The following is a 113,669-nucleotide window of genomic DNA, read 5'->3' on the forward strand; positions in this document are numbered from 1 at the left end:
ATCTATCGTCTTTACAAGGAGATAGGCCTGCAATTGCGCAACAAGACACCGAGACGGCGGGTGAAGGCCAAGCTGCGGGAGGATCGCAGTGCGGCGGTCCGGCACAACGAGACCTGGGCGATGGACTTCGTTCACGATCAGCTTGCGACAGGCCGCAAGATCAGGATGCTGACCATCGTCGACACCTTCTCGCGCTACTCACCTGCCGTCGACGCCAGGTTCTCGTACCGCGGCGAGGATGTCGTTCAGACCTTGGAACGGGTCTGCCGTGAAGCCGGTTATCCGAAGGCTATCCGTGTCGATCAGGGCTCGGAATTCATCTCCCGCGATCTCGATCTGTGGGCCTATCACAAGGGTGTCATCCTCGACTTCTCCCGCCCCGGCAAGCCGACCGATAATGCCTTCATCGAATCCTTCAACGGCAAGTTCCGCAGCGAATGCCTCAACGCCCACTGGTTCATGAGCCTTGACGATGCCCGGCGAAAAATAGAAGATTGGCGTAAGGACTACAACGAGGTCCGGCCCCATAGCGCCATCGGCAACAAACCGCCGATATCGCTCATAAACGGCTCATCGGCTCATCCGCCGGCATGAGCCTTAACCCCGGAAAATTCCAGCTCCGGGTGGCCTAAAGACGGGTAGCACGTCAAATCTGAACCGACCCCACACAAGCCTTGACGGCATGACACCCTATGAGTTCGCAACCCGGTCCGAAAAAGGCCAAAACCAGAACAGAGCTAACTTATAAATGCGGACACAAAGGGGAGCAGGTCACACCGCAGCCATGCACAATTGCGACTCAAACACACTTGGCTTGGCAGTTCCAAGCTCACTTTCGTTGCTGCGATGCAATTGTGATCAAAAGCTCCTCTAAGCTTTTGACGTACTCGTTGTTTGTCTTTACGACGTCGTGGATGGGCTGGTTCATATATGACCTTAGGCGCTCCAACGTGGGCCGAACATAAGGTCTGAGAAACTTCAGGTAAACTCTTACGAGGATCCGTTTCAGTAATGGAATACGCGGCTGCACAGTGGGTGCACTAGGCTGCGAAACGTTGTCAACCGCTGAAACTGAGATCTGTGCCGCGTTTGATGAATCTTCACGCGTAGCACCGAATATACGACTAATTTTCCTAATGATGCGCGCTAACGGAAGAACAAGACGCAGCACGCGAGGTCCACCAGGATCGCGCAGATTCTTAACTATGTTATCGTAGCGGTTAGCGCTTGGAGTCAATGCTGTCAGAGATCTTTGCGCGATGTCCAAGTGTCTTGTTAGGCTCAGAACTTGGGCAGCTAGACGGCCGACTTCGTCGCGGGAGTGGTCGAGGGAGTCTGCGAGATATTCCGTTCGCTCATTGACCTTTGCTATTTTTGAGCGAAGACCGTCTCGCTCGGCCAAGATAGTGACATTCTCACCCTTCAGCGACTCCAGTTCCGGATCGAAGAGTGTATAGTTATCAAGCACGTTCACCGGTAGTTTGAAGAGCGAGCGAAGTGACCGATCCTCGTTTCGAACATAAAAAACGTTGATTCCGTCGAAGTAGACCCGAGTGAAATCGTTGGCTAGAAGCGTTGCCTCCCACTCCTGATTGACGAGGCGGTTTGACCAAGGGGCAGTTGCTTCAATCACGAGTATCTGCGGGCGAACTGCCTTCCAATTGGTTGAACGAATGATGGCAGACTCTGAGCCTTCTGCGTCAATTTTTAAGAAGTTGATCGTTCGAGCCCCAACATGCTGTGTGACGAGTCGATCAAGCTTAACGGCCTGAACTCTAAGCGCTTTGCTGCCTTCTGTTTCCGCGGATGATTCTTTCGTGGCAACTTTGGAGGTGCCCGGGTCAGCAAGATTCTGAAGTAGATCAACCTTGCCTTCGTGGTCAACGACTGCTGCCTTGATGTTTATATCGCGCGGGCGCGCACGCTTAAGTTCATCGAAGACTTCTCCAGGCTCAACATTGATACCCGACCATCCACGGTCATAGAAGGTCCTGGTTACAGACCCTATAGTCGGGTGATATGCGCCAATATCAATGTAGAAACCGTCCTTGACGTTCTTGAAAACACGATTCAGCAGGACATCTTCTTGATTTTGCGCGTAGCTAGTCATTTTCTCCGCGGCGAGTGGTGGCGCTGCATCACTTCCCATCGTGCTCTCCCGGCTTCATAGTGCCTATTTCCCCTTGTAGCCATTTTGCGAGCTGCTTCACAAAGCCTTTCCATGTCGGAATTTGAAGGCCCGCCGCATCATTCCAGAGTCCCTCTGCAATTCGGTCGTCGAGAAGTTTGCGAACTGCATTTGCAATAAGGTCCGGAGTGGCCGCGTCAATCGTAAGTCGCCCACCTGGTGAAATCAAATCAAGGCTTGGGATACCTTTTAACGCTATGACCGGGACCCCAGCATGGAGGCTTTCATAGGCCGCAATGCCAAACCCTTCAGCCGAGCCTACTGATATCGTGGCCCTAGATTCATTCAAGATATGGCGCACAAAGCCGTCCGTTGCCTTGTCCATTTGATTAAAAGGCTCTCTACCTCTCAATCTTTCTACGATCGAGGCTTCTACAGGAGCCTGATCACCATTCGCTCCTAAGATAGTTAGCGGTGCGTCTACGCCATCATCCCAGAGTTTCTCGAATGCAAGCAAGATCGCAGCCACGTTCTGTCGTGGATCTGTGTTGCCGACGAACGAAAACATTCGCTTTCCACCATCGAATTTAAGCTTCGGCATGCCCAAGCCGTCGCCCCCTAGGGGGATTACAGGACCAGCCCGGTCGGGCATTCGTATGACGCGTTCAATGAAAGCGATGCGCGCCGCGGCACTGATAAAGGAAACCTGAGGAACCTCTCGCAGAACTCGGAGATAAGGCATCAAAAGTTCAGTTGTCCTGCATGAGCGATCTTGCGGTCGCAAATATGGAAGGAAATCATATACCATCCACCGGATGCCAGAGTGGGGTGCGCGACACAAATTGGAATACGCATTCAGGCGCAGTTGATCGTAAAAGACTTCTGGGTTGAAGAGACCTCTGACCAGATCGTCAGTCGCAATCGGCCTTTTTCCGGGAGGAAGGGGCGTTCGACGTCTGTCGACGTCGCCCGAGATGCCGTCGATTATCTCTTGCAGACGATCTGCCGGCACCTCAACGAACGATCCTATCGCACTGTCAAATCGGCATGGAACCAATTCAGCGGTACCCGGCCAATGACTTACAATCTCACGCTCCACTCTATGGATCCCGCATTGTATGGGATTTGACACAAGGTTGGTAAGATCAATGAAAATCGGGGATCGATTCACGCCGCGACTTCCTTCATCCTCGACCTCCAAGGGACCTTCAAATCAAATCCAAGGTACTGACACAGCAACTCTGAATATCGCTTGAAACTATGTTCGTCGGAGTAGAGAAGTCTTTCTCCGCCAAGCTTTGTGCGATCCCGAATGCGGTCAGAAATTTCGGCGAGCGCCTCTGCTATGAGGACAGGACTTGGGTGATCCGGAACACGCAGTATGTACGAAGGGGCGTCCATTGCTTCCGCCATGTCATCGTTTGCAACAGTGGGAAGCCCAGCTGCGATGCAATCAAGCAAGCCGCCTGACAGTCCTCCTAGAAAATGTGTGCGCAATTGAACTCCGGCATCTGCGGCCAAAAGAAAATCGCGGTACTTGGCGTCGCTAGTGTACTCTGCTGCGAAAACGATGTGATCTTCCAAGCCGAGACGACTGCGCAGATCCAAGAACAGTTGGTGCTCGAGTGTAGCCCAACCACCGACGCAATAAAGCTTAGCGGGTACGTTCCAACTTCGTAGCAGGTCAACCGCCCATATTATCTCCTCAATCGCCTTATTTGAGTGAATGTATCCAAAAGTGGCGATAGCGAATTCTCCATCCTCCATTCCAAGTCGCTTGCGGGCGTTGTTCTTGATCGTCAAATCAACTGGATCATATGTCCAGGGACGATAGATCGAGAATGGCAGATGGATCGCCCCAGCATTTAGCCTTTCATTGACCAGAGCCGTCGTCACCTTAGAATGGAGAAACAGCGGCGAACATGATTTCGCCAATTCGCCTAGGAATGTCGCTTCAAGCAACGATTCGTCACTCATCCAACTGTCGATTTCGTGGCAGCTTACGGCACGCTTTAGTTCCATTTGGGCCACGTCTTGGGTCCGGCCGAGACCATGTAGAATCCGGTAGAATCCGAGCAAGCGGTTGTCGTGTTCGATGCACGCTCCACCGTAACGCATCAGAAGATTGAATATCTCAAGGTGAAAATCCGAGTTGCCGACAACGCCGATAACTCTGTCGTACTGGGGTGATACGAACGGGAATGGCGATATCGTATTCGCAGTCGAGGCACCTTCAGGAATTTCTAGCAGCTTCCCCCTTGCGTACACATCCACATCAACGAGCTTGCCAAGCTCCTTGATTGTAGCTGCCGAGTAATCTGCAACCCCAGACCGGTCTGGCGGCATAGGACTGAGAAACGCAATCCGCGGTCGGCTGCCTCTGGTAACGTTGAACACCGTCCCAGGTTTCCGCGTAACCAGCAGGCCATCTACGGCATTCCAGAACATGCTTGCTATGTTGTCAGCTCGAAACCGTTGCCAGCGTGTTGACTGATCTTCGATCACTGCAGCGCGGTGTGACTCATTGCTCACCAGCATTTCCAACTTTGACATAGCCTCTTGGGCGTCGTCTGGCGAAAACATCAAATCGCCTCGCTCAACTAGTTCGACGTGTGCAGGGATATCTGAGGCAACGACTGGGGTGCCCGCCGCCATTGCCTCAACTACAGGGATGGAAAAACCTTCCATGTGCGCAGCCACGATGGCACAAGTTGCTCCACGATAGATTGCAACAAGGTCGTCTTCGTCTATGAACCCAGTAAAAAACAAAAGGTCCGACTGTCCACCGCAGCTAACGTAGAGATCACGTAGTCTCGCCTGCCAATCCCATGGATAATTTCCGGCAACAACCAATCCGATCTGCGCATCTTGCAATGCGCCACTTCGCGCGTGGGCTTTTATCGGACATTCAATGTTTTTCCTTGGTTCCGCACCACCTGGTGCGAGTACGTACCTTTTTGGCAACCTCTCTCTTAAGGCCGACGAACGTAGGAGCTCAAACGCACTGCCTACAGGCGCGGCGGTATTTGTGATCCTAGTTGAATCGATATGCAGAATTCGATGCAACTCATCGGCTGTATATTGCGAAATCGGAAAGAAGTGATCGAACCGCGACAGCCAAGTGAGCTGGGTGTCGTAGTGGATCCGGTTCGACGGATTAGGTAGATACCGTTCCGGCTTCAGCAAGGGAATGAAGTCATAAACAATAGCTATCTTGAGAACATCAGTATCATTTACGACGCGCGCTACGAATAGTGGGTCGTGAGTCATGGGTGATAGTTCGATAAATACCGTTGGTCCCCTCTCCAAGCCAACGTGCGCATTGGCGCAGACTTCATCCACAAGGTTTCGAAAACTGTCTTCTAAGGGCGGCAAGGCTGGGTCAACAAGGCCAAGCGTGGAAATCTTGTACTTCTTGGACAGCCGGTCCACAGACCGCACCAAATTTTCTGAAAGTTTTCCGACACCTCGATGTTTGTAGGCCGAGTCTTGCAGGCACCGCATGTCGAATAGGATCAGTTGCTCGTTTTCGTTCATCCCACATCCGCTCATATTGGAGCCCGCTTCTAACTGCATAAACCCGAAGCGGCAAGGAAAATGAGTGCGCTTCAGCTGGGCCTGCAAATTCTTATGCTCATTGAAATTCGCCGCTCAAGTACGGCGCTGTGCTGTTAAGGCGTGCATGTTGAACAGTCAGTTGCTGTTCGGATAATTTACAACCTTGCTGCACCTTCGAACCGCTTGCTGGATGATGGAAGACACACCCATAGAATTTCCGGACGTTGTGGAGGGTCGAGAACAAAACCGGACGAGATCCCTACACCGTGGTGGACTATCGCCCGCCGCGAGAGGACGAATATTACCTGACAGGCGGGATGGCGTGGCTGTCACACAGCGATCAGCGCATTTCATTCCATATTATCGGATAGAGCAGAAATACTAGGCCTTACAATGTTTTGGGGACAGCAACGCGGAGGGTGCCTGACGGACGATCGACCGTACCACCAGTCCGAGTTGAACATTGTGACTGTCACTGTGCTGGAAGAAGTCACATTGGCCGACATCAACCGCGCGCCAGTTGCGAAACGATATTTTCGCCGATTACACCGAGGAAAACTTTGCGCACGAACTCGGTCAATGTGCATCTATAGTTAACCAGCAGATGGTTTCCGGCAGCGGTCGGATCCTCTACACATATGATCGGTGTACATCGTGAGCCTCAATGTCCTTCATTTACAAACTAACCTTAGCCTCCGCCCTAACCTCCTCGCGTGGATCTGAGGCCGCGTAATACCACGACCCCCATGGCCGACTTGCCATTGTTGAAATTCCTGTTGTCCCAATTGTGTTCTGTCTTGGCACATATGGGACAACAAATTGCAATGACCCCGCACCTGTACCGTTGTTCGTTATCGTAACGGTAATGTCCGCCGGTACGATAAATTCCCGGTTCAAATGATCTCTATCTCAGGGAACGGGAAAATGAACTTCCCGCCGTCAGCCAGATATTCGCGTTCTCTTCTAAGAATTCCATCTTTGAAGTGCCACGGAAGCACCAGGAAATAATCAGGACGCATTGCGCGCGCATCTTCTTCGGAAACGATCGGAATATGCGTTCCCGGCGTGAACCTTCCAAACTTTTCTGGATTCACCTCAGCAATTGCCGGAATCTCAGCCGGAGTGAGCCCGCAGAACTGGAGAACGACATTTCCCTTCGTCGATGCGCCGTACCCGAGCACTTTTTTCCCATCGCCAACCAACGTGCGTATCAGATTGGATAGATCTGTTTTGTGCCTGAAGACACGCTCCTCGAAATCGCGAAACGGCTTTGGCGTACCCAAACCCATGCGATCTTCCTGATCCAAAAGCCAATTGATAACTGGCAGGTTTGCAGCGGGAGAACTGCTCTTTTTATGCGTAGCGGTAACTGCAAAGCTGCCGCCGTTGATATTGTTCATAACAACGTCGACTATTTTCAGATCAGCCGCATCCAATATTTTGGCTACAACACCCAGAGAATAATATTCGATATGCTCGTGACAGATCGTGTCGTAAGAATTCATTCTAAGCATGGACGGCATGTAGCTTTGTTCAAAGTGCCAGACGCCGTCGGGCGCCAAAATCTCGGCGACTTCCTGAGCAAAAGCAATCGGATTCTCGAGGTCGTAGAACATCGCGATCGATGTCACGATTTTGGCCGGTTTGGCACTTGCCGAGCGGAAGGCCTTTGCTGAAAAGAATTCCGGAACGAGCTTCACTTCTTCTGGATAATAGCTCGAGAACTTCTTGCCCGTAGGGTCGATACCAATACGCGACAGGCCAGCCGTGGAATAGGCCTTCAATGTCGTGCAATCGTTGCTGCCAATGTCGAGCACGACGTCGCCGGCTTTAGGACTTGCCAGTCTTTCCAGATAGCGGACCTTATGAGTCAGATGATCCACCATCGATTGGTTCAGACCTGACCGGTAACCATAGTTGTCGCCGTACATCTCAGAGGGGTCATACGAATGTTTCAGCTGCAAAAGTCCGCTGGAGGCAGACCAAACCAATTCCAGAGGGCCACTGGTGACTGGCTCATCTGGTGACTTCGGAAACACTCCGGTTAACGCCTGCATACCGAGATTGAGCACTGACACCAAATCTTCTTTATGCCCCACGCGGCATTCGTTGATAGCCTGGTAACTCACCTGAGCCATGACGATGTTATCCTTTCTTATTGAGCGCTATACGCCGTTCCATGAGCGATGAAGGCTCACCAATGTCTCTAACCGAGCCCTACATTAGTTTTTTGAGGGTATAAAGACCTCGCAGAGTCGATCTCGAAATTTTTCATACGCAAAATTTTCAAGCGCAAATTCACGTGCGGTTGCTTGTTTCTCGATCACGCTTGGCCTGTTATCCAGAATATCCAGAATGCGATCGACATATCCGTCGATGTCGCCAGTCTTTTGAAGATCAAGCGCATCGCCGACATCTCCAAGTTCCGCGACGACAAGAGGCATGGCACTCGCCACCACAGGCACGCGAAGATTTAGTGCTTCTGTGATCTGCGTCGGGAAATTTCCTTCCATCTCCGAGGTAAAGAGCAAGCAAAGTGATTTGTTGTAGACCTTCCCCAGTTGGCTATCTGAAAGCTCTTCGAGGATGGTTACGTAGGGCTGTGCGGCCTTGCTGATGGCGCCTGGCGACAAATGAGTAGTCATAACCCCATGAATACGCTCTGAGCGCCCCATTTTCTTTAGCTGCTTGTTTGCCTTTTCGATCGTCGCAACGAAATCCTTGAGGCGTTTGGAGGGGCGATTGCGCGTGGGATAGAAAACGAAATGCTCAGGCAGCGATAATTCCACCGCATCAGTCCCATGCTCCTGCTCATCCGACTCCTCGTGAAGGAACGGCAGCGGAATGTGAACGATTTTCTCTGCAGCGATGTTCAGGCCGGTTCTCGGCAGATACTCTTTGGTAAAAGCAGAGTTTGTTACCACCCGCTCTGCCATAGTCGAAAGCTGTCGGCCAATTTCTTCGTTTTCACGGGAAGAGCCCATCTCCAGGGAGCCTTGATAGAAATGGGGCAAGTAGTCCGGTAAATACAGAGTAACTTTCTTATCCTTTAACGCCTGCAACTCAGGGAACATACAATAGTGAGGGATCAATACATCGGATATTGTGTCATCAGCGTTCAATCTATCAACATATCCAACTGCTATCGGTCGTATAGGCGTAAGCCCGCTCGTTTTCAATTTCGCCCTTAATCGAAGACCTACTTTAGCGATTACCACGGTAAAATAGGTCACTAGAGATTTCATCAGACTGAGATAGGCGCCACTCTTCAGCAAACTCTTGAATCGCTTGTGGAAAGCCAAAATCGGAAGTGTTTTGGCTTTATGAAGAATTGTGTTGAATAGCTGCTTTTCGAGCCCACTGGCGCCGCTATCCTCCACGGCATCAATATTCAAGATTTGCAGTCTCGCTACATCTTCCACGCCAGACACAAGGAAGCCGTATACTCGGGCAACATCTTGCTCACGGCTTGTTACGATCACCGTGAATTTCTCGTCTGCCAAGGCCCGCACAAACTGACGAACCACCCGGGCAATGCCTTCGGAACAATGATACTTACCATCACGTCGGACGATCAAGGGGCCGAAACCATGGAAAGGAATAAGGATCTGCCGCCCCTCCCCATCCACGCGCTTCGATGTCATTGTAGAAACCATCGTTTATATGTTTCAGAGCATGCCAAAGAATGACATCCTCAAAATTCTGTGCCCAGCAAATCAAAGTCATGGAAGAAGGCCAGGCTATTCATATGCCTTTTCCGCACGCTATTTCGCTGAACATGCGCCATCGTGATGATCCCACTGATTGATGCGCATCTTGCTAGCATACCTCAAAGCTCTCCAAAAAAATGACGGTTCTCGTCGATCAGCCAAGGACGGTTAAAAAACACAACCGCCCTGGACCAAAGATTTATCGAAACGAATATTTGATACCCACTCTCTTGCCAGCAGGCTATACACCGAAGCGGAGAAAGCCGTCAATGCGACGGATTTTGAACATAGCCTGCACGCGTTCCGCAACAATTGCAGACCTCGTTCGGCAACTGTGCGCCGCTGCTTTTACGGTCTCGTGGCCAGAAAGGAGGAAATTTCGTCGATGCGCTTCTGGACTTCTGCCCCTACCGCACCCAGGCCGTACCGCTCCGTTACTAGCGCCTTGCCGGAAGCAGATTTGCGTTGGCGGGCATCAGCATCTGCGAACGCTTGTCTAAATGCCTCGACCGCCGCCTCGACGTCGGGTTCTGCCCAGACTTGATCCTTTGACCACACGTATTCGTTAGGTTTGACAGTCGTCAGCTTAAAGCCAACAGGAAAGCCGGTTTCCTGGGAAAGAAAGTCGGTGCTCCCCGAGTAGTCCGTTCCTATCACGATGTTGCCGAAGCTCATCGCTTCCACCATACCAAGCCCAAAACCTTCTGCGCGGTGAAGAGAGACGTAACAGTCGCAAGCACGGATCAAACCTAATACCTCGTTCCGGGACATGGTTCTGTCTATAATTGTAATTCTTGTATCCGCTTCCGCAGCGACGCGAATTTTCTCTTTTATCTCAGGATGATGCGTCTCAGCGCCTGTCGATTTTATTATTAGACCAACATTTTCATTCTGATCAGGAAAAGCCGTCTGGAATGCTTCAAGGACGCCTAGCGGGTTCTTTCGATAGGGGGACGAGTAGTAATCGAATGAGAAGAGGAAATAGAATCGCGTATCTTGTAGTTCCAGTGCCACGCGATCGGGATAATCGGCGCGCTCGATAACCACACAAGGCGGAATGATAGTAATTTTTCCTGAGAAAATATCCCTGAAAGCATCGCAGACAAATTGATTTGGTGCCCAAATTTCATCAATTCCACGCAACATCGGTGCCCATTCCTGAGGAGCCTTGGGAAGCTCCCAATATGTTCTTAGAATATTGTAACTACCAGCCGTGTGTCGCGGATCTATTGATCTGAACACAGTGGGGACCTGATCTGCCGCGACCTCAATGACGTTGATGTCGTACCGATGTTGCCGATCGTATCGTTCGGGCATGAAATCGCCAATAATCCGCGATTCTACCCCAACGCGATAAGGATAAATGCCAAACTCCAATCCTTGATTGGCTGCCGCTACAATCATACCACGCAACGATTCAGCCAGACCAAGCCCCGCTTGTACGTATCCAACGAACAGGACACCTCTTCGATGCGGAAAAGGTCTCAGTGCTTCAAGCAAATATCTCTTGAATGTTTGGACGATTGTTTGTCGAATCTTGCACAATCGAGACCAGACAAACGATCGCACCGCACTCAAGCTTCCACGGTGCTCACGCTTCTCGGTAAAATTGTTGAGCAGGTTTGCAAGACGTTTGAACATACAAATAAACGATTCTACTTCTTTGCGGGGCCTGCCGAAAAGACAGTCATTAACAGTTCGATCGGCCTACTCTGCCGCCGATATCACTATGGGGAAATGCGTAGTCATTGACGTCAATTCGGCTGGCTAAGCTCGGTAGGTGATCGACTACACCTCATATGTCAAGGGAGCAGGCCGTTGCAGAATCCGGCCGGAAGTCAGAAAATTGCTTGGTAAATAACATTTACGAGAAAAAGTGGCGGTTCATCACGTCTCGACCAACGTTGGTCAAGTGGGATAAAGGTCCCTAAACGGACGGCTTATTGATGTGGACAGGTTAGGCCCCGCCCGCCGCAAACAGTGTTATCACTCCCTGTGACAACAACAGTGTCTCTTTGTTCAATCAATTACTTACCTTATGGCTCAGGTAGATCACCGGCCCCTCCAGCGGCGCCAAATCATAATTGATTTGATCGAGCTGCTTCGCGTTCTCAGGCTGTGCATTTTTAGCTACCCAAGCATCTTTTTCTCGTTGAATTTTAACCGATTCAGTCGGTTCAATCGTGTTGGCCATAGACGACTCCTCTGATTTCTAGAGCCTTGTTATTGTAGGCACAGGAGAACACAACGGAAACGAGGAGTCCATAATGACTCTGGGTATCACATCGGCTGACTGCCTGCGCCTTTTGGACGATCTCGGTGATTAATCCCTTTTTCCTCGAGCCGTCGGCTAGGTCTCAAGTGTATTGCGAATACAATAGGATGATGAGTCGTAAAGGGCGAAATTTTACGGGCGAAACTGGGTATCGTGTGTTCCAGAATTCTCTGTAGTGGTTGTCATGGCCTGTCAAACAGAATAAAGGGCCCAAGCTGTCCCTATCCTCCTTGGGTGTGTGGATGGCGTGCAGCAGACGGGTCATTGAGGAAAACGAGTGCGATGGGGATTCAAACGCGCGAAAGATGTCCTGGAGTGAAAGAATAGATGAAGATCATTCCAACCATAATGAGTGGTGGTGCAGGCGCACGGTTGTGGCCGGTATCGCGTGAGGCCCATCCAAAGCCTTTTATTAAGCTAGGTGATGGCAAGAGCCTGATACAGCACGCCTTCTTGCGAGCCGCTTTGCTGCCGGACGTAGAGCAGATACTTACCATTACGAATCGCGAACTCTTTTTCAAGACTGAGGACGAGTATCGGGAAATCAACGATTCGGCCATTGCATGCACTTATCTGCTGGAGCCGATGGGGCGCGACACCGCAGCTGCCACCGCCATTGCCGCGCTGCATGTTCAGCAGGCCTACGGCGATGATGCGATTATCATCCTTTTCCCGGCCGACCACATGATCAAAGATCTTGAGGCTTTTCGTGTCGCCGCCGTAAGGGCAATTGAGCTTGCATCGAGCGGGCGTCTTGTCACGTTCGGGATCAATCCCGAGTTTCCCGAGACTGGCTACGGTTATATCGAAGCAGACGGACAAAATGTCGTTCGCTTTGTCGAAAAACCCGACCTCGCGCGGGCAAAGGAATATGTCGCATCGGGACAATTCTACTGGAATTCGGGCATGTTCTGCTTTTCAGCCGGAACCATGATCGGATTGATGCAGCAACATTGCCCCGACATCCTCGATCAATGCCGCAAGAGTCTGCTCGCAGCGCACCAATCCAGCGCAGCAAGTGGAACACAGGTGGCCCTCGATCGCGATCTGTTCGCGCAAGTTCCCAAAAATTCCATCGACTATGCGGTCCTCGAGAAAGCCGAAAATGTCGCCATGGTTGGCTGCGATATCGGCTGGACCGACATAGGTTCGTGGAACGCAATTTCCGAACTGATCGAGCCGGACGAGTCCGGAAACAGGATCAATGGCGACACTGTTCTCATTGCGACCGAAAATTGCTTTATCCAGAGCAGCGGCGACAGACTGGTCGGCACCGTCGGTGTCGAAAACCTGGTGATCGTCGATTCCGCTGATGCTGTTTTGGTTGCACATAAGGATCATACGCAAAACGTGAAGCAATTGTTTGCCCAGTTAAAGGCGAACGGCCACGAGGCTCATAGTCTGCACCGAACGGTTCATCGTCCGTGGGGTACCTATACAACCCTTGAAGAGGGTCAGAGGTTCAAGATCAAGCGCATTGAGGTCAAACCCGGTGCTAGCCTGAGCCTTCAGATGCATCATCACAGATCGGAGCATTGGGTGGTTGTCAGCGGAACAGCGAAAGTCGTCAACGGCGACCAGGAACTGATCCTTGCCACGAATGAATCGACTTATATTCCTTGCGGACATAAACATCGCCTTGAAAATCCCGGAATAATGCGTCTTGTGATGATCGAGGTTCAAAGCGGGGATTATTTGGGGGAAGATGACATCGTCCGGTTTGAAGATGTATACGGACGGCAATAATACTGGAATAGACAATATATTTGATTCACCAGCGGCGGACGAAACAATTCGCTGACGTGATTGCAACGACGGAGAGATTAGTTGGCCAAGAAAGCATTGGTAACAGGCATAACGGGACAGGACGGTGCGTATCTTGCGCAGCTTCTGTTGGACAAGGGCTATGAAGTTCATGGTCTGGCACGGCGTTCCAGTACCTCGGAAGTGAACCTGACCCGGCTCGAATGGCTGGGGATCGAGAACGATGTGCACATCGTCGACGGCGATTTGCTCGACCTTTCCGGGCTGCTGCGCACGATGAAGGAGGTCAAGCCTGACGAGGTCTATAATCTTGCCGCGCAATCATTCGTCAAATCGTCCTGGCAGCAGCCTTTCCTGACCGGCCAGGTTACGGCGCTCGGCGTCACCAACATGCTTGAAGCGGTGCGGCTTGAAAAACCCGACGCCCGATTCTATCAGGCGTCTTCCTCGGAGATGTACGGGCTTATCCAGGAACCGATGCAGTCCGAAACCACCCCCTTTTATCCACGCTCGCCCTATGCGGTGGCCAAGCTCTATGGTCACTGGCTGACGGTCAATTATCGGGAAAGCTTCGGCCTTCATGCCTCGAGCGGTATTCTGTTCAATCATGAATCGCCGCTGCGCGGCATCGAGTTTGTCACGCGCAAGGTCACCGATGCCGTCGCACGCATCAAGCTTGGTCTTGCCAAGGAATTGCGCCTTGGCAATATCGATGCCAAACGGGACTGGGGTCATTCCAAGGACTATGTCCGTGCCATGTGGATGATGGTGCAGGAAGACGTTGCCGACGACTTCGTCATTGCGACGGGCCGCACCACCACCGTTCGCCACATGTGCGAGATCGCTTTTAACCATGCGGGCCTTAACATCGACGACCATCTCATCATCGATCCCGCCCTGTTCCGCCCGGCGGAAGTCGATGTCCTCTTGGGCAACCCCAAGAAGGCCAAGGACAAATTCGGCTGGGAACCGAAGATTTCACTTGAAGACATGATCGTTGAAATGGTCGAAGCCGATTTGAAGCGACTCAAAAAGTGAGTTCAGCATGCTCAAAAAGTGTTGAAAAATGACCACGTCTGAACATCGAATTCTAATAACCGGTGCCAATGGATTTGTCGGGACGTGGCTTCAAACTGAGTTGAAGTCACGTCAGTCTAATCATTCCATCGATTTTTTTCCTGTTGGTTATAAAGCAGCGACCGGTAAGTCCATCGACATCAGGGATTACGATCAGCTTGTTGATCTGGTGGATGGATATCAGCCCACCGCAATTGTCCATTTGGCAGCAGTCGCGGCGCCGGCGGAAGCCCGCAACGCCCCACGACTCGCCTGGGATATCAACGCCACCGGTACGATGAATATGGCTTACGCGGCAATGGAAGCTGCACCAAATGCCAGATTTGTTTTCATAAGCAGCTCGGAAACATACGGCACATCGTTCAACGATTTCGAAGGAGAGCCTATCGGCGAGAACGTTGTCCTCAAGCCTATGAATGCGTACGGTGCCAGCAAGGCAGCGGCCGAGGCACTTGTCGGACAGCTCGCACACGAAGGATTGAATACAGTTCGGTTTCGTCCATTTAATCATACTGGGCCGGGCCAAACCGAGGAATATGTCGTCGCAGCGTTCGCGAAACAATTGGCGGAAATTTCAGTTGGTTTGAGGCCACCAGTCATTAAAGTTGGCAACCTATCTGCCAAACGGGATTTCCTGGACGTGCGTGATGTGGTCCGTGCCTATGCTGATGTTGCACTTTTTGATTTCCCTTCGACTCGAGGGCAAGTGTTTAACCTTGCATCAGGTAAGGCACAACAAATACAAGACATTCTCGATAAGCTGATCCATATCTCGGGTCAGAAGATTGATGTTCAAGTTGATCCAGAACGTTTGCGCCCCAGTGCGGTTGCAAGCGCAGTGGGCGATGCCAGTGCTGCTCTTAACGCAATTCGCTGGAAACCAGCAATATCGTTTGAGACAACCCTGACCAACGTTTACGACTATTGGAAGGAGCGTGTCACTGCCGCTTAACGTCCAAGCCCGCTTTAAGGGCGAATTGGAGGCTTGGGTCACAGGATTGGAGCAGGGTCATTGTATTCGATTAGGCGAGCATTAATGACGCCAGATGAATGTCCGCGCTGGAGTTCTTTGTGATCTACAAAGCCGTCAGCAGCATAGCGATCCGTTCATTGAGAAGGTTTGTACGCTTTCTCTATCACGACTTGAGAGTTTTCAAAGCTTGGTCAGACCGCCGGTTTTCGGCGCGATCTTCGATAACCGAATACCACGTCGGAGAGAAAAAAAACGCTGGAGAGGTCTACGCCATCTATCTGATATGGCAGCCAGCCGGCTTTCCTTGGTATGTGAAGAATACCCTGTCGGCGCTCAATGATTTAGGCATCAATGTTATTGCGGTCGTCAATCATCCGCTGAACGATGAGCAATTGTCTGAACTCAGGAGACATTGCGCGCACCTTCTTATCAGGGACAATGCCGGGTTTGACATGGGTGGTTACAGGGATGCCACGCTATTCATACGAGAAACCCTGAAACCCAGTCGCGTCTGCTATCTCAATGACAGCGTATATTGCTTCAGGGAAGGTCTGATTGACCTTTTCAGAAAACTGGCAAATTCTGCGGCCGATATCGCAGCTCCATTTGAAAATCACGAATATTCCTACCACATCCAATCGTTCTGCTTCAGTGTAAGTGGTCGAATTTTCCTCAGCGAAGAATTTAAAACTTTTTGGCAAAATTATCTTCCGGTCGATTCCAGGGTTTGGGCGATCGACAAAGGAGAAAAAGGCCTGTCAAATGCCATCGTTCCGATAGCAGAGAGAATTGACGTCTTCTATACACCCGACCATTTGCGACCCTTTTTGCTTGACCTCCCGTTAGATGAATTACAGCGGCTCAACCGGTATTTCCCGAGATTGGTACGCCACAAGGAGGGAGAGTTGCAAAAACTATCGAAGTCGCAACTCGTGACCGAATTGTGCAGGCTTGTTGCAATTCGGTCCCAAATCCACACAGGCGCGTTTCTCTACCAGCGTTTCATGGGTTGTCCAATGATGAAACGAGACCTGTATTATCGGCTGCAATTCAGCCTGGATGAGATCGAAGAGAATCTTCGCGAGGTTCGTGAGAACGATGATCACTTTGGCGACATTCTTGCCGACATGCAGAAGAAAGGCACGGGGCGTGACTTGTCATACTGGAACATGGCCAAGTTCGCAGAAGGGCTTCTCTAAAACACCGTTGTCAACCAGTGCGGTCAGCCGTCACACTGCACCAAACAGAGATTAAGATTGATGATTGAACCTTGGGAAGTACTTTCAAGCCGAATCGTGCTGGAAGATCAGTGGATTCGAGTACGCGCCGATAATTGCCGTCGCAACGATGGAGTAGTTATCGAACCCTACTATGTACTGGAGTACCCGGATTGGGTCTGTGTTCTGCCGATCACGCCTCAAGGTGAGGTGGTTCTTACGCAAGAATATAGACATGGCGTTGGATTGGTGGTTGCCGGTCTGCCTAGCGGCGTCGTCGACAAAGACGACTTTGGCCCGGAGGCGACGGCACGGCGTGAATTACTGGAGGAGACTGGCTATACTAGTAACCGGATTGTGCCATTGGGATCACTTTACGCCAACTCCACCAATCAACCCAATATGGTTCACTACTTTCTCGCTCTCGATGCCGAACTAACGGGCACACCGGCATTAGATGCGACGGAGCAGATTGATGTCGAACTCATTCCTTGGGAGCACATTCGCTCGACGCTGCTCCTGCGCCAAAGCCACCATATAGCCTGCGTCCATCTGGCGGAAAGACACTTTTTGGGACATTTTTCACCGCCGCCTGCTGGTGCCTGACACGCCGTCATCCACTTGGCGCCCCAGATAACGCCTAAAACGCGCCACTCAACCGGCTATGCATGGCCAGCCGCCGGGAGCAGACAGTCCAGCGTGTAACTTTGTTGAGGTGTCGCCACACACACTAGATCAATTGTTAGGGATTTCGCTCATATCGACCGCGGCGACTCCGAAGCCGGTTGCCTTCACCTTTCGATCAGGGTCTTGCTCGACGTTGATACGATATGTGCTCCTTGCCGAGCGACATGAAATCGAAGCGAGATTCATCGTATCCTGAACCGGTACATCGATGATCTCGTGCGCCTTAGATCTGCGCACTCTAATCATAAGATGGATCAGTACTGTGTCATCGCCAAATCAGACGCCGATAAGGGGTCAAAAAATTCCCTGCAATTGACAGCCAGTCTTCTAACTTCCTTGGCCAAGTCCGCCCGGTTCCTTGCGGATCCGGGGGGCGCGGGTGACGACTACCTGGCGAGACAGGTCGCTGCGTATCCGTTCTATCAACCTTGCGAAAGTTTTTCGCCCGGTTCAAGGAACCTTCCGCGAACCGATTTCCCCTCGACCTCGACCGTAACATGATCCCCCGGGGAAGTCGGAGCAGGTGCACTCTTCGCCGCAGCGCATATTGCTTTTGTAATTCTTTGAAATCCGTCCCGGCCCGTTGAAATGGCAGGTACCAAGCTCGCGAGACTAGACGAGTCCGGAGCCCATCCACACTCGTCATATACCGAATTTCTGAGGGAGTTGGTCGCCAAATTGCTGTCGACACTAGGAGTAGTCGTACACGCAGATAAAAGGACGAAAGCGGTGGCAATCAAGACGTAGCAAGCTAATCGCATTTCAGCACTCCCCGATGGATATCGTTCAGGTGACTTCGCCAATTATCATCTTTTTAGTCTGGTTGCGACCGCGTAGACATTGCAGGGGAACAATGTCCAGCGTTGAGAAAGGAGCTCCTATGACGACGACGCTACGGCTGCACTCCCCTTGCGTTTTAAATACGTATGACTAGAATCCTATTTGGCAGGGAACGTGCTGGGTCGCGCAAAGCCGTTGCCAAGTGCGGCCATTGGCCCAGCCTCTCCTGGAGAATAACGTGAGCGGTGGGGTGATTGACGAGCAGCCGGCAGCCGAGGACAAGCCCCAGCGTCGCCTGCGGCGGTCACTCATTGTCGTCATCCTCATCGCGCTGCTACCGGCCACCGTGTACGCGAAGCTCACCCGCAACATCAGTCACATCGAAGTCACCCGCGAGGATCTGGGCGACGACCGCCCGGCAAAGGCGTCGACCGACGCGCTGAACATCCTCGTCGTCGGGTCGGACCAGCGAGACGACAGGTACGCCGGGGAACGTGCGGACATCATCATGCTCGTGCACCTGTCCCCTACACGGAACGAGGCGGCCGTGATCAGCTTCCCGCGCGACTCGCTGGTCCAGCTTCCGGCCTGCCGTTCCGGGGAAAGGCGGCCGGGTCAGCAGCGGCGTATTGGCATGATAAACTCCTCGTTCAGCTTCGGCGGTATTGGCTGCACCTGGAAGACCATGGAAGCGCTCACCGGCATCCACATCGATCACTTCGTCACGGTTGATTTCACCGGCTTCAAGGGCATGGTGGATGCGATTGGCGGGGTGGACCTCTGCATCCCCGAGCCGATCCGCGACGACTACGTACAGCTCGACCTGCCCGCCGGGTGGCAGACGCTGCAGGGCGAACAGGCGCTGGGGTACGTCCGTACCCGCCACAGTATCGGCGACAGGTCCGACATCGGCCGCATCCAGCGTCAGCAGGATTTCGTCGTCGCCATGGCGAAGAAGACACTGAGCGGTTGGACTCTATTCAACGCGGTCCGGATGCTTGGGTTCCTCAACACGGCTACCATGTCCATTACCACCGACCCTGCCCTCACACTCGGCGTGATGTTAGACCTCGGGCTCATTACCCGCAGGCTGTCGTCCGATCAAGTCCGCTTCGTCATCACGCCGTGGCGCTACTCGACCAGCTACCCCGGCCGGATAGAGTGGCTCCAGGGACCGGCCAAGAAACTGTTCCAATCGATCGCCGCTGATAAGCCCCTCCCCGGGACAAAGCTCAGGGATACCCAGTCCACCGTGCCGCCACCCTCCGAGACGGACGCCAAGCACTACGCGGACCACGCCGGTCCGGCCACGACGCTCACCGTCCCCTTCCCACCCGAACAGCCGCTGCCGACGACCAGGCCCTGCCACCAATAAATTCGATTCAACAGTCGTAGGATACAGACTCTGATACGCCAAAAATATGCGGGAGCGCTGCAAGCATCAATTTTCGCTTGGGACTCGGTATCCAGCATTCTGACGACGACGTGCAGACGCTCATAGGTGAAGGCCTCATTCGTCAGGGTTGATGTTGCCGCCCGAATCTCATCCGGCGAGATTGACATGTTGCCCGTCGCTAAGGGCCTGAAGTTCAGCGAATTAGTGCGCTAAACTGTCAACTTTAGCCGAATAACTCACGCGACGGACCACGTCAGAGTGTTTATTTGACAGACATGCGAGCGAGAGCAGTCTAATCCTGTTGCGCCTGGAATTCTTTGCAACTAGGCCCGGCGCTTTGGCCCATCCTTCGATAAGTAAGACTCTCCCGCCGGGCCCCGCCCGATTTAGTTGGTCGAAACCATGACAGGCAACATGAATTTGAGTTTCTGTCCGCTCCGCGAGGCAGTATTGTTGACATTCCGGTTCATTGACGTGGGATCTCAACTCATCACAGGCGGAGGATCGGATGAGAATGTTGCTTGCTGCCTGACCGTTGCAGCAAGGCGCGTCAAATTGGGATCCAACGCCGAAATAACGCGCCGAGGCTAATAAAACTCAAGGTGAGCAATGTCGGTCCGGGGGGTGCGAAACCGGGAAAATCCGACTACCTTCATTGCCGCGAGAAGCTCTGTCATAAGACGCGCTGTAACGGCAGACAGCCGCGATCTCGACCAACCGAACGCGAAACACAGCGGCGTTGTCCCTGCTTGGTCGTCAAGTCCGAAACGGTTCCAACTCAGTGGCATGAAGTTTTTTGACCATTTGGAACCATCGCGCTCATTGCGCGTTTTATCTTTGCCAGGATGGCATTGGACAAGTTCCAAAAAGTATCCTGACACGAGGCTCAGTATAGTCCAACCAAAATGGGCTATCTGGGCCTCACTTGTCTTCATGGACCATGTAGCCAAGATTTGCTCCTTTGAATTGGATCGAATTGCGCTTCCAAACGTTGAGCGAATTCAACCAGGAGGACCAGCCATGAACGCAGCCAATCTGCAAATTGAAGGTCTCTGTCTCGCCATTGCATCGATAAACCGGTTGCTCGTGGCCAAGGGGCTCGTTTCGCAAGAAGAGTTGGACGTCGCGTTTCAAAAAGCCGAGGCGACCGCCCATGGGGATAATCGTTTTATCGAAGAGTTGTTGCCGTCAAATCGGAATGCTGTTTGCTTTCCTATCAGGGTTCTGCAGGTCGCAAATGACACTGGAGCCGAAAAACCGTGGTCCTTCTCAGAACTGGCCAAACTCGTTGGGGAAACCAAAGAACCTTATAATGATCAGCTCTAGGCGACTTCTTAATCAGCCGTGCAGGGCCAACTACTGGGCGTAGACAGTCCAGCCGGTAGCCTGGTTGAAGTGTCACCACACGCAAGATCGATTTGTGACTGCTGCAAGCCCTGCGCTGCAGACAAGTCCACGCCTTCTATTCTGGTCCGGAACATGAATGCGCCTTCGAACACGGGTTTGCCTCCGATGGTAGCCCCCGTCAGGTCAGCGCGCGACAGGTTTGCAAGGAAAAACCGTGCGTCCGCCAGTGCTGCCTTCTGGAAATTCGCACGCCCCAGTTCCGCTTTCTCGAAGTTTGCGTTCTTGAGGCTTGCTCCGCTGAAATCCGCGCGCTGAAATTCCGCGCTGGCGAAAGATGCGCCATCGGCAGAAATGCCGGCGAAGCTTGATCGATAGGCTTCGACCCTTGAGAAGTTGGCTTTCTCGGCTTTGGCACCCGCCAGGGATGCCCGCATCAAGCTGGCTTTTTCGAAATTTGCAGACGTCAGGTTGGAATTGCCTAAATCCGTCGCATTGAAATCGGTTCCAATCAGATTGGCTCCCTCGAGGTTGCTCCCCGGTATGATAATGCTTTTCTTGCTGCACTCGCTCCAGTCCAGGCCTGGCGAAGCCGTACTGCCACAATCTGCTGCTGCAGCTGGATCGTATCCCAATGCGGATACCGTCGCTGCAAACACCATCGCGAAAGCCAAACACCTTACCGTTTGCATTGCTGAGACTCTCCTCATCCAGTTGGCAGAATGGCGCTTTGCCGGCCGAAATTCAATTCCGGGTGATCGCTAAAAGCGTATACTCGTATCGATAGGTCCCGTGAAGAGGACTTATCGCCAAGGACGGATATGGGTAGAGCGTATTTCTTGAGACTGGTTGTCGGCGCACTGCTGTTGTTCGCTGAGCCTGCGATTGCGTTTGCCGAGGAGGCCGTCGAAACGGCTCAATCAATCATAAAACAGCAAATAGATGCCTTTCTCAGAGACGATGCGCGTACCGCATTTTCTTTCGCTTCGCCAGAGATACAGGGCAAGTTCCTCAACGAGTCCCTCTTTTTTGAGATGGTCAAGAAGGCCTACCAACCTGTTTATCGGCCGGGCAATTTCGCCTTCGGACGAAACAAGGTCGCTGGCGATCAGGTGATCCAGGAGGTCCTGATCACCGGACCAGATGGCAAGGATTGGACTGCCATCTACCAACTCGTGAAACAACCCGACGGCACCTACAAGATCAACGGCGTCCAGATCGTTCATTCCGCGCCCGGCCCCGCGATCTGAACCGTCTGTCGTATCCTATTCCGGTGACCGCAAAAGCGCTTGCGCCATGCAGTGAATACCACCACCGGTTTTGGAGATTTCGCCCATGTCGACCGCAGCGACTTCAAATCCCGTGGCCTTCAGCTTTTCGATCAAGGTCTTGCTCGACGTTGGTGCGATGACGCGGTCCTTGCCGAGCGACATGAAGTTGCAGCCCAGATTCATCGTATCCTGAAATGGCACATCGATGATCTCGTGACCCTTGGATTTCAGCCAGTCGACGATCGCCGGCTCCGTGCAGGCAAGACAGACTGCTGTTAATTTCGGCGCGATCGGCACAACCATCAAATCGATGTGGACGTAGTATTCGTCGATGAACGCAAGGCGCGTCTCCCAGCCCTCCTTGCGGAACCAGTCTTCGACCTGCCGGGCGCCCTCCTCCTGCGTGCGTGCGCCGCCGCAACCGATGAGCACACAGCCCTCCTCGATGACGTTGAAATCACCGCCCTCGAATGTGCCGGCAGTGACCATGTCGTAGATCGGAATGCCGAGCCGCTCATAGGTGCGGATGGCGGCATAGTTTTCGCCGCGACGCCACCAGTTGGCCATGGCGGTGATGATCGCACCATAGGGTGTCATCACACTCGAATCGCGTGAATAGACCTGCATCGGCAGCTCACGCTCCGGCTCGTGCCAGTGGATCTTCACGCCAAAATGTTCGTAGGTCGCAACCAGCTCCTTGTGCTGGGCCTGCGCGGTCTGGATGTTGCACGGCGCTTCGCGCAAATGTTTGCGCGACAGCGAACTTGTCGCCATATGCCGCAAGAAGGCTGGCGAACCAAGTAGCACGTCAGTTAGCGGATCCGTTTCATTGCGAAACCCCCAGCCTTTGAGTGGTTTGGTGCCGCCATTGGCATTGCGCCGCTTCAGAGTGAAAGCATTGGCCGCAAAGTCCTGTTCGTGACGTGTCATTGGACTGTCTCCTATTGTGCGCCGGTGGGTATCCACCACTCGCGCCCGCGTGCAGTTGTTACATATTCCGGCCAGCGGAAATGGATTGGCGGTTCGTAATCACACAGCGGCGCGATCCACTTCGAGCCGCCAACGCCGCCGCCTGTGCGTTCGATGAATTCATCCTTTGCCAGTTTTCGCGCGCCTTCGTCCTCAAGCAGGCGCAAGGCCGTCAACGCAACAGTCTTCGCAGCGCAGACCACCATCGGATCGATCGTCGCCGGAATGCCGCCAAGCGCGTTCATCACCCAGCTTGGATAAGCGTATCCCTTGGGTGCTTTCAGCGCCGGTCGCGCCACATAGAAACGCACCGTCGGCGCGTGCCAGGTCATATCGGTATAATCGTCTGACGTGGAGTTGATTTGTGACGGCGGCAGGTCACGGCGGAGGATTGCTTCGGCCTCCTGCGGTGAAATCAGCTTCTCGCATTCGTCGATGAATGGCTCGTCCATTGCCTCGACACCAGCATTAATCTGGATTTCACGCGCAATGGCCTTCGCCGTCTCATCCCAACGCGGCGCGCCGACAATGTTGAGTGCCTCCCAGGTGATTTCAGCCATCGCGTGATTGGCAAGGCCTGGGCGCGACTTGCAAACCCAGTGCCGTTCCACCCGGCAGCCTGTCATCGCCGCAGCGTGCTCGGCATTGCGGTCGAGCGCTGCGGTCAACTGTTCCGCCATGGCAATCGTCGGCACGCGCATCATGTATTGAATCTCGGCAAGACCCGCCGGAAGATTGTCGGCCGTCGCCTGCCCCGCCGTCAGGATTGCCTCGCTGATCGACCAGCCGCCCTGATGCGGCAGCATGGAATCGCGCAATGCCTTTGACGCCATGTACATCATCATCAGCGCGTCATTGGCGCCTGGCGCCCGGACGGCGGAATGAGATTGCGGGATGGGAGCGCCGTCGCTCAAACCCCATCGCTCCGGTTGATCGCAGACGAAACGGTAGATCATCGAATAGGCGGCGCCGCAATGCGTGTCCCAACGCACGGTATTGCACAGTGGCAGCATATAGAACGGATGAAACGAGATCATGCCGTCCAGCCCGTCATAATAGCCCCTGGCGGCGTGGATCGGCTTGGAACCGCGCACCTTCTCGGCGGGCTCCCCGGTAAGGCGCAACGTCCCCGCGATGCCATGTCTTTCCATAGCGGCCTTGGTTGCCAGCAAACCACCCAGACCAGATATGCCAAGACCGGAATGCGGATCCGTATGTCCACCCGCGTGCTCGCGCAGTCCCTGGCGTGGCCGCTTGACGGTCGATGCGTCCTGGCAGTTTCCCGGGACCGCATCGTACTCGGCATACATGCCGATCGTCGGCGACTTGCCATTTGTTCCGGCCTTGTTAGTCCAATGGGCGCAAAATGCCGTTGGCATGCCGCCTGAGCCAACCTCGACTTCAAAACCTTCTTCACGCAGCCGCGTCACGTACCAATCGGCCGATTGATATTCGCGCCATGCAGTCTCGCCGAAATCAAAGATCGTGCGGGTCCAGGACGACAGATCAGACGCGTGGCCGTCAACGAAATTCAATGCCGATGCCGCTGCTGCCGTGATCAAATTCTGTCTCCCGCTGCCTGGAGATAATCATCTGGAAGGCGGGACAAAAAGTGATATGTTTTTTCCAAACGTGCAAATTCTATTCACCCCTCCCTCACAAGGACCGTCTGATGCGGATACCATCCACCCAGGCCCTTCGCGCGCTGGAAAGCTTCGCCAGGCACGGCAGCGTCTGGCGAGCGGCGGAAGAATTGCATCTGACCCGCAGCGCGGTCAGTCATCAATTGCGGCTGCTCGAACGCGATCTCGGGTTCGAGCTGCTGCAACGGGATGGAAAAGGCGTCACGCTGACGCCTCGCGGCCGCAAATATGCCAATGATGTTCGCAAGGCGCTCATCGTCATCGACGATGCAGGCGAACGGCAAAGCCCGGCTGGTACTGGCGGTTCATTGTGCATTAGCTGCACGGCGGGCTTCGCTTCGCTGTGGCTATGCACCCATATTGCCGAGTTTCAGGAGAAATATCCTGATGTGGCGCTGCGCATCATAACGCCGCGCAAGCTCGATGATGTCAGCGATGCCAGCGTCGACCTCTTTATTGCGTTTGGCGATGGCAATTGGCCGAGTAGATCGGTCGAACTCCTGTGCGAGGTGGAATTCACTCCGCTATGCAGTCCGGTTCTTCTTAACAATCTCGGCGGCATCGCCGAACCGAAGGACATCTTGCGCGCGCCGTTGTTACATCTCGGCGATTTCGAGGACTGGACCCGGTGGCTTGCCCTCGCCAATGTCGACAATCCTGATTCGGAACGAGGCATCGTTTTTTCCGACATGAACCTCGTCTATTCGGCCGCCATCACCGCGCAGGGCATCGCCATGGGCGATGAACTCACCTGTCGCAAAGCCATGAGAGCTGGTCAACTCATCCGGCCGTTCGATCTCAGCATCAAATCACCGAAGTCCTATTTTCTCGTCACAGATTATGCGAAAATCGATCATGCTGCTCAGCTTGCATTCACGCAGTGGTTGAAATCGCGCTTGTCGCAAACCCGCAACGCATGAAACGCAGCCATGAGCGCTCTCGCGCAGTGGCGTGAATTTCATTCACGTATCGCGGCAATATAATTCAATTGTCGAGATCGCGGATTGTGCCTAGGCTTCTCACAAAAGCAGGGGAAAGAGGTCTCAATGCCTCAAAGCATGCAACCGGGCGATGCGAAAGCCGCCGAGATCAAGGCTGTATCGATTGGCAAGACGTTCGGCGCGTTCCATGCGCTGAAAAATCTCTCGCTCGACATAGGTCGGGGCGAGTTCCTTACCCTTCTCGGCCCTTCCGGTTCAGGCAAAACGACTTTTCTCATGATCCTTGCCGGATTCACTGCACCGACGACCGGACGCCTGGTCATGGATGGCAAGGACATCACTGACGTGCCGGCCGAAGACCGTTCCTACGGCATGGTGTTTCAGGGTTATGCGCTATTCCCACACCTGACCGTCGAGCAGAACATTGCCTTTCCGCTAAAGGTGCGGGGTCGTTCTTCGGCTGATGTCAAGCGCAAGGTCGGCGAGATGGTAGAGCGCGTTGGTCTTATTGGCCACGAAAAGAAGCTCCCGGCGAAGCTTTCCGGCGGTCAACAACAGCGCGTGGCGCTCGCCCGCGCTCTGGTGTTCGAACCCTCCGTTCTCCTGCTGGACGAGCCTTTTTCGGCTCTCGACAAGAACTTGCGCGAAATGATGCAGCAAGAAGTCAAACGCCTGCACCAGGAGACCGGCACGACCTTCGTTTTCGTCACGCACGACCAGTCCGAAGCGCTCGCCCTATCGTCGCGGGTCGCCATTTTCAATCATGGCGAACTCTTGCAGGTTGGCAAGCCGCAGGACGTCTATGAGCGGCCGTCGAACCGCTTCGTCGCCGAGTTTCTCGGGGAGATCAATCTTCTGCCACTCGACACCGTAGAGTTGAACGGCGAAACGGCCGCAGGCAAATTCGAGGACCGGACCATCGTCCTCAACAAATCCATTACCCTGGCGGGTAAGAAAGCCGTTGCCGCTGTCCGGCCCGAACATATGTTCATCTCGGCATCGCCGCAAACTTCGGACTGCAATGCCATCACCTGCCGGGTCGAAGGCGCCACCTATTTCGGCGCGTCGACCAAGTACCATTTGCGAACACGCAGCGGAACCAGTCTTGCGGTTTCAATGCCTACAGCCTCGACGTCGCCGATAGCGCCACAATCCGATGTGTGGGTTTCATGGCCGGTGCACCAAGGCTTTCTGCTGCCTGACGGAGGTTAGGCAGCATTCGGAATGTACCAAATAACATCCAGAGGGAAACAAAATGGATAATGCATTTCAAAAGGACTGCCTCGAAATACTCGCCAGCAAGGTCGAGAAAGGGGAAATCAGTCGCCGCCGCTTTACACAGATGGCCGCAATGCTGCTCGCAGGCGCTCCTGCGCTCCTGCGCTCAACCGGTTCATACGCACAAGCGAAGGAACTCGTGCTGGTCAACTGGGGCGGCGACGCCATGACGGCCTATGACAAGGCTTACGGCCAGCCGTTCACCAAGGAAAGCGGCGTCACGGTCAAGATGGATGGTTCTGGTCCCACGGAAGGGGCGATCACTGCCCAGTTCAAGAGCGGCAAACCAAGCTGGGATTTGATGGACATCGACCCATTCTCCGGCATTTCCCTTGGCAAGCAGGGCATGCTGGAAGAAATCGACTACAAGACCGTCGACAAGAACAAGATGCGGCCAGGCTTTGGCTGGGATCATGCGGCCTCGACCTATTTCTTCTCCTATATCATCGCGTATGATTCGTCGAAATTCGGCGACCAGGCCCCAACAGGCATGGCCGATTTCTTCGACGTGAAGAAGTTTCCCGGCAAACGATCGCTGTATAAGTGGGGCTCGGCCATGTGGGAAGCAGCACTCCTCGCCGATGGTGTTGCACCGGAAAAGCTCTATCCGCTGGACCTCAAGCGCGCGCATGACAAGATTGCCGCATTCAAGGAAAACGTTGTGGCCTATTGGGGCGGCGGCGCGGAAAGCCAGTCTGTTTTGATGGATGGCGAAGCCTCGATGGCACTCATCTGGTCGACGCGCGCCTCATTGCTGGAGCAAGATTCCGGCGGCAATATCAAGTTCATCTGGGACCAGGGCCTGATTTCTCCCGGCGCGCTCGGCGTGATGAAGGGAAATCCCGGTGGCAAGGACAATGCGATGAAATTCATCGCCAGCGCGCAGACGCCGGAACGACAGCTAGAGATGTTCAACATGCTGGGCCAGGGCCCGGCAAATCCGGCGACGGACGCGCTGATCCCGGCGGACAAAAAGCGCATCAATCCTGTGGATCCTGCCAATATGTCCAAGCAGGTCCCGCTAGACATGGAGTGGTATGCCGAGAATTATGGCAAGGCATTCGACGAATACACGAAAGTCATCTCGGCTTGATCGCTCTTGGCGCGAAAATTAAGTTTTCGCGCCAAGCCTTTGATTCATAAGGCTAGGAAAAAGCGAATGATCGGAAAAACGATCACCTCTAGAAAGATTCTGTTGCTGGCGCCGCTGTTGCTGTTCCTTGGACTTGCCTATGTCGTTCCATTTTTGGGTGTCGTCCGCTGGAGTTTCACCATGCCCGAAGTCGGGCTCGGCCAATACCGGGCGCTGATGACGGATCCTCTCGTCCAATCCGTCTTCATTCGGACCTTGCGGATTTGCCTTATCGTCACCGCCGCGGTGCTCGTTACGGCCTATGCAATCGCCTATGTGTGGGTTCGGGGCAGTTCGGTTCAGCGCATGCTGGCGGAATTCTGCATTCTCGTTCCCTTCTGGATATCGGTGCTGACGCGAGCCTTCGGCTGGCTGGCGATGCTGTCCAACCGGGGGCTCATCAATACATGGCTGCAATCGGCCGGCGTCATCAGCGAACCGCTTGCACTCGCACGCAATGAGCTTGGCGTCATCATCGGCATGACGCATTTCTTGATACCCTTTGCGGTGTTTCCGATCGCCTCGGCCATGCGCAGTATCGACGAACGTGTTTTGCTTGCGGCACGTGGCATGGGTGCATCGCGAACGCGTATTTTCTGGACTGTCTTCGTGCCGTTGACCTATGGCGGGTTGATCGGGGCCGCGCTGATTGTGTTTGTCTTCGCACTTGGCTTCTTCGTCACACCGGCCATTCTCGGCGGCGGCCGCAGCGTCATGGTGGCGGAACTGGTTTATCTCCGGATATTCCAGAGTCCGGATTGGGGGCTTGGTGCAGCGATCAGCGTTGTCCTCGTATTGTTCATTGGTGCCCTTCTTGCGCTGATGCGACGCTTCATCAAACCTGCGCATCTGATTGGATAATATGAATTCATCCCGTCCAGGCCCTGTCATTCTGATCGTTGCCACAGCGGTAGCACTGTTCCTGTTGATGCCATTGATTGCCGTTATTCCGGTGTCATTCACACCCGCGCGCTTTCTCTCCATGCCCTCCGGCACACTGTCGCTGCGGCATTACCAGGCGTTGATAGATAATCCTGCCTGGGGCCAGAGCATCCTGCTCAGCCTGCGCATCGGCATCCTGTCGAGCGCGATAGCCACGGCGTTGGCAACCATGTTCGGGCTCGGCATCTGGATGTTCCAGCCACGCTTTTCGGCGCTGCTGATTGGCTTCGTGCTGTTGCCGCTGGTGGTGCCACCCGTCGTTTCAGCCATGACGTTGTATTTCCCCTGATGACAACGCTATCGAGTTTCAACAGCTGGATCGGCTACGACACGTGGCTGGGCGTGGCGCTTGCCCATGCCGTGATGATCACACCCTTTGCAGTAGTGCTCATCCTTGTCGCGCTCTATCAGGTCGATCGTCGCATAGACCTTGCCGCAAGGGGGCTTGGCGCCAATCTGGCAACACGCGCCTTCAGGATCATCATCCCTAACATCAAGTTCGGCATTGCAACCGCAGCACTGTTGTCATTCGTGCTGTCGTGGGAAGAAATCGGCGTGACGCTATTCATTACCAGCGTCAATGCGATCACGCTGCCGCGTCTGATGTGGATGGGGCTACGCGACAACATCGATCCGGCCATCGCCGCGATCTCGGTCTTGCTGATCGTAATCACGGCAGTCATTCTCGCCCTCAGAATATTCATCGACCGGCGCAGGACGACAGATCCGCAATGATCGCAGACGAGATTCTCAAGGAACTGCGCTTGATCGTCGGCTCCGGCGGTGTGAAGACCGGCGAAGCATTGAGCCTCGTTCACTCCGGTTCCGATGAACGCAATCTCGATGCCGCGGTGATGGTCACCCCTCGCAATACCGGAGAAGTCGCGTCGGTCTTACGCCTTTGCAACGAGCAACGGATTGCCGTCGTACCACATGGCGGGCGCACCGGGTTGGTGGGTGGCGGTGTATCTGCGATTGGGGAAATCATCCTCTCCCTTGCTGCCCTTAACAAGATCGAATCCCTTTCAGCAGACGGCGGAACTGCTGTCGTAGAAAGCGGCGTTACGCTGCTGTCGCTACAAGATGCAGCTGCAAAGGTAGACCTCGCAACCGGCATCGATATTGCTGCACGCGGCAGTGCCACCATCGGCGGCATGATCTCGACCAATGCCGGTGGCATGGAGGCCTTTCGCCACGGTGTCATGCGTCATCGTGTTCTTGGCCTCGAAGTGGTGCTGCCTGATGGCAGGATCATGAGCGATATGGCGCAGGTGACGAAATCCAACGAGGGTTATGACCTGAAGCAGTTGTTCATCGGAGCCGAGGGCACGCTCGGCATCATAACGCGGGCGGTCATCAGGTTAGCGCCCGCGGACGAATTCACAGCGACGGCACTCGTCGCCTGCCCCTCTGCAACCGATGCGATTACTCTGTTCCGCAAGTTGCAACGGAGTCTTGATCTCCTTCGTGCGGAGTTCATGGCACGGGACTATTTCACCTTGGCATCGGCAAATCTCGGCCCTGCTTCCCTCCCTGCCTTTACCGAAGCGCCGGCATATCTCATCCTCGAAATTGACGCAGCGGATCAGCAGACGGCGCAATCAGCCCTTGAAGAAGCACTCGCCGAAGCCATCGAAGAAGGGCTTGTCGTCGATGCAATCCTCGCTCAGAGCGAGAAGGAGCGCACCGAAATCTGGAATATTCGTGAGGACAGCAGCGTGGTCGATCGCGTTCATCCGAACGGCTACTGGTTCGATATCTCGGTGCCATTGCAGGAACTTGAAATGTGGCTGACGCACTTCAACGAGGGCGTCGCCACGCTCGGACCGGACGTTCGGGGTTTTGCATTCGGGCATCTTGGCGATGGCAATTTGCATGTCGGCGTTGCGGGAGCGCCGGACAAGGATGCCGCCAAGGCGATCGTCTACGCCAATCTACGCGAATTAGGCGGATCGTTCTCGGCCGAGCACGGCATCGGCCTGGACAAACGGCAGGATCTGCATAGGTTTGTCGATCCGGTGAAACTCGCTCTCATGCGCTCGATCAAGGCCATGCTCGATCCGAACGAAATCATGAATCCGGGCAAAGTACTCTGAATGGCCCGCGCCTATGCTTGATGCCCGCTGATATCAGAGCCCGCGGTGGGCGAAAAGCGCCTGTTCCAGATCGTCGCGGTGAGCGAGATGGCCGTGACGACGAGAAACGCGACGGAAAAGTCGCCAAGCTTGGGGTCCGTGTGATCCTGCACAAGCATCGAGGTGCTCAGGGCCAGTGCGCCGACACAGATGCCGAGCGAAAGCATCAACTGCTGAAAGGTCGTGTAGAAGCTCGTTGCCGAACTCATCCGCTCGCGATCGATCTGGTCATAGGCGACAATATTGTAGGCGGTGAACTGGAACGACATAAAGAACCCGCAAAAGAACAGAATCGTGAAGATGAGCCAGATCGGCCAATCCGGACGGAAGAACGCACAAAGCGCGTAGCCGAGCGTTGAAATCCAGCCAATGACCGTCAGGCTGTTGCGGAAACCGTATCGTTTGAGGATTTTGCCGGCTGTCGCCTTCATCAGCATCGATCCAAGCGCCGTTGCAATCACGATGCCGCCGGCTGAAGCTGCTGAGAGGCCGAACTGCAGTTGCAGCATGAGCGGCAACAGGAATGGTTGTGCACCTTGCGTAATGCGGGTCAGCGAACCAGCCATGACCGACTCCTTGAAACTCGGAACCCGCATCAGGGAAAAATCGAGGATCGGCGACGGGTGGTTGCGCGCATGGCGCAGGTAGGCGGCACCGAAGACAAGTCCGATGGCGATGAGAAGAATGGACGTCCCCGCCTCGCCGCTTCGACTGGACATTTCGAATCCGAACAGCAGAGAACCGAGCGACACGCCGGAAAGAAACAGTCCGAAGGTGTCGAACTTGCCCTTCGATTCACCCTTGAATTCCTCGATGTATATCGAAACCAGGACGAACCCGAGAATGCCGATGGGAACATTGATGTAGAAAATCCAGCGCCAATCGAGATAGGTGACTATCAAGCCGCCAACTGGCGGTCCGAGTATCGGGCCTATAAGTGCGGGCACAAGCAGCCATGACATGGCCGCAACGAAGTCCTTGCGCTGGACGCTGCGCATAAGAACGAGACGCCCGACCGGCATCATCATGGCGCCGCCAAGCCCCTGGATCAGCCGGGCAAAAACCAGAAAAGTCAGGTTCGGCGCCTGGGCACAGAGAATCGAACCAAGCGTGAATACAGCAATCGCCGTGCGAAAAACCGTGCGGGAGCCAAAGCGATCTGCCACCCTGCCGCTGGCAGGAATGAAAATAGCCAGGCTCAGGAGATACGATGTCAGCGCGATACTCATTGATGGCGGGCTGACGCCGAAATCGCGCGCCATTGTCGGCAGCGCGGTCGCAAGGACTGTTGCGTCGAGTTGCTCCATGAACATGGCGCTGGCGATGATCAGGGCGATTAGACGAAAATTTGGAGCCGGTTTTTGAGTCGCCCCAATAGGAGCGCTTGGCTGGCCGGTGGCGACCTGACAAGTCTGGTCTGACATCGCTGGAATAGCTCTCGATGGCACGGTTGGATCGAGATGGAGGCAACCGCAGATAGTAAGCACTTAGTGGGTTGGATGACCGGGATATAATCCTCGACACTGGTTATGGCCATATGCCTTTTCGCTTTTCTGCATGGCGCGACAAAAAAGCCTCAGGTTGAACTAAGCTCGTCGTCACAACCCCGAGTCCCCCCGGTTCGCGGGAAATTTTGCGTACGGATCTTTTCTGGTCTCTCATTTTAATCAGGCCCGGTGCCGGCAGGACGATAATTTTCAAAAATCTGCCATCCCCAAAATAATATGCCTCTCCATACACTACCAAATCAGTAGAGTATTGGTGTCAGGCAGCTATATGAGCTCTGCCGGCACGTTTTGATCAATGGGAGCGCACAAATGCCTAAGACAGAATCGAACGCCATTACGCTCGGCACCAAAGCCGCTGACTTCATTTTGGCGGATGCGGAAGGCAAGCTCTACGAGCTTTCGAGCTTCTCCGAAAAGCCCGCCCTGCTCGTAACGTTCATCTCCAACCGCTGTCCGTTCGTTGTGTTGCTGCGTGAAGCGCTGGCACAGTTTGCGCTCGAATATGCGCCGAAGGGATTGCAGATCGTCGCCATCAACAGCAATGACGCGAAGGCGCATCCGGAAGAAACGCTGGCACGCATCGGCGAAGAAGTCGCCAACTTCGGCTATTCATTTCCATATCTGAAGGACGAGTCACAGACTGTCGCCAAGGCCTATCGCGCCGCCTGCACGCCCGATCTGTTCCTTTTCGACGCGGAACGCCGCCTCGCCTATCACGGCCAGTTCGACGATGCGCGTCCCGGCAATGGAAAACCTGTAACGGGTGCGGATATCAGAGCCGCGGTTGACGCTGTCCTCCTGGGCCAGAAGACGTCTGACAAGCAGGTCGCATCCATTGGTTGCAACATCAAATGGCTGGAAGGCAATGAGCCGTCCTCCCTTTCCCACGCTGCCTGAGAAGTCCGAAACAACCGTCAGACCCGGCAAGGGTTTGACGTTTTGGCCGATTACCGGAGAACGCATGTCATCTGATCGGGTAAAATCCACTGGCAATGACCCGCTGCATTTGCAGGCCGATGTGCTGGTGCTAGGCGGTGGTCCCTCCGGCGCATGGGCAGCGCTGGCTGCTGCGGAAGATGGAGCTCGTGTTGTCCTCGCTGACAAGGGCTATCTTGGCACGAGCGGCGCCACAGCTCCGTCCAACACCGGAACCTGGTGCGTACCGCCGGGTGAAAATCGTGGTCAGGCTGTCGAGCGGCGCTGGCAGCGTACCGGCGGCCTTGCCGATCAGCGCTGGATGCTGCGCTGTGTCGATCAGGCTTACGAGAATCTGGTGAAGCTCTCCGAATGGGGCTACCTGTTTCCGCACGAAGATGACGGCCGGCTCTATATCGCCAACCTTCGCGGCCCCGATTACATGCGCTTCATGCGGCGGCGGGTGCTGAAGGCCGGTGTCACCGTGCTTGACCACCACCCTGCCCTTGAACTTCTGTCGAATGGAGATGCGATCACAGGCGCTTCCGGCGTAGACCGGCAGCGCAACCGCGACTGGAGCGTCGAGGCAAAAGCCGTTGTCCTCGCAACCGGCGGCTGTGCCTTCCACGAGCGTATCCTCGGCGCAACCGGCCTCACTGGGGATGGCTACCTGATGGCGGCGGAAGCCGGCGCGCATCTTTCCGGCATGGAGTTCACCGGGAAGTACACGCTCGCCCCGTATGAAACGTCGCTCAACAAGGGTCTGCCCTACAGATGGGCCACGTTCTACCGCGAGGATGGATCACCCCTCCTCGACGCAAACGGCGAGCAAGTTTCCAACGGCATTGGCGAGCGCGAGAAGGATATTGCGAAGGCGCTGATAGACGGTCCGGTTTTTGCCCGCCTCGACCATGCCGAGCCCGCCTTGCAGGATTGGCTGCGCCGTGGTCAGCCCAATTGCTTCGTGCCCCATGACCGTGCGGGTATCGATCCCTTCAAAGACCTGTTCCGCATCACATTGCGGGCCGAAGGCACGGTACGAGGCACCGGCGGCATCATGCTCGCGACGGTCGATTGCGGAACGGGCGTTCCCGGGCTCTACGTCGCCGGCGACGCAGCCAGCCGCGAGAACATGACAGGTGCGGTGTCGGGCGGCGGCGCGGTCAATTCGTCCTGGGCTATCGCCAGCGGCTGGTGGTCAGGCAAAGGCGCTTCAACTTACGCGCGCAAATCAGCACGGAAAGCCTTCCGTTCCATATCGAAACCCCTGGGCGAAGCGGGCCTGCGACCGGCTGGAAACGCTCGTGCGGACCTGCGCACCGCTCAAATCATCGAAGCTGTTCGCGCCGAAGTCATCCCTCTCGAAAAGAATTATTTTCGCGACGGTACAACCTTGCACACCAGTAGCGAGCGGCTGGAGAGCCTGTGGAATGATGTGCGTCAACACCTCCACACCGAGGGTGTGGACCGCGTGCGCAGTCGCGAGGCCGCGTCGATCACGGCTTCGGCGCGGTGGTCGCTTGCTTCTGCGCTTGCCCGCAGTGAAAGCCGCGGCATGCACCGTCGGGCAGACCGTCCCGGCAGCGACCCCGCATTTGCGCGGCGCATCCTCGTGAGCGGGGTTGACGCAGTCCGCATTGGCGAAGCGCAAATCAGTCGCGAGGGCATCGCGTCATGATTGAGATTGTCTCCGCAAGCCGTTGTATTGAATGCGATATCTGCGTCAAGGTTTGCCCCGCGAATGTATTCGACGCGGTGCCGGATTCGGCACCCATTATAGCGCGCCAAGACGATTGCCAGACCTGCTACCTCTGCGAAATCTATTGTCCCGTCGATGCGCTCTATGTCGCGCATCGCGCGGAAGGCCACTTTCCGATCACAGAAGCCGAAGTTGAGGAACGCAATCTGTTTGGCAGTTACGCGCGTGCGCTCGGCTGGAAACGCGGCAAGGCTGGCGGAACCGAACATGACCCGACGCATCGCATTCGCGTCGCGGCAGTTTGAAGGAGAATGCAGATGGACCGAATTGTCGTCTCCGGCATCAGAAAAACCTTCCAGCTCAAGCCGGGTCAATATGTGACTGTCGACGGCGAGGAGACCGATCGCGTCACCGTCCTCGATGGCGTCGATCTGAACATCCGCAAGGGCGAGTTCATTACGCTTGTTGGTCCGAGCGGCAGCGGCAAATCTGTTTTGCTCGATATCATCGGCGGGTTGACACAGGCGAGCAAGGGCATCGTGCAACTGGACGGCACCACCATCACCAGGCCCGATCCCAAGACCGGTTATGTGTTCCAGCAATATGCGCTGTTTCCTTGGCGCACAGCCCTGTCGAACATCGAATATGCCCTGGAGGTGCGCGGCGTGCCAAAGCGCGAACGCAGCGACCGCGCGCGATATTTCCTCGCTCTGTTCGGACTGTCCGGTTTCGAGGATCGTTATCCCAATCAGCTTTCCGGTGGCATGCAGCAGCGTGTGGCCATTGCCCGCGCCTTGGCAAGCAATCCAGAAGTGCTGTTGATGGATGAACCATTCGCAGCGCTCGATGCGCAGACGCGCGAAATCCTGCAGAGCGAACTCCTGAAGATCTGGGAGAAGATCAACACGACCGTCATCTTTGTCACGCACTCCATCGATGAGGCGATTTATCTCGCCGACCGCATCGTTGTGATGACTGCTCGTCCCGGCACGGTGAAGGAGATCATCGACATCGATCTGCCGCGCCCGCGCGATGGCGACATTCGATCCAGCACGGAGTTCAACGCACATCGCGCCCGCGTTTGGGAAGCACTGCGTGATGAAGTCAACAAGGCGCAAAAGGATTGGGCGTTGTCGCCTGCCTACGCCAACTAAAGATCCAGGGAACGGAAACATGGCCTATATCAGTGAAAAACCAGGCATCGGCATCAGGTTGCCATCAATTGCAGCGTCCAGTGCTGCCCGGCCTGCCCGCAAGCACAAGACGGCGCGCGGCGACGGCACATTCAGCTATGGCCTCCCATTGCTCATCCTGTTTTTCCTGTTGTGGGAAATCGCACCGCGGCTTGGATGGCTCAACCCGATCTTCTTTCCCCCGCTCAGCGATGTCTGCCGCTCATGGATCGGCTTGGCAGAAAGCGGCGTCCTCGCTAAGCATATCGGCATCAGCCTGCAGCGGGCAGCGATCGGCTTTGGATTGGCGACGATTGTCGCTGTTCCGCTCGGGTTCCTGATGGGGCGTTATTCGCTTTTCGAAAAGATCTCCGATCTGCTCGTCCAAACGCTCCGCAATACATCGCAGTTTGCTCTGTTACCGGTCTTCATTCTGCTGCTCGGCATAGGCGAAGCCTCAAAGATCGCGATCACCTTCTATTCATCGGTATTTTTCCTGCTGGTGAACACGATCAGCGGCGTCAAGGCAGTCGATCCACTTTTGTTGAAAGCGGCCCGCTCGATGGGAACATCCGATCTCGATCTGTTCCGCAAAGTCATCCTCCCCGCGAGCATTCCATCCATCGTCGCGGGTGCGCGTCTCGCGGTGAAATCATCCATCTTCGCGGTTATCGGCGCCGAGATGCTCGCCGCCAAATCTGGGCTCGGCTACCTGATCCAGCAGTCGCAGCTGATGATGGAAACCGGCGATATGTATGCCGGTATTCTGACCATGACACTCATCGGCCTGATCGTGAACTATTTGCTGGTCTGGTTTGAGCGTTGGGCGACCTCGTGGAAGGGCCAATCCGACACTTCACCTCACTGAGAATCTTCACTTCCTGCAAAAACGCCAACGAAGGAACCATAGTATGACAATTTCAAATAACGGCGTTTTGCGCCGGACGCTGATAAAGACCATCGCCGTCTCGCTGATTGGTTTGACAAGCCTCACCCTGCCCGCCATCGCGCAGGAAAAGCCGGATGTCATACGCATCGGTAGTACCGCTCCTGGCCACCTGAAATTCATTCTCGCCCAGCATGATGGCTGGCTGGAAAAGGAATTTGCCAAGGACGGCATCAAGGTTGAGCTGGTGACCTTTACTGGCGGCGGCTCTGAGGCAACCACCGCCCTCGCCACTGGGGCTATCGAGGTTACCTACACCGGCAACAACCCTGCCCTGCGCGTCGCGGCATCGGGCGCCGATGTCAAGCTGATCGGCATTTCCAGTTTCGTCAAAACAGGCGGCTCGGCGATCATCGTTACGACGAACTCGCCATTGAAAACCGTCGCCGACTTGAAGGGCAAGAAGGTTGCATATCTCGCCGGTACGGTGCGTCACTCGAATTTCAGCAAGGCGCTGAAAGGTGCCGGCTTGAAGACCGACGATGTGGAATCGCTCAGTCTGCCATTCGAGGCTTCGGGCCCTGCGCTATTGCGTGGTGATATCGACGCAATCGTTGAGACAGACAGCACGGCGGCAAAACTCGTCGACACCGGCCAGGCGCGCATTCTTCTCGATGGATCGGAGCACCCCGAATGGGCCGTGCCGAACGTCATTTCAGTCAATGGCGCCTTTGCGGAAAAATATCCCGATCTGATCAAACGCCTGCTGAAGGTCGATATCCAGATTTCGCGCTGGGCCGACGCGCACCCGGAAGACACGATCAAGATATTTGTCGACGAAACAAAGTCCTCGGAGAAATCCGTTCGCAAGACCTACAAGGACGGTGTGTTCTATCAGGACCCGAAGATCACCGACGAAGCCCTCAATTCGCTCAAGGAAGAAGAGAAGTTCATGGCAGAGGCAAAGCTTCTGAAAGGAACGATCGATTACAGCAAATGGGTCGATACCAGCTATCTCGACGCTGCCTACAAGGAACTCGACGCCAATCAATAATCCGCCAGCGACGTTGACAAATCCGGTTGCCGGGCCTGAATTGCGGGCCCGGCACTTTGATATCTGGCCGCGCAGCTTCGCGGCCATCCCGCATGAAATGCACTGAGGTTATGAAATGACGACTGCACTATCGGACGGCGAGGAAACAGCCGTCACAGCGCGGCAACCGCGTCTTGTCGCTCTCGTTGTTGCAGTCGCCTTCTTCATGCAGATGCTCGACGGGACGATCATCACAACCTCCCTGCCCCAGATGGCACTTTCATTCGGCATCGAGCCCGTGGCGATGAGCATCGGCATCACCGTCTACATGCTGTCGATGGCAGTCTTCATCCCGATTTCCGGCTGGATGGGTGATCGCTTCCGCGCACGCAATGTCTTCATTGCAGCCATCGCTATTTTTACGATCGCCTCGCTTGTCTGCGGTCTGTCGGAAACGCTTTGGCAATTCGTCGGCGCGCGTGCCGTTCAGGGCGTAGGCAGCGCCCTGATGACGCCGGTAGGGCGCATGATCGTGCTGCGCAATGCGGAGAAGTCCGAGCTTGTCTCCGCTATCGCGCTCATTACATGGCCTGCGCTGTTTGCGCCGGTCATCGGCCCTGTCCTTGGCAGCTTCATCACCACCTATCTGAGCTGGCATTGGAACTTTCTCATCAATATACCGCTCGGGGTCCTTGGTATTCTGCTGGTCCTCAAATTCGTTCCGGATCAACGCGAAACATCAGTTCCGAAATTTGACATGAAGGGCTTCGCACTCTCTGCTGCCGGTTTGGCGCTCGTCCTCTCCAGTCTCGAATCCTTCACGCATGGCATCCACGAGTTCTACATCGCTGTCGCCATGCTCGTTGTCGGTTCGCTGTTGTCGGTCATCGCGGCAAGACATTTTCTGCAGGTCAAAAATCCGCTGCTGGATCTGTCAGTCTTCAAGATCCACACCTTTGCCATCGCCACGGCAGCATCCGGAACGGCAGGGCGCGTCTCGATAAACTCGGCACCATTCCTGTTGCCGCTGCTGTTTCAGGTCGGCTTCGGCTTCAGCGCCATCAGGACGGGCACTTTCATCCTGGTGTATTTCATCGGTAATCTCGGCATGAAGGTCGTCACCACGCCACTACTCAGGCGGTTCGGCTTTCGCACGATCTTTTGTTTCAACGGTTTGATCGCAGCGCTGTCCCTCGCCGCCTGTTCGTTATTGTCCGCTGGGACACCCGAGATCATCTCTTTTGCGCTTCTGCTCGTCGCGGGCCTCTCGCGTTCGATGCAGTTCACGGCGCTCAACACATTGACCTTCGCAGACATCGACGCTTCACAGCGCAGTTCTGCCTCGACGCTTTCCAGCATGCTTCAGCAGATGTCGATGCTGCTTGGCGTCGCCATCGCCGCCATGGTCCTCAACTTGTCGCAAATGGCTCACGGCAATGCCACCACATCGTTGACGGATTTTCGCATGGCATTTTTTGTCGTCGGCCTGATCGGGGTCGTTTCGGCGCTCCGCTTTCTGGAATTGCCATGGAATGCCGGGGCCGAAGTCTCCGGCCACGCAAGGAAGGCTTGACGCCACTTCAGTCCGCTAGTTTCGTCACGAAATCGGCATTGCCGCGCAACGTATTGCTGACGGTACAGATCTCTTCGGCAGCCTCGACGATCTCGTGCTTCGTTACGCTGTCGAGTTCACCATCGATCTCGATGGAAATATCGAAGCGGGCGACGCGCGACGGCCCCTCATGCGCCTTTTCGCCCGTTACATGCACCCGGACTTCACCGAGTCTGTCGGCAACGCCGAGGCGGCTGGCGGCAATGCGCGCGCTCAATGCAATACACGCCGACAGCGAACTATACAGTAAATCGATCGGGCTGAAGCCGGGTTCGGAAACCGAGCTAACAACCCCGATCTTGCCTCCCGTCTCCGACGTGACGAGCGGCAATTCCTTGGGCTGGAGTACGGACGTGGCGCCCACTGCCCTTGTTCTGATCTTGAGTTCAGACATCTCGTTATTCCCGACAATATATGCCCAGACTTTACTCAGCGCGCGTGCGAAACGCTACCGCTTTGTACCCTCTCGAGCGCTCTCATCGCTTCGAACAGCATTTCCCTGTCCCGTTGATGCGCCTCAAACAGCGCGACGAAGGCCGGGTTGCTGATCTCGTGGGGTTTTGGCGCGGCTTTGGCGCGATCAAGGCTGTTGTCTGCAGCGCGCCTCGCGGCGTCGACGCGTTGCTTTGCTGCGTCGATTACAGAGGGAGCCTGGCGCTTGCCACCTGTCGACACGGTTGATCCTGCTTCGGTTCCTGCAATCAAGGATTGCAAAAACTGTCCGCTGGTCTCATCCACGCGCTCGACTGGTCTACCGTTCATGCCATACGCTTTTCGTTTCGCGAATCCACTTCGCGGAAGCATAAATCCTTGTTCCTTCAAGCAGAACGCACCGGGACTCAAAATTCTTGCCGATATGAGTAAACAATTCCAGTTTCTGGCCGCTTCTGGAAAATCAATTGCGGCAATATTGTTTACCGCCTGCTGCAGGCCGATTCGTATGCCGATAGTCCGTCTCGAATATTTGGCCCGATCTTCGAATAAATCGCGGCGCTGCGTGTTCTCCACATGTCAGATTGTCATTCGGAGATAGAACTCATGAAACACTCGATCACATCCACCCTGCTCGGCGCCAGCCTCGCCCTCGCTGCTTTTTCCATGCCGGCCTTTGCTGCCGGCGGCGGCGGTACCGACGATTCGGCCACGACGCCCACTTGTCCCAAGGGCCAGGTCTGGAGTTCCAAGGCCAAGAAATGCGTCAAGAAGACCAGCAGCGCCGTTCCGGACAAGGACCGCACCGAGTACGCCTACACGTTGGCCAAGGCCGGACGCTATCAGGAAGCACTGGAAATGCTCGATACGTTGAAGAATCCGAACACCAAGGAAGCGCTCAACTATCGCGGCTATGCCACGCGCAAGCTCGGCCGCACCGATGAAGGCATCTCCTGGTACAAGAAGTCCGTCGCGCTCGATCCTAAATACGCAAAGGTTCGCGAATATCTTGGCGAAGCCTATGTCATCAAGGGTCAGCTCGATCTCGCCAAGGACCAGTTGATGACGATCAAGTCGATCTGCGGAACCACGTGCGAGGAATATCGCGATCTCCATGAGGCGATCGAAAAGCCCTCGAAGATCTGACCCGGCTATCGCCCGGCTGAAAGCGGTTGTGATTTGTTCACAAAGAAGGGATCAAGGTGACCATCGCTCATTGCCAACTTTCTGCTTATAGTCGGGCGACACCAGACACGTCGTCAGCGGCGGATGTCCGCAGTGGACTTGTCTGGACGGAGGCAATCATCGCGAGCGAACATGAAATCCGGGCGAGCCTTGCCCAGTATCTCGGCCGGCTCTGGCGGTACGGTATTGTACTGTCCCGCCAGCGCGACGTTGCCGATGATCTCGTGCAGGCGACCTGTGTTCGCGCGCTGGAGCGCGCCAGCCAGTTCACGAGCGGGACAAGGCTTGATCGATGGCTGTTCTCGATCATGCATTCGATCTGGCTCAATGAGGTCCGCTCGCGCCGCATTCGCATGGGTAACGGTTTCGTCGATGCCGACGTAACACTTTCCTTCGACGGCGAACATGAAACCGAAACGCATGTCACGGCCAACCAGGTGTTGCGTCAGGTAAATGAGTTGCCGGAGGCGCAGAGGACCGCCGTGTTTCTTGCCTATGTGGAGGGTCTGTCCTATCGCGAGGTCGCGGAGGTCCTTGATGTACCAATCGGCACGGTTATGAGCCGCCTGGCAACGGCCCGTGCCAAACTCGCCGAACACGCCGATCCCGATGTGACGGCCAAACAGATGAAAGGAGGGAAATGATGGTTGATCTGAAACACGCCGAAATGCCCTCCGACGAAATGTTGGTCGCGTTTCTCGACGGCGAGCTTAGTGGCGAGGAGCGCGCGCGGATCGATAGGCTGATCAAGATCGATGAGGCTGTCACCGCGCGATATGAATTCCTCTCGCGCAGTGAAATGGCCTTTTACGATGCGTTTCAACCGCTGCTCGAAAACGCCCCCACGGCAAAGCTGGAAGCTATCCTGGGCGGACTCCCTGCTTCGATTACCGACGAGCCCGCTTCAAGGGGCTTGAGCCGCCGCGGTTTCATGGCCGCAGCCATAGGGCTGGTCTTTGTCGGCGTCGCTGGCGATCGAGGCTTCATGGCGTTCAAGGAATCTTCCAGCGATCATAATGACGACTGGCGGGCAGTTGTTGCCGAATATCTATCGCTTTACACGCCCGATACACTCGCCAATCTCGATAGCGACGAGCAATCGCAAAGCGCGCAACTACAGAACGTAGGTGACGCGCTCGGCCTCTCGCTTCCTCTGCAGGCAGTGTCGTTGCCGGGCATCCCGCTCAAACGCGCGCAGGTTCTACAGTATGATGGCAAGCCGCTTGGGCAGATCGCCTATCTCGATCCCGAACACGGACCTATGGCTCTGTGCATCGTTCAATCGTCGAGTGGACCGCGTTCGCCGCAAACCGAGCGGCGACACGGCATGAACGTCGTCTATTGGTCGGATCAGACCCATAGTTACATGCTTATCGGCCGTAACACAGCGGATAAATTGAACGATTTGGCGGAGGGGGTGCGAACAGCGCTCACCGCATAAGCTTCTATAAAAGCCGGTGGGTATTCCATGCTGATTGGACTACGGTAGGCATTCTGTGCATTTGACCTCGGAGGAATGTCATGCGCCCAGTCACCGAACCGACAGAAAGCGATGTTGCCAGACTAAGTCTCGTGCGCGGTGCCGATGAGCCGCCATTGCTGGAAACCACCATCTCACAAACGCTCGATAGGGCGGTCTTGCGATGGCGCGAAACCGAAGCCGTTGTCTCGGTCCATCAAGATATTCGGTGGACTTATGGCGAGCTGAAAACAAGAACCGATGCTTTCGCCGCTGGCCTGATCGCGTTGGGGCTGCAGCGCGGCGACCGCATTGGCATATGGTCGCCCAATAATGCGCAATGGGCATTGACCCAATTCGCTGCGGCAAAAGCTGGGCTTATTCTCGTTAATATCAATCCCGCCTATCGCCTCTCCGAGGTCGAATACACGCTGAACAAGGTAGGTGTAAAAGCGTTGGTTGCGCTCGAGCGGTTCAAGACGAGCGAATATGCCGAAATGATCGAAGCCCTCGCCCCGGAAATTTCCTCGGGTGAAGGGGAGATCAACTCTTCAAGACTACCCTGTCTGAAGCATGCCATCTTGATTGGAACACACGTTCGCCCCGGATGGATCGCGTTCGAAGATGTACCCAAGCTCGCAACAGAAATTCACCGTGCCCAACTGTCAGACCGTGACGCAACAACGGGTTGCGCGGATCCGGTCAACATACAATTCACCAGTGGAACGACAGGTTTGCCCAAGGGCGCTACGCTTTCCCATCGCAACATACTCAATAACGGTTTTTTCGTAGGCCGAAGCGTTGGCCTGAATCCCGGAGACCGGCTCTGCATCCCCGTCCCGCTTTATCATTGTTTCGGCATGGTCATGGCAAATCTTGGCTGCGTCGTGCACGGCGCAACTATGGTCTATCCGTCCGAAGCCTTCGACCCTTTGGCGGTTTTGAGCACCATTGAAGCCGAGCGGTGCACGGCTCTTTATGGCGTGCCGACAATGTTCATTGCCGAGCTCGGACATCCTGAGTTCGAGCGCTTCGACCTGTCATCCTTGCGGACAGGATGTATGGCAGGCTCGCCTTGCCCCGTCGAGATCATGAAGCAGGTCATCGAACGCATGCACATGCGGGATGTCACCATCGCTTACGGGATGACCGAGACCAGTCCCGTCAGTTTCCAAAGTTCAGGCGAAGATCCGGTTTTCCGGCGGGTCTCGACGATCGGGCGGGTTCAACCGCATCTCGAATGCAAGGTCATCGATGTCAATGGTAATACCGTTCCTCGCGGCACGCCTGGCGAGCTCTGCACCAGGGGTTATTCCGTCATGATCGGCTACTGGGGTGATCCGGAAAAGACAGCTGAAGCAATCGACGAAGATGGCTGGATGCACACCGGTGACCTCGCGACCATCGATGACGAGGGCTATGGCAATATTGTCGGACGCCAAAAGGACATGGTGGTTCGCGGCGGCGAAAACATCTATCCGCGCGAAGTAGAGGAGTATCTGTTTCGTCACTCCAAGATCAAGGACGTTGCCATCGTCGGCGTTCCTGATCCGAAGTTCGGCGAAGAACTCTGTGCCTGGATCATTTTGAAGACCGGTGAAGATGCCGACGAAGAAGAGATCAAGGCGTTTTGCCATGGACAGATCGCCCATTACAAGGTGCCGAGATACGTCCGTTTCGTCGAAGCATTTCCTCTGACGGTAACAGGCAAGATCCAGAAATATCTTATCCGCAAACAGATGGCGGAGGAGCTTGGAATACAGGAACAGAAAACGGCCTGAACCCAGTCCGCTGCATTCTGCTAATGGCTAATTGACACTGTGAACCCGGTTAACCTAATCCGGGTGGTACTGCTTGGCTCAAAATTTCAAGACGGCTATATGGGGTCATTGCGGGAGGGCGCGAAACTGTGCTCCTTCGCGACTCAAGAATGGAGCACGCTATGATCAAATCCAAACGCGGCAACTTGTCTGGCTTATTCCTTGCAATTCCAATGGGCGTTTTATTGGCGTTCGGTGCCGATGCCAAATCGAAAGGCACCCCGATGCCAACCGACACACCTCGTGCGTATCTTGCGGTGTCGAACAGCACGCCGGCGACCTTGGGCGAAACAATGAACCTCAGTCGGACAACTGCCCGCTTCACCAAACTCAAAGGCGAAATGAAATTGCGATATTCCGGAGTGTGGAATGTCGAAGAAAACACGCAATATGGCGGGGAGGTTTACCAAGTTCTCAATGCCGACGAGTTCTTTTCAAAGAACAAAGGTAAAAATGGATTCTGTGATGAACCCGTCCGGTGGCTAACGGTACTTGATAAAAGCGAGCAACTCCTTGAAGGAACAATTCTTGTCGCGATGTTCAACATTCAGGACTGGCACAAATATACTGAGAACTCCACCGGCTTGTGCAGTATCGACTCATTTCAATTGAAATAACGCCGAGAAGATGTCCCGATTTGACTGAGGAGGTCATTTCGCCCCTCTTGCAAATGGGCCCTATATGATTTCCCGACAAAAGTTGCACAAAGTGATGCCGGCGGTCGAGCGGCCGTTTTCGTCACACTCATAGCTGTCGCGCTCTTCGGATTGCAAACCCCTACTACTTCACCACGCCATAACAGGCCGCGACCTGCGGGATCAGTTATCGATGAAGTCGCGCACGGCCTTGTTGTAACCTTCCGGGTCCTGCAGCATGGCGAAATGGCTGGCGTTATCGAGGATGACCAATTTGGCGCCCGGGATCGTCTTTGCCATGTATTCCGTATGCTCACGGGTGATGGCTTCGTCGTGATCGCCAAGAACGATCGCCACTGGCGTCTTGATCTTCTTCAGATCGTCGTCACTCCAGTTGGGCTGGCTCGCCCACATGCCACTGATCTGTTCGACAAAGGCATCATATTGGTCCGGCGTGGGCGAAATCTTCTTGTAGATTTCGCCTGACTTATCAATATAGGCCGCGAAGGTCTTGTTTTTCATGACATCCGGATTGAGGCCATCGACCTTGGAGTTGGCTGCCTGCGCGAAGAGTTTCGTCAGCCTCTCGGGGTGGTTCATGGCGATGTCGAGACCAATTATCCCGCCGTCACTCCATCCAACCAGTGCAGTCTTGTCGACCTTCAGGAAATCGAGAAGCGCGAGGTAATCCGACGACATCAAATCATAGCTGTAAGGATCAGCATTGCGGGTCGACCGTCCATGGCCGCGGCTGTCAGCAACAATCACCATATGGTCTTTTGCAAGGTCGGCAACCTGCGCACCCCAGATATCGGCATAGCCAAGGCCGCCATGGATGAGGAGCACGGGCGGTCCCTTGCCATAGACGGCATAGTACATTTCGATGCCGTTGACTGGAGCCGTGCCGCTTTTCTCAGCCGCGGGCATTGGTGCTGGCGGGGGAAGCTTTTCCCAGCGTTCGGCGGCATGAACGCCACCTGAAACCAGGGCGAACATGAGGACGACAAGCGAATAGGCTAAGGATTTTAGGAACATCGTCTTCCCTCCAACAAACATGAAATGCGATGTTTCCATCCTAACGAAGATAGTCAAGTTTGGCGAATGCCGCACCGAATTTCTAGGAGCAGAAGACGCAACAAAAAAGGCGGCCCGCGAGCCGCCTTCGAAATACGCAGGAGGTGTCCTACTTGGCGACGTGCCAGACACCGCCGACGCCGTCGCCGGTCATATCCCCGGCCTTCTTGTCTTTGACAAATGTGTAGAGCGGCTTGCCTTCATAGGCCCACATTTCCTTGCCCGCCGTATCCTTGACCAGCGTCCATTCGCCTTCAGCCTTGGCCCCTTTGGCGGCATGGAATGCCGGCCAGTTTTTCAGGCATTTCTCATCACAGTTTGATTTGCCGTCCTTGTCCTTGTCGAACGTATAGAGCGTCATGCCCTTCGCGTCGGTCCACATGTCGCCCATCTTTTTCGCAGGTTCTGCGGCAAAAGCAGACAGGCTGGCGGCGGCGAGAAATCCCATTGCGATCAAAATTGTCTTCATTGTTTTCACTCCCTCTTTGGGATTGCCAGCGGGGGCGCTGACAGTGCCCGTTCTTAAGCGAACCAAGCCGTTCGCATCGAAGAATACTCTACCACATTTCGTTCCGAATTGAGGCACTGCAGGCGGATTGAACGCTTTGATTTGATACATTTGGTCTTGATTGCTAGAAATTCGATAACCCACGTTCAGGAGCGGACAATGGATCTCGACATCAGCGAAATTGACGGCGCCTGCCACTGTGGATCAGTGCGCTTCCGTGTCAGACTCTCAAATGGCCTCCACACGGCACGCCGTTGCACCTGCAGCATTTGCCGGATGCGTGGCGCTGTCGCCGTCTCGGCGAAAGTCGGTGATCTCGATATAATGGCGGGTGAAGACAAGCTCAGCGTCTATCAATTCAACACGATGACGGCCAAACACTATTTCTGTTCCGGATGCGGTATCTATACACATCACCAGCGCCGGTCCAATCCGAATGAGTACGGCGTGAATGTTGCTTGTCTCGAGGGGATCAGCCCTTTCGATTTTGACGAAGTGCCAGTGAGTGACGGGATCCACCATCCATCTGATAACAAGGAAGTCAACAAGACCGGTCCTGTTGGCTTCCTTCGATTCATCAAAGCTGACTGACTACCACTTGACGGTCAGGCCGATATTGCCCTCGAATATCTTCTGTTCGGCGCCCTCGACGTCGAACGTGTAATCTGCCACGGCAAATGCGCTGACCTTTTCGGTAAAGTTGTGCACGATACCCGCGCCGAGTTCCAGCGAAGTCGACTCGCCTTCTGTGGTAATTGCATCCGGGCCAAAGAGCACTGAGTCCGTGGTGCTGAAACCGTGCCACAAATTGGCCTTGACGTAGGGCTGGAACAGCCCGGCCGAAGTTTGATATTTTCCCTGCATCCGGAAACCGAGCCGGCCTGTGAAGCCGTCATCGCTATCGAATCCGACATCGGAAAAGGCATCGGATTGATCGTCAAGCGAGATGTTCTGCCATATGATCTGTGCCTGCGGCTCGATGGTCCAGCTTTCCGACAGCGGGATCGGGTAACCGCCTTCCAGCGATGCGGTAAAGCCCGTGCCGTCGATATCGATACCGACACCGCGTTCGGAGGTCGCATCGCCGCCGAACCACGATCCCATCAAAACGCCGTCCAGGTACCACCCACCAGGGCCGATATGCGTCCAGTAGCCGCCGAAGCTCGTCGTATCAAGATTGAGGCTGCCGACATTCACACCGTTCCACCCGACCGCCTGGCCTTTGACATCCGCGTCGAGATTCGAATACCCGAAGAACAGACCGGCTATATCGCGATGTCCGTTGTCGTGCTGCCAGCCGAGAATATCGAGACCTGCTTGTATGCCGTAGAGGTTCCCGTCAATGGATGGATCAACGGTTCCATCCCAGCTCTGCTCGGTCGATTGCCCGAAGGCGCGGCCCCAGGCGGCGGAGAAGTTCTCGCGCGAGTTGACAACACCCTGTTCGCCCCGTCTCTCGTGGAATGTCCCGAGCGTTACCAGTGCGGTTTGACGCGCAGCCGGCGGCAAAGCGGAATAGAGAGGAACCTCTTCACGATATAGCGGAATTGATTCACCCGGATCCGCATGCACAGGTGTTGCGCCAGCATTGGGTGGTTCCACACCCGGTCCAGGCGGTGCGATCTCGCCAGGTTCGGGGTCGGTTATTGCTGCAGCAATGCTGCCTGGCAACAGCGATGACCGAAGATACCAGTTCTCCGCCGATCCCGCGGACACACCGCCCTTGAAGAGCGCGTATTCGAAGGCACCTGCCGCAACGGAATTGCTCAGGCTGAACGCGGATGCACTGGTGGTTGCACCGTTGACAGCCTGAACAACGAGAATGCCATCCTGTACAGTGCTGGCGCCGGCTCCGTCTAGATTGGTCACCGCAAGCCCGGTCGCTCCAGCGGCTGTGCCGCCGGAAATCACGAATTTGTCGGAAGCCGACGAATCAGCGCCGAGCACCGTCTGCAAGCGGATCGCGCCGCCGCTGCCCGTATAATTGCCAAGGACGGTGAACGTATCGGTTGCGCCACTCGAACCATTGGTGAGATCAATGGTCCCTGCATTGGTCACATTGACCAGTTGCCCCGCCGCGAAAGGCGCGATTGCAGCATTGACCCCGTTGCCCGCGAGCAGCGTGCTTGTACCATCGATCGAAAAGCTGCCGGTTGCCGTTCCGCTGTCACCAACCACGAAATTGCTGTCGAGCGTGAAGGCGGAACTGTTCGTGAGCGCGACGTTTTCCCAATTCACATAACGGCCGGACGTCGTCGCCGTCGTGTTGGAAAAGGTCAGCGTATCCGTTCCGGCACCAGCATTGATCGACGGTGTCGAAGAGATGGTTGCCTCGGTGAGATTCTGCAGTGTTCCGGTGTCATTGCCCGCGCCGAGATTGATCGCCCCGCCGATCGTACCTGCCGTATCCCACGTAAACTGATCATTGCCGCCTGCCGTGGTGACCGTGCTGCCGATGGAGCCGCCGGAGATGAAGATGCGGTTGTCCCCGCTGCCGAGATCAACGAATGTGCCGATTGAACCACCCGAAAGTATCAGCAAGTCGCGGCCTTGCGTTGCAATCACAAAGCGGTCGATGACACCGCCCGACATGCGCATTTCATTGTTGGCCTGCTCGAGATTGACTTCGCCGATCTGCCCGCCCGTCATCGTGAAGAAATCGCCGGCAAAGAACTGACCGATAATCCGGCCGCCGCTGACTGTCGCCGTGTCGAGTTCGCTGCCCTGCTCCACTCTTTGAACCACACCTCCGGTCATGACGAAATTATCGACACCGCCATTCTGGAAAATTGTGCCGTTGACCGTACCACCATTCAGCTGAAGACTGTCGTTACCCCCGCCCTCACTGAGATCGCCGTTGATCGTGCCGGAATTGATTACGACGGTATCGACCCCGGTACCGAATGTGACTGGTCCCGTAATCGCGCCAGTGCCTCCCGTAGGAAGTGTAAGCGAGTTGTTCCCGCCCGTATCCGTCAAGGGTCCGCCGATCCCGCTGTCGCAAATATAAACGTCGTTTCCTGCTGTGGAGACGAGGTTACAAGCTGCAGATGCGGTTTGATTGGATACGGAGAGTGTTATGAGGGAAACAGAAGAAAGCCAGAAGATTCGTGTAAAAAGCTTAGACGACTTCATGTAATTCCCCCTATAGCGATCATATGATAAGGGATTGCCAACTACCCAAAGCAGTCCCCGCGACCAAACAACGATATCGGCAAGTGCAGGCTAGTTTCACATCGAAGGGTGTGCAACCCATGGTTTAATGTAAGCACACTGAACTTTACCAGTGTGGTAAATTGGTCTCACTTTTGTACGCCGGAAGACTTTAAACTTGGCGTTCGTTAACAAAATATTCTTTTGTATTACGAATTTTCGCTCCGATCAGATCAGCTCGAGTCCAAAGTGGGCGCTCTTATTTCCGGATTTGACTGCCTGTTGATATTCCGTTGTAATCGAAATAGAAGCGCATGGACTGACCGGAGAGCACACGATGGACCGCTACGAAACCTTCGCGACCTGGATCTTCATCGTCTTCGGTGCACTCATCATTGCCGGGCTGATGGCCTTCGCGATTACTACCGCTGACAAACCTGCTTTTCTTTTCGCGCTGGCTTCCGCATGCGCCGCATTTTTTCTTGGCTTCGCCGTGATTTTCGATCAGCCCCGGCTTTATGGATTGATTTTGTTTGTGTCGGTAGCGCTGATCGCGGCCTCAATCACTGCCATCGTGACCTGATTTTACTCCAGCGTGCTGATCTGGCGATAGGCGCCATGCCAATAGATTAACGGTTCGGCGTTGTGACGCAGCGTCACTGCCCTCACCCTGCCGATCAGGATGCCATGCGAATGCCGCTCGATAGCATCGTCGAGTTCGCAATCGAGCACCGCTAGTGCATTGACCAGCGCCATCGTCCCTGTGCTGAGCTCCCGCCAATCTGCACCTTGATAGCGTTCCACGCCCTTCTGACCGTTCCTCCCGGAAAAACTGTCGGCCACATGACGCTGATCGTGTGCCAGCATATTGACGCAGAAGCTGCCGTGCCGCTGCAGGACCGGCCAGGATGAAGACGCGCGATTGATGCTGACGATCACCGAGGGCGGATCTATAGCCAATGACGAGACCGACGTCGAAGTGAAGCCGGTGCGGTCGGCGCCACGTCCAACTGTAATGACGCTCACAGCCGCCGCCAGGTGCCGCATCGAATCCTTGAACAGGTCGGCGTCTACGGTTAGCTCGTGGTGGGCCAAACGCGCCACGCTTGGAAAAATGGACATTCATTTCCTCGTTCATTGGATTGTCGCGAACCGCCGCCGGGATGCGAAGGAAGACTCTTATCCTGCATTGCAACACATCAGGCGTGCCTCGAACCAGACCGCTCTTTGCTCCGGTCGGCCACATTTGGCGATTTTGTTTTGCGATTTTCGCAGATTTCCAGAAATCGATTTCAACGGATGCGAGTGCCGGATTTCATCCGCAACTATCGACAGAGCCATCCCGTTTCGTAATCGCACAGCTTGTGGAAAATAGTTCCACGAATTCCGGCGTTAGCGCAAAACTCTACCTGTTAGGCGCAGAGAATTATAATCTCTATCGTGTTAATCGTGTATGGAATGTCGGAAGATGGTCGCTCGGCAACGAGGATAGTCCTGATGGCTTCAACAGATTACACCAGCACGCGCAATTCGCCCGAGGGTGTTCGCCATTCCGTGAGGGGTCGCGCCCTTGGTGTGATACTGTTTGTGACTGCCTTTGCGTTTCATGTGGCGGTCCTTTTCAACCTGCTGCCGTCATAGTTTCAGGCCTTCGACTTCCGATAATTTTGTTCGAATAATTTTGCTGGCAACCGGAACCAACGTACACTTGAAACATTTCTATGTTACTGGTCCCAAACCAGTCTTGGCTTAACCCCACAAAGCCAACATGACCCAATCCTCATGCCCCTTGAGGATTGGGTTTTCTGCATGAGCTGAACAGCAATCGTGAGTGGAGAAAACAATGTCGATTGAAGATGCCAAACATGCGATCGAAGCAGCCATTCATAGCGGTGATTTCAAAAGTATGGGCGTGGCTGTCTTCAAGGCAATCAATGCCCTGGAGCAAAGAATCAAACGGCTTGAAGAAGAAAGCGAACGTAGCAAGGCAAATTTAAGATAGAGTTTTACCATCTGAACCTTGAAATTTTCGCGATATGTGCTAGCATTTTTGTAGGTTGAGTGTTGCGGTACCTTGAGCCTGCGCCGCACTGAAACGATGCGCGATATTCTTATCCAGAGTCCAGTTTGTTAGAGCCAAATCAAGCCTCAACTTGCGAAACCCCTACCGGTCCCGGCAGGGGTTTTGCTTGTGTACTGTGAAGTGTCATAACACCAGCTTAGCCGACTAATCGGCCACGTTTCCCTTTGCTAACTCTCTGTCAGGATCGACTGGATATCCGTGAGCGGGTGATTGGTCAGGGTTTTCGGGATTTCACTGACTATCCTGTCGGAGACTTCCTTGTGAAACTCCAGGCGCATTTCGCCGAGCACCAGCGGTGGAGCAATCACAACCAGCCGTTCGAAATCTCCCTTATGGGCATGGCTATAGAGTGCGTCGGCCACTTCCTTGGCAAATCGCTTCTTGGAAATCTCATGCCAGTCCGTGTCCTCGACAGCACTGCGGTGCGGGCTTGGTCCGTCATTGAAACGCCCCGGCCTGTCGCTTCCCTGTTCTCGTGTCGCCGGATTCGACTGATGCATTTCATGGATGGTGCTGAGTTGGACATGCTTCATATCGTTTTCATTTCGGAGAAACAGTGCTTTTTCCCCATCGGCGACGACGATCCAGGTCTTTTTGTTTAAAACGATGTTGGCCATCTCAAGCTCCCTTCGCCATACATTTATCAAAGGCTTTCTTCATGGGAGCTTCCTTTCACTTTCAGTTTGTCGTTTAGCGACAATGAGACCGCAATTGCTGCGGCCACGATAAAAAAACAACGCTGGCGAGTAAGAGAGGTTCCGATCTCATAGGGATCGTTGCCTCCTGGCGTAATAAAGGAGTCCCGCACCAATCGCGATCGTCAGCAACCCTATGGCGATCCATCGCGTTTGACCCACCATGAAGCTACCGCCGAGAACACTGAGGCCCTGAAGCGCCCAGATTGCTCCCGTGAGGATTAGAAGCACGGCAACGATAGACAGGATGGTTTTCATTTGGTCCGCCTCTTATCAGGTTGCGTTTTCATTCTTGCACCATCAAGGCGGGATGAAAACATTTTATGAGACACGCGCTGTTTCCATCAGATTTATGAGGTCACGACCTAATGTCTGTCTGGATTTGTCGATTGGCGGCTGATAGACCTCGTTGCAAAGCAGGGAGGCTGAAATTCTATGACTGCATTGACGATTATCGTTGAATTCGAAACGCACGAAGGCCGCGAAGAGGAATTCATTGCGCTCATCCGCGAACATGCCCGCAAGACACTGGAAGAAGAACCCGGTTGTCTGCGTTTCGAGGTCATCAAACCCATCGAGCGCAATGGAACACCCATCGCCAACAAGGTCATGGTCAACGAACTCTACGCAAATGAAGCGGCGGTGACGGCCCATGAGAATAATCCGCGCCTCCCCAGGGTGCGGGCGGCAAATGCGCCCTTGCTCAAGTCCAGCAGGTTGATCCTGGCACAATCATTGACCGGCAAGGCACCCGAGGAAGGCTTGACGCCGCAGCAGCTGAACGCCAGCAATGACGACTAGAGCCGGATAACTTTGAACGAAAGTTCTATGACATGATCATAAAAAATGTGCGATGACTGTGTTCCGCCATTCAACAGCAACCTGATCAAGCCGTACCGGAAGACTAAAACGATGACGAGATTGGCTCTGGCTTTCCTGCTGCCTTGCACCCTTGCGATGTCTGGTTGTGGCGCAATGCGCTGGATGAGCGAAGCGCCGCAAAACGCGTCCAGCTGTGCCGGCTGGAACAAAATCAGGATCAAGCCGGAAACGGCGGTTTATCTTGTGAAGAACGATTTTTCCGCCAGCATAGATATCGATTCGCACAATCTCAACGGTCAGAGAAACGGCTGCTGGAAATAGTCCGCTGAATGCCGTAGTCGGAACCAAACGCCATAAATCACGTTCCCCTTTCTCTACTTATGGAAAGGATTACTGAAATGGCAACGAATACAACCAAAGTTCAGGCTATGGCTGAAAAGGATCTGGAAAACCAGGTTGCGGCGTTGCGCAAGCAGCTGGCGACAATCAGCAAATCGCTTTCCGAACACGGCTATGAACTTTATGAAAATGGCGACTCTGCCTACGAGGCGGTGAAGAAGAGCAGCCGAAAAGCGGCACGCTTCGTCGGCGAGGAAGCGCACATGGTCAGTGAAAAAGCCAGGGAGAACCCGATGACCGCGGTCGCCATCGTTTCTGCCGTCGCCGGCATAGGTCTCCTGGCAGGACTAAGCGCTTATCGGCGTTAAAGACCAAGCCTTGAAATTCAAGGGCACGCTTCATATATAGCGTTTAGAAATTCGTCTCCGCTTTTGACCACGGATGTACTGGCACTGGCGTTGAGGCGAATTCGGAAGGTCGGGAATTCCCGGCCTTTTTTGTTGCCTATAGCACACACGACCCTATCCGAGTGCGGTGCGGCAGTGTCTCAGGTTGCTTTCGGAGGCGCGAACGGTCTATGTAGGGCTCACTATCTGCCTGATCATTCATCAGGTTAAGGACATTCCGTTATACGTTCTGAGAGTGAGCTGCCCGAATGGACAATTTTGAGAAATACGCCCTGGCTCTTATGGTCGTATTCGGCGCCCTTATCATCGGCGGTCTCATGGCCGTCAACATTGCATGGGCCCACAAGGCAGGCTTTCTCTACGCTCTCGGTGCCGCAGTGGTGGTTTGGTCTGCCGGTTTCGCGGTCCTTTTTGACAAGCCGCGGGTCTACGGTCTCCTGTTGTTATGTGCGATTGCTCTCATCACGGCCTCTATCGTTGTTATCGTTCGATAAATCGGGGGGACGTTTAGGCGTGTTACCCGGATAATATGAAACTGGCTTTCATATTATCGTTTACTTTATCAAGAATAATTCTAAACTGCGGCCAGATTGAATGTGCAGGCCTGGATTTCAGGTTGAAAGAGATATTCCCATGCGACTGACCAGACAGACGAACTACGCCATCCGAATTCTTATGTACTGTGCCGCCAATGAAGGCAATCTCAGCAGAATCGGTGAAATCGCCCAAGCCTATACGGTTTCCGAACTTTTCCTGTTCAAGATCCTCCAGCCGTTGGTCGAGAACGGTTTCATCGAAACCGTGCGCGGCCGCAATGGTGGCGTGAAGCTTGGAAAACCGGCCAAGGACATTACCCTCTTCGACGTCGTGCGCGTGACTGAGGAAAACTTCGCCATGGCGGAGTGCTTCGAAAACGATGCCGCCGACTGCCCGCTGATCGACAGCTGCGGATTGAATGCGGCGTTGCGCAAGGCGCTCAATGCATTCTTTGAGGTGCTCTCCCAATTCACGATCGAGGACATCGTCGACAAGCGCGATGTGCGTGCTCTGCTCGGGATCGACATACTCACCCCGCGGCTCGCGACGGCCAGCTGAAGCGAGTTTGCCGTACTTCTGCAGTACGGCAATTGCACTCTCGACCGGTGAGAAACCGGAACAAAAACGAGCGGCCTTTTAGGGTGACGTTCTCAACGAAAAAAACGCAAATCTGGTGCAAGAGGCATTGAATCTCATGCAAGAAGTGTCGATTCCGGCATGCTTTTCTGCACCCTGCGTTGCAAATTGGTTGTTCTCGGTTGCGAGAAACGGTGAACCCGCGACCTCACCCTGTCCATCACGAGCTTGTGAGACGTTTTGACACATGTTGAGTCGGCAATATTTTTATGCTTTCAATCTGCCCATGAAGCCAAACATGATTGAAATGGTTATGTTATTTGCCTAGTTTAGAATTATTCTAACTAGTTGAAATCATGACATAATATCACCATATGCATTTGACAGGTTCTCAACAAACCGGCTTTATAGCCGGAGCGTTGGATGAACGCATGACCTTTAATGTTTGGGCCTTGAACCCTTGCGATTGGAGGAACCATTGACTGGTTCGAAAGTATCACCCGGTTTCGGGATAGTATTTTGTGGGTCTAGCGTAAACAACGCATTCGGATCAGCAATTGATTCAAGCTTAGGCGCCTCTGCGGCATTAGATGTCGTGGACATGTGTTCTTATGAGTACGGCGCCTATACAAAATGCTAGTTTGCCATTGCAACATAATTACTCAAAAAGAGATCGAGAATTCCATTATTGAACTTCTCGATGCTGACCCGTGGCAGCTCGTTGTTCCCGCCAAAGTTTACCATGCCATGAAGAAACGCGGCCGCTGCTGCGGTTGCTTCCCAAATGTCGTTGAAACCATCATAAAGGTGACGGAAGAATATCATCTCCGGCATGGTTCAGACGATTCTGATGCAGTTTCGTTCATCGACCGTGTCCGGTCATTGCGTCACGAATACGGGAGTTCACGACATGAAGGGCGAACCAAAGGTCATCGAGCGGCTTAACGAGGCATTGTTTCTCGAATTAGGCGCCGTCAATCAATATTGGCTGCATTATCGCCTTCTGGACGATTGGGGCTTCACGAAGCTGGCCAAGAAGGAACGTGCCGAATCCATCGAAGAGATGCATCACGCCGACAAGATCATCCAGCGCATCATCTTCCTCGAAGGTCATCCAAATTTGCAGTCCGTCGGTGCGCTGCGCATTGGCCAGAACGTCAAGGAAGTGCTCGAGGCGGATCTTGCCGGTGAGTACGACGCCGTGAAATCCTACAAACTGTCCCGCGAGATTTGCGATCAGCTGGGTGACTATGTTTCCAAGGAACTGTTCGACGAACTGCTCAAGGACGAAGAAGGTCATGTCGACTTCCTTGAGACGCAGATCGATCTGCTCAATTCCATCGGTGCAGAACGTTATGGCTTGTTGAATGCAGGGTCTGCCGACGAAGCGGAGTGATCGATTCAATCGTGACAACAAAAAGGGCGCCATAGGCGCCCTTTCCTTTTCAACATAGGTCGCTTGTCCTCATTTCGGCAGCTTGTCGTCCACACCGGCGACATAGAAATTCATGCTCAGAATGGTCTTGTCGTCAGCCGTCTCTCCGGCTTTCAGCCATTCCGAACCATCCTGCCTCTTGATCGGGCCGGTGAAAGGCTTGAGTTCGCCTGAGGTGATCTTGGCCTGCGTTTCTTCGGCCAGCTTCTTCACATCGTCCGGCATGTTCGTGTAGGGCGCCATCACGACGAGCCCTTCCTTCATGCCTTCGAACACATTGTGAGATTTCCAGGTTCCATCCAGCACCGCCTTGGCGCGTTCGATATAGTACGGTCCCCAGTTGTCGACGATCGACGTCATCTGGGTTTCCGGGCCAAACTTGATCATGTCCGAAGCCTGGCCGAAGGCCTTGATCTTGCGTTCCGCCGCAACCTGCATCGCAGCGGTCGAATCCGTGTGCTGGGTGATGATATCCACGCCCTGATCGATCAGCGCCTTGGCGGCATCAGCTTCCTTGGCCGGGTCAAACCATGAGTTCGCCCAGATGACCTTGATCTTGAAGTTCGGATTGACGGTTTGAGCACCCAGGATGAACGAATTAATACCTTGGACAACCTCGGGTATGGGAAACGAACCGATGTAACCAGCGACGCCGGTCTTGGACATTTTTGCCGCAATCACGCCCTGCACATAGCGGCCTTCGTAGAAGCGCGAATTATAGACCGAGACGTTTTCAGCGGTTTTGTAGCCCGTCGCGTGTTCGAATTTGACGTCCGGAAACTTCTGCGCAACCTTGACCGTTGCATCCATATAGCCAAACGATGTGGTGAAGATCAGCTTATTGCCAGCACGAGCAAGCCGCTCGATGGAGCGCTCTGCATCGGCGCCTTCAGGCACGTTTTCAAGGAAGGTTGTCTCGACCTTGTCGCCCAGTTCTTTCTCAAGCTGCTTGCGACCTTGATCATGCTGGTAAGTCCAGCCGAAGTCACCCGGCGGTCCGATATAGATAAAGCCGATCTTCAATTTGTCGGCGGCCAAGGCGGGGCCCGCCACGGCAAAGCTGGCGGCTATCGTTAGCGCCATCATCAGTTTTTTCATCAGGTTCACCTCTTCTGTTAAATCGTTCAAACTGTTCTTTGTGTCCGTGTCCTAGCGATCAGGCACGAAGGGTTTGCCGAGCGATGTCGGCGTGTTCATCAATGTCAGGCGTTTGTTGCGCGAAATCAGCACAAGCACGATGATCGTTGCAAGATAGGGCAGCGACGACATGAATTGCGAAGGAACGCCGATGCCGAGCGCCTGCGCATGTAGCTGGCCAATGGTTACAGCACCAAAAAGATAGGCTCCGGCGAGGATTCGCCATGGGCGCCAGGACGCGAAAACCACCAGCGCCAGCGCAATCCAGCCCCTGCCCGAAGTCATATTCTCCACCCATTGCGGCACGTAGACGAGTGAGAGCTGTGCGCCAGCCAAGCCTGCACAGGCACCGCCGAAAATCACGGCAAGGTAGCGGATGCGAACGACAGGTACACCCAGAGCGTGCGCCGATGTGTGATTGTCGCCGACCGCGCGCAACGTCAAACCTGCGCGCGTCCTGAACAGAAACCATGCCACGCCGATTGTCAGCAGGATGGAAATGTAGAAAATAGGATCCTGTCCAAACAGGACCTTGCCGACATAAGGGATATCCGTAAGCCCCTGTATATACAGCGAATCCATCCTCACACCCGGAAGGCCGACGAAGCTTTCACCAATCATCGCCGAAGCGCCAAGGCCAAGCAGCGTGAGCGCGAGGCCGGTCGCCACCTGGTTGGTGATCAGCGTCAGAGTCAGGAAACCAAACAGCAATGAAAAGGCAGCTCCGGCGAGGATCGCCGCGAACATGCCCAGCCAGGCCGAACCGGTGTATTGCGCAACCGCAAACCCGGTCACGGCGCCCATGACCATCATACCTTCAACACCCAGATTGAGCACACCGGAGCGCTCGACGACGAGTTCGCCCAACGCGGCGATGAGCAGCGGTGTCGCCGCTGTCGCCACTGTCAGGAGTATGGCCTCGAACATCGTCATCACGCGCCCTTCAACGCTGTGTCGCTCAAGCGCGACACAATCCGGATGCGATAATAAATCAGACTGTCACTGGCGAGGACAAAAAACAGGATGATGCCTTGGAAGATACGGGCCGATTTTTCCGAAATACCCAATGAAATCTGTGCTGCCTCGCCTCCCAAATAAGATAAAGCGAGCACCAATCCCGCAGCAATTATCCCCAACGGATTGAGCCTTCCAAGGAACGCGACGATAATTGCCGTAAATCCATAGCCCGGTGAAATGCTCGTCCGCAACTGCCCCACGGCGCCCGAGACCTCGGCGATACCCGCCAGCCCGGCTAACGCTCCCGATACGAGAAAAGCAAAGAAAGTCAGCCGACCGGCGCTGAAACCGGCAAACCTCCCTGCCCTGGAACTACGGCCAAGCACCTTGATCTCGAAGCCATTCAACGTGCGTGACAGCATGAACCACACAACCACCGCAGCGATTATGGCGAGGGCGAAACCCCAGTGCGCCCGGCCCGAATCTGGCCATATCGCGGGCAGGATGGCGCTATCGCTGAACTGTACCGTCTCGGGGAAATTGTACCCTTGAGGATTGCGCCACGGGCCCCGCACCAGCCAGTCGAGAAAAAGCTGTGCGACGTAAACCAGCATCAGGCTGGTGAGAATCTCGTTCGTATTGAAGCGGACTTTCAGAAATGCCGGAATCGTCGCGTAGGCCATGCCTCCCGCCATTCCGAGCAGGAGCATAATCGGCAACACATACCAGCCTTGGAAATCCGGGAAAACCACCGGCAGAATTGACCCTGCAATACCGCCTGCGATGAACTGTCCCTCAGCCCCGATATTCCAGTTATTTGAAAGAAAACAAACGGAAAGCCCTACCGCAATGAGGATCAGCGGTGCCGCTTTGACCAGCAGTTCGTGGATCGACCAGACCTCGGTCAAAGGCTCGACGAAATACGAATAGAGCGCTGAAATTGGGTTCTTGCCGAGTATGGAAAACAAAATCGCGCCTGCAATCAAAGTCAGGAACAGCGCGATGAATGGCGACAAGGCGCTGAACAAAGCTGAATGCTGCGGACGTTTGACGATTTCGATCCGCATCATGCGGCCCCCGCCGTAGCGTCGGCGCCGCCCATCATCAAACCAACGCGTTCCATCGTCATTGCCTCGATTGGCACAGATTCGGAAAGACGGCCATGTACCATTGCCGCGATGCGGTCGGAGATTTCGAAGAGCTCATCAAGGTCCTGGCTGATCACGATCACAGCGGAACCGCTGCGGGCAAGGTCGACCAATGCCTGGCGGATATGTGCTGCCGCGCCGGCGTCGACGCCCCACGTCGGCTGGTTGACGACGATCACGGATGGATTGCGATCAAGCTCCCGCCCGATGAGAAACTTCTGCAGGTTGCCGCCGGAAAGCGCTGATGCATCGGGGTTTTCTGCACTCTTGCGTACATCCATCTGCGTGACGATACGTTTCGCCGCAGATGCAAGGCTGGATTCCGATACAAGCTTCAGCACGCCGCCGGTCAGGAACATTTTACGATCCGTAGAATGGCGCGACAGGAGCAAATTGTTGGTTAGAGACATATCGGGCACTGCACCATGTCCAAGCCGCTCCTCGGGCACAAAAGCTGCGCCAAGCCTGCGCCGGGCCGATATTCCGATTCTGCCGGCATCTGTTCCGCGGATGCGCACGACGTGAGGACGTTCCTGCAGTACTTCGCCGGAAATCGCCTCAAAGAGTTCACCTTGGCCATTGCCGGCAACCCCGGCAATACCGAGAATTTCTCCACCATTGATCGACAGAGAGATATCATGAAGCGCCACCGAAAACGGCCCGCGCGGCCTCTGCGACAGGCCGTTCACCTCAACAAGCGGTATCCGGTCCGTCCATTCTGCCGGAAGCCTTTCAATGACATGGATGTCATTGCCAACCATCATCCGCGCCAACGACGCTGCAGTTTGCGTGCGTGGATCACATTGGCCGACAACCTTACCGTGCCTGAGTACCGTTGCGCGGTCACAAAGCCTGCGCACTTCCTCGAGCCTGTGACTGATGTAAAGGATGGATTTTCCTTCCGAGCGCAGACGCTCCAGTGTCACAAACAGAAGATCGGCTTCCTGCGGAGTGAGCACTGATGTCGGCTCGTCCAGGATGATCAGATCAGGATTTTGCAACAGGCAGCGAATGATCTCGATGCGTTGCCGTTCTCCAACCGAAAGATCACCGACAAGCGCGTCAGGATCGACCGGCAAGCCATAGGTCTGGCCGATCTCGCGGGCCCGTGTGGCGATCGTGTCGAGTGGCGACTTCTCGTCCAGCGACAGGGCAATATTCTCGGCAGCGGTCAGCGCATCAAACAAGGAAAAATGCTGGAAAACCATACCGATACCCAGTGATCGTCCCATGGCAGGACTGGTAACTGTAAAACGCTCACCCTTCCATGCAATGTCTCCGGAAGTTGGCTGCAATGCACCGAACAACATTTTGACAAGGGTGGATTTGCCCGCGCCATTCTCGCCCAGGAGCGCATGAATCTCGCCGGTTCCGATCTTCAGATCGATCCCGTCACAAGCCTTGAGTGTCCCGAAAATTTTGGTGAGCTTTTCGGCTTCCAGTAACGGTATTTCAGAGCCGTCTTTTGTTATTGTGCCTGTCATAATTCCCCGCGGCCAAGACCGTTTTTCGATCCTATGTCAGGCCCACCAAATTTGGAAAGTGCAAAACGTATGGTTGCGGCCATTTGCGCACAATATTCGGGCATTAATAACAGTGGCTTAAGGAATGAGCACTGTCGTGCCGGTGGTTCTCCGTCCTTCCAGGTCTCGATGAGCCGACGCAACGTCCTTCAGCGCATAGGTCTGGCCGATTTCAATGCGAATTATGCCCTTCGCCACGAGGTCGAAAAGCTCTTCGGCGCCAGCGACGAGCGCGTCGCGCGTTGCCGCATATACGAACAGCGTTGGACGCGTCAGATAAAGCGATCCCTTCCGTGACAGGATGCCGAGGTCAAACGGCGGAACCGGTCCGGAAGACTGACCGAAACATACCAGCATCCCGCGCGGGCGCAGACAATCCAGCGAGCCGTCAAACGTATCCTTACCGACCGAATCGTAAACGACATCGACGCTTTTGCCGCCGGTAAGTTCTTTTACCCGTTCGACAAAATTCTCGGTCTTGTAGTTGATGACGTGATCGTAGCCATTGTCCAGCGCCAGCTTGACCTTTTCGTCCGACCCGGCCGTGCCGATGACCGTCGCGCCAAGATATTTTGCCCACTGCCCGGCGATCAGGCCAACGCCGCCCGCTGCAGCATGGAAGAGGATCTTATCACCCTGTTTGACCGGAAAGGTCTGGCGCAGCAGATACTGCGCCGTGAGCCCCTTCAGCATCATTGAAGCGGCCTGTTCCAGCGATATCCCCTCCGGCACCTTGACCAGGAATTTGGTCGCGATCAGTCGCTCTTCGGCATAGGCGCCTATGGAAGTGGTATAGGCGACGCGGTCGCCAGTCTTGAAATCCTCAACGTCGGGCCCGACCTCCAGCACGACACCAGCACCTTCATGGCCCGGGATCAGCGGCAGTCCGCTTGGCGACGGATAGAGGCCAGTCCGGTAATAGACGTCGAGGAAATTGAGCCCGATGGCTTCATTACGTATGCGCACTTCGCCGGGTCCCGGAGCGCCAAGGGTGATGTCTTCATAGGTCAGTACTTCAGGCCCGCCAACCCGATGAATGCGAACAGCTTTGACCATCATAGTTTCTCCGTACGACCAAGATTGGGGAACGCCTGCATCACGGCTCCAATGAAGAAGAGATAGATGCCCGTCACCGAAATGCCGATCCGCACCCAGAGCGGCGAATCCAGTTCCTGAAACAGTGAATATGCACCAAAGGCGCACCACAGGAAGAATATCGCAAGATTGAGTGGCCGCAAGCGCTGCACCCGCACGGGATGGAGGAAATAGATCGGCAGAAACGAGACGATCGCCGCAGCGAGAACGATGGCGAAGGCCACCCACTCTCCGGGGCGCACGATGAACAACGTGAAGACGATCATGTTCCAGACGACCGGGAAACCCTTGAAGAAATTCTCCTTGGTCTTCATGCCAGTGTCCGCATAGTAGATGGCACTGGAAACCACGATGATCGCTGCTGCCAGGAAGGACAGCCCCTCACCCATGAAGCCGCGCTGATACAGCGCAAAGGCCGGAATGAGCACGTAGGTCATATAGTCGATGATGTTGTCCAGAAGTTCGCCAGACCAGTTCGGCAAGACATATTTGACGTCCAGCTTACGTGCAATCGGCCCGTCGATACCGTCGACAAAAAGCGCCAGTCCAAGCCACCAGAACATCGCTGTCCAGCTTTCTTCGCTGGCCGCAACCACAGAAAGAAACGCCAGAAAGGAGCCTGACGCTGTGAGAAGATGGACGGAAAATGCCTTCGCTTGCGGTGCCGTTACCTTTTTGGGTGTTATGGCCTTGGGCAATATCGGTTTTTTCACGGTCCGTGCCAATCTGCTGCATGATAATAGTGCGCTCGCTGTTGTATCTTATCGATAGCGAACGATTTGTGAGCAGCTTTTCTTGAAAAATGCCCAAAGTGCAAGCAATTAGGCTAATATAAACTGTTGAAAGCGTGAAGCGGAGACAAACCATGACCAGTACCAGAACCGATCCGATTGTTGTTGCGGGCGCAGGTCATGTGGGGCTGATCGCGGCTATTGCACTTGCGCAAAGTTTCGACAATGTCATCAGTCTTGGCGTTCTACCGGAGGGTTCCGACAAACGCACAACCGCGCTGATGGTGCCTGCAATCAAATTTCTGGAGAAGATTGGCCTCTGGGACAGCATCGAGCCACACGCCGCGCCCATTGCCACAATGCGCATCCTCGATGGCACAAACCGGCTCATCAGGAGCCCGGCCGTAACCTTCGAGGCGAGCGAAATAGACGAGTCGGCCTTCGGCTACAATATTCCCAATATCACTTTGACATCAGTCCTGAGCGATGCGCTGAAAAATTCGAAAGTGAAGCACGTTGCTGCCTCGGCCACTCACTATCACCCAACTGAAAATGCGATTGCGGTCGAAGGCAGCGACGGTTCCGTGTACGCCGCCAATATCGTCGTCGCTGCCGATGGCCGTTCCTCGCTGGCGCGCGAAGCCGCCGGCATATCCGCTCGGACCTGGAGCTACAATCAGACTGCCATCGTCCTGAGCTTTAGCCATACGCGCGATCACCATGATATTTCAACGGAATTTCATACAGAACATGGCCCATTCACGCAGGTGCCCTTACCGGGTAATCGTTCAAGCCTTGTCTGGGTGACGACCCCGGCCCATGCAGCGGAACTGCTCGAACTTTCGCGTGACCAACTGGCAACACGGGTTGAAGAGCGCATGCAATCCATGCTCGGCGCCGTAACCATCGATGTCGATCCTCAGAGCTGGCCACTGTCCGGTCTTGTACCCAGTTCGTTCGCCCGCAACCGCGTGTTCCTGGCTGGCGAGTCGGCCCATGTCTTCCCGCCGATCGGCGCACAGGGTCTCAATCTCGGTGTTCGGGATGTCGAAACCTTGCTGGAAACTCTGCCGCTCGATGGTATGGACCTCGGTGCAGCCAGCGTTATAACTGCATATAATCGCAAGCGAAGCCCGGACATTCTGGCCCGGACGGGTGCAGTGGACGCGCTGAACCGTTCGCTCCTGTCGGATTTCCTGCCGGTTCAGATGGTTCGCAGCGGTGGCCTTGAGCTCTTGCGAGCCTTTTCACCGCTGCGTGGCTTTGTCATGCGCGAAGGCCTGCGGCCGGGTAGCGGCTGGCGGTTTTCGCACAAGGAGGCAGGCAGGCGCTAATTCACGCCAGCACGAAATCGCTTAGCAATTTCACGTTTAGCAGGGCGATTACCACGGCGATGAACATCGCGAATGCGGAGAGCCAGCGCGGTGAAACGAGGGCGCCCATCTTTGCCTTGCTGGCTGTGAACATGACCAGCGGGAATACGGCGAACGATAGCTGAAGGCTCAAGACCACCTGCGTCAGGACCAGCAGCTTCGCCGTGCCGCTTTCGCCATACCAGACCGTGACGATCGATGCCGGAATGATGGCGATGCCGCGTGTGATCAGCCGCCGCAGCCACGGCGCGAGCTTGATATGGAGGAAACCCTCCATGACAATCTGCCCTGCGAGCGTTGCCGTTACAGTCGAATTTATGCCGCAGCAGAGCAAAGCAATGCCGAAGAGCGTCGGTGCTATCGCCAGGCCCAGAAGCGGCGCGAGCAGCGAATGCGCCTCGCCGAGTTCTGCGACGTCCGTCTGACCCGTCTTGTGGAATGTTGCAGCAGCAAGAATGAGGATCGACGCGTTGATCAGGAGCGCGAACATCAGGGCCAAAGTGGAATCGATCGTTGCGTATTTGAGTGCAGAACGTTTTTCCGGCAGCGTACTTCCGTAATCGCGGGTCTGCACAATACCTGAATGCAGATACAGATTGTGCGGCATCACAGTCGCACCGAGAATGCCCAGCGCAAGATACAGCATCTCCGGATTGGTCACGATCTCCGTGGTTGGTGCAAAACCCTTGATGACGGCGCCCCACTCCGGATCCGCCATGAAAATCTGGATCGCGAAACAAACAGCTATGACACCGAGTAGCGTAATGATGAGCGCCTCGACCCAGCGGAAGCCAAGCTTCTGCAGGTAAAGGATAAGAAATACATCGAGCGCTGTGATGAGTACGCCAATTTCAAGCGGAATACCGAAAATCAGATTGAGACCGATGGCCGTACCGATAACTTCGGCGATATCGGTAGCTATGATGGCAATTTCCGCCAAAAACCATAGCGTATAGGCAACTGGCTTTGGAAAGGCATCGCGGCATGCCTGCGCCAGATCCCTGCCCGAGCCTATGGCGAGCCGGGCGCAAAGAGCCTGCAGGACAATCGCCATGATATTGGAAACAAGGGCAACGACAAGAAGCGTGTAACCGAATTTCGATCCCCCGGCGAGCGATGTCGCCCAGTTGCCAGGGTCCATGTAGCCCACGGCGACCAGATAGCCCGGACCGACGAAGGCCGCTGCACGGCGCCAACCCGGTCCGCTCGTCCGCACGGCGATCGAACGATGAACATCTGACAGTGACGCCTCGCCCCTTGCGTGTCGCCAGCCCCTGGGCGTGTCGACCGCCGGCCCTAGTTGATCCATGGAATACCCCTAATCGCAATTGCAAATCATTCGCAACTATATATACACAAAATCGGCAGCTGCAAGGGCCCAGCTGCGCCGAAAGCGCCAAGTGGAGCGATTATCTTGATAACAAAAACGCTGAGGGCGCCATCTTAAGTCAGGGAATGAGGCCATGCGTCATGAAATAAAGCCACAAGGTCAGGGTCGCAATTGAAAACAAGGTGGTCGCCAAAATGCTGCTGGATGCCCGCTCGACCCACACGCCATACTGTTGGGCGATGACAAAGACATTGGTTGCGGTAGGCAATGCCGCCATGAGCATGGCCGTGTAAATCCACACCGGCGGAAAATTCCCGACAAGATTCAGCACCCCATAAATCAGTAACGGCTGAACCAGCAGCTTGATGGGGACGATGAGATAAAGCTCCCTCGGTACGCGCCGCAGTGGGCGTAATGCAAGCGTTGCGCCCATGGCAAAGAGCGCGCAAGGCGCTGCTGCCTTGGCAAGGAGATCGATCATGCGGTCGATTGCGACAGGTGGCTCGATACCAAGTATCGCGGCACCCACACCCATGATCGTCGCGATAATGAAAGGATGGCCGAATATCTTGCGTAGGACACCGATAGCGACGTCGCGCGGAGAACGCTTGTCATTGCCCGAAAGCGCCATCAACAGCGGTGCCATGACGAAGTGCAGCGTGTTGTCGAAGCAGAATATCAGCGCGACGGGCACGGCCGCCGACGCACCGAAGGCAAGAACTGCCAAGGCCGGCCCCATGTAACCAATATTGCCGTAGGCTGCAGCAAGCCCTTGAATCGTGCTTTCATCGATCTTCCGCGTCCGCGCGAACGCGCTCAGAAACATCGTCAGGAAAATGGCAAATGTCGACAAAGTGCATCCGACAATAAAGGTCCACTGGGTCAATTCCGCCACGGGCGTTTTCGAAAGTATCTGGAAAAATAGAGCCGGCAACGCCACATAAATGATGAACGTATTCATCCACCCCAGCGCTTCTAAAGGCTGGTGATTGATACGTGCCACGAAAAAGCCAAGGAAAATCAGTCCAAAGAATGGAAGTACCAGATTGAAGACACTGAGCATGACGGACTTTTTGAATTTATGGCGGGATAGAGTGGTCGCAGGAACCATTTAGGCTCGCGAGCTTTGATAGAAACAGATACCTACTACGAATGACGATGATGACACAGATACGCCATGCAAAATTTCAGATCGGCCAGGTGGTCAGCCACAGGATATTCGCATTCCGGGGCGTGATCTTCGATGTGGATCCGGAATTCAACAATACGGAAGAATGGTATAGATCTATTCCCGAGGATATAAGGCCGCGGCGTGACCAGCCCTTCTATCACCTTTTTGCAGAAAACTCCGAGAGCGAATATGTCGCCTATGTTTCGGAACAGAACCTTGTTCCCGATACGACCGGTGTGCCCTTGAGGCATCCGCAGATCAAGAACATGTTTGAAACACCGGAAAACGGCGTCTATCGCGTGAAAAAACCGCATATGAACTAGCAATAAAAAAGGACGCTTGAAGCGTCCTTTTTTAGCTCGCAGTGCCGGTTGATTAATTGCCGGTTTTGGCTTTTTCCTGCTCAGCCTTCATCTTCTCCTCGAACTCCTTCTGACGCTTCTGGACTTCGTCCTGAAGTGTCTTCTGGCGCTGTTCGAGCTCGTTCTGCTGCAGGCCGGGACCCTCATAAGCCTGGGTGAAACCGGTGAGCGCAACATTGATCGGATTGGGCTTGTTCTGGAAGTTGACCGAAGTCATCGTCAGCTGATTGCCTTTCTTGAAGGCAGCAAGCAGGTCATCGGACAAGGCAACTTCGGAGATGCAACGATCCGGGAAGCAGATGGCGTAATCAACCTTCTGAGTCTTGCCGCCATTGATCTGGAGGCCAACACCCGGGGCGATCAGACGGCCGGTCGGGACGGAAACCTGGAAGATCTTGCGATTGATCTTACCCTTGATCTCGATGAGATTGACGGCAGTCAGGAGCTGGCCGCTGTCGGCCGTCACGATATTCTGCGTATTGCAGATGTCGTTGTCTTCCTGTTTCGAGCAAACCTTGAACCAACCCTGAGGCGCTCTTTGCTGCTGCTGGGCTGAGGCTGGTACTGCCGCGGCGGCAAGTAATGCAACGGCACCGGCGAAGGATGCGGTTGCAGCGAAAGTCTTTCGGGTGGACATGGTCAACTGGTTCCTTTCAGCGCACTTATCCGAAGTGTGGCTTGATCACTTGTATTTGCTTGTCTGGCTTTGGTCACTAAATGCGGCAACAGAGTGACCCTAGAGCGAGATGCAATTATCGAACGCCGTGTTACACTGCATGCCGATGCAAATCCAGACTACTTTTGGCTGTCTATGAATTCAGATGGCACATAACACGTCTTCCGCCGCAGAATCGTCTTCAAATGATAGTCTTTGACACGAATCAGGGTAAATCGCGCCTTTAAGTGCGCAAGGTTGAGACGATGTTGAAGAGAAGTTTGCAGATTCTGGCGCTTTTGATCGCAGCATGTTCGGCAACGGATGCTTCTTTTGCAGAACCAACCTATGGAATCGCCATGCACGGCGAGCCTGCCCTGCCCGCGGACTACAAGAATTTCCCCTATGTCAATCCGGCCGCGCCAAAGGAAGGTTCCATTACCTATGGTGTAGTCGGCACATTCGACAGCCTCAATCCGTTTCTGATCAAGAGCATGCGAACGACCGCACGCGGCATGTTCGGCGATTCCGAATTTGGCAATCTGGTCTACGAATCACTGATGCAGCGAAGTGCTGACGAGCCATTCACCATGTATGGTTTGCTCGCCGAAAAGGTTGAAACCAATGACGAGCGAACCTGGGTCGAATTCACGCTCAATCCGAACGCGAAATGGTCCGACGGGCAGCCGGTAACGGCTGATGATGTGATCTTCACGTTTGATGTTCTGACCAAAAAGGGACGCCCCCCTTTTAGCAGCCGCATGAAATTGATCTCAAAGATCGAAAAAATTGGCGAACACGGCGTAAGGTTCACGTTCAACGAGCAGGCAAACAGGGAGTTTCCGCTGGTCTTGGCGCTCATGCCGGTCCTTCCGAAACATGCGATCGACATCGACAAATTCGACGCTTCGCCCTTGGCTATCCCGGTCGGCAGCGGGCCCTACATCGTTTCGAAGGTTCAGCCGGGCCAGCGTATCGTTTTCAAGCGAAACCCCGACTACTGGGGCGCTGACTTGCCGAGCAGGGTCGGGTTCAACAATTTTGAAACCGTGACGGTCGAGTATTTCCGTAACGATCAGGCGCAGTTCGAAGCGTTCAAGAAAGGCGTTTTCGACGTCTTCATGGAAGGCGATCCGAACAAATGGGCGACGTCCTATGATTTTCCCGCGGTTAAAGATGGCCGGGTCATCAGGGAGACGTTCCGGTCAAGATCGCCTGCCAACATGTTCGGCTTTGTGTTCAATACGCGGCGCCCCTTGTTTCAGGACAAGGCTGTCCGGGAAGCGCTCGCGCTCATGTTCGATTTCGAATGGACCAACCGCAACCTCTACGCCGGCCGCTATCAGAGACTAGGCAGCTACTGGCAAGGCTCGGAGTTATCTGCACTCGGCAAACCTGCAGACGCAACGGAACGCACGCTATTAGCTCCTTATCCCGATGCGGTGCTGCCGGAAGTGATGGACGGCACCTACGAGCCTGCCAGAACGGATGGAACAGGGCGCGATCGCAAGGAAATGAAGCGCGCTTATGACATTCTGGTCAGCCAGGGCTACAAGATCGAGAACGAGCAGATGCTTGACCTACACGGAACGCCGCTCTCATTCGAAATTCTGACGCGCTCCGTTGGCGAAGAGCGTCTTGGCCTCGCCTATAAACGGACACTTGAGCGACTTGGCATCGGGGCTACGATCCGTACAGTCGACGACGCACAGTATCAAAAGCGTCTGCAGACGTTCGACTACGATGTTATCCTGGGCGCCTATTCAAACTCGCTTTCGCCGGGATATGAGCAATTCAGCCGCTGGGGCAGCCAGTCGAAAGAAGTTGAAGGCAGTTTCAATTATGCGGGGGTAGCCGATCCCGTCATCGACGCATTACTGGACAAGATGCTCGCCGCCCGCGACGACGAGGAATTTACCAGCGTTGTGCGTGCCCTCGACAGAGTCCTGATCTCCGGCCATTATATGGTTCCGATCTACTACCAGCCCGAACAATGGGTTGCCCGCTGGGCACATCTGCAACATCCGGACAAGACGTCCATGGTCGGTAACCAGCTGTCCACGTGGTGGTCCGATAAACGATAGGAATAGCCATGACCGATAAAAAGTTCACGATCGACGTGGTGTCGGATGTCGTTTGCCCTTGGTGTTTTCTCGGACGGAAGCGTTTGGAAAGCGCGCTCGCGCTCAATCCTGACCTCGACGTAATTGTGAATTGGCGACCATTTCAACTCGATCCGACGATTCCACCTCAGGGAAAAGATCGCAATCGCTACATGCAGGAAAAGCTCGGCAGTTCCGACAAGATCTTTGAAATTCATCAACAATTGACTGAGCTCGGCAAGGAAGCCGGCATCGAGTTTGACTTCGAGGCCATCGAAATAAGCCCTAATACACTGGACGCACACCGCCTTATTCGGTGGGCATCGCAGGCGACCCCCAACGTTCAGGACAAGATGGTGGGAATTCTCTTCTCCTACTATTTCGAGCAGGGAAAGAACATCGGTGATCACCAGATATTACTGGAGGCCGCGCAAGAGGCCGGCATGGATGTCGCCATCGTTGCAAGCCTGTTGCCAACCGACGCCGATACTCTCGGTGTGCGGCAGGAAATCGACACCGCCAACCAGATCGGGGTGCGCGGCGTTCCCTGCTTCATCCTCGATCAGAAATACGCCGTCATGGGTGCGCAATCTGCAGAGGCTCTGGCAGATGCCATCCGCCAGGCCGCCGATGGCTTTGAGCCGCGTCCCGTCTGACTATGCGGCCTCAGCGAGTTTCGCCAGCTGCGTCATGACGACCGCTGCACCGTTGAGACGCTTTTCTGCTGTCGGCCAGTCGCGCACAAAGACAATACTCTGATCGGGCCGGATTTTCGCCATCGAACCCTGCTCGCCGATCATCTGGACCAGTGCAGCGGGGTTGTTGAACGTCTTGTTGCGGAACTGGATGACAATGCCCTTTGGACCCGCATCTAGCTTGTCCACATTGGCACGGCGGCACAGCGCCTTGATGTAGACGATTTTCAACAGATGCTGAACTTCTTCCGGCAGCGGTCCAAAGCGATCGATCATTTCGGCGCCAAAGCCGTCGATGTCCTGCAACTCCTCCAGATCGGCCAGACGGCGATAGAGGCCGAGACGCAATTGCAGGTCCGGCACATAGGTTTCGGGGATCATCACTGCGGTGCCGATCGCAATCTGCGGCGACCAGTGCCCGTCCTCGACTTCGCCAGTACCCTTGATCTCCGCAACAGCTTCTTCCAGCATCTGCTGATAAAGCTCGAAGCCGACCTCGCGAATATGCCCCGATTGTTCCTCCCCGAGCAGATTGCCCGCGCCGCGGATATCCATGTCATGGCTTGCCAGCTGGAAACCGGCACCTAGCGTGTCGAGCGATTGCAAGACCTTGAGCCTGCGTTCTGCCGTCTGCGTCAGCAGCTTGTTGGCTGGTAGCGTGAACAGAGCATAGGCACGTTGCTTCGATCGCCCGACGCGTCCGCGCAACTGATACAATTGCGACAGACCAAACATGTCGGCACGGTGGATAATCAGCGTGTTGGCGGTCGGGATATCGAGCCCGGATTCAACGATCGTCGTCGATAGCAGCACGTCGTACTGCCCGTCATAGAAAGCGTTCATGATGTCGTCGAGCTCACCAGGCGCCATCTGGCCATGGGCAGTCGCAACTTTCAGTTCTGGCACCTGAGCATCAAGGAACTCCTTGATGTCGCTCAAATCGGAGATGCGCGGACAGACATAGAAACTCTGCCCGCCGCGATAGCGCTCGCGCAACAGCGTTTCGCGGATCACAAGTGCATCGAATGGTGAGACGAACGTTCGCACAGCCATCCGATCCACAGGTGGCGTGGTAATCAAGGAAAGCTCGCGAACCCCCGTCAAGGCAAGTTGCAGCGTGCGCGGTATCGGCGTCGCGGACAGGGTCAGCACATGCACGTCCGATTTAAGTTCTTTCAGCCGTTCCTTGTGCTTGACGCCGAAATGCTGCTCTTCGTCGATGATCAGCAGACCGAGATTCTTGAACTTGATGCCGTTTCCGAGCAGCGCATGCGTGCCGACGGCAATATCCACCTGTCCCTCGGCAATGCCCTTCTTGTTCTCAGCCAGCTCCTTCGAGCCGACCAGGCGGGAGGCTTGCGCCACATTGACGGGCAGGCCCTGAAAACGCTGGGTGAAGGTCTTGAAGTGCTGGCGCGACAACAACGTCGTCGGCACCACGACGGCAACCTGGACGCCATTCAGGGCCGCCACGAAGGCAGCGCGCAGCGCTACTTCGGTCTTGCCGAAGCCGACATCGCCACAAATCAGGCGGTCCATCGGCTTGCCGAGCGAAAGGTCATCGATAACTGCGTCGATGGCACGATCCTGATCTTCCGTCTCGTCATAGGGGAATCGTGCTGCGAACTCGCCATAGAGGCCGTCTGGTGGCAACAGGATCGGCGCACCGCGCATCTGGCGTTCCGCGGCAATGCGAATGAGATGACCGGCAATGTCGAGCAGGCGTTTCTTCAGCTTTGCCTTGCGGGCCTGCCAGGCGCCGCCACCGAGCTTATCCAACACGGCAGTTGAAGTTTCCGAGCCAAACCTCGACAAAAGCTCGATATTTTCTACCGGGAGGAACAGCCGGTCATCGCCGGCATAGTGCAGTTCCAGACAGTCATGTGGTGCGCCGGCGGCCGTGATTGTCCTCAGACCGATGAAGCGGCCAATACCATGATCCACATGCACGACGATGTCGCCGGCGTTCAGCGCAGCAACCTCGCTGATAAAGTCCCGGTCGCGCTTGCGGCGCTTGGAATGGCGGATCAGCCGGTCGCCAAGGATGTCCTGCTCTGCAACAACGACGAGTTCGCCAGCATCGAAGCCGGTTTCCAGCGACAGGATGCCCGCAGTAATTTTGTCGCGAGCGAGCGCCTTGACCGTTCTCAAATCATCGACAAACTCGATCTTTTCGAGACCATGTTCATTCAGAACCTGCACCAGCCGGTCGCGTGTGCCTTCGCTCCATGCAGCAAGCAGCACCTTCTTGCCTGCAGCGCGCTCATCGGCGATGTGCTTTACAACGCTGTCGAAGACATTGGTGTCCTTGGCGGTCCTTTCCTCAACGAATGTGCGCCCACGATGCGCACCGGCGTGGATAACCGCTCGCCCTGTGACGAACGGCGCATCGAAAGGCGTGAAATCGATGCGCATGCCTGAGTTGATTGCCGACGCCTCGACCTGTTCAGGTGTCAGATACAGCGAACCCGGCTCGACCGGCTTGTATGGGATGCTATCGCCCGGCTCCTTGCCGTCGGATTGCCTTCGGCGCGCCTCATAGTGGTCCAGCACCATCTTGTGACGTTCAGCCATGGATTCGTGCGCGAGGTGATCGAAGACCACCGGCATTTGCCCCGCATGGTCGAAAACGGTCTCGAGTTTGTCATAGAACAATGGCAACCAATGTTCCATGCCGGCAAAGCGGCGCCCCTCCGAGATGGACTGATAAAGCGCGTCATCGCGCGACGGCGCCCCGAATTTCAACACATACTGCGAGCGGAAATGGCTGATGAGCTCGGGCGAGAGCGTGATTTCGCTCATCGGCTGCATCGAGAACTCGGTCTTTTGACTTGATGTTCGCTGCGACGCCGGATCGAAAGTCCGGATCGTTTCCAGAGTATCTCCGAAAAAATCCAGACGCAGTGGTTCTTCTGCGCCCGGGGCGAAGAGATCGAGAATGCCGCCGCGCACGGCATATTCGCCGACATCACGCACGGTTGGAACGCGCTCAAAGCCATTACTTTCAAGGCGTTGCACAAGCGCATTCATGTCGATTCGATTACCGGGCTTCGCCATGAAAAGCTGCTCTGCGAGAACTTTGCGCGGCGGCAATTTTTGCAGAACGGCATTGGCCGTCGCCAAAATAACGCCCGGGTGCTTGTGTTCGCGCAAGGCCGCAAGACCGGCAAGCGCCGCCAGGCGGCGCGCGGATGTATCGGCTCCGGGCGAGACGCGATCATAGGGAAGACAGTCCCACGCCGGCAATTGCAGCACCGGCAAATCCGGCTGGACGAAGTTCAGCACCTGTTCGATATCGGCAACGCGATTGCCGTCGCGCGCGATGAACAGCACGGGACCACCTGCCCCGGCCTCAGCTACCACTTTCGCCAAAGCAAAAGCTTCATAGCCATCGACAACACCGTCGATGACCACATGTCCATTGACGTCAGATTTCAGTCCGAGTTTGGTAAAGGCAGTCATTTCGCTTTCAGAATTTCATTTGCTGGCGGGATGCGACAACCCTTTGGAAGATCGGCGTATCGAATTCGGCGGGAACGGCAGCCTCCCCGGTGACCCACGTCAATAGGTCCCGGTCGAGCGCTTCCATCAGTGCTTCATATTGGTCAAGTTCATCATCGGACAAGGTGTCGATATGGGCGTCGGCAAACTGTCCGAGGATCAAATCCATTTCACGCATGCCGCGATGCCAGGAGCGAAACAGGATTTTTCGCTGTCTCGGCTGCAGATCGGCAGTGGTGCGACTGCTTCCAGTCATGAACTAGCTCCGTTTATGGCAATGAAAAGTATCGGGGCGCGATTGGTGCGGCTGGGTATAGCGTGCCTTGTTGCATCTGTCAGCCTTGCAACGCACATCGAACGCGTTAGAGCGAGATAAGTTTAGATGGCAACGTTCTGCCGGTGGGAATTCAGGACAAGGTCAAGGGGTTTGGCGAGGCCGATGCCTTTCCATCGGACGAAGCCGAAGTCCGATGGATTTGGCCAGAATTCACCCGGCCCTTTGGGTTTCCGGCTGGCGGACGGCCCACTTTGTCAGGCGGCTTCGTCCGATGGGTAAACATCGATCTCGCCACCTTCCGCGTGGATCGTCTCGCCATCCGAGAAACAGAACTGTTGCCATCTAATCTTATCTCGCTCTAAACGTTACGCATGCGTCCGTCATTGCTTGATCCCCTCTTTGCCTCCGTTCGTTCGCTTTCCGGTATCGGCCCGAAAGTGTCTGGCCTGCTGGGCACATTGCTCGGCACGCAGCCGCCGGGCGCCGAGCCACGCGTCGGCAATCTGGTCTACCTGCCGCCGCACAGCGTGATCGATCGACGCAACCGGCCGGGCATTGCCTACGCCCCGGAAGGCGCGATCGTCACGCTGGAAGTACGCATCGACCGCCATCAGCCATCGCCCAGCGGTCGTAGCAATGTCCCATATCGTGTCTTCGCCCATGACGATACCGGAGAAATCGGGCTCACCTTCTTTCATGCAAAACAGGCCTGGCTAGAAAAAGTCATGCCGGTTGGCGAAACGGTTATCGTGTCCGGCACCATGGAGTGGTTCAATGGGCGTCCGACGATGGTTCACCCAGATCATATTGCCAGTATCGAAGATGCTTCATTGCTGCCACTGGTTGAGCCTGTTTATCCGCTGACAGCAGGCCTGTCTCCAAAAGTGCTGGCACGCGGCATTCAGGAAGCGCTGGCCAAAGCACCGGATATGCCGGAATGGATCGATCCGCCAGTCCTCGAGAAGTATGACCTGCCATCGCATCGTCAGGCACTGCAGGTCCTGCACAATCCCCAAGATCCAAGCGACATAGCACTCGACCATCCCGCCAGACAGCGGCTTGCCTATGACGAATTTCTCGCCGGTCAACTGGCGTTGGCGCTGGTGCGCTTGAAAACACGTCGCCTTTCCGGTCGCAAGCTCGAAGGCGACGGCCATCTCATGGCGAAAATCATCGCAGCCCTGCCCTATTCGCTGACGAATAGCCAAAGCCAAACGATCAAGGAAATCATCGCCGATTTGCGAGAACCAGACCGGATGTTACGCCTGCTGCAAGGCGATGTCGGCTCTGGCAAGACCGTCGTCGGTCTCCTCGCCATGGCGCACGCCGCCGAGGCTGGCGGTCAATCGGCCCTGATGGTGCCGACAGAAGTACTCGCGCGCCAGCATTTCGCTACAATCGCGCCTCTGGCCGAGAAGGCAGGATTGCGTACGGCGCTGCTTACGGGACGCGAAAAGGGCCGTGAGCGTGAAGATATCCTGGAGGGTCTGCGGACTGGTGCCATCCACATCATTGTCGGCACGCACGCACTCTTTCAGGAAAAGGTCAGCTATCGCGATCTGGTGCTGGTTATTGTCGATGAGCAACATCGTTTCGGCGTACATCAACGCCTTCTCTTGACCTCCAAAGGGGCGGCGCCGGACATGCTGGTCATGACCGCTACGCCTATCCCGCGCACGCTGGTACTGACCGCGTTCGGCGATATGGATGTTTCGAAGCTGACGGAAAAACCTGCCGGCCGCCGCCCGATCACCACCGCGATCCTGCCAATGGAGCGGTTGAGCGAGCTCGTTGATCGCATGCGGACCGCAATAGCCGATGGTCAGAAAATCTATTGGATTTGCCCGCTGGTCGAGGAATCCGAACTGGTCGACCTCGTTTCGGCGGAAGAACGTTTCGAATCGTTGAAACCTCTGCTCGGTGACAGGATCGGGCTGGTTCATGGCCGTATGAATGGACCGGAGAAAGATGCCGCCATGCTTGCGTTCAAGAACGGCGACACACGATTGCTGGTGGCAACCACAGTGATTGAAGTCGGCGTCGACGTTCCGGACGCGACAATCATCGTCATCGAACATGCCGAACGTTTTGGTCTTGCGCAGTTGCACCAGTTGCGCGGACGTGTCGGGCGTGGGGACAAACCCTCGACCTGTCTCCTCATCTACAAGGGACCACTTGGCGAAGTCGCGCAGGCGCGGCTCAAGATCATGCGAGAAACCGAGGATGGTTTCAGGATCGCCGAAGAGGACCTGAAGTTGCGGGGCGAAGGCGAGTTGCTTGGCACTCGACAATCCGGCACGCCTGGTTTCCGGCTCGCCAGCATCGAGGCACATCAAGAGTTTCTGGAAATCGCCCGCAAGGACGCCCGGTATATTCTGACGCGGGATCCCGAATTGCAGAGCACGCGTGGCGAAGCGTTGCGCATCCTGCTTTATCTGTTTGAACGGGACGAAGCGGTGCGGCTGCTTCGTGCCGGCTAGGTGTCGGGATAAGGTCTGCCATCCTTGTACACGAACCGTCCGTCGGCATTGGAACTCATCATGTCGATGTCGGAGCAGATGGTAATATCAGAGGGTGAGCGTGTCCCCACTTCGAGATAAACCGCCATCGCACCCGATTTGTTGATCATGTGATGGCCATTGCCGGAATTCTTTGGGAAGGCCGCACAATCGCCGGCTCGAAGCAGTGTCTCCCCGCCATCCTCGACCAGCACCAACTCCCCGTCAAGCACATAGACGAATTCGTCTTCGGCCGAATGCCAGTGGCGCTGGCTCGACCAATTGCCCGGCGGTAAATGCATGAGATTGACACCGAAATCAGTGAGTCCGCCGAAATTACCAAGGCGCTGCCGGATGCGATCGGCGCAGGGTATGTCAAATGGCGGTGGATAGCCCGAACCTTTGTGTTTCGGTACAGCGACAGTGTCTATCTTGGGCATCGCAGTTCTCGACGTAACTGTTGTCGCTGCCCTTATAACCCGACGAGGCCAGTTATTCCACAGTTACAGACTTTGCCAGATTTCGAGGCTGATCGACGTCCGTGCCCATGAAAACTGCTGTGTGATAAGCCAGCATCTGGATCGGCAGCGTATAAACGATCGGTGTAATGACCTCCGGCATCTCCGGCAGAAGGATCGTATGCCACGTCTTCAATGTGCTGGCTGCTGCGCCCTTCTCATCCGTGATGAGGATGATCTTGCCACCACGCGCCGCCGCTTCCTGCATATTCGAGATGGTTTTTTCGAACCAGCGGTCATGCGGAGCAATGACGATGACCGGCATGGATTCGTCGATCAATGCAATTGGTCCGTGCTTCAACTCGCCTGCCGCATAACCCTCCGCGTGAATATAGGAAATTTCCTTGAGTTTCAGCGCGCCTTCGAGCGCCAGAGGATAACTCGTGCCACGCCCCAGATAAAGTGCGTGCTTGACCTGGCTGAGCTCGCGGCTGATAGCCTCGATCTGAGCTTCGAGCTTCAGCGCCTGCGTGGCATAGCGTGGAATTTCGGATAGTTCGCGCACAAGCCGGCGCTCTTCTTCGTCAGTGATCGTACCGCGCATTTTGCCGGCCGCCACAGCCAGCGATGCCAGAACGGATAGTTGGCAGGTGAAAGCCTTGGTCGAGGCAACACCAACTTCCGGACCTGCGAGGGTTGGAAATACGGTGTTGGATTCGCGCGCCATCGTCGATTCCTTGACGTTGACGATAGTTCCGATGCTCAGGCCCTGCTGCTTGCAATAGCGCAAGGAAGCCAGCGTATCCGCGGTCTCACCGGACTGCGAGACGAAGAGCGCAAGGCTATTTTTGGAAAGCGGCATTTCCCGATAGCGAAATTCGGACGCCACATCGATATCGACTGGCAGCCGGGCAATGTGTTCGAACCAGTACTTCCCGACCAGCCCGGCATAATAGGCCGTGCCGCAGGCGGAAGCTGCGATGCGGTCTACCTTGGCGAAATCGACCGGCGCTGCGCCAGGACGTATCGTTCCCTTGGAAAAATCGAGATAGTTTGCCAGCGTGTGGGAGATGACTTCCGGCTGTTCATGGATTTCCTTCTCCATGAAATGGCGGTGGTTGCCCTTGCTCACCAGAAACGCGGTGCCCGCCGATTTCTGCACGGGGCGGTCTACGATTTCGCCGCTTTCATCATAAATGATGACGCCACTACGGGTGAGCACCGCCCAATCGCCATCTTCGAGATAGGACAAATTATCGGTAAACGGTGCGAGAGCGATAGCATCGGAGCCCAGATACATCTCGCCTTCGCCATAGCCGACTGCGAGAGGCGGACCATTGCGGGCAGCAATCAGCAGATTGTCTTCGCCCTTGAACATGATCGCGATGGCAAAAGCGCCACGCAATTGCGGCAGTGTCTGGCGAACTGCCTCGACCGGCGCAAGGCCACGATCGAGAGCGCGGGTTACCAGATGGGCAACCGTCTCTGTATCGGTCTCCGTCTCGAAGACGTATCCATCCTTTTCGAGCATTGCGCGCAGTTCGGCAAAATTCTCGATGATGCCATTGTGGATCACCGCAAGCCGCGGCGTCGTATGCGGGTGTGCATTGCGGACCGTCGGCGCACCGTGCGTCGCCCAACGTGTGTGGCCGAGACCGATGGTGCCGCCGAGAGGATTTTTCTTCAGCAGCTTGTCGAGATTGCCAAGCTTACCCTCGGCCCGGCGGCGATCGAGCACGCCAAAATCGAGCGTCGCGACGCCGGCTGAATCATAGCCGCGGTATTCCAGCCGCTTCAGTGCATCCACAAGCAGCGGCGCTACCTGCCCACGCCCGATAATTCCAACGATCCCGCACATAAACGACTCCAATACCCCGAATAGTTTCCAGCTCTGGCTAACTCAGATTCATCGCTACAGAAAAACACTTTCTGTGTCAGAATCCCACACGAACAAAAGGCGTGCCTAGTCAGCCTTCTTGGCTAATTTCTGCGCCGCATAGCGTGCCCGCAATTGCACCGCTCGCCCTTCTTTTACCTCCTGCCGCGCCCTGCCGAATGCAAGCGCGTCCGCCGGCACATTGGCCGTGATCACGCTGCCGGAGGCGACGTAAGCATTGTCACCAATGGAAACCGGCGCCACGAGCGAACTATTCGAGCCGATGAATACGTTGGCGCCGATCTCGGTCAAATGCTTGTTATAGCCGTCATAGTTGCAGGTAATGGCACCGGCACCGATATTCGCCGCAGGACCCACGATCGCGTCGCCGATATAGGTCAGGTGGTTCACCTTCGCGCCGACCCCGACCTTCGCGTTCTTGACCTCAACGAAGTTTCCGACCTTGGATTTTGCTGCGAGATCCGCACCGGGACGAAGCCGGGCAAAAGGTCCTACGTTGGCGTTTGCGCCAATCTTTGCGCCTTCAAAGTAGGAGAAAGCATGAATGACGGCTCCGCTCGCGATCGAAACACCGGGGCCGAAAATGATATTCGGTTCGAGGATCGCATCTGCTTCCACCAATGTATCATGCGCGAAGAAAACAGTTTCCGGCGCCTGCATGGTGACACCCGCCAGCATCATGTCGCGGCGCTTGCGCGTCTGCCAGATTGCCTCGGCCTCAGCGAGTTCAACGCGGGTATTGATGCCGATCACATTGTCGGGCGAAATCTCGATGGCAACGACGGATTCTCCATCCGCATTGGCTATCTCCACGACATCGGTGAGATAGAATTCATTGTTGGCATTGTCGTTGGTGATCTTGTCCAGCAGCGCAAGCGCGGCCTGTCCGCGCAGCGCCATCAGCCCGCCATTGCAGAAGCTGATTTTCTTCTCGGCCTCACTGGCGTCCTTCTCCTCGCGGATCGCGATCAAACGGCCATCCTGCTCGATCAGGCGGCCATAACCATTCGGCACCGCTGGCCTGAACCCCATGACCACGACATCCGCACCGTCTGCGAGCTTTGCGCGGGCCTGGTCGAGAGCCGCGGTTTCAATCAGCGGCGTATCGCCAAACACAACGAGAATATCGTCATAACCGCGTGCAATGCTCTCGCGCGCTGCAAGCACGGCGTGGGCAGTTCCAAGCCGTTCTGTCTGTTCATGCACGTTCACGTTAGAAACGATCGAACGGACTGCGGCCTCGACCTGATCGCCGCCCTTGCCTACCACCAGCGCGATATCGCGGACACCAGCGCCATGCACCGCCTTGGCCACATGGGCGACGATCGGGAGACCAGCAATGTTGTGGAGCACTTTCGGCAGGGAGGATTTCATGCGCGTGCCCTCACCGGCAGCGAGAATAACCGTGAGGCAAGAACGTGGTGTCATGTCGGACTTCCGGATCAATTGGGCTAAAGGCAATATCGTGGCTAATCATGACACGCTATTGGTTTCCAACATGGAAACTTCCGTCTGTTTAGCCGAGTTGGCCGAGGATGGGAAATGTTTCGAGAAGCCAGAACGAGAATGTCTGCAAGCCGCCCGTCAGAAACAGGATGCCGGTCAGTACCAGCAGGCCGCCCATCAGCTTTTCCACCTTGCCAAGATGCATGCGGAATCGCGCTAGAAAGCGCATGAACATCCCGGAAAACAACGCGGCGACGATGAAGGGAATCCCGAGGCCGAGCGAATAGACGGCGAGCAGCAGTGCACCGTCGGCAACGGTATCACGTGCTCCGGCCAGCGCCAGTATCGGTCCGAGCACTGGCCCGATGCACGGCGTCCATCCGAATGCAAAGGCCAGCCCCATGACATAAGCCGCGAACGGGTTAGCGGGCGCTCCCTGCGTCTGGAATCGGGCTTCCCGTGAGAGGAATGCAAGGCGGAACACGCCGAGAAAGTTCAGCCCCATGAGAATGATGACGATGCCCGCGACGATGGCGATTTCCTGTTGCCACATGCGCAGGAACCCGCCGATGGTCGATGCCCCAGCACCGAGCAGTACGAAAACGGTCGAAAAGCCGAGAACAAAACAGAAGGATGACAGAAGTAGCGCCTGCCGGACCGGCGAGATTCGCGTCGCGGCTTTATCCGAGCGGAAATCCTCAACCGTCACACCGGCCATATAACAGAGATAGGGCGGGACGAGTGGCAGGACGCAAGGAGATAAGAAAGACAGAGCGCCGGCGCCGGCAGCAGTCAGGTATGAAATATCAAGCGCCATCCGCGCTCCTTCACAGGCATTTTTACTTGTCGCGGTGGATTAAGCCGAATCTCCTTGAAATTCCAATCACCTTTTCGCCAGTTTGGCACCAATACCTGTCCTGTTTGTATTCTTTTCTGCCTGACCGAGGGTGCTTTCGACCAAAAATTACACGAACAGCTGAAAACAAGGCTTTTTGTTGCGAAAACCCTGCACATTAGTTGTTGACCGATTGGCAAGTCGCACCTATGTTCCGCCGCACTTCCCGAGGCCACCGAGCTGGCTTCGTTTGGGAGCGCGTAGCTCAGCCGGTAGAGCAACTGACTTTTAATCAGTAGGTCCGGGGTTCGAACCCCCGCGCGCTCACCATAAACCCCAGTAAAACCAAGACTTTAATGATACGTCTAAAGCGCCGCTATTGTCATTTTTCCAATTGGGGGAGCTATGGGGGAGTCGTTTCTGACCTCGAATCGCGTTCAGCGAACGGCTGTGTGGCAAGGCGATGGCTTGTGGCGACGGTTAATCCATCCTCAATGGCTTTGCCGCATGTTTCGGCGCATGAAAGATATCTTGAGAAAGCACGCCCTGTTCCTAAGTGCGCTCGCGCTGACAACAGGATGCCAAACCAAACCGCCGCTAGAGCAAATGTCCTATAGCCAATTGGGGCGACTTGCTGGGCAAATTCAGCAAACATGCGTTGCCCGAGGCTACAAGCTCGACACGCCCGATTATAACATCTGCACCCTGAAGGAAATAAGCCGAGAGCAGTATATCAGGCAAACGGGCAGCGACGGATCGCTCTAGCAAGTGTTGTGTAAATTGTTACCGACGCCCTACCCTCGAATCGCGCTCAGCTTTTATTTGTTATCTACCTGTTTACGGCGGCTGGCGTTCTATGGAGCTACCCGCTTTACCGGCGCCGTTTCCCCTTCGTAATGGCTGTTTGGCTCGCGTATCCATTCTTGCTTCTCGCACTCACAGGCCTCGTTTGGATCATGACTTGGTTGGTCCGCCTCGCTACTCCGACGATATTGGCGCTTCGATGCGGCAGCGGCAGTCTTTAGCCGATGGACAGGACAAGAAACCTTATCGATACACTCAAAGTCGCTTCGCCCATCTTGGGGCTTACTGTGGGGCATCTTGTCGGCCCTGCCATCGCGACAACGAAAGGCGGGGTGGCAATCATTGCCCTGCTCCTCATGTTGGCCATGACGCCGTTTCTTTATCAGGTTGTCATGGCCCGCAATGCATTCGCCAATCTGGTGTTCATGGCAACGTGTTTCGTGATGTTCCCAATCGTGGCGCTGATCTATTACCTTCTCGGATGGCACTAGCGGCCCGCACCCGATCTCCCGCTTTTTCGCCGCAGCATCTGCATCGGTCATTTGACGCTACGCAGCATGCTGATCGCATCGTTGACCTTGATGCTGTCTTTCGGCGAAACGCAGGCGTGCAACAAAGTAAGTTCGGCTTTCAACGCAGCCATCTCGTTGCGCACATCGCGAATTTCCTCGTCGGTATCCATGCGATGCTCGCGCACCTGCAGGACGAGGCGCTGGCGTTCCTGTGCCAAGGCCGCGACCTCCTCCTCCAATGGCGCGAGACGTTCATCCACCCCTTTCAAGGCCTCGCCCAGCACTTCGCCAACGGCCTGATAATCGTCGTCGCTGAAACCGCTCATTGCAGTCGTTCCCGCTTCAGGGCCGCGATCTCGCTGCGCAGTGCCTCTATGTCGCGTTCACGCTGCCTGCGTTCAAGTCGGATCGCCGCTTCGATGACTGTGAACATGGCATAGATCTTCTGCGCCATGATGAGCCACGCTGGCAGGTCCGGCTGCCGCGGCGGTGGTTGGTGGATGCTCATATCGCGACCCTTTCCAAAGAGAGGCGCGCGTCGCCTCGTTTGACCGCCAAGCCCGGCCGGAAAAGGACCAGAGATCGACGCGCGCCTGTTGGTTGTTGTGGTATCAGGATACCACAACGCGATGACTTGGGATATACTTGGACTATGTCATATCCGGTTCACGATGGAAAAATGAATGAGCGTTTCGAGGCGATGATCGCGGGTCTCGAAACGGAAGGCGGCATGTCCATCCCCAAAATTGCCGTCAAGGTTGGCTGTAGTAGGCAGCAGATATGGCTCATCGCATCGGGCCAGACCAAACGTCCGGGCTATGGGATTGCTGTCCGCATAGAGAAACTCCACAGCCAGATGGTGACGAAAACCCGAGGATTACGCTGATGGCGATGGGACGACCACCGAAGTCCAGCGTTCTCAAGGCGGCAGAAGGCAACCGTGCAAAGAGAGGACGCGGCCGGCTCAAGGAGGACGTGCGCGGCCGGGGATTGCCGGTGCCGCCGACCAATCTTACCAGGGCTGAACTCGGTCTCTGGCGCAGCATCGTCGCCGCACTCCCGCCTGCCCTCTTGAGTGGCGCGGATGTATCCGTGCTGGAACGGATGGTAGTGGCGTGGGCAAGGTGCCGGACGATCGAGAAGACGCTGAAGCTCGAGGGCCTCATCGTCGCTACGCCGCAAGGACGTATCCGCAATCCGCTGGTTTCAATCCTGAAAGATGCCCACACAGAGATGCACCGGTGCGGCAGCGAACTTGGGTTGTCGCCCGCCGCACGCGCAAGGTTACCCGGTGGCAACGAACCGGATACCGACGACATCATGGATGCACTGTTGGGCATGGACGGAAGTCTGGAAGCTACGTGGTGGGAGAAACCGCAATAGGCTTAGCTGTAAGCTATTCGCGCGCTTTGGATATGGTTTCAGGTCGGATAGAGCGCACCCAAGGTTTCCGAAAGAGCCAGTACTTGCTGGGTTTTTCGCAGCATCCAATAGAAAATGTATCACACCAAATATCACACTGTGTCTCGCAAAAAGGTGCGATTGCCTATCTAAGGAGCGGTGGCTCCGTCAATGGCCGTACTGGTCCTGGCTTATCAGGGTCGGGGATAGGCGGATCGTCCGGCAGCGGCGGGTACGGTTCTGGCTTTGGGGTAGGTATTGGATCACCCATATCAATGTCTCCTCATGATGAGGTGTAACCGCTTACCGCAAGGGAATGTTCCGCTCGCTAAAACGCCTTTAGTGAGGCGTTTCGCTGAGCCAAGCTGCTTCGATCGCGCGCCGACTACCAAAATGAACTCACCCTGTTAACGGGTGAAGCTAGGGTTCATACGGTGACTTCGTTGGCCCTTCATTCTCTGCTAGATGCGCCTCAAGTGCCGAGATTGATCCTTGTATTTCGCTAAGAACGCGAAGTGACTTGTCATTCTCGCCGCTCTTTAACATCCCAGTTATTGCGACAGACCGTCTGACCTTAAGCCTCAAAAGTAGCTCGTTCCTTTCCATTTCTTCCCCTCCGTGATGCGCCCACTAGGTTACATAAGAAAATTGATGGGGTGGAATCCAAAAAGCCGCTGTGGTTTTCTACCGCCATGGCAGAAGACTACAAAGCATTCTCACCCGTCACCGTCCTTACGAGCCAGCCAGGCCAGATGCTCGGCATCGGTAACGCTTACGACGCTGCCAAGTTCATCCTTGAGCAATGGCCAGCCGAAAGAGGTGGCCCTAAGCTTGAGATGGCAAAGGAGATTCTTTGGAAGTGCGTGGCTGGTGAATGCTCTGCAGCCATAGCGCGCGTGGCATTCATTGAAGCCGCACGCGAATCTAGTCTTTATATTGCTCCGCCAGAGAATGAGCCCCTTCGAAGCAGGCCGAACTGGCAGAAGGCTGCTAGCGCTTGGCGTCGCTCCTAGTGTTGCGTCCACCGGCAGCAGGCCACCGTTGGTGAATGAACGCATCGACAGGGGGGTTGGTTTTCCATCATAAGCACTGGCCAAGCCTCACCCCGCATCGGCAGACGCTCCATTCGTGACGTGTCTTTTCCGAAAATCGTGCACCCTGCACTTTATCGAGCAGAACAGCGCATTCGCTTTGCCAACAAACTGCGTCCCGCATTCTCGGCATTGTCGCAATGGCGCTTTGGGGCGTCTGGCGCGATCAACACGCTCCCGGCATCCCGTCGAGCAAAAGTGGCTCTTCCACGTATTTGCACCGTGCATGGTCAAACCGCATGCCTTGCAAATGCGAGAGGTGGTGATTGTGGCGGCTTCATTGTCCGTCACGCATGCTGAACAAACTGGTACTGTTCTTTTTGTGGGCCAACACGGGCTGGAGAGCATAAACGCCTCACCCAATGCAGTTGCACATCTGCTGCAATGTCCTCTTCGTAAGCGTTCTGGGCGGCTAAATTGATTGAGCACGTTGGGTCTCCGTTTCAGAAGTATAACGGAGGCACATATGTATCCAAGTTGGACCTTAGTCTGAGCCCTTAATGGGCCCTTGGTCCGTATTGCCGATGCCATTCTGAGAGTAGTGTAGGAACACCTTGGCACCCCCCGAGCCTGGGAGGCTTGCTAAAGAGGTATTTCTTCTTTTTCACAGCTGGCCTACCGACGCTCGAACCTCCGGTAATTTGCGTTCCGGAGGTTCGGGTCCTTTTTCATCTTGTTAACCATACAGGCGCACGCTTTGAGTGCTGACCCTAGTGCCCACTGTGTCGGCACCCGGCCTGCCGTTGTATTGCGTACCGGCGGGTCGGGTCGGGCCTGCCTCTTCCTATTTATTGGCGATCATTCCTCGCCCCCGGCCCTCAACGTTTCTTTTCGGCCATTCCGATCAGATGCAGGACACGCGGTCACAAGTTGAATGCCACGTGTGACAGGCCGATAGATTGCCTTTTCAGATCAACAAACGTTTCAAATTTCCATTTGCAATAAGTGCAGAAAAAACGGCAGAAGTTGAAACCTACTCTTCGTGTTATACGAGAGCCCCTTCCACTCCCCATCGCTCTGAAAAATACGCAAAAGTCTTGAAACGTCAGTTTCGCGGAATTATAAATTAGAGCATCCAAACAACCCAAAATGCTACCCAGCGGAATGTCCGCGGGCGCAGTTTGTTATTCTTCAGGGAGTGGCAAAACATGGAAGGACTGACTCTAAAAAGCTCTATCAATCGTGTGGCTCCGCCGGAGCTCCTAAAGCAAATCAAGGCTCAGATGGTTCGAGAAGGCTCCCAATCGGGGTCGATCTCCGACATCCTTCGCAAGGCCAAGGGCGGGTATATGCGTCGCCGCGTAAGGTCAGCGAGCAAAGCCTGAGAAAGCAACTCGGAATTCTTGGTTCACCATTCTGGAGGGACTTGATGAACTCTTATTTTGACAGCCCAATTTTCGTAAAGGACGGTTCAAGGATTGTCCGAGAAATTGCAACACTCGATGACGCCATCGAATTCCTCGATAGTTGGCCAGACGCACATCGCGATGTCATTTATGAAACTGCATGGCGGACCTGCTGCGAAGTGTTTGATGGTCACAAACCGTTGAGTGTTGCCCACGCGGCCTTCGAAGGTTTTGCGCGCAAGGCAAAGATACTTGAAGATCCCGCTTCGGTGATGCCTTGGATAATGAACGCGAAATCAGGTGGCGGACTTATGACCGCTTAGTTAGCCAGGGACCGTCTCCTTGGGCGGTCCCATCGGCATAAAATGTTAGCGACAGATTTCCTGGACAGATGGTACTGACGGGTGGCTTCCGAGGGTCAGTATGGTTGTTGTTTTTGCTGTATTTTCCCGCCTCTCTCCTATGCTATGTGGCGCGAAATGTGGAACGAAATGTGGCCCATTGTGCCGACCGTTTTCATGCCGAAAGGAATTAGTCGCCCGACTTCAGGAACTCGATGATCGTCTTGCGTTGCGCGGCATCGGTAATGCCGCCATAGGGTTTCATGCTGTTGCCTCTTACCACTTGGTCGGGATTGGCGATGAACTGGTCGAGATTTGCCTCGTCCCAGGTGATGCCGGACTGCTTCATCGACGACGAGTAGTTGTAGTCCGGCAATGAGCCGGCCTTGCGGCCGACGATGCCGGCGAGGTTCGGACCTTGCCGGTTGTCGCCTTCCTTCATCGTATGGCAAGTGCGGCAGCTGTTGTTGAAAGCTGTCTGACCATCGTCCTGGGCAAGCGCAAGAGGACACGTCAGCCCGCCGACGAGACCCAGCGCAAAAAAGCGCGTGTTCATGTCGTTCTCCGGTTCTGGTGCCGGAGGCACAACGTCTGCCGGTCAAAGTCGTTCCGTGACGCTGGCGCAATTCACTCGCCAGCAGTGCTGCCCGCCAACAGCGCCACGGCACTCGCCGGGGCGGCGCTGCTTGCCTCGCCGCGCACCGCATCATCGGCGGGAATGAGGTCGGCGAAGTCGATGAAACGCCGCTCCATACGTCAACCAGTCGGCATCTCGCCTTGAAACTTCCGATGACGGGCAAGAAAGATTCAGGCTTATCATGGCTTTGTAAAACCTGCCTTTGCGAAACTCGTCGAATTGTATCGACTGCAAGAACAAGTCTGAAGGAATATTAACGATCCTATGTTGTGTTAAGCGAAAGATAACCAAACAACTATGTGGTGTCTGATGCCGCGATTCCATTTTTCGGGGGAACTTAAGGAATGATCTTCGACAGGGTTACCCGCATTGCATTTGGCGTCGCCAGCGCGTTTCTCATGTTGCTGGCTTTTGGTTTGATCGCTTACGCAGCCTATGAAGTTGCCAGCGATTTGCTGACATATAGTGCCGACATCGGCACGACCCTGCTTGAAGCAGTGGGATATACAGTCATTGCCATCGCAGTGTTCGATGTCGGCAAATACCTGTTGGAAGAAGAGGCAATTCGCGCCCGTGAGATGCGTCGAGCCGACGAGGCACGCAGGAGTTTGACAAAATTCATCTCGACGATCGCCATAGCGGTGTTTCTCGAAGGGTTGGTCGCAGTATTCGAGGCCGGGAAAAAAGACGTCCCCATGATGATCTACCCCACCCTCCTGCTGCTCACCGGCGTGTTGTTAGTCGTTGGATTGGGCATTTATCAAAGATTGAGTGCGTCGGTGGAAAATGAAATATCTGACAAGGACACACCACAGACGACGCGGAACAGACGCTCCACTTCAAAAGCAACCAAGTGAAATAGGAAGCGGACCCACAATTTGCTGATCCGCTTCCGCCCGAGTTTCATCGCCCGAAGATGTCTATAAGAGCTCAGGTAGAGGACGTCTGTTCGAGAACACTCCAGTCAAACTTGCGCGCCCAGTCCGCGAAACTGTGCCAGCTGACTTCCGGAAAGTCCCGCTGCAAGGCGGAGATATCGACGTCATAGCCGACGCGGTCGAACCATTCGAACATGAGTGCCGCATCCTCGCTTTGCTGGCGAGCCGCGGCGATCGGGATCTCCTGATAGTTGATCGGGCGGCCGATGTCTTGAGACAGAATTTTCACCTGCTCCTCGCCGGATAACTCATCCCCGGCGAAGTCGAAACGCTTGCCAAACATCTGCTCGCGCCGCTCAGCCAGGGCGGCAACGAAAGCGCCGATGTCCGCCACGGCTATCAGCTGGAGAGCGCGTTTGGGAGGCATCGCGAAAGCATGCGTGCCTTGGCGCAGCGCGCCAATCGACCACGGCGCGACGATATTCTCCATGAAGGCGACCGGCGCGCTGATTGTATAGGGGATGCCAAGGCTGGCGACGTGTTTCTCGACAAGGTATTTGCTGTCGAAATGCGGGATACCGGTCTTCTTGTCGGCATCGGCGACGGACGAATAGATCAAATGCCCGACGCCGGCAGCCTTTGCGGCGTCGGCGGCAAGAATCCCCTGGCGGGTTTCCGCCTCCACCCCGGCCTCGTAGCTGTTGCCCATCAAAAACATCGTATCGATGTCATTTGCAGCTTTCAGAACGGATGTCGCGTCACCGAGATCGCCGGCCACGACCTCTGCGCCTGCCGACGCCAGTCGCCGTGCGGTATCACTGTCCGGCTTGCGCGTAAGTGCTTTGACGCGATGTCCTCTCGATAGCAGTGCGTGCGCAACCGCGCCGCCTTGCTGACCCGTAGCGCCGGTAACCAGAACGTTTCGTTTGGTGGTCATATCTCTGCTCCTTTTGTTTCCAATGAAGCAAAGTTAAGGTCTGTCACATTAAACCATAATAGTCTATAATTGGAAAACATCGTCCCGAATTTGGATACAATGCTGGATCTCAACGATATTGTAGTGTTCGCTCGCGTCATCGAGGCCGGTAGCTTCACCGCCGCCGCGCGGCTGCTGGGCATGCCCAAGACGACAGTCAGCCGCCGCGTTGCTGCGCTTGAGCGCGAGGTTGGCGTCCGCCTGCTTCAGCGTACGACACGCAGTCTCAACGTGACGGATGCAGGACGTCTCTACTACGAACAGAGCAGCCAGGCGCTGCGGACAATTGAAGATGCAAATCTACAGCTCGCCGAAGCCAGGGCGGAGCCTTCGGGCATAGTCCGGATATCGGCTCCGGTGGGCTTTGGTGGTCACTTTCTGTCCAGTGCGATTTTCGATTTTCTGGCGACGTATCCGAAAACCAAAGTCGAGTTGTGCTTGACCGACGACACGCTCAATCTGGTCGAGAACGGGATAGACCTTGCATTCCGCACCGGGATCCTTCCAGACTCCACACTGATCGCCCGCAAACTCGGCTCTACCCATAGAGTTCTGTGCGCCAGCCCAGACTATCTCGCCCGTCATGGGGTGCCATTAGTGCCGGCGGACCTCGCCCGCCACCACTGCGTCATCGCCGGCCCTTCGATCGCGAATCTGCACTGGGTGTTGGAAGGCTTGCATGGCCAGGAAACGGTGGCAGTGTCTGGGCGTTTCGCTGCCAACGAAATGCAGGCGGTAACTGCTGCTGCGATTGCTGGCTACGGCATCGCCCAAATACCCTACCAGGCGGCTGCGGCTCCCATCAAGGACGGGCGGTTGCGCCGCGTTCTCGACGATTACACGACATCGGTCGGCGGCCTCCATGTCGTATACCCGAGCAGCCGACACCTTTCGCCCTTGGTCAAGGCTTTCATCGAGTTTGCAGCGGACCGATGGAATGCCGCCAGCGAGAATTATGGCGCCGTGGTCGAATCGAACCAGAGCCGCCGGTGAAGCCAGACCACTCCTACATTTCTGGAAATTTCGAATCCGGCACCACGACCAGTTTCCCGACAAACCTCTTCGCCATGAAATCGGTCTGTGCTTTGTGAAACTCGGACAGGCGATAGACGCCGCCGACGAGCGGCTTGATCTTGCCTTCCTCTATGTAGCGCACGATACGGCGGAAATCGCCGCGCGTACCCTGCGATGATCCATGCAGAGCGAGCTGCTTGAGGTACATGGTACGCAGGTCCAGCTGCACGACCGGTCCACCGATCGCTCCCGCTGTGGTATAGCGGCCCTCAGCGCGCAGGATGCGCAGAAGATCGTTGAACATCGCACCGCCGACGAGATCGGCCACGACATCGATGGGCTTCCCGCCCGTCGCGTCATTGACCGCCGCAACGATATCTTGCGTGCCACGCGTGATGACTGCTTCGGCGCCGAGAGCGAGCAGCGCCTGTTCCTTGCCAGGTCCGACGAGTGCATAGGGAATTGCGCCCCGCGCTCGCGCAAGCTGGACAATGCCGGAACCGACACCGCCGGACGCGCCGGTGACAAGTAAGCGTTCGCCATGTTTCAGCGCTGCCCGCTCCAGCATCTGTTCGCCAGTCAGGTAAGCACAGCAGAACGTCGCCAGTTCGATATCGCTCATATCCGTATTCACGACATGAGCGTTCTCGGCGGGCACTGCGACGTATTCCGCATAGCCCCCATCACGGCCGTGGCCGATATAATCGATATCGGCGAGGCTATCATCTTCACGATTATAGATAGAGAAGTCCACCATGACGCGCTGACCAGTGCGGTCCTGCGGAACGCCCTCGCCGACAGCCGCTATGTTTCCGACAATGTCGGTTCCCTGAATTCGCGGAAAGGTCAGCGTCGGCTCTTGTCTGCGCCAGGTGGAAACGGCGCCGGCATCTTCCTCGGTGCCATAGGCGCCTTCGCGCACCCACACATCGGTATTGTTCATGCCGCATGCCATGACCGAAATCAGCACTTCGCCTGCAGCTGGCGCTGGAACTGGTACCTGCGTGTTGTAGACCAGCTTGTCGAGACCACCATGGGCGGTGAGTTGAACCGCGGCCATAGTTTTCGGAAACTTCTCATGCTTCATCTTTGCTACCTCAGAGTGTCTTGGCTACCGATACGACAGCGTCGGCTGCGGCTTTGACGACGATATCCGCTTCTCCCCGTGTCAGGCACAGGGGCGGCGCGAAACCAAGAATATCGCCTTGTGGCATGGCGCGGCCTATCACACCCAGCTCCGCCAGTGCCGTTGCGATGCGCGGTCCGACTTTCAATGCCGGATCGAAGAACTTGCGGTCGTCCTTGTCTGCGACAAACTCCACAGCCGCCAGCATGCCGTCGCCACGAACATCGCCGACGATCGGATGATCAGCCAGTGCCTGTGTTAACTGTCCGCGGAAATAGGCACCTGTCTCACCTGCATTGGTCACGAGATCGAGCTTGTCGATCAATTCAAGGTTGGCAACGCCGGCAGCAGTGCAAATCGGGTGTGCCGAATAGGTCCAGCCATGCCCGAGCGCACCCAGCATATCCGAGCCTTGCACCAGCACCTGCCAGACCTTGTTGGAAACGATGACGCCCGAAAGGGGCGCATAGGCGGAGGTCAACCCCTTGGCGATGGTGATCAGGTCCGGTTTGATACCGTAGTGATCCGAACCAAACATGGTGCCCAGACGGCCAAAGCCGGTCACAACCTCATCGGCGATCAACAGGATGTCGTATTTGTTGAGAACAGCCTGGATTTTTTGCCAGTAATGCGCCGGCGGCGGCACAATACCGCCTGTGCCGAGGATCGGTTCGCCAATAAACGCAGCCACCGTTTCAGGACCTTCGGCTAGGATCATCTCCTCAAGCTTGTCGGCGCAATGCTGGGAGAACTGCTCCTCGCTCATCGAACGGTCTTCGCGACGGAAATAGTAAGGCGCTTCCGTGTGCAGGATTGGCGCGCGCGGCAGATCGAAGGCGTTGTGGAAGAGTTCGAGGCCGGTCAGACTGCCAGTCATGACTCCAGAGCCATGATAGCCACGCCAGCGCGAGATGATCTTCTTCTTTTCCGGACGTCCGAGCACATTGTTGTAGTACCAGACCAGCTTGATGTTGGTCTCGTTCGCGTCAGAACCGGACAGACCGAAATAGACCCGGCTCATGCCTTCCGGCGCGCGGTCAATGATCATCTTGGCCAATGTGATCGACGCATCCGTGCCATGCCCGACATAGGCGTGATAGTAAGCGAGCTCCTTGGCCTGCTTGGCAATAGCGTCGGCGATTTCCGTCCGCCCATAGCCCACATTGACGCAATAGAGCCCGGCAAACGCGTCGATGCTGGTCCGTCCGGTACTATCGGTGATGTGAACGCCCTCGCCGCCCCTGATCACACGGGTCGGCGTTTCACCCCGCGCATGCGTGCCCATATGCGTCGAGGGGTGGAAAAAATGGTCCCTGTCCCAGGCGTTCAGTTCGTTAGAGCGGTCAAGCATGGTGATTTCCTTTAAAATTCAGTGCGTATCGATGCAGAGATATTTGAGTTCAGTGAAAGCCTCGATCCCATGACGCGAGCCCTCGCGGCCAAGACCTGACTGTTTGATGCCGCCGAATGGAATTGGCGCGCCGGTGATTTTCACGCGATTGATCGCGACCATGCCGTATTCGAGTTTGCGTCCAAGACGCAGCATGCGCGCCCCGTCCTTCGTGACGGCATAGGCGACAAGACCGTATTCCGTGGCGTTGGCCCGTGCGACGACCTCATCTTCGGTATCGAACGAGGTGATCGCCGCAACAGGACCAAACGTTTCCTCCCGCATGATTAGCGCATTGTCGGAGACGTTGGTCAGAAGCGTCGGCTCGTAAAAGAGCGGACCGGCTTGATGGCGTTTACCACCAGCGAGGCAATTCGCCCCGCGCGCCAAGGCATCTGCGACTTGTTCTTCAACCTTCTGCATCGCTCGTTCGTGCATCAACGGCCCGATATCGCTGCCTTCGGTCAATCCAGGCGCGACCTTGAGCTCCCCGATTCGCTTGGCAAGTGCAGTGGCAAAAGCGTTATGAATAGAGCGCTCGACATATATGCGGTTGGCCGCGAGGCAATCCTGACCGGACGTTGCGAATTTTGCACCGACGGCGATGTCCACCGCGCGATCGATATCGGCGTCGGCGAAAATGATCAATGGCGCATGGCCGCCAAGCTCCATGATCAGGTTTTTCATCGTAGGAGCGCATTGGGCGGCGATTAAACGACCAATCTCCGTCGAGCCGGTAAAACTCAAAGCGCGAACGCGCGAATCTTGACACAGTCGACCGACAATTGTGGCTGCGTCGCCTGTGACAATGTTGAAAACGCCGCCCGGAATACCAGCGCGGTCGGCAAGTTCGGCCAATGCCAGTGCCGATAGCGGCGTTTCGGACGATGGGTGCGCAACGATCGTGCAACCGGCCGCCAACGCCGCCGCAGCTTTTCTCGTTAGCATCGCCGATGGAAAGTTCCACGGTGTGACGACGCCGACAACGCCCAAAGCCTCGCGCCGGACGATCGTTTCGGCATGCGGCAGATGACTGGTAATGCCCTCGGCATTGAGCCGTTTGGCTTCTTCCGCATACCATTCGATGAAGGATGCAGCGTAGTCGATTTCACCGCGGGACTCAGCCAGTGGCTTGCCCTGCTCCAGCGTCATGATCAAAGCCAGATCATCCCTGGCTTCGAGGATGAGTTCATACCAGCGGCGCAGCTTGGCTGTGCGCTCTTGCGGCAAGAGATCCCGCCACGCTGGGAATGCCTTCGCCGCGGCATCGATTGCAATTGTTGTTTGATCGGCATTGAGTTTCGAAACCCAACCGATTTTGGCGCCGGACGCCGGATCACTGACCTCGAACGTCTGACCTGCGTCGCCGGCCGTCCAATGGCCGTCGACATAAGCCAATTCGCGCAGCATGCGGCGGTCGCGCAGGCCATTGAGGGCCGGATGGCGGTCTGGTCGTGCGAAATGGGCGGACATGCAGTTCTCCCGAGAATGTTCGGTACAAGACTCGCATGAAGATGAAGAGAGAGAGGCTGTTTCCCGTTGCTATCCAGGAGAGATTGTCTGCATCAGGACCGCGATAAAGAGAGATTGACTAGTTCGGCTCGGTTGCCGTTACGAGGTCGGCGACCGGCAGAATAGCATCATCTTTAACCGTCTTGGTGACGATATAGGTGAAATAGCGGTCTATCCCGATTTCGCGCTGCAAGAGGCCATCCACCAGACGCTGATAAGCATCGATATCCCGCGCCATGACCTTCAACACATAGTCCACGCCGCCACCGACCGACCAGCACGCCACAACCTCCGGTATGGTCTTGATCGCCCGCTCGAACCGGTCGAAATCCGCCTGACGATGCGCTCCAAGGGTCACTTCCATCAGTACGGTTGTTACCGGCGTCACCAGCCGCAGAGCAATACGAGCATGATAACCGGTGATAATTCCGGCTTTCTCCAGCCGGCGCAGGCGCGTCCAGCATGGCGTCGGCGAGATGCCGACGCGTTCGGCCAACGCAAGTTTGGTGATCCGGCCCTCGCGCTGGATCTCGTCAAGGATGCGAATATCGATCGGATCAAGCTTGAGTGGTGTCATGTCCCGCCTGTTTAAAATTAATCCAATAACCATGACGTTGTGATTTTTCGATTGTCAATTGCACTGACTTGGATCACTTATAAATCATGACATTTTGGCGCCCAGATCCGACAACCCTCCGCCGTCCGGCCTACCTCTCGCTGGCCGAACAGATTGCACGTGCCATCGCCGATGGCAAACTCGAGAGCGGGGCGCGCCTGCAAACCCACCGGCAAATGGCTGACGACTTGCACCTCTCAGTGCAAACCGTGAGCCGCGCTTATGAAGAATTGATCCGGCGCAATCTTATTTCCGGTGAAACCGGACGCGGTACGTTCGTGCGCTCGCTGCGCCGCGAGCCGGATCCGCCCTATCTGCCGGAACGGCTCGGCGAGGTCATCGATCTCTCGATTCTAAAACCGATCTGCGAGCCCATGCACCTGGATCGCATGAAAAAGGCGCTTGGCTGGCTCGCCGAGAACCTGCCTGCAAGTTCGGCGCTCTCCTTCCGTCCCAATGTGGTGTTTCCACGCCATCGGGCCGTTGCGGTGGAATGGCTGCGGACCTGCGGACTTGATGTGCCGGCTTCGAATATCAGCCTGACCAACGGCGCGACTGCCGCCATGAGCGTGGCGCTGATGAGCGCTGCACCGCCCGGCTCGAAGATCGCGACCGAAGGCATTGGCCATCACACACTGACGCCGCTCGCTTCCTATCTTGGTCTGACGCTCGAGGGTCTGGCGATCGACGATCAAGGGATTATTCCGGAGGCGCTGGACGCTTGCTGCCGAGAGAGCGGCATTCGCGCGGTTTTCGTGCAACCATCGGTGATCAATCCAACCGCCACGCTGATGGGCATCGAGCGGCGCGCTGCCATTGTCGAGGTAGCACGCCGACATGACATTGCGATAATCGAGAGCGATATCCTCGGTCCACTTGTCGAGAATCGCCCACCGCCGATCGCAACGCTGGCGCCGGAGCGCACGCTCTATTTCACCAGCTTCACAAAGATCGTCGTGCCGGGACTACGCATCGGCTATCTCGTCGCGCCGGACCGTTACGTGGCAGCCGTCGCCAATCGTCACCTTGTATCGAACTGGATGGCAACGCCGATCGTTGCCGAGATCGCAACGCGCTGGGTTTCTGACGGTACGGCGCTCGAATTGGTGAATTGGCAACGCGAAGCGCTTCGCACAAGGCACGCCACAGCATCGGAAGTCCTGTCCGGCATTCCGTTTCTGTCGCATCCGCAAAGCCTTCACATCTGGTTGCCGCTGACGGGAGAACGAACCGAGGAGGCCTTCGTCGCCCATGCAAGACTGCAAGGTGTGGCGATCGCCACGGGCGCCTCGTTTCGCATATCAAACCATCCCTGGCATCCAGCGGTGCGCATTTCGCTCGGCTCGACAACAGAAGCGGAATTACGTTCCGGCCTCGGGGTGGTGGCCAATTTGCTGCGTGGAGATCTAGAACATCTCTTGCTCGCGATTTAATCGTCTCGCCTGAAAATTCAGCACGATCATCTATATTGTCATGATTTAATTTTTATAATTGACATGATTTCATAAGTCTCCCATCGTTAGGGGCATGAGGCTGTCTCAACCAGAAGGAGACATGCATGCCCCCAACAAATACCGCGCCGATCATCGAGATCAACGGCATCAACAAGAGCTTCGGCGCGTTCAAAGTCCTGAACGACCTGTCGTTTAGCGTTGCGCCGCGGGAAAAACTTGCTTTGATCGGCCCATCCGGGTCTGGCAAGACGACGATCCTGCGCATTCTGATGACGCTGGAAGGCATCGACAGCGGTGAGATCCTTGTCGATGGCGACAGTCTCTATCAGATGAAACGCAACGGCAAGTTGCAACCAGCCGACGATGCTCACCTGCATAAAATGCGCGAAAAGATTGGCATGGTCTTTCAGCTGTTCAATCTTTTCCCGCACAAATGTGTTCTCGACAATGTCACGCTCGCGCCGATGTTGACAAAAGGCGTGTCGCGCAAGGATGCAGAGCATCACGCCATGGAATTGCTCGATATGGTCGGTCTTGCCGACAAGGCAAAGTCCATGCCGTCGCAATTGTCCGGCGGCCAGAAACAGCGGGTCGCCATTGCACGCGCACTCGCACTCAAGCCCAAAATTATGCTCTTCGACGAGGTCACCTCCGCGCTCGATCCGGAATTGGTCGAAGAGGTGCTGAATGTTCTCTGGAAGCTTTGCCGGGAAACCGACATGACAATGCTTCTGGTGACCCACGAAATGGGCTTTGCCCATGACTTCGCCGATCGCGTTCTGTTTTTCGATCGCGGGCGAATTGTCGAGGACGGCAAACCCGACGAAATCTTCCGCCATCCCAAACAGGAAAGGACGCAGGCCTTCCTGAAGAAGATCATCGCCGCTGGTCATCGCGTCTGAAGACGGGAACCCCCGACGATTAGCAACACACAAGAAAACCAAAGGAGCTGGGAACATGACCAAACTAACCATCAACGCATTGCTTGGAGCGGTGGCGCTTTCGACCCTGGTGTCGTCCTTGCCTGCCAAGGCGGACGAAGCACTCGACAAGCTGAAGGCGCAGGGCTTTGCCCGCATCGCCATTGCCAACGAACCACCATTCACAGCCGTCAAGGCTGACGGCACCGTGTCTGGCGCTGCCCCGGATGTTGCACGCGCAGTGTTCAAGAAGCTCGGCGTCAACGACGTCGTGGCGTCTATCTCTGAGTATGGTGCAATGATCCCCGGCCTACAGGCTGGACGTCATGATGTCGTCACTGCCGGTCTTTTCATGAAGCCGGAGCGCTGCAATGCCGTGGCCTATTCCGAGCCGATCCTTTGCGACGCAGAAGCATTCCTAGTGAAGAAGGGCAATCCAAAAGGCTTCAAGAGCTATGCCGATATCGCCAAGGATGAAAAGGCAACCATCGGCGCACCAGGCGGCGGTACCGAAGAACGTCTTGCACTCGAGGCCGGTGTCCCGCGTGACCGCGTGATTGTCGTTCCGGATGGCCAGAGCGGCCTGAAAATGCTGCAGGACGGCCGCATCGACACCTATTCGCTACCGGTCCTGTCGATCAATGATCTGGTCAAGAAAGCCAATGATCCGAATATCGAAGTCATTGCTCCTGTACAGGGCGCCCCGGTCTATTGCGATGGCGCAGCATTCCGCAAGGGCGACACGGCTCTTCGCGACGAGTTCGACAAGGTACTCGCTGAGATGAAGACGTCGGGCGAGTTCGCCAAGATCATCGAGCCTTATGGTTTCTCGGCAAAGGCGGCAATGTCCACCACCCGCGAAAAGCTCTGCGCAGCCAAGTAGTTCCGCGCGAGTCTTCGACCGCTTCGTTTAACACGAAGCGGTCCCCATGTTCTGCAATTCCAGCAAAGGTGGCGTAGCGATGGGCCAATGGGCCGGCTATCTGCAACTCATTCTCGAGGGTGCTGTCGTGACCATCAAGCTGACGCTGATGGGCTCGGCGCTGGCGCTCGTGATGGCATTCCTGGCGGGTATCGGGCGTTTATCGCGCTTTGCGCCGGTGCGCTGGCTAGCGACCGCCTATATTGAATTTTTTCGGGGCACGTCGATCTTCGTTCAGCTGTTCTGGGCTTATTTCGTACTCCCGCTCTTCGGCTTCACGCTGACGCCCTTGCAAGCGGGCGTCCTTGCGCTTGGCCTCAATGTCGGGGCCTACGCTGCCGAAGTGGTGCGCGGCGCTATCAAATCCATTGGCAAAGAACAATATGAGGCCTGCACGGCGCTCAATTTCAATCGTTGGCAAGGCCTTCGCCACGTAATCTTGCCGCAGGCCTTCGTGTTGATGCTGCCAACTTTCGGCAACAATGCCATCGAACTCTTGAAAGCATCGGCCGTGGTCTCCCTCATCTCGCTGTCAGACATGACATTTCAGGCGCAAGTGGTACGGGCACAGACTGGCAGCACGCTGTTTCCATTCCTGACAATTCTCATTCTCTATTTTGCCATCGCCTGCGTCATTTCCTTCGCCATTCGCGGCCTTGAGCGTCATCTGACGCGCGGCCTTGACGGCATCAGGTCGTAGGAGGCAGCAATGGAATGGGATTGGGCTTTCGTCATTCAAATTCTTCCGACCCTTATCGAGGGCGCGAAGATCACAATCCTCGCGACGGTACTTGGATACATATTGGCTGCGATTGTTGGTCTTGCCATCGCTATCGTTCGCCGATCAAAGAACAAACTGATTTCGAGGCCCATGGGCTTCGTTGCGGAGTTCATTCGCGGAACGCCTCTGCTCGTACAGCTTTATTTCATCTTTTACGTGCTGCCGGATCTTGGACTGACACTCTCGCCACTCGTGGCCGGCGTAATCGGTCTCGGCCTGCACTACGGAACCTATACGGCCGAAGTCTATCGCGCCGGAATCGACAATGTTGCGCGCGGACAGTGGGAAGCCGCCAAAGCATGCAATCTCAACGCCTGGCAGACCTGGACACAGGTCATCCTGCCCCAAGCGCTACCGCCCATGATTCCCGCTCTCGCCAATTACTTCATTGCCATGTTCAAGGAAACGCCGCTTCTATCTGCAATCACGGTACTCGAGCTGATGAACCAGGCGCGCAGCATCGCCAACTACAACTACCGCTATATTGAGCCGATCACGCTCGTCGGAGCATTCTTCCTCGTCATCAGTCTGATTTCCGTCGTCGGGCTGCGTTGGCTGGAACGCCGCTACGGCAGGATCGACTGAGGAGCATGACCATGGACGCCTTCCCTACGATCCGCCAAACCGCCATGGCACTGGATTTTGACGATCGCCCGCTCAGCAAACGCGTCGGGCTTGTCATCCTCGCTACCGATCACACCACCGAACCGGATTTTCAGCGCATGGTGGCGAGTGATCGCATCGGTCTTTACACAGCGCGCATTCCCTATGCGAACCCGACCACGCCAGACAATCTGCGGCGCATGCAGCCTTCGCTTACCGAGGGCACGAGCCTCATCCTGCCGGATGAAGATCTCGATGTGATTTGCTATTCCTGTACCGCAGCGTCTGTCGTGATCGGCGACGAGGAGATCGAAGCTGCGATCAACCTTGCCAAGCCGGCCGTGCCGGTTGTGACGCCGCCGCTGGCCGCCGTACGTGGATTTCAGGCGCTCGGTGCAAAACGCATCAGCATCCTCACGCCCTATACGATCAAGACCAGCACGCCTATGGCGCACTACTTCGCGGCCAAGGGTTTCGACATTGCGAGTTTCACCTGTTTTGGTCTCGACGATGATCGCGAGATGGCGCGGATCAGTCCGCGATCGCTGATTTCCGCTGCTCAGGAAGCCATGGCGAGCGACGCCGACGCGCTGTTCATTTCGTGTACTGCAGTGCGGGCGGCGGGCGTTGCGCTCGCAATCGAACAGGTAATCGGAAAGCCTGTCGTCAGCAGCAATCTGGCAACTGCCTGGGCGACACTACGCATATGTGACGATCTTACGCCTCGTCCGGAATGGGGCAGCCTGATGACTCAATCCATGGCCGGTTGGTGAGCCATGACCGACAAATTAGTGACCATCGCTGAGATTGAGAAGGCACGCGACGCGCTTGCGGGCAAGGTGGTGCGCACCCCTACCGTCAACTCGGTATCCTTATCGGAAATGACAGGCCTGCCGGTCTTTCTCAAGTTCGAACACCGCCAAACTACCGGCAGTTTCAAGCTGCGTGGTGCAACCAATGCCTTGAGCCAGCTTTCAACAAGCGAAAAGCAACGCGGCGTGGTAGCAGCCTCCACGGGAAACCATGGCCGCGCCCTCGCCTATGCCGCACATCTGGAAGGCGTACACGCCATTATTTGCATGTCGCGGCTGGTCCCGCAGAACAAGGTTGATGATATCCGCCGTCTTGGCGCCGAGATCCGCATCATCGGTAAATCGCAGGATGATGCGCAGGAAGAAGTAGACCGGCTCGTACTGGAAAGCGGCCTCACCATGGTGCCGCCTTTTGACAATGCCTCGATCATTGCCGGGCAAGGCACACTCGGTCTCGAGATCATCGACGCGGTTCCGGATGTCGACACCGTCCTCGTCCCGGTGTCGGGCGGTGGTCTGGCCTCAGGTGTTGCGGCGGCGGTCAAGGCCAAACGTTCTGCCGCGAAGATCATCGGTATTTCGATGGATCGCGGCGCCGCCATGCGTGCCAGCCTTGATGCTGGCAAGCCTGTTCTTGTCGAAGAAAGTGAAAGTCTGGCGGATTCGCTTGGCGGCGGGATCGGTATTGATAACCGGTTCACTTTCGCGATGGTCCGCGACATGCTCGATGATGTGATCCTGCTCTCGGAGAACGAAATCGCTGCCGGCATGGCTCACGCCTACATGCACGAACGCGAAATAATCGAAGGCGCGGCGGCTGTCGGCATCGCTGCACTGCTCGCGGGAAAAATAAAGGCGAAGGGACCTGTCGTCGCCATTCTTTCCGGCCGCAATGTCGACATGGAACAGCATCGGCGCATCGTCTGTGCGGACATCAAGGAAAGGGCCGAACCATGCCCCTCATGACGATTCTTACCGAAGCGGATTTACGCAAGATCGTGTCGCTCGATCTTGACGCTATTGCTTGCGTGGAATCTGCGTTCGAAGCCTTGGCGACCAAGGCTGTCGCCATGCCGCCTATCCTGCGGCTCGACATTCCCGAACATCGCGGTGAAGTCGATGTGAAGACGGCGTACGTTCCGGGTATCGATGGCTTTGCCATCAAGATCAGCCCCGGTTTCTTTGATAATCCCAAGCTCGGCCTGCCCAGCGTCAATGGCATGATGGTTCTGCTCAGCAGCCGCACGGGTCTGGTTGAAGCCCTGTTGCTCGACAATGGCTATCTCACTGATATACGTACGGCAGCTGCGGGCGCGGTTGCGGCAAAACACCTGTCGCGGCCCGAATCCAGTGTCGCCGCTATATTCGGGGCCGGTGTTCAGGCGCGCCTGCAACTCGAGGCATTGACTTTGGTTCGTCCAATCAAGCAGGCACGGATCTGGGCCCGCGACATCGACAAAGCTCAACTGGTGGCAAACGAACTCACTGAAAAGCTTGGTTTCCCCGTCAGCGCTGTGAAGGATCCGGAGAGGGCCGTTCGCGACGCGGATATCGTCGTGACGACAACGCCCTCCTCTCGGCCAATCCTGCAATCAACCTGGCTGCAGCCGGGCCAGCACATCACCGCCATGGGTTCCGATGCCGAGCACAAAAACGAGCTCGATCCTGCCATCATCGCCAAAGCCGACCTCTACGTCGCTGATAGTCTGAAGCAGACGCGTCGCCTCGGTGAGCTTCATCATGCCATCGAATCCGGACTGGTAAAGGCCGACGCGACCTTCTCAGAGCTCGGTTCCGTCATCGCCGGTTCGGCAAAAGGCAGGCCGTCACAAGAGGCAATCACTATCGCCGATCTGACCGGCACCGGTGTACAGGATACCGCCATCGCGACACTTGCCCGTGATCGCGCGAGGAAATCGAGCGTTGGAACCAAATTCGAAAGTTGATATGGGCTTCGGCCCAAGCATGAGGAAACTGATATGACAGAGCCAAATCTCAAATTCACGCGGCAAGAATTCGCCGAAAGATTGCAGAAGACCCGCGCGGCGATGCAAAAGCGCGGCATTGATCTTCTGATCTGCAGCGATCCCTCCAATATGGCGTGGCTGACGGGATATGATGGCTGGTCTTTCTATGTGCACCAAGCCGTGTTGGTACCGCCGGAAGGTGAACCGATCTGGTATGGCCGCGGCCAGGATGCCAACGGCGCTAAGCGCACGGCTTATCTCTCCAACGACAACATCGTTGGTTATCCGGATAACTATGTTCAGTCCACCGAACGCCATCCTATGGATTATCTGTCGAAAATCATTGCGGAGCGTGGTTGGGACAAGCTGACCATTGCCGTCGAGATGGACAACTACTGGTTCTCCGCCGCCGCATTCGCATCCTTGCAGAAACATCTGCCGAACGCCCGCTTCGTTGACGGCACTGCGCTCGTAAACTGGCAGCGCGCGGTGAAAAGCCCGACTGAGATCGAATATATGCGCAAGGCCGCCCGTATCGTTGAGCTTATGCACCAGCGCATCGTCGACAAAATCGAGCCGGGTATGCGCAAATGCGATCTGGTTGCGGAGATCTACGACGCAGGAATTCGCGGAACCGATGATTTCGGCGGTGATTATCCTGCCATCGTGCCGTTGCTTCCATCTGGTGCGGACGCCTCGGCGCCCCATCTTACCTGGGACGACAAGCCGATGAAGGTCGGCGAAGGCACCTTTTTCGAGATTGCCGGCTGCTACAACCGTTACCACGTTCCCCTGTCGCGCACGGTGTTTCTGGGCAAACCCACCCAGGAGTTTCTGGACGCAGAGAAAGCCACGCTCGAAGGCATGGAAGCCGGTCTCGCTGCGGCGAAGCCGGGCAATGCCTGCGAGGATATCGCCAATGCGTTCTTTGGCGTCTTGAAGAAATACGGCATCGTCAAGGATAACCGCACCGGCTATCCGATCGGCATTTCCTACCCGCCGGATTGGGGCGAGCGCACCATGAGCCTGCGTCCGGGTGATAGAACCGAACTCAAGCCAGGCATGACGTTCCATTTTATGACCGGTTTGTGGCTCGAAACCATGGGCCTTGAAATCACCGAAAGCATCCTGATCACCGACACCGGCGTCGAATGCCTTGCCAATGTGCCGCGCAAGCTTTTCGTCAAGAACTGAGGCCCGTCATGCAGTCAAAAACTCTGCGGCCGTCGCCCATCACACCTACCGTCGATCTGGACAAGCAAGGCGTGCAACACGGCTTTTTGCGGCTGCCTTATAGCCGCGATGATTCCGCCTGGGGATCTGTCATGATACCCATCGCAGTTCTCCGCAATGGCAACGGGCCAACGGCGCTGCTGACTGGCGGCAATCACGGCGATGAATATGAAGGACCGATCGCTCTCTTTGACCTTGCCCGCACGCTCGACGTAGGCAAGGTAAGCGGTACGGTTATCATCGTTCCGGCGATGAATTATCCGGCGTTTCGCGCCGGCACACGCACGTCGCCGATCGACAAGGGCAACATGAATCGCAGCTACCCGGGAAAACCGGATGGCACGGTAACCCAGAAGATCGCCGATTATTTCACCCGCGAATTGTTACCGCGTGCTGATGTCGTGCTCGATTTCCATTCTGGTGGCAGGACACTCGATTTCGTACCCTTTGCGGCCGCCCATATCCTGCCCGACAAAGTGCAGGAGGCCAAAGGCTTCGATGCCGTCAAGGCATTCTCGGCGCCATGGTCGATGCGCATGCTCGAAATCGACGCGGTCGGCATGTATGACACGACGGTGGAGGAAATGGGCAAGGTCTTCGTCACCACCGAACTTGGCGGCGGCGGTACGGCTCGCGCCGAAACAGTCGCCATCGCCAAACGGGGGGCGATGAATGTCTTGCGCCATGCGGGCATCGTCAGCGGTAATATTGACCACCGCGACACGCGATGGCTCGATATGCCATCAGGCGATTGCTTTTCCTTTGCGGAGGATCAAGGGCTGATCGAAACGATGGTCGATCTCGGCGACTTTGTTAAAGAAGGGCAAGTGATCGCTCGTATCCATCCAATTGGCCGCACTGGCGCGGCTCCAACCGAAATCCGAACGAAGCTCACAGGGCTTCTCGCAGCACGGCATTTTCCGGGTTTGGTTAAACCGGGTGACTGTGTGGCAGTCGTAGGCACTGTCGACTGAATTTCTGGCCGCCTTTCGGCGTACCGCATCAAACCGCACGCGGAATCCGCAATTCGGCTCTTAGGCCGCCGTCTGCGTCATTTGCGAGCGTGATATCCCCACCGCTGCGTCGCGCGATATTGCGCGCGATGGTCAAGCCCAGACCAAATCCACCAGTCTGCCGGTTCCGGGAGCCTTCGACCCGCCGGAACGGCTGGAACACCTCGTCGAGCTTGGCCTGCGGAATGCCCGGCCCTTCGTCGCGGATCGTCAGCAAAATGTCAGCACCACTTTGCGCGAGGCTGATATGGGCCTTCTCGCCATAGGTCACCGCATTGTTAACGAGGTTTGTTACACAGCGCCGCAGCGCGATCGGACGGCCCATGCAGATCAGCCCGCGCGACGCAAGGCTGGTTTTGTCGAATGAGGCCTGCGGAAAACCATCGGCAACCGAGTCGACCAACGACCAGAAGTCGATCTTCTCCTGTTCTTCATCGACGATTTCATAGGTAGCAAAATCGATAACGGATCGGGATATGGCTTCGATATCGTTCAGATCGTGTGTGAGTGATTGGCGCAAAGGCGATTTCCGCAACAGTTCGAGGCGCAGGCGAATGCGGGTCAACGGCGTGCGCAGGTCGTGCGCCAGCGCGGCAGCAAGCTGCTCACGGTCGGCGACATATTCCCTTAATTGCGCCTGCATGGTGTTCACCGCTCGCGCTGCCGATTTATACTCGCTGCTGCCAAATTCGGGGAGTGGCGGCGACTTTACATCGTCGCCGATGCGCTTGACCGCTCGCTCCAATGCTCGATACGGCGCCGTCAACCGGCGCATCGCCCAGATCGACATTGCAATGACCACCGCGGCAACAGAACCAAATAGGGGCAGCGTCTGCGCAGTGAAGATCGGGGGCTCCGGCGCGATCGGCGTGACGAAGTTCAGCCATTGGCCATCCTTGAACTTGATCGAGGCCGCGAGCCCGTCACTCTGGCTGAAATCCTCCGCGATGTCAGAAAGCTGGCGCTCTACAATGCCGACATCGGGATCAGGTGCGCTGGGGCTTGTTGCGGGACTGCTGGGTGGCCGGTTTGAAACGCGCCGAATCCGGGCATCGGTCACTCCGAACGCGGACAATCGCGCAACTAGCACATCTTCGAGCTCGGCAAGGCTATCGTCCGAAGCGATGGCCGATGTCACAGCCGGCTCGTCGGACATGGAGAGAGGGTTGGCAGTGTTCGACAAAGCGCTCGCAAGAATTGATCGCTCGGATGGCGGTGCGGCGTAGAGCACCTTGACGAGCGTATATGCGCGTTCACTCAAGCGAAACAGTTCGAGCACATTGTTGTTTTCGGCACGATCACGAGAGACGATCGATAATGTTGCAACCTGCGTTGTGAGCAGGCTGGTAATCAGGATGAGCAGAATCCAGCTTGGCAGCGACTGGGGCAGAAACCGTTTCATTCCGCGCTGACTTCGGGAACGAATTGATAGCCGCCGCCGCGGATCGTCAGGATCAATTTCGGCGAACGGGAATCATCTTCCATCTTGCGGCGCAGACGGCTGATCAAAATATCGATGCTGCGGTCATAACCATAGGCGGCGTTGTTGCCCACCAATTCCAGCAGCTGGTCGCGGCTCAACATGCGCTGGGCGCTTTTGACCAGTGTTTCCAGAAGATTGAACTCTGCCGTCGTCAGTTCCACGCGCACTGCATCTGGAGACACAAGCCGCCGCCGCGAGCAGTCCATTGTCCAGCCGGCGAATTTGTAGACCGTAGGTTCGAGGCGCCGGTCAGGACCGGACGTATCGAGACGGCGCAGCACCGCCCTGACCCGCGCCAGTAGCTCCCTCGGATCGAACGGCTTGGAGACGTAGTCGTCCGCACCCATTTCGAGCCCGACCACCCGGTCAGTGGTTTCTGTGACGGCGGTCAGCATGATGATCGGGATACGGGAGTGCATCCGGATATCCCTGCAAATTTCCATACCGCTTTTTCCAGGAAGCATCACATCGAGAATGAGAAGATCTATAGGTGTGCGGGAAAGCACTTCCTGCATTTCCTCGCTGTCTCGTGCAACCGAAACATGCATTCCCCGCTTCTTCAAAAATTCATGCAGGAGATCGCGAATGGCTTCGTCGTCATCGACAATCAGAATATGCGCTTCAGATTTCATACTCAATTCCTGATGACGATCGTTTTGCGCCTAGCCATGAGGCGCGGTTCAACCCGTTGTTTTTACGCACGATCCATTGTGGAAGCCACGTAATTCTTTGGACTGGAGAGCAAAACCAGCAACATCCAATGACTGGCGAAGCGGGCAAAATTCTGTCGTTTCGCGTCTTGTTACAAAGCAGAAACAAAACACCACAAAGCAGAAAAACTCAGGCAACACTCAAGTCCGATAAAAGCCCGTCAACTCGTGGTTGACTGGTCGAAACAGGATTTCTTCGTAACTCAAATGGCTCTTATGCGGAACATATTGACCATTTCGACAATCGTCCTGACCGGTGCGATCGTATTCATCGCACCAATCGAGCAGTCAATGGCAGCAGAGACACTCACCCGCACAGAGTTGTGCGGCAAACTCCAGCAACAAGTTCAACACGCAATGACGGAACACGCCGAGGCAAAACGGGCAGCCAAGGCGAAAGCACTTCAAAAAACGGGAACGAGGTTCTGCGCAAGCAACAAGCAGGCGCAGGGGATCAGATCGTATGCCCAGGCTTTGAAGCTGCTTGGTGTGCAGCCGGTTGACGATTGACCGACTGTATCACACAGGCCCGCATCGAAAGGAAACTGACCAATGAAAAAGTCCCTCTATACAGCTCTCGGTCTCGCCGTTGCCCTCGCTGTTTCGGCTCCGGTTATCGCTTCCAGTGCCAACGCCGCCCCTGCTGCAACAACGGCAACTACCCCGGATACGACGACAACCGTGAAAAAGGCTCACAAGCCTGTTAAGAAGGTGCACAAGATGTCCGCCAAGAAGAAGGCCGTAAAGCCTGCTGAGTCAACTGCTCCTGCTCCTGCACAATAATTTCTGCAAGCAAGAGATCAGATTGTAGCAGACACTGTGCCGGTCGTGGGAAGCCATAGCCGGCATAGTTCTTTGATAATGCCAAAGTCTAAATTTCGTTTGCAAACTTTCGTTATTCAAATCCTCCATCCCATCGTAAAATCAACTTGGTGATTCTCTTGGCCAATGCATGGATCAAGAATCCGGGGCCGGTGGAGCATCTTACTGCGCCGTGCGTTCAAATCGGACGCACTACATTGAATGGAACATAGTCCTTTCGGGATTGTGCTCCGGCAAACCGGTTTATGGAGAATTGGCTATGGGCGGAGAAAGTCTTCTTATTTTTCTTTTGGTGGGGTTGATAGCGGGATGGCTCGCCAGCCAGCTCGTTCGCGGAGGCGGCTTTGGCCTCGTGGGTGACCTGATAGTAGGCGTTATCGGTGCCTTCATTGCAGGATATCTTTTTCCGAGGCTCGGCATCTCGCTCGGCAGCGGCATCATAGGCGCAATCATCGCCGCAACGGTCGGAGCGGTCATTCTTCTCTTTATCCTTCGCGCCGTTAAACGGGCCTGACTTCAGTCGATACAAAAAAGCCTCCGAACTGACAGTTCGGAGGCTTTTTGTTTGGCTTAAAGGTCCCCTTCGCTAGGTGTGGCTAACCTGCGGAGCAGCGCCTCTCCCAACGGGAATAGCAGTTGCTTCAGCCTTCACATCCTTCTTGGAAATGAAGGTGTAGAACATCGGCACCACGAAGAGTGTGAAGACTGTCCCGACAAGAATGCCGGAGAAAATCACCAGACCGATCGAATAGCGCGCTGCGGCACCGGCACCAGTAGCTGTGATGAGCGGTATAACGCCGAGAGCCATGGCCGCAGTCGTCATCAGAATCGGACGAAGCCGGGTCTTTGCCGCAAGGATGATTGCATCATGCCGCGATATACCGTGCAGTTCACGCTGCTGATTGGCAAATTCCACCATCAGAATACCATGTTTGGTAATCAGGCCCACGAGTGTGATCAGACCGACCTGCGTATAGATGTTGAGTGTACCCAGCCCCAGGTTGAGCGGCACGATCGCACCGAAGATCGAAAGCGGGACCGACATCATGATGATAAACGGATCGCGGAAGCTTTCGAACTGCGCCGCCAGCACCAGATAGATCACCACCACGGCAAGCAGGAAGGCAATGAGGATCGTGCTTCCCTGCTCGATTTCCAGGCGCGACTGGCCGGAATAATCCATGAAGAACCCATCCGGCATCAAAGGCTTAGCCGTATTGATAACGGTCTGCAGACCTTGACCGGTCGTAACACCCGGCAGCGGCAGAGCTGAAATCGTCGCCGAATTCAGCTGGTTGAACTGCTCGATGGCGGCTGGCGAAGCGTTCTCCGTGACCTTGATGACCGCTGACAACGGAACCATCTCGCCAGATGCACTCTTGACGAAATACTGGCCCAGATTTTCAGGATTGGACCTGTAGTCCTGCGGCACCTGAGGAATGATGTCGTAGCTGTTGGAATCCCGATCGAATTTCGAGATCTTGCCGCCGCCGACCAACAGCCCAAGTGTCTGACCGATATCGCTTACGGGCACGCCCAACGCCGAGGCCCGATCGCGATCGATCGTGACCGTGACTTGCGGCGCGTTGAACGAGAGCGAGTTTTGCACGATGATGAACTGCCCCGAGGCTTGTGCCTTGTTCTTGATCTCTTCGGCGACTTCGAACACCTTGTCGGCCGGGCCGGTCGACTGAATAATGATAGAAATTGGCAGGCCGCCACCAGTACCCGGCAAGTCCGGGGGCGCGAAGATAAAGGCTTCGACGCCGGCAAGCGGACTGATCATGCCTTGCAATTCTGCCTTGAGCTGTGCTTGCGACTTGGTGCGTTCGGACCAATCCTTGAACACCCAAATGGCGAAGGCGGAATTCGTCGTGCCGAAGCCCAGGATATTGAAGCGGGTTTTCAACTCCGGCAAATCCTTGGTCAAGGCATCGATCTGATCTGCGTAGAGCTTGGTGTATTGCGACGTCGCATATTGCGGACCATTGACGATGGCAAACAGCGCACCGGAATCTTCTTCAGGAGCAAGTTCGGAATTGGTCTTGGTAAGAAGGAAGCCGGTCAACGCCACAAGCGCGACAACAATGAACAAGGTGACGAACCGAAAGTTGAGCGAGCCCGCAACACGCCGTTCATAAGCGCCTTCAAGCCAGCCGAAACTCCGGTCAACAATCCGCTGGAACCGGCTGTGCCCGCCTGCCCGCAGCAAGAGCGCGCACATCATCGGTGATACGGTCAATGCGGCCACACCGGAGATGATCACGGCGCCGGCAAGCGTGAACGCGAATTCACGAAACAACGAGCCGGTGAGACCGCCGGTAAATCCGAGCGGCGCGAACACAGCCGCAAGCGTGATGGTCATCGCGACAATGGGGCCGGTGATTTCCTTCATGCCTTTCAATGCGGCATCAAGCGGTCTCAGCCCCTCCTCGATATGACGATGGATATTCTCCAGGACCACAATCGCGTCGTCGACCACGAGACCGATGGCCAGAACCATCGCCAGAAGCGATAGCAGGTTGATCGAATAACCAAGCATAAACAGGAAGAAGCACACGCCGATCAGCGATATCGGGATGGTTACGACCGGAATGATGACCGAACGGAACGATCCAAGGAAGAGTAGAATCACGGCAACAACGATCAACACCGCCTCGCCGATGGTCTTGAACACTTCCTCGATCGACGAGCTGATCTGCTCCGTCGAGTCGTAAACCATGTAAAGCTGCATGCCTTCGGGCAGAGTCGCTTGAATCGAAGGCAATTCCTTGCGAACTGCAGCTGTCATGTCGATGGGGTTGGCGGCAGGTGTCGGGAATATCCCCAGGAACGTACCACTGGCTCCGTTAAAGCTGACGATCGTATCTTTGTTGACGGCGCCGAGCTCAACCCGTGCCACATCACGCAGACGGATGATGTTGTCGCCGTCGGATTTGATCGGCATCGCGCCGAAAGCCTCAGGCGTCTGCAACGTTGTCTTCAACGTAATAGGTGAAGCCGTGTAAAGATTCTCGATCTTGCCCGGCGCAGACAGGAAATTCGACTGGTTGATCGCCGTCAATACTTCCGATGCAGTGGTCTTGCGGGCAGCCAGCTTGATCGGATCGATCCACACGCGCATCGAGAACACCTGACCACCCAAAATCTGAGCGTCGGCGACACCTTGAATGGTCGACATGCGAGGCTGGATAACGCGTTCCAGATATTCGGTGATCTGCTCACTCGTCATATTCGGGTTTTGCACGGCCAGATACATCGTTGCGAAGTCCTGACCGGTACCCTTGGTGATGACAGGATCATCGGCTTCTTCCGGCAGATCCCCGCGCACCTGGTTGACCTTGGAGATTACCTCGGTCAACGCCGCGTCAGGATTTGCGCCAAGCTTCATCTGAACCGTCACCGTGCTCGATGACGGAGCGGATGACGACGTCACGTAGTCGATGTTTTCCGTCGTGGTCACAGCTTTAGCGATCGGAGCAGAAATGAATCCCTGCATCAGGTCGGCGCTGGCACCGGCATAGGCGGTTTTGATGGTGATAACCGTCTCTTCGACCTTGGGGTACTGGCGCACAGAGAGGTTCACCAGTCCCTGCGCACCGAGCAGGATGATCATCAAAGCGACAACCGTCGACAGGACAGGACGGCGAATGAATATTTCCGAGAAATTCATTTTGTTGGCAGTCCTGACTCTGTTTTGCTTGCGGGGTTCACATCATTGGCGATCTTGACCACTGCGCCGGGGCTCAAGCGATTTTGGCCCGCCGTTACGATAACGTCGCCCTCTTTGAGACCTTTGGTTATTTCGACAACAAGACCGGACCGGCGCCCCGGCCTGACGAAAACCTGCGTGACGATGAGCTTCTCATCTTTCTTGTCAGTCGCAGCTGGCTGTGTTGACGCTGTCACGTCAGCTGGCTTTGCCTCATCCGCAGGTTTGGCTGGATCCGCTGGCTTGGTTTCGTCCGGAGCGGGACGAACGACGAAGACATAGTCGCCATAGAGGCTCGAAACGAGCGCCGTCTGCGGCAGCGTGAAGACATTTTCTTCCTTCGGCAGTGTCACCCGGACTTGGGAAAACTGACCCGGGCGCAATTCTCCCTCGGAATTGTCGACCTGCGCTCGAACCGAAACAAGTCTTGTCGCCGGATCGATTCTGGGTTCGATGGCCGTGATCTTGCCGTCATAGTTGATGTCATTATCCGTCAGACCAAGTTTGATCGGCTGGCCGATCTTGATCTGGCTCAAGACCTGCTCATTGACTGTAAAGTCCACGCGCATCGTCGTTAGATCCTGCAAGGAAACGACCACTGTGCCTATTGGCAGATATTGCCCGAGCTCAATGCGCGGGATGCCGACCGTGCCCTTGAAAGGCGCCTTCAACAGCTTCTGATCCATAACGGCTTGCAATTTGGCAATCTCGGCCTTCTTGGCCAGCGATGCCGATTGCGCCTCGTCGACGGCAGAAACGGCACCAACACCTCGGGTATTGAGCGTGCGGGCACGCGCCAAAGTCTGATCCATCAATACATCTTGCGCCCGAGCGGCAACAATGTCGGCTTTCTCGATCGCGTCGTCGAGTTGCAGGAGCGGCGCGTCCTTCTCGACCGTCTGGTTAGCCTTGAACGGGATATCCTTGACGATACCGGCAACTTCGACCGAGAGCTCGACACCCTGGATCGCGCTTACCGTACCGATCGCTTCGATTTCCGGCATCCATTCACCCGGCTTGACCGTATAGGTCGAGACCGGCGCGGCTGGCTGCTGCATGGTCGCAAAGAACTGCTTGATCATGGAATCTCTGAAGAAATTGAACCAGACCAAGCCACCAGCGACTGCTACGACAAGAATTAGAATGATCGCAGGCATCATGTAGCGCTTGATCTTGGTGAACAGCGCCCAGATCAAT

The 113,669-nt window shown here is 55.6% G+C and carries 109 protein-coding genes, 1 tRNA gene and 1 pseudogene; 64 read left to right on the forward strand and 47 right to left on the reverse strand.

Annotated features, from left to right (window positions below):
- A partial coding sequence (locus tag FHS21_RS00005; protein WP_183660641.1) for an IS3 family transposase occupies positions 1-594 on the forward strand: 594 nt, incomplete at its 5' end.
- A 235-nt stretch (positions 595-829) separates the two neighbouring features.
- On the opposite strand, the gene FHS21_RS00010 is transcribed toward FHS21_RS00005, so the two are convergent.
- The 7 genes from FHS21_RS00010 to FHS21_RS00040 form a co-directional block, all read right to left on the reverse strand.
- Positions 830-2,149, reverse strand: coding sequence for an FkbM family methyltransferase (locus tag FHS21_RS00010; RefSeq protein ID WP_183660643.1), 1,320 nt, complete (start codon positions 2,147-2,149; stop codon positions 830-832).
- The gene (locus FHS21_RS00015) at positions 2,139-2,729 is read right to left on the reverse strand and encodes a glycosyltransferase (protein WP_246410746.1); all 591 of its coding nucleotides are present in this window, start codon (positions 2,727-2,729) and stop codon (positions 2,139-2,141) included. The genes FHS21_RS00010 and FHS21_RS00015 overlap by 11 nt, the downstream gene beginning before the upstream one ends.
- A gap of 566 nt (positions 2,730-3,295) precedes the next feature.
- Positions 3,296-5,665, reverse strand: a complete 2,370-nt coding sequence (locus FHS21_RS00020; RefSeq protein WP_183660647.1) for a glycosyltransferase — start codon at positions 5,663-5,665, stop codon at positions 3,296-3,298.
- Between the two features lie 914 nt (positions 5,666-6,579).
- On the reverse strand, positions 6,580-7,824 hold the full coding sequence (locus FHS21_RS00025; RefSeq protein ID WP_183660649.1) for a class I SAM-dependent methyltransferase: 1,245 nt from the start codon (positions 7,822-7,824) through the stop codon (positions 6,580-6,582).
- Positions 7,825-7,908: 84 nt separating this feature from the next.
- Positions 7,909-9,330, reverse strand: coding sequence for a glycosyltransferase (locus tag FHS21_RS00030; protein ID WP_183660651.1), 1,422 nt, complete (start codon positions 9,328-9,330; stop codon positions 7,909-7,911).
- Positions 9,331-9,744: 414 nt separating this feature from the next.
- The gene (locus tag FHS21_RS00035; RefSeq protein WP_183660653.1) at positions 9,745-11,037 is read right to left on the reverse strand and encodes a glycosyltransferase family 4 protein; all 1,293 of its coding nucleotides are present in this window, start codon (positions 11,035-11,037) and stop codon (positions 9,745-9,747) included.
- 382 nt (positions 11,038-11,419) lie between these two features.
- A complete protein-coding gene (locus FHS21_RS00040; RefSeq protein WP_162701849.1) occupies positions 11,420-11,590 on the reverse strand; it encodes a hypothetical protein in 171 nt (56 codons plus the stop codon).
- Between the two features lie 408 nt (positions 11,591-11,998).
- Here FHS21_RS00040 and FHS21_RS00045 point away from each other — a divergent pair, with 408 nt between their 5' ends.
- From FHS21_RS00045 to FHS21_RS00075, 7 genes are all read left to right on the forward strand, one after another.
- Positions 11,999-13,417: a mannose-1-phosphate guanylyltransferase/mannose-6-phosphate isomerase gene (locus FHS21_RS00045; RefSeq protein ID WP_183660655.1), complete on the forward strand. Its 1,419-nt coding sequence runs from the start codon at positions 11,999-12,001 to the stop codon at positions 13,415-13,417.
- An 81-nt stretch (positions 13,418-13,498) separates the two neighbouring features.
- On the forward strand, positions 13,499-14,473 hold the full coding sequence (gmd, locus tag FHS21_RS00050) for a GDP-mannose 4,6-dehydratase (protein ID WP_183660657.1): 975 nt from the start codon (positions 13,499-13,501) through the stop codon (positions 14,471-14,473).
- A gap of 28 nt (positions 14,474-14,501) precedes the next feature.
- A complete protein-coding gene (locus tag FHS21_RS00055; protein WP_183660659.1) occupies positions 14,502-15,464 on the forward strand; it encodes a GDP-mannose 4,6-dehydratase in 963 nt (320 codons plus the stop codon).
- A 98-nt stretch (positions 15,465-15,562) separates the two neighbouring features.
- Complete coding sequence (locus FHS21_RS00060; protein ID WP_183660660.1) at positions 15,563-16,684, forward strand: rhamnan synthesis F family protein; 1,122 nt, start codon at positions 15,563-15,565, stop codon at positions 16,682-16,684.
- A gap of 60 nt (positions 16,685-16,744) precedes the next feature.
- Positions 16,745-17,308: an NUDIX hydrolase gene (locus tag FHS21_RS00065; protein ID WP_246410748.1), complete on the forward strand. Its 564-nt coding sequence runs from the start codon at positions 16,745-16,747 to the stop codon at positions 17,306-17,308.
- 1,099 nt (positions 17,309-18,407) lie between these two features.
- On the forward strand, positions 18,408-19,544 hold the full coding sequence (locus tag FHS21_RS00070; RefSeq protein WP_183660662.1) for an LCP family protein: 1,137 nt from the start codon (positions 18,408-18,410) through the stop codon (positions 19,542-19,544).
- A 1,041-nt stretch (positions 19,545-20,585) separates the two neighbouring features.
- Positions 20,586-20,891 carry a hypothetical protein gene (locus tag FHS21_RS00075; protein ID WP_183660663.1) on the forward strand — a complete coding sequence of 102 codons (306 nt, stop codon included), beginning with the start codon at positions 20,586-20,588 and terminating at the stop codon, positions 20,889-20,891.
- A gap of 8 nt (positions 20,892-20,899) precedes the next feature.
- On the opposite strand, the gene FHS21_RS00080 is transcribed toward FHS21_RS00075, so the two are convergent.
- Positions 20,900-21,571 carry a pentapeptide repeat-containing protein gene (locus FHS21_RS00080; protein ID WP_183660916.1) on the reverse strand — a complete coding sequence of 224 codons (672 nt, stop codon included), beginning with the start codon at positions 21,569-21,571 and terminating at the stop codon, positions 20,900-20,902.
- Between the two features lie 159 nt (positions 21,572-21,730).
- Here FHS21_RS00080 and FHS21_RS00085 point away from each other — a divergent pair, with 159 nt between their 5' ends.
- Entirely contained in the window at positions 21,731-22,159 is a 429-nt protein-coding gene (locus FHS21_RS00085; protein WP_183660664.1) for a DUF4864 domain-containing protein, read from the forward strand.
- 15 nt (positions 22,160-22,174) lie between these two features.
- Here the strand turns inward: FHS21_RS00085 and FHS21_RS00090 are convergent, their stop codons facing one another.
- Both FHS21_RS00090 and FHS21_RS00095 read right to left on the reverse strand, forming a co-directional pair.
- Positions 22,175-23,110, reverse strand: a complete 936-nt coding sequence (locus tag FHS21_RS00090) for a dimethylarginine dimethylaminohydrolase family protein (protein ID WP_183660665.1) — start codon at positions 23,108-23,110, stop codon at positions 22,175-22,177.
- A gap of 11 nt (positions 23,111-23,121) precedes the next feature.
- Positions 23,122-24,711: a zinc-binding metallopeptidase family protein gene (locus tag FHS21_RS00095; RefSeq protein ID WP_183660666.1), complete on the reverse strand. Its 1,590-nt coding sequence runs from the start codon at positions 24,709-24,711 to the stop codon at positions 23,122-23,124.
- A gap of 110 nt (positions 24,712-24,821) precedes the next feature.
- On the opposite strand from FHS21_RS00095, the gene FHS21_RS00100 reads away from it, so the two are divergent.
- From FHS21_RS00100 to FHS21_RS00125, 6 genes and pseudogenes are all read left to right on the forward strand, one after another.
- Complete coding sequence (locus FHS21_RS00100; protein WP_112551635.1) at positions 24,822-25,712, forward strand: LysR substrate-binding domain-containing protein; 891 nt, start codon at positions 24,822-24,824, stop codon at positions 25,710-25,712.
- Positions 25,713-25,838: 126 nt separating this feature from the next.
- Positions 25,839-26,945 (forward strand): ABC transporter ATP-binding protein, encoded by a 1,107-nt coding sequence (locus FHS21_RS00105; RefSeq protein WP_112527154.1) that lies wholly within the window; start codon positions 25,839-25,841, stop codon positions 26,943-26,945.
- Between the two features lie 43 nt (positions 26,946-26,988).
- Positions 26,989-28,104, forward strand: coding sequence for an ABC transporter substrate-binding protein (locus tag FHS21_RS00110; protein ID WP_183660667.1), 1,116 nt, complete (start codon positions 26,989-26,991; stop codon positions 28,102-28,104).
- 66 nt (positions 28,105-28,170) lie between these two features.
- Complete coding sequence (locus tag FHS21_RS00115) at positions 28,171-29,004, forward strand: ABC transporter permease (RefSeq protein ID WP_183660668.1); 834 nt, start codon at positions 28,171-28,173, stop codon at positions 29,002-29,004.
- Position 29,005: 1 nt separating this feature from the next.
- Positions 29,006-29,820: pseudogene (locus tag FHS21_RS00120) on the forward strand (ABC transporter permease).
- Positions 29,817-31,181, forward strand: a complete 1,365-nt coding sequence (locus FHS21_RS00125) for an FAD-binding oxidoreductase (protein WP_183660669.1) — start codon at positions 29,817-29,819, stop codon at positions 31,179-31,181. Before FHS21_RS00120 ends, FHS21_RS00125 begins: the two are co-directional and overlap by 4 nt.
- Positions 31,182-31,192: 11 nt before the next feature.
- On the opposite strand, the gene FHS21_RS00130 is transcribed toward FHS21_RS00125, so the two are convergent.
- Positions 31,193-32,644: a DHA2 family efflux MFS transporter permease subunit gene (locus tag FHS21_RS00130; protein WP_183660670.1), complete on the reverse strand. Its 1,452-nt coding sequence runs from the start codon at positions 32,642-32,644 to the stop codon at positions 31,193-31,195.
- 393 nt (positions 32,645-33,037) lie between these two features.
- Here FHS21_RS00130 and FHS21_RS00135 point away from each other — a divergent pair, with 393 nt between their 5' ends.
- From FHS21_RS00135 to FHS21_RS00165, 7 genes are all read left to right on the forward strand, one after another.
- Entirely contained in the window at positions 33,038-33,625 is a 588-nt protein-coding gene (locus tag FHS21_RS00135) for a thioredoxin family protein (protein ID WP_183660671.1), read from the forward strand.
- A 64-nt stretch (positions 33,626-33,689) separates the two neighbouring features.
- Positions 33,690-35,321 carry an FAD-dependent oxidoreductase gene (locus FHS21_RS00140; RefSeq protein WP_183660672.1) on the forward strand — a complete coding sequence of 544 codons (1,632 nt, stop codon included), beginning with the start codon at positions 33,690-33,692 and terminating at the stop codon, positions 35,319-35,321.
- Positions 35,318-35,647, forward strand: a complete 330-nt coding sequence (locus FHS21_RS00145; RefSeq protein ID WP_112527140.1) for a 4Fe-4S binding protein — start codon at positions 35,318-35,320, stop codon at positions 35,645-35,647. The genes FHS21_RS00140 and FHS21_RS00145 overlap by 4 nt, the downstream gene beginning before the upstream one ends.
- Before the next feature lie 12 nt (positions 35,648-35,659).
- The gene (locus tag FHS21_RS00150; protein ID WP_183660674.1) at positions 35,660-36,496 is read left to right on the forward strand and encodes an ABC transporter ATP-binding protein; all 837 of its coding nucleotides are present in this window, start codon (positions 35,660-35,662) and stop codon (positions 36,494-36,496) included.
- A gap of 19 nt (positions 36,497-36,515) precedes the next feature.
- The gene (locus FHS21_RS00155; protein ID WP_112551645.1) at positions 36,516-37,382 is read left to right on the forward strand and encodes an ABC transporter permease; all 867 of its coding nucleotides are present in this window, start codon (positions 36,516-36,518) and stop codon (positions 37,380-37,382) included.
- A gap of 43 nt (positions 37,383-37,425) precedes the next feature.
- Positions 37,426-38,454 carry an aliphatic sulfonate ABC transporter substrate-binding protein gene (locus FHS21_RS00160; RefSeq protein WP_183660676.1) on the forward strand — a complete coding sequence of 343 codons (1,029 nt, stop codon included), beginning with the start codon at positions 37,426-37,428 and terminating at the stop codon, positions 38,452-38,454.
- 115 nt (positions 38,455-38,569) lie between these two features.
- Entirely contained in the window at positions 38,570-40,006 is a 1,437-nt protein-coding gene (locus tag FHS21_RS00165) for an MFS transporter (protein ID WP_183660678.1), read from the forward strand.
- A 7-nt stretch (positions 40,007-40,013) separates the two neighbouring features.
- On the opposite strand, the gene FHS21_RS00170 is transcribed toward FHS21_RS00165, so the two are convergent.
- Together FHS21_RS00170 and FHS21_RS00175 are read right to left on the reverse strand one after the other, a co-directional pair.
- Entirely contained in the window at positions 40,014-40,439 is a 426-nt protein-coding gene (locus tag FHS21_RS00170; protein WP_183660680.1) for an OsmC family protein, read from the reverse strand.
- Between the two features lie 35 nt (positions 40,440-40,474).
- Positions 40,475-40,807: a hypothetical protein gene (locus FHS21_RS00175; protein ID WP_183660682.1), complete on the reverse strand. Its 333-nt coding sequence runs from the start codon at positions 40,805-40,807 to the stop codon at positions 40,475-40,477.
- A gap of 267 nt (positions 40,808-41,074) precedes the next feature.
- Between FHS21_RS00175 and FHS21_RS00180 the strand changes: the two genes are divergently transcribed.
- The 5 genes from FHS21_RS00180 to FHS21_RS00200 all read left to right on the forward strand — a co-directional run bounded on the left by FHS21_RS00180 (position 41,075) and on the right by FHS21_RS00200 (position 45,558).
- The gene (locus tag FHS21_RS00180; RefSeq protein ID WP_376772054.1) at positions 41,075-41,623 is read left to right on the forward strand and encodes a tetratricopeptide repeat protein; all 549 of its coding nucleotides are present in this window, start codon (positions 41,075-41,077) and stop codon (positions 41,621-41,623) included.
- A 56-nt stretch (positions 41,624-41,679) separates the two neighbouring features.
- Positions 41,680-42,306, forward strand: a complete 627-nt coding sequence (locus FHS21_RS00185) for an RNA polymerase sigma factor (RefSeq protein ID WP_112527131.1) — start codon at positions 41,680-41,682, stop codon at positions 42,304-42,306.
- Entirely contained in the window at positions 42,303-43,103 is an 801-nt protein-coding gene (locus tag FHS21_RS00190) for an anti-sigma factor family protein (RefSeq protein ID WP_246410699.1), read from the forward strand. Before FHS21_RS00185 ends, FHS21_RS00190 begins: the two co-directional genes overlap by 4 nt.
- Positions 43,104-43,183: 80 nt before the next feature.
- Positions 43,184-44,902 (forward strand): AMP-binding protein, encoded by a 1,719-nt coding sequence (locus tag FHS21_RS00195; protein WP_183660686.1) that lies wholly within the window; start codon positions 43,184-43,186, stop codon positions 44,900-44,902.
- Between the two features lie 161 nt (positions 44,903-45,063).
- Entirely contained in the window at positions 45,064-45,558 is a 495-nt protein-coding gene (locus tag FHS21_RS00200; RefSeq protein ID WP_183660688.1) for a hypothetical protein, read from the forward strand.
- 201 nt (positions 45,559-45,759) lie between these two features.
- Here the strand turns inward: FHS21_RS00200 and FHS21_RS00205 are convergent, their stop codons facing one another.
- Together FHS21_RS00205 and FHS21_RS00210 are read right to left on the reverse strand one after the other, a co-directional pair.
- Positions 45,760-46,572, reverse strand: coding sequence for an alpha/beta fold hydrolase (locus FHS21_RS00205; protein WP_246410752.1), 813 nt, complete (start codon positions 46,570-46,572; stop codon positions 45,760-45,762).
- A gap of 187 nt (positions 46,573-46,759) precedes the next feature.
- Positions 46,760-47,119 carry a COG4315 family predicted lipoprotein gene (locus tag FHS21_RS00210; RefSeq protein WP_183660692.1) on the reverse strand — a complete coding sequence of 120 codons (360 nt, stop codon included), beginning with the start codon at positions 47,117-47,119 and terminating at the stop codon, positions 46,760-46,762.
- Between the two features lie 198 nt (positions 47,120-47,317).
- Between FHS21_RS00210 and FHS21_RS00215 the strand changes: the two genes are divergently transcribed.
- A complete protein-coding gene (locus FHS21_RS00215) occupies positions 47,318-47,749 on the forward strand; it encodes a GFA family protein (RefSeq protein ID WP_183660694.1) in 432 nt (143 codons plus the stop codon).
- Here FHS21_RS00215 and FHS21_RS00220 read toward each other — a convergent pair whose 3' ends face one another.
- Positions 47,750-50,293, reverse strand: a complete 2,544-nt coding sequence (locus FHS21_RS00220; RefSeq protein WP_183660703.1) for an autotransporter family protein — start codon at positions 50,291-50,293, stop codon at positions 47,750-47,752.
- Between the two features lie 355 nt (positions 50,294-50,648).
- Between FHS21_RS00220 and FHS21_RS00225 the strand changes: the two genes are divergently transcribed.
- Positions 50,649-50,894, forward strand: a complete 246-nt coding sequence (locus FHS21_RS00225) for a hypothetical protein (protein WP_112527121.1) — start codon at positions 50,649-50,651, stop codon at positions 50,892-50,894.
- Between the two features lie 2 nt (positions 50,895-50,896).
- Here the strand turns inward: FHS21_RS00225 and FHS21_RS00230 are convergent, their stop codons facing one another.
- Complete coding sequence (locus FHS21_RS00230) at positions 50,897-51,433, reverse strand: flavin reductase family protein (RefSeq protein ID WP_183660705.1); 537 nt, start codon at positions 51,431-51,433, stop codon at positions 50,897-50,899.
- Positions 51,434-51,808: 375 nt separating this feature from the next.
- On the opposite strand from FHS21_RS00230, the gene FHS21_RS00235 reads away from it, so the two are divergent.
- Positions 51,809-51,952 carry a hypothetical protein gene (locus FHS21_RS00235; protein WP_162701847.1) on the forward strand — a complete coding sequence of 48 codons (144 nt, stop codon included), beginning with the start codon at positions 51,809-51,811 and terminating at the stop codon, positions 51,950-51,952.
- A gap of 202 nt (positions 51,953-52,154) precedes the next feature.
- Positions 52,155-52,313, forward strand: coding sequence for a hypothetical protein (locus FHS21_RS00240; protein WP_162701846.1), 159 nt, complete (start codon positions 52,155-52,157; stop codon positions 52,311-52,313).
- Between the two features lie 248 nt (positions 52,314-52,561).
- Here FHS21_RS00240 and FHS21_RS00245 read toward each other — a convergent pair whose 3' ends face one another.
- Entirely contained in the window at positions 52,562-53,011 is a 450-nt protein-coding gene (locus FHS21_RS00245; protein WP_112527117.1) for a host attachment family protein, read from the reverse strand.
- 147 nt (positions 53,012-53,158) lie between these two features.
- Positions 53,159-53,347 carry a hypothetical protein gene (locus FHS21_RS00250; RefSeq protein ID WP_183660707.1) on the reverse strand — a complete coding sequence of 63 codons (189 nt, stop codon included), beginning with the start codon at positions 53,345-53,347 and terminating at the stop codon, positions 53,159-53,161.
- Between the two features lie 177 nt (positions 53,348-53,524).
- Between FHS21_RS00250 and FHS21_RS00255 the strand changes: the two genes are divergently transcribed.
- The 7 genes from FHS21_RS00255 (at position 53,525) to bfr (ending at position 57,166) form a co-directional block, all read left to right on the forward strand.
- Positions 53,525-53,890, forward strand: coding sequence for a putative quinol monooxygenase (locus FHS21_RS00255; RefSeq protein ID WP_112527113.1), 366 nt, complete (start codon positions 53,525-53,527; stop codon positions 53,888-53,890).
- Positions 53,891-54,001: 111 nt separating this feature from the next.
- Complete coding sequence (locus tag FHS21_RS00260) at positions 54,002-54,232, forward strand: hypothetical protein (RefSeq protein ID WP_112527111.1); 231 nt, start codon at positions 54,002-54,004, stop codon at positions 54,230-54,232.
- Positions 54,233-54,309: 77 nt separating this feature from the next.
- Positions 54,310-54,618 (forward strand): SH3 domain-containing protein, encoded by a 309-nt coding sequence (locus tag FHS21_RS00265; RefSeq protein ID WP_112527109.1) that lies wholly within the window; start codon positions 54,310-54,312, stop codon positions 54,616-54,618.
- A 287-nt stretch (positions 54,619-54,905) separates the two neighbouring features.
- Positions 54,906-55,151, forward strand: coding sequence for a hypothetical protein (locus FHS21_RS00270; protein WP_112527107.1), 246 nt, complete (start codon positions 54,906-54,908; stop codon positions 55,149-55,151).
- Positions 55,152-55,290: 139 nt separating this feature from the next.
- Positions 55,291-55,752 (forward strand): iron-responsive transcriptional regulator RirA, encoded by a 462-nt coding sequence (gene rirA, locus FHS21_RS00275; RefSeq protein WP_112551657.1) that lies wholly within the window; start codon positions 55,291-55,293, stop codon positions 55,750-55,752.
- 651 nt (positions 55,753-56,403) lie between these two features.
- Positions 56,404-56,715 (forward strand): (2Fe-2S)-binding protein, encoded by a 312-nt coding sequence (locus tag FHS21_RS00280; RefSeq protein WP_112527103.1) that lies wholly within the window; start codon positions 56,404-56,406, stop codon positions 56,713-56,715.
- Positions 56,681-57,166, forward strand: coding sequence for a bacterioferritin (bfr, locus tag FHS21_RS00285; protein ID WP_112527101.1), 486 nt, complete (start codon positions 56,681-56,683; stop codon positions 57,164-57,166). Before FHS21_RS00280 ends, bfr begins: the two co-directional genes overlap by 35 nt.
- Before the next feature lie 69 nt (positions 57,167-57,235).
- Here the strand turns inward: bfr and FHS21_RS00290 are convergent, their stop codons facing one another.
- The 6 genes from FHS21_RS00290 to pcsA all read right to left on the reverse strand — a co-directional run bounded on the left by FHS21_RS00290 (position 57,236) and on the right by pcsA (position 63,778).
- On the reverse strand, positions 57,236-58,303 hold the full coding sequence (locus tag FHS21_RS00290) for a BMP family ABC transporter substrate-binding protein (RefSeq protein WP_112527099.1): 1,068 nt from the start codon (positions 58,301-58,303) through the stop codon (positions 57,236-57,238).
- Between the two features lie 51 nt (positions 58,304-58,354).
- Complete coding sequence (locus FHS21_RS00295) at positions 58,355-59,275, reverse strand: ABC transporter permease (RefSeq protein ID WP_183660709.1); 921 nt, start codon at positions 59,273-59,275, stop codon at positions 58,355-58,357.
- Positions 59,275-60,366, reverse strand: coding sequence for an ABC transporter permease (locus FHS21_RS00300; protein WP_112527240.1), 1,092 nt, complete (start codon positions 60,364-60,366; stop codon positions 59,275-59,277). The genes FHS21_RS00295 and FHS21_RS00300 overlap by 1 nt, the downstream gene beginning before the upstream one ends.
- Entirely contained in the window at positions 60,366-61,919 is a 1,554-nt protein-coding gene (locus tag FHS21_RS00305; RefSeq protein ID WP_183660919.1) for an ABC transporter ATP-binding protein, read from the reverse strand. Before FHS21_RS00305 ends, FHS21_RS00300 begins: the two co-directional genes overlap by 1 nt.
- Positions 61,920-62,048: 129 nt before the next feature.
- Complete coding sequence (locus FHS21_RS00310; RefSeq protein WP_183660920.1) at positions 62,049-63,026, reverse strand: quinone oxidoreductase family protein; 978 nt, start codon at positions 63,024-63,026, stop codon at positions 62,049-62,051.
- On the reverse strand, positions 63,026-63,778 hold the full coding sequence (gene pcsA / locus FHS21_RS00315; protein WP_312879825.1) for a phosphatidylcholine synthase: 753 nt from the start codon (positions 63,776-63,778) through the stop codon (positions 63,026-63,028). The genes FHS21_RS00310 and pcsA overlap by 1 nt, the downstream gene beginning before the upstream one ends.
- A 152-nt stretch (positions 63,779-63,930) precedes the next feature.
- On the opposite strand from pcsA, the gene FHS21_RS00320 reads away from it, so the two are divergent.
- Positions 63,931-65,130 (forward strand): UbiH/UbiF family hydroxylase, encoded by a 1,200-nt coding sequence (locus FHS21_RS00320; protein WP_183660711.1) that lies wholly within the window; start codon positions 63,931-63,933, stop codon positions 65,128-65,130.
- Between the two features lies 1 nt (position 65,131).
- On the opposite strand, the gene FHS21_RS00325 is transcribed toward FHS21_RS00320, so the two are convergent.
- Positions 65,132-66,478 carry an Nramp family divalent metal transporter gene (locus tag FHS21_RS00325; protein ID WP_183660713.1) on the reverse strand — a complete coding sequence of 449 codons (1,347 nt, stop codon included), beginning with the start codon at positions 66,476-66,478 and terminating at the stop codon, positions 65,132-65,134.
- A gap of 139 nt (positions 66,479-66,617) precedes the next feature.
- Positions 66,618-67,562, reverse strand: coding sequence for an AEC family transporter (locus tag FHS21_RS00330; RefSeq protein WP_183660715.1), 945 nt, complete (start codon positions 67,560-67,562; stop codon positions 66,618-66,620).
- 98 nt (positions 67,563-67,660) lie between these two features.
- Here FHS21_RS00330 and hspQ point away from each other — a divergent pair, with 98 nt between their 5' ends.
- Positions 67,661-67,993: a heat shock protein HspQ gene (hspQ, locus tag FHS21_RS00335; RefSeq protein WP_112527236.1), complete on the forward strand. Its 333-nt coding sequence runs from the start codon at positions 67,661-67,663 to the stop codon at positions 67,991-67,993.
- A 52-nt stretch (positions 67,994-68,045) separates the two neighbouring features.
- Here hspQ and FHS21_RS00340 read toward each other — a convergent pair whose 3' ends face one another.
- Positions 68,046-68,669 carry an invasion associated locus B family protein gene (locus FHS21_RS00340; RefSeq protein ID WP_112527087.1) on the reverse strand — a complete coding sequence of 208 codons (624 nt, stop codon included), beginning with the start codon at positions 68,667-68,669 and terminating at the stop codon, positions 68,046-68,048.
- 284 nt (positions 68,670-68,953) lie between these two features.
- Here FHS21_RS00340 and FHS21_RS00345 point away from each other — a divergent pair, with 284 nt between their 5' ends.
- Entirely contained in the window at positions 68,954-70,771 is a 1,818-nt protein-coding gene (locus tag FHS21_RS00345; protein ID WP_183660717.1) for an extracellular solute-binding protein, read from the forward strand.
- A gap of 8 nt (positions 70,772-70,779) precedes the next feature.
- The gene (locus FHS21_RS00350; RefSeq protein ID WP_112527083.1) at positions 70,780-71,445 is read left to right on the forward strand and encodes a DsbA family oxidoreductase; all 666 of its coding nucleotides are present in this window, start codon (positions 70,780-70,782) and stop codon (positions 71,443-71,445) included.
- Here FHS21_RS00350 and mfd read toward each other — a convergent pair whose 3' ends face one another.
- Positions 71,446-74,946 (reverse strand): transcription-repair coupling factor, encoded by a 3,501-nt coding sequence (gene mfd / locus FHS21_RS00355; RefSeq protein WP_112551663.1) that lies wholly within the window; start codon positions 74,944-74,946, stop codon positions 71,446-71,448.
- Positions 74,947-74,953: 7 nt separating this feature from the next.
- Positions 74,954-75,241: an FAD assembly factor SdhE gene (locus FHS21_RS00360; RefSeq protein ID WP_112527079.1), complete on the reverse strand. Its 288-nt coding sequence runs from the start codon at positions 75,239-75,241 to the stop codon at positions 74,954-74,956.
- Positions 75,242-75,633: 392 nt separating this feature from the next.
- Here FHS21_RS00360 and recG point away from each other — a divergent pair, with 392 nt between their 5' ends.
- Positions 75,634-77,742, forward strand: coding sequence for an ATP-dependent DNA helicase RecG (gene recG, locus FHS21_RS00365; protein WP_183660719.1), 2,109 nt, complete (start codon positions 75,634-75,636; stop codon positions 77,740-77,742).
- Here recG and FHS21_RS00370 read toward each other — a convergent pair.
- From FHS21_RS00370 to FHS21_RS00385, 4 genes are all read right to left on the reverse strand, one after another.
- Positions 77,739-78,200: a cupin domain-containing protein gene (locus tag FHS21_RS00370; protein ID WP_112527074.1), complete on the reverse strand. Its 462-nt coding sequence runs from the start codon at positions 78,198-78,200 to the stop codon at positions 77,739-77,741. The genes recG and FHS21_RS00370 overlap by 4 nt on opposite strands.
- Before the next feature lie 52 nt (positions 78,201-78,252).
- The gene (glmS, locus tag FHS21_RS00375) at positions 78,253-80,076 is read right to left on the reverse strand and encodes a glutamine--fructose-6-phosphate transaminase (isomerizing) (RefSeq protein WP_183660721.1); all 1,824 of its coding nucleotides are present in this window, start codon (positions 80,074-80,076) and stop codon (positions 78,253-78,255) included.
- A gap of 105 nt (positions 80,077-80,181) precedes the next feature.
- On the reverse strand, positions 80,182-81,543 hold the full coding sequence (glmU, locus tag FHS21_RS00380; protein WP_112527070.1) for a bifunctional UDP-N-acetylglucosamine diphosphorylase/glucosamine-1-phosphate N-acetyltransferase GlmU: 1,362 nt from the start codon (positions 81,541-81,543) through the stop codon (positions 80,182-80,184).
- A gap of 88 nt (positions 81,544-81,631) precedes the next feature.
- Entirely contained in the window at positions 81,632-82,378 is a 747-nt protein-coding gene (locus FHS21_RS00385; protein WP_183660723.1) for a cytochrome c biogenesis CcdA family protein, read from the reverse strand.
- A 272-nt stretch (positions 82,379-82,650) separates the two neighbouring features.
- On the opposite strand from FHS21_RS00385, the gene FHS21_RS00390 reads away from it, so the two are divergent.
- Together FHS21_RS00390 and FHS21_RS00395 are read left to right on the forward strand one after the other, a co-directional pair.
- Positions 82,651-82,726: transfer RNA gene (locus tag FHS21_RS00390), tRNA-Lys, on the forward strand.
- Between the two features lie 698 nt (positions 82,727-83,424).
- On the forward strand, positions 83,425-83,691 hold the full coding sequence (locus FHS21_RS00395) for a hypothetical protein (protein WP_183660725.1): 267 nt from the start codon (positions 83,425-83,427) through the stop codon (positions 83,689-83,691).
- 47 nt (positions 83,692-83,738) lie between these two features.
- Here FHS21_RS00395 and FHS21_RS00400 read toward each other — a convergent pair whose 3' ends face one another.
- Together FHS21_RS00400 and FHS21_RS00405 are read right to left on the reverse strand one after the other, a co-directional pair.
- Positions 83,739-84,038, reverse strand: a complete 300-nt coding sequence (locus tag FHS21_RS00400; RefSeq protein ID WP_183660727.1) for a hypothetical protein — start codon at positions 84,036-84,038, stop codon at positions 83,739-83,741.
- Positions 84,035-84,220: a hypothetical protein gene (locus FHS21_RS00405; protein WP_183660729.1), complete on the reverse strand. Its 186-nt coding sequence runs from the start codon at positions 84,218-84,220 to the stop codon at positions 84,035-84,037. Before FHS21_RS00405 ends, FHS21_RS00400 begins: the two co-directional genes overlap by 4 nt.
- 171 nt (positions 84,221-84,391) lie before the next feature.
- On the opposite strand from FHS21_RS00405, the gene FHS21_RS00410 reads away from it, so the two are divergent.
- The 4 genes from FHS21_RS00410 to FHS21_RS00425 all read left to right on the forward strand — a co-directional run bounded on the left by FHS21_RS00410 (position 84,392) and on the right by FHS21_RS00425 (position 87,873).
- Entirely contained in the window at positions 84,392-84,598 is a 207-nt protein-coding gene (locus tag FHS21_RS00410) for an XRE family transcriptional regulator (protein ID WP_183660731.1), read from the forward strand.
- Positions 84,598-85,095 (forward strand): phage terminase small subunit P27 family, encoded by a 498-nt coding sequence (locus FHS21_RS00415; protein WP_183660733.1) that lies wholly within the window; start codon positions 84,598-84,600, stop codon positions 85,093-85,095. The genes FHS21_RS00410 and FHS21_RS00415 overlap by 1 nt, the downstream gene beginning before the upstream one ends.
- A 710-nt stretch (positions 85,096-85,805) precedes the next feature.
- Positions 85,806-86,126, forward strand: a complete 321-nt coding sequence (locus FHS21_RS31435) for a DUF982 domain-containing protein (protein WP_376772055.1) — start codon at positions 85,806-85,808, stop codon at positions 86,124-86,126.
- A 1,447-nt stretch (positions 86,127-87,573) separates the two neighbouring features.
- Positions 87,574-87,873 carry a DUF982 domain-containing protein gene (locus FHS21_RS00425; RefSeq protein WP_183660737.1) on the forward strand — a complete coding sequence of 100 codons (300 nt, stop codon included), beginning with the start codon at positions 87,574-87,576 and terminating at the stop codon, positions 87,871-87,873.
- 208 nt (positions 87,874-88,081) lie between these two features.
- On the opposite strand, the gene FHS21_RS00430 is transcribed toward FHS21_RS00425, so the two are convergent.
- Positions 88,082-88,447, reverse strand: a complete 366-nt coding sequence (locus FHS21_RS00430) for a c-type cytochrome (RefSeq protein WP_112527005.1) — start codon at positions 88,445-88,447, stop codon at positions 88,082-88,084.
- Between the two features lie 71 nt (positions 88,448-88,518).
- Positions 88,519-88,644, reverse strand: a complete 126-nt coding sequence (locus tag FHS21_RS31115) for a hypothetical protein (RefSeq protein ID WP_281385831.1) — start codon at positions 88,642-88,644, stop codon at positions 88,519-88,521.
- A 228-nt stretch (positions 88,645-88,872) separates the two neighbouring features.
- Between FHS21_RS31115 and FHS21_RS00435 the strand changes: the two genes are divergently transcribed.
- Complete coding sequence (locus tag FHS21_RS00435; protein WP_112527004.1) at positions 88,873-89,385, forward strand: GNAT family acetyltransferase; 513 nt, start codon at positions 88,873-88,875, stop codon at positions 89,383-89,385.
- A gap of 73 nt (positions 89,386-89,458) precedes the next feature.
- On the opposite strand, the gene FHS21_RS00440 is transcribed toward FHS21_RS00435, so the two are convergent.
- The gene (locus FHS21_RS00440) at positions 89,459-90,343 is read right to left on the reverse strand and encodes an NmrA/HSCARG family protein (protein WP_183660739.1); all 885 of its coding nucleotides are present in this window, start codon (positions 90,341-90,343) and stop codon (positions 89,459-89,461) included.
- A 99-nt stretch (positions 90,344-90,442) separates the two neighbouring features.
- Here FHS21_RS00440 and FHS21_RS00445 point away from each other — a divergent pair, with 99 nt between their 5' ends.
- Positions 90,443-91,375: a LysR family transcriptional regulator gene (locus tag FHS21_RS00445; RefSeq protein WP_183660741.1), complete on the forward strand. Its 933-nt coding sequence runs from the start codon at positions 90,443-90,445 to the stop codon at positions 91,373-91,375.
- Positions 91,376-91,388: 13 nt separating this feature from the next.
- On the opposite strand, the gene FHS21_RS00450 is transcribed toward FHS21_RS00445, so the two are convergent.
- The 4 genes from FHS21_RS00450 to FHS21_RS00465 all read right to left on the reverse strand — a co-directional run bounded on the left by FHS21_RS00450 (position 91,389) and on the right by FHS21_RS00465 (position 96,001).
- Complete coding sequence (locus tag FHS21_RS00450; RefSeq protein ID WP_246410701.1) at positions 91,389-92,483, reverse strand: alcohol dehydrogenase family protein; 1,095 nt, start codon at positions 92,481-92,483, stop codon at positions 91,389-91,391.
- Positions 92,484-92,493: 10 nt separating this feature from the next.
- On the reverse strand, positions 92,494-93,873 hold the full coding sequence (locus tag FHS21_RS00455) for an aspartate aminotransferase family protein (protein ID WP_112551397.1): 1,380 nt from the start codon (positions 93,871-93,873) through the stop codon (positions 92,494-92,496).
- An 18-nt stretch (positions 93,874-93,891) separates the two neighbouring features.
- Complete coding sequence (locus FHS21_RS00460; protein ID WP_183660743.1) at positions 93,892-95,385, reverse strand: NAD-dependent succinate-semialdehyde dehydrogenase; 1,494 nt, start codon at positions 95,383-95,385, stop codon at positions 93,892-93,894.
- A 118-nt stretch (positions 95,386-95,503) separates the two neighbouring features.
- Complete coding sequence (locus FHS21_RS00465) at positions 95,504-96,001, reverse strand: Lrp/AsnC family transcriptional regulator (RefSeq protein ID WP_183660745.1); 498 nt, start codon at positions 95,999-96,001, stop codon at positions 95,504-95,506.
- Positions 96,002-96,087: 86 nt separating this feature from the next.
- Between FHS21_RS00465 and ehuR the strand changes: the two genes are divergently transcribed.
- The 10 genes from ehuR (at position 96,088) to doeB (ending at position 105,706) form a co-directional block, all read left to right on the forward strand.
- Positions 96,088-97,473 carry a MocR-like ectoine utilization transcription factor EhuR gene (ehuR, locus tag FHS21_RS00470; RefSeq protein ID WP_112526992.1) on the forward strand — a complete coding sequence of 462 codons (1,386 nt, stop codon included), beginning with the start codon at positions 96,088-96,090 and terminating at the stop codon, positions 97,471-97,473.
- A gap of 125 nt (positions 97,474-97,598) precedes the next feature.
- A complete protein-coding gene (ehuA, locus tag FHS21_RS00475; RefSeq protein ID WP_112526990.1) occupies positions 97,599-98,396 on the forward strand; it encodes an ectoine/hydroxyectoine ABC transporter ATP-binding protein EhuA in 798 nt (265 codons plus the stop codon).
- Positions 98,397-98,451: 55 nt separating this feature from the next.
- A complete protein-coding gene (gene ehuB / locus FHS21_RS00480; protein ID WP_112526988.1) occupies positions 98,452-99,297 on the forward strand; it encodes an ectoine/hydroxyectoine ABC transporter substrate-binding protein EhuB in 846 nt (281 codons plus the stop codon).
- Positions 99,298-99,376: 79 nt separating this feature from the next.
- Positions 99,377-100,036, forward strand: a complete 660-nt coding sequence (gene ehuC / locus FHS21_RS00485; RefSeq protein WP_112527233.1) for an ectoine/hydroxyectoine ABC transporter permease subunit EhuC — start codon at positions 99,377-99,379, stop codon at positions 100,034-100,036.
- Between the two features lie 9 nt (positions 100,037-100,045).
- Positions 100,046-100,702 (forward strand): ectoine/hydroxyectoine ABC transporter permease subunit EhuD, encoded by a 657-nt coding sequence (gene ehuD, locus FHS21_RS00490; protein WP_112526986.1) that lies wholly within the window; start codon positions 100,046-100,048, stop codon positions 100,700-100,702.
- A gap of 11 nt (positions 100,703-100,713) precedes the next feature.
- Entirely contained in the window at positions 100,714-101,493 is a 780-nt protein-coding gene (gene eutA, locus FHS21_RS00495) for an ectoine utilization protein EutA (protein WP_112526984.1), read from the forward strand.
- Positions 101,494-101,496: 3 nt separating this feature from the next.
- On the forward strand, positions 101,497-102,498 hold the full coding sequence (gene eutB, locus FHS21_RS00500) for a hydroxyectoine utilization dehydratase EutB (protein WP_112526981.1): 1,002 nt from the start codon (positions 101,497-101,499) through the stop codon (positions 102,496-102,498).
- The gene (gene eutC / locus FHS21_RS00505; RefSeq protein WP_112526979.1) at positions 102,486-103,478 is read left to right on the forward strand and encodes an ectoine utilization protein EutC; all 993 of its coding nucleotides are present in this window, start codon (positions 102,486-102,488) and stop codon (positions 103,476-103,478) included. The genes eutB and eutC overlap by 13 nt, the downstream gene beginning before the upstream one ends.
- Before the next feature lie 33 nt (positions 103,479-103,511).
- Positions 103,512-104,693 (forward strand): ectoine hydrolase DoeA, encoded by a 1,182-nt coding sequence (doeA, locus tag FHS21_RS00510; RefSeq protein WP_183660747.1) that lies wholly within the window; start codon positions 103,512-103,514, stop codon positions 104,691-104,693.
- 8 nt (positions 104,694-104,701) lie between these two features.
- On the forward strand, positions 104,702-105,706 hold the full coding sequence (doeB, locus tag FHS21_RS00515; protein ID WP_183660749.1) for a N(2)-acetyl-L-2,4-diaminobutanoate deacetylase DoeB: 1,005 nt from the start codon (positions 104,702-104,704) through the stop codon (positions 105,704-105,706).
- A gap of 28 nt (positions 105,707-105,734) precedes the next feature.
- On the opposite strand, the gene FHS21_RS00520 is transcribed toward doeB, so the two are convergent.
- Positions 105,735-107,147, reverse strand: coding sequence for an ATP-binding protein (locus FHS21_RS00520; RefSeq protein ID WP_183660751.1), 1,413 nt, complete (start codon positions 107,145-107,147; stop codon positions 105,735-105,737).
- Complete coding sequence (locus tag FHS21_RS00525) at positions 107,144-107,860, reverse strand: response regulator (protein WP_112526971.1); 717 nt, start codon at positions 107,858-107,860, stop codon at positions 107,144-107,146. Before FHS21_RS00525 ends, FHS21_RS00520 begins: the two co-directional genes overlap by 4 nt.
- Before the next feature lie 306 nt (positions 107,861-108,166).
- Here FHS21_RS00525 and FHS21_RS00530 point away from each other — a divergent pair, with 306 nt between their 5' ends.
- From FHS21_RS00530 to FHS21_RS00540, 3 genes are all read left to right on the forward strand, one after another.
- Positions 108,167-108,448, forward strand: coding sequence for an FKBP-type peptidyl-prolyl cis-trans isomerase N-terminal domain-containing protein (locus FHS21_RS00530; protein WP_246410708.1), 282 nt, complete (start codon positions 108,167-108,169; stop codon positions 108,446-108,448).
- 42 nt (positions 108,449-108,490) lie between these two features.
- A complete protein-coding gene (locus FHS21_RS00535; protein ID WP_112526967.1) occupies positions 108,491-108,721 on the forward strand; it encodes a hypothetical protein in 231 nt (76 codons plus the stop codon).
- A gap of 298 nt (positions 108,722-109,019) precedes the next feature.
- Positions 109,020-109,274, forward strand: a complete 255-nt coding sequence (locus FHS21_RS00540) for a GlsB/YeaQ/YmgE family stress response membrane protein (protein ID WP_183660753.1) — start codon at positions 109,020-109,022, stop codon at positions 109,272-109,274.
- A 72-nt stretch (positions 109,275-109,346) separates the two neighbouring features.
- Here the strand turns inward: FHS21_RS00540 and FHS21_RS00545 are convergent, their stop codons facing one another.
- Together FHS21_RS00545 and FHS21_RS00550 are read right to left on the reverse strand one after the other, a co-directional pair.
- On the reverse strand, positions 109,347-112,433 hold the full coding sequence (locus FHS21_RS00545; protein ID WP_183660754.1) for an efflux RND transporter permease subunit: 3,087 nt from the start codon (positions 112,431-112,433) through the stop codon (positions 109,347-109,349).
- Positions 112,430-113,632: an efflux RND transporter periplasmic adaptor subunit gene (locus tag FHS21_RS00550; RefSeq protein ID WP_112527232.1), complete on the reverse strand. Its 1,203-nt coding sequence runs from the start codon at positions 113,630-113,632 to the stop codon at positions 112,430-112,432. The genes FHS21_RS00545 and FHS21_RS00550 overlap by 4 nt, the downstream gene beginning before the upstream one ends.
- Between the last annotated feature and the right edge of the window lie 37 nt (positions 113,633-113,669).

The organism is Phyllobacterium trifolii (assembly GCF_014192095.1).
Taxonomy (GTDB): domain Bacteria; phylum Pseudomonadota; class Alphaproteobacteria; order Rhizobiales; family Rhizobiaceae; genus Phyllobacterium; species Phyllobacterium trifolii.

What these genes read in the sequence shown, in the direction of transcription:
- FHS21_RS00010 (WP_183660643.1), bottom strand. Translation starts at nt 2,149, where the DNA reads ATGGGAAGTGATGCAGCGCCACCACTCGCCGCGGAGAAAATGACTAGC.
- FHS21_RS00015 (WP_246410746.1), bottom strand. Translation starts at nt 2,729, where the DNA reads ATGCCGAAGCTTAAATTCGATGGTGGAAAGCGAATGTTTTCGTTCGTC.
- FHS21_RS00020 (WP_183660647.1), bottom strand. Translation starts at nt 5,665, where the DNA reads ATGAACGAAAACGAGCAACTGATCCTATTCGACATGCGGTGCCTGCAA.
- FHS21_RS00025 (WP_183660649.1), bottom strand. Translation starts at nt 7,824, where the DNA reads ATGGCTCAGGTGAGTTACCAGGCTATCAACGAATGCCGCGTGGGGCAT.
- FHS21_RS00030 (WP_183660651.1), bottom strand. Translation starts at nt 9,330, where the DNA reads ATGACATCGAAGCGCGTGGATGGGGAGGGGCGGCAGATCCTTATTCCT.
- FHS21_RS00035 (WP_183660653.1), bottom strand. Translation starts at nt 11,037, where the DNA reads ATGTTCAAACGTCTTGCAAACCTGCTCAACAATTTTACCGAGAAGCGT.
- FHS21_RS00040 (WP_162701849.1), bottom strand. Translation starts at nt 11,590, where the DNA reads ATGGCCAACACGATTGAACCGACTGAATCGGTTAAAATTCAACGAGAA.
- FHS21_RS00045 (WP_183660655.1), top strand. Translation starts at nt 11,999, where the DNA reads ATGAAGATCATTCCAACCATAATGAGTGGTGGTGCAGGCGCACGGTTG.
- FHS21_RS00055 (WP_183660659.1), top strand. Translation starts at nt 14,502, where the DNA reads ATGACCACGTCTGAACATCGAATTCTAATAACCGGTGCCAATGGATTT.
- FHS21_RS00060 (WP_183660660.1), top strand. Translation starts at nt 15,563, where the DNA reads ATGTCCGCGCTGGAGTTCTTTGTGATCTACAAAGCCGTCAGCAGCATA.
- FHS21_RS00065 (WP_246410748.1), top strand. Translation starts at nt 16,745, where the DNA reads ATGATTGAACCTTGGGAAGTACTTTCAAGCCGAATCGTGCTGGAAGAT.
- FHS21_RS00075 (WP_183660663.1), top strand. Translation starts at nt 20,586, where the DNA reads ATGAACGCAGCCAATCTGCAAATTGAAGGTCTCTGTCTCGCCATTGCA.
- FHS21_RS00080 (WP_183660916.1), bottom strand. Translation starts at nt 21,571, where the DNA reads ATGGTGTTTGCAGCGACGGTATCCGCATTGGGATACGATCCAGCTGCA.
- FHS21_RS00085 (WP_183660664.1), top strand. Translation starts at nt 21,731, where the DNA reads ATGGGTAGAGCGTATTTCTTGAGACTGGTTGTCGGCGCACTGCTGTTG.
- FHS21_RS00090 (WP_183660665.1), bottom strand. Translation starts at nt 23,110, where the DNA reads ATGACACGTCACGAACAGGACTTTGCGGCCAATGCTTTCACTCTGAAG.
- FHS21_RS00100 (WP_112551635.1), top strand. Translation starts at nt 24,822, where the DNA reads ATGCGGATACCATCCACCCAGGCCCTTCGCGCGCTGGAAAGCTTCGCC.
- FHS21_RS00105 (WP_112527154.1), top strand. Translation starts at nt 25,839, where the DNA reads ATGCCTCAAAGCATGCAACCGGGCGATGCGAAAGCCGCCGAGATCAAG.
- FHS21_RS00110 (WP_183660667.1), top strand. Translation starts at nt 26,989, where the DNA reads ATGGATAATGCATTTCAAAAGGACTGCCTCGAAATACTCGCCAGCAAG.
- FHS21_RS00115 (WP_183660668.1), top strand. Translation starts at nt 28,171, where the DNA reads ATGATCGGAAAAACGATCACCTCTAGAAAGATTCTGTTGCTGGCGCCG.
- FHS21_RS00125 (WP_183660669.1), top strand. Translation starts at nt 29,817, where the DNA reads ATGATCGCAGACGAGATTCTCAAGGAACTGCGCTTGATCGTCGGCTCC.
- FHS21_RS00130 (WP_183660670.1), bottom strand. Translation starts at nt 32,644, where the DNA reads ATGTCAGACCAGACTTGTCAGGTCGCCACCGGCCAGCCAAGCGCTCCT.
- FHS21_RS00135 (WP_183660671.1), top strand. Translation starts at nt 33,038, where the DNA reads ATGCCTAAGACAGAATCGAACGCCATTACGCTCGGCACCAAAGCCGCT.
- FHS21_RS00140 (WP_183660672.1), top strand. Translation starts at nt 33,690, where the DNA reads ATGTCATCTGATCGGGTAAAATCCACTGGCAATGACCCGCTGCATTTG.
- FHS21_RS00145 (WP_112527140.1), top strand. Translation starts at nt 35,318, where the DNA reads ATGATTGAGATTGTCTCCGCAAGCCGTTGTATTGAATGCGATATCTGC.
- FHS21_RS00150 (WP_183660674.1), top strand. Translation starts at nt 35,660, where the DNA reads ATGGACCGAATTGTCGTCTCCGGCATCAGAAAAACCTTCCAGCTCAAG.
- FHS21_RS00155 (WP_112551645.1), top strand. Translation starts at nt 36,516, where the DNA reads ATGGCCTATATCAGTGAAAAACCAGGCATCGGCATCAGGTTGCCATCA.
- FHS21_RS00160 (WP_183660676.1), top strand. Translation starts at nt 37,426, where the DNA reads ATGACAATTTCAAATAACGGCGTTTTGCGCCGGACGCTGATAAAGACC.
- FHS21_RS00165 (WP_183660678.1), top strand. Translation starts at nt 38,570, where the DNA reads ATGACGACTGCACTATCGGACGGCGAGGAAACAGCCGTCACAGCGCGG.
- FHS21_RS00170 (WP_183660680.1), bottom strand. Translation starts at nt 40,439, where the DNA reads ATGTCTGAACTCAAGATCAGAACAAGGGCAGTGGGCGCCACGTCCGTA.
- FHS21_RS00175 (WP_183660682.1), bottom strand. Translation starts at nt 40,807, where the DNA reads ATGAACGGTAGACCAGTCGAGCGCGTGGATGAGACCAGCGGACAGTTT.
- FHS21_RS00190 (WP_246410699.1), top strand. Translation starts at nt 42,303, where the DNA reads ATGATGGTTGATCTGAAACACGCCGAAATGCCCTCCGACGAAATGTTG.
- FHS21_RS00195 (WP_183660686.1), top strand. Translation starts at nt 43,184, where the DNA reads ATGCGCCCAGTCACCGAACCGACAGAAAGCGATGTTGCCAGACTAAGT.
- FHS21_RS00200 (WP_183660688.1), top strand. Translation starts at nt 45,064, where the DNA reads ATGATCAAATCCAAACGCGGCAACTTGTCTGGCTTATTCCTTGCAATT.
- FHS21_RS00205 (WP_246410752.1), bottom strand. Translation starts at nt 46,572, where the DNA reads ATGTTCGCCCTGGTTTCAGGTGGCGTTCATGCCGCCGAACGCTGGGAA.
- FHS21_RS00210 (WP_183660692.1), bottom strand. Translation starts at nt 47,119, where the DNA reads ATGAAGACAATTTTGATCGCAATGGGATTTCTCGCCGCCGCCAGCCTG.
- FHS21_RS00215 (WP_183660694.1), top strand. Translation starts at nt 47,318, where the DNA reads ATGGATCTCGACATCAGCGAAATTGACGGCGCCTGCCACTGTGGATCA.
- FHS21_RS00220 (WP_183660703.1), bottom strand. Translation starts at nt 50,293, where the DNA reads ATGAAGTCGTCTAAGCTTTTTACACGAATCTTCTGGCTTTCTTCTGTT.
- FHS21_RS00225 (WP_112527121.1), top strand. Translation starts at nt 50,649, where the DNA reads ATGGACCGCTACGAAACCTTCGCGACCTGGATCTTCATCGTCTTCGGT.
- FHS21_RS00230 (WP_183660705.1), bottom strand. Translation starts at nt 51,433, where the DNA reads ATGTCCATTTTTCCAAGCGTGGCGCGTTTGGCCCACCACGAGCTAACC.
- FHS21_RS00235 (WP_162701847.1), top strand. Translation starts at nt 51,809, where the DNA reads ATGGCTTCAACAGATTACACCAGCACGCGCAATTCGCCCGAGGGTGTT.
- FHS21_RS00240 (WP_162701846.1), top strand. Translation starts at nt 52,155, where the DNA reads ATGTCGATTGAAGATGCCAAACATGCGATCGAAGCAGCCATTCATAGC.
- FHS21_RS00245 (WP_112527117.1), bottom strand. Translation starts at nt 53,011, where the DNA reads ATGGCCAACATCGTTTTAAACAAAAAGACCTGGATCGTCGTCGCCGAT.
- FHS21_RS00250 (WP_183660707.1), bottom strand. Translation starts at nt 53,347, where the DNA reads ATGAAAACCATCCTGTCTATCGTTGCCGTGCTTCTAATCCTCACGGGA.
- FHS21_RS00255 (WP_112527113.1), top strand. Translation starts at nt 53,525, where the DNA reads ATGACTGCATTGACGATTATCGTTGAATTCGAAACGCACGAAGGCCGC.
- FHS21_RS00260 (WP_112527111.1), top strand. Translation starts at nt 54,002, where the DNA reads ATGACGAGATTGGCTCTGGCTTTCCTGCTGCCTTGCACCCTTGCGATG.
- FHS21_RS00265 (WP_112527109.1), top strand. Translation starts at nt 54,310, where the DNA reads ATGGCAACGAATACAACCAAAGTTCAGGCTATGGCTGAAAAGGATCTG.
- FHS21_RS00270 (WP_112527107.1), top strand. Translation starts at nt 54,906, where the DNA reads ATGGACAATTTTGAGAAATACGCCCTGGCTCTTATGGTCGTATTCGGC.
- rirA (WP_112551657.1), top strand. Translation starts at nt 55,291, where the DNA reads ATGCGACTGACCAGACAGACGAACTACGCCATCCGAATTCTTATGTAC.
- FHS21_RS00280 (WP_112527103.1), top strand. Translation starts at nt 56,404, where the DNA reads ATGCTAGTTTGCCATTGCAACATAATTACTCAAAAAGAGATCGAGAAT.
- bfr (WP_112527101.1), top strand. Translation starts at nt 56,681, where the DNA reads ATGAAGGGCGAACCAAAGGTCATCGAGCGGCTTAACGAGGCATTGTTT.
- FHS21_RS00290 (WP_112527099.1), bottom strand. Translation starts at nt 58,303, where the DNA reads ATGAAAAAACTGATGATGGCGCTAACGATAGCCGCCAGCTTTGCCGTG.
- FHS21_RS00295 (WP_183660709.1), bottom strand. Translation starts at nt 59,275, where the DNA reads ATGACGATGTTCGAGGCCATACTCCTGACAGTGGCGACAGCGGCGACA.
- FHS21_RS00300 (WP_112527240.1), bottom strand. Translation starts at nt 60,366, where the DNA reads ATGCGGATCGAAATCGTCAAACGTCCGCAGCATTCAGCTTTGTTCAGC.
- FHS21_RS00310 (WP_183660920.1), bottom strand. Translation starts at nt 63,026, where the DNA reads ATGGTCAAAGCTGTTCGCATTCATCGGGTTGGCGGGCCTGAAGTACTG.
- FHS21_RS00320 (WP_183660711.1), top strand. Translation starts at nt 63,931, where the DNA reads ATGACCAGTACCAGAACCGATCCGATTGTTGTTGCGGGCGCAGGTCAT.
- FHS21_RS00325 (WP_183660713.1), bottom strand. Translation starts at nt 66,478, where the DNA reads ATGGATCAACTAGGGCCGGCGGTCGACACGCCCAGGGGCTGGCGACAC.
- FHS21_RS00330 (WP_183660715.1), bottom strand. Translation starts at nt 67,562, where the DNA reads ATGCTCAGTGTCTTCAATCTGGTACTTCCATTCTTTGGACTGATTTTC.
- hspQ (WP_112527236.1), top strand. Translation starts at nt 67,661, where the DNA reads ATGACACAGATACGCCATGCAAAATTTCAGATCGGCCAGGTGGTCAGC.
- FHS21_RS00340 (WP_112527087.1), bottom strand. Translation starts at nt 68,669, where the DNA reads ATGTCCACCCGAAAGACTTTCGCTGCAACCGCATCCTTCGCCGGTGCC.
- FHS21_RS00345 (WP_183660717.1), top strand. Translation starts at nt 68,954, where the DNA reads ATGTTGAAGAGAAGTTTGCAGATTCTGGCGCTTTTGATCGCAGCATGT.
- FHS21_RS00350 (WP_112527083.1), top strand. Translation starts at nt 70,780, where the DNA reads ATGACCGATAAAAAGTTCACGATCGACGTGGTGTCGGATGTCGTTTGC.
- mfd (WP_112551663.1), bottom strand. Translation starts at nt 74,946, where the DNA reads ATGACTGCCTTTACCAAACTCGGACTGAAATCTGACGTCAATGGACAT.
- FHS21_RS00360 (WP_112527079.1), bottom strand. Translation starts at nt 75,241, where the DNA reads ATGACTGGAAGCAGTCGCACCACTGCCGATCTGCAGCCGAGACAGCGA.
- recG (WP_183660719.1), top strand. Translation starts at nt 75,634, where the DNA reads ATGCGTCCGTCATTGCTTGATCCCCTCTTTGCCTCCGTTCGTTCGCTT.
- FHS21_RS00370 (WP_112527074.1), bottom strand. Translation starts at nt 78,200, where the DNA reads ATGCCCAAGATAGACACTGTCGCTGTACCGAAACACAAAGGTTCGGGC.
- glmS (WP_183660721.1), bottom strand. Translation starts at nt 80,076, where the DNA reads ATGTGCGGGATCGTTGGAATTATCGGGCGTGGGCAGGTAGCGCCGCTG.
- glmU (WP_112527070.1), bottom strand. Translation starts at nt 81,543, where the DNA reads ATGACACCACGTTCTTGCCTCACGGTTATTCTCGCTGCCGGTGAGGGC.
- FHS21_RS00385 (WP_183660723.1), bottom strand. Translation starts at nt 82,378, where the DNA reads ATGGCGCTTGATATTTCATACCTGACTGCTGCCGGCGCCGGCGCTCTG.
- FHS21_RS00395 (WP_183660725.1), top strand. Translation starts at nt 83,425, where the DNA reads ATGGACAGGACAAGAAACCTTATCGATACACTCAAAGTCGCTTCGCCC.
- FHS21_RS00400 (WP_183660727.1), bottom strand. Translation starts at nt 84,038, where the DNA reads ATGAGCGGTTTCAGCGACGACGATTATCAGGCCGTTGGCGAAGTGCTG.
- FHS21_RS00405 (WP_183660729.1), bottom strand. Translation starts at nt 84,220, where the DNA reads ATGAGCATCCACCAACCACCGCCGCGGCAGCCGGACCTGCCAGCGTGG.
- FHS21_RS00410 (WP_183660731.1), top strand. Translation starts at nt 84,392, where the DNA reads ATGAATGAGCGTTTCGAGGCGATGATCGCGGGTCTCGAAACGGAAGGC.
- FHS21_RS00415 (WP_183660733.1), top strand. Translation starts at nt 84,598, where the DNA reads ATGGCGATGGGACGACCACCGAAGTCCAGCGTTCTCAAGGCGGCAGAA.
- FHS21_RS31435 (WP_376772055.1), top strand. Translation starts at nt 85,806, where the DNA reads ATGGCAGAAGACTACAAAGCATTCTCACCCGTCACCGTCCTTACGAGC.
- FHS21_RS00425 (WP_183660737.1), top strand. Translation starts at nt 87,574, where the DNA reads ATGAACTCTTATTTTGACAGCCCAATTTTCGTAAAGGACGGTTCAAGG.
- FHS21_RS00430 (WP_112527005.1), bottom strand. Translation starts at nt 88,447, where the DNA reads ATGAACACGCGCTTTTTTGCGCTGGGTCTCGTCGGCGGGCTGACGTGT.
- FHS21_RS31115 (WP_281385831.1), bottom strand. Translation starts at nt 88,644, where the DNA reads ATGGAGCGGCGTTTCATCGACTTCGCCGACCTCATTCCCGCCGATGAT.
- FHS21_RS00435 (WP_112527004.1), top strand. Translation starts at nt 88,873, where the DNA reads ATGATCTTCGACAGGGTTACCCGCATTGCATTTGGCGTCGCCAGCGCG.
- FHS21_RS00440 (WP_183660739.1), bottom strand. Translation starts at nt 90,343, where the DNA reads ATGACCACCAAACGAAACGTTCTGGTTACCGGCGCTACGGGTCAGCAA.
- FHS21_RS00445 (WP_183660741.1), top strand. Translation starts at nt 90,443, where the DNA reads ATGCTGGATCTCAACGATATTGTAGTGTTCGCTCGCGTCATCGAGGCC.
- FHS21_RS00450 (WP_246410701.1), bottom strand. Translation starts at nt 92,483, where the DNA reads ATGAAGCATGAGAAGTTTCCGAAAACTATGGCCGCGGTTCAACTCACC.
- FHS21_RS00455 (WP_112551397.1), bottom strand. Translation starts at nt 93,873, where the DNA reads ATGCTTGACCGCTCTAACGAACTGAACGCCTGGGACAGGGACCATTTT.
- FHS21_RS00460 (WP_183660743.1), bottom strand. Translation starts at nt 95,385, where the DNA reads ATGTCCGCCCATTTCGCACGACCAGACCGCCATCCGGCCCTCAATGGC.
- FHS21_RS00465 (WP_183660745.1), bottom strand. Translation starts at nt 96,001, where the DNA reads ATGACACCACTCAAGCTTGATCCGATCGATATTCGCATCCTTGACGAG.
- ehuR (WP_112526992.1), top strand. Translation starts at nt 96,088, where the DNA reads ATGACATTTTGGCGCCCAGATCCGACAACCCTCCGCCGTCCGGCCTAC.
- ehuA (WP_112526990.1), top strand. Translation starts at nt 97,599, where the DNA reads ATGCCCCCAACAAATACCGCGCCGATCATCGAGATCAACGGCATCAAC.
- ehuB (WP_112526988.1), top strand. Translation starts at nt 98,452, where the DNA reads ATGACCAAACTAACCATCAACGCATTGCTTGGAGCGGTGGCGCTTTCG.
- ehuC (WP_112527233.1), top strand. Translation starts at nt 99,377, where the DNA reads ATGGGCCAATGGGCCGGCTATCTGCAACTCATTCTCGAGGGTGCTGTC.
- ehuD (WP_112526986.1), top strand. Translation starts at nt 100,046, where the DNA reads ATGGAATGGGATTGGGCTTTCGTCATTCAAATTCTTCCGACCCTTATC.
- eutA (WP_112526984.1), top strand. Translation starts at nt 100,714, where the DNA reads ATGGACGCCTTCCCTACGATCCGCCAAACCGCCATGGCACTGGATTTT.
- eutB (WP_112526981.1), top strand. Translation starts at nt 101,497, where the DNA reads ATGACCGACAAATTAGTGACCATCGCTGAGATTGAGAAGGCACGCGAC.
- eutC (WP_112526979.1), top strand. Translation starts at nt 102,486, where the DNA reads ATGCCCCTCATGACGATTCTTACCGAAGCGGATTTACGCAAGATCGTG.
- doeA (WP_183660747.1), top strand. Translation starts at nt 103,512, where the DNA reads ATGACAGAGCCAAATCTCAAATTCACGCGGCAAGAATTCGCCGAAAGA.
- doeB (WP_183660749.1), top strand. Translation starts at nt 104,702, where the DNA reads ATGCAGTCAAAAACTCTGCGGCCGTCGCCCATCACACCTACCGTCGAT.
- FHS21_RS00520 (WP_183660751.1), bottom strand. Translation starts at nt 107,147, where the DNA reads ATGAAACGGTTTCTGCCCCAGTCGCTGCCAAGCTGGATTCTGCTCATC.
- FHS21_RS00525 (WP_112526971.1), bottom strand. Translation starts at nt 107,860, where the DNA reads ATGAAATCTGAAGCGCATATTCTGATTGTCGATGACGACGAAGCCATT.
- FHS21_RS00535 (WP_112526967.1), top strand. Translation starts at nt 108,491, where the DNA reads ATGAAAAAGTCCCTCTATACAGCTCTCGGTCTCGCCGTTGCCCTCGCT.
- FHS21_RS00540 (WP_183660753.1), top strand. Translation starts at nt 109,020, where the DNA reads ATGGGCGGAGAAAGTCTTCTTATTTTTCTTTTGGTGGGGTTGATAGCG.
- FHS21_RS00545 (WP_183660754.1), bottom strand. Translation starts at nt 112,433, where the DNA reads ATGAATTTCTCGGAAATATTCATTCGCCGTCCTGTCCTGTCGACGGTT.
- FHS21_RS00550 (WP_112527232.1), bottom strand. Translation starts at nt 113,632, where the DNA reads ATGATGCCTGCGATCATTCTAATTCTTGTCGTAGCAGTCGCTGGTGGC.